Source organism: Enterobacter sp. MGH119 (genome assembly GCF_001037675.1).
In the GTDB taxonomy this organism is placed as follows: Bacteria; Pseudomonadota; Gammaproteobacteria; order Enterobacterales; family Enterobacteriaceae; genus Enterobacter; species Enterobacter hormaechei_C.
Genome location: NZ_KQ089933.1, coordinates 1 through 112,278 on the forward strand (window position 1 = coordinate 1; position 112,278 = coordinate 112,278).

The 112,278-nt window shown below is 55.0% G+C and carries 124 protein-coding genes and 1 rRNA gene (1 of these 125 only partly in view); 36 read left to right on the top strand and 89 right to left on the bottom strand.

Going from position 1 to position 112,278, the window contains the following annotated elements; translation table 11 throughout:
- Positions 1 to 20: 20 nt before the first annotated feature.
- Positions 21 to 1,562: ribosomal RNA gene (locus SK53_RS18575) — 16S ribosomal RNA — on the bottom strand.
- 477 nt (positions 1,563 to 2,039) lie between these two features.
- On the opposite strand from SK53_RS18575, the gene SK53_RS18580 reads away from it, so the two are divergent.
- Complete coding sequence (locus SK53_RS18580; protein ID WP_003863357.1) at positions 2,040 to 2,594, top strand: gamma carbonic anhydrase family protein; 555 nt, start codon at positions 2,040 to 2,042, stop codon at positions 2,592 to 2,594.
- On the opposite strand, the gene SK53_RS18585 is transcribed toward SK53_RS18580, so the two are convergent.
- From SK53_RS18585 to dprA, 6 genes are read right to left on the bottom strand one after another with little or no spacing between them, the layout of a single operon-like run.
- Positions 2,570 to 2,818 (bottom strand): DUF1488 family protein, encoded by a 249-nt coding sequence (locus SK53_RS18585; RefSeq protein WP_003863356.1) that lies wholly within the window; start codon positions 2,816 to 2,818, stop codon positions 2,570 to 2,572. The genes SK53_RS18580 and SK53_RS18585 overlap by 25 nt on opposite strands.
- Positions 2,815 to 3,633 (bottom strand): shikimate dehydrogenase, encoded by an 819-nt coding sequence (aroE, locus tag SK53_RS18590; RefSeq protein ID WP_022651938.1) that lies wholly within the window; start codon positions 3,631 to 3,633, stop codon positions 2,815 to 2,817. The genes SK53_RS18585 and aroE overlap by 4 nt, the downstream gene beginning before the upstream one ends.
- A gap of 4 nt (positions 3,634 to 3,637) precedes the next feature.
- Entirely contained in the window at positions 3,638 to 4,210 is a 573-nt protein-coding gene (gene tsaC / locus SK53_RS18595) for an L-threonylcarbamoyladenylate synthase type 1 TsaC (protein ID WP_003863353.1), read from the bottom strand.
- Positions 4,203 to 4,757: a DNA topoisomerase family protein gene (locus SK53_RS18600; protein ID WP_022651940.1), complete on the bottom strand. Its 555-nt coding sequence runs from the start codon at positions 4,755 to 4,757 to the stop codon at positions 4,203 to 4,205. The genes tsaC and SK53_RS18600 overlap by 8 nt, the downstream gene beginning before the upstream one ends.
- A 26-nt stretch (positions 4,758 to 4,783) precedes the next feature.
- Positions 4,784 to 5,257 (bottom strand): DUF494 family protein Smg, encoded by a 474-nt coding sequence (gene smg, locus SK53_RS18605; protein WP_000460665.1) that lies wholly within the window; start codon positions 5,255 to 5,257, stop codon positions 4,784 to 4,786.
- Positions 5,229 to 6,353, bottom strand: a complete 1,125-nt coding sequence (gene dprA, locus SK53_RS18610; RefSeq protein ID WP_048209877.1) for a DNA-protecting protein DprA — start codon at positions 6,351 to 6,353, stop codon at positions 5,229 to 5,231. Before dprA ends, smg begins: the two co-directional genes overlap by 29 nt.
- Before the next feature lie 127 nt (positions 6,354 to 6,480).
- Here dprA and def point away from each other — a divergent pair, with 127 nt between their 5' ends.
- The 5 genes from def (at position 6,481) to mscL (ending at position 11,259) form a co-directional block, all read left to right on the top strand.
- Positions 6,481 to 6,990, top strand: coding sequence for a peptide deformylase (def, locus tag SK53_RS18615; protein WP_006812188.1), 510 nt, complete (start codon positions 6,481 to 6,483; stop codon positions 6,988 to 6,990).
- Positions 6,991 to 7,014: 24 nt separating this feature from the next.
- Entirely contained in the window at positions 7,015 to 7,962 is a 948-nt protein-coding gene (gene fmt / locus SK53_RS18620) for a methionyl-tRNA formyltransferase (protein WP_047654358.1), read from the top strand.
- 52 nt (positions 7,963 to 8,014) lie between these two features.
- Positions 8,015 to 9,301, top strand: a complete 1,287-nt coding sequence (gene rsmB, locus SK53_RS18625) for a 16S rRNA (cytosine(967)-C(5))-methyltransferase RsmB (RefSeq protein ID WP_045344245.1) — start codon at positions 8,015 to 8,017, stop codon at positions 9,299 to 9,301.
- Positions 9,302 to 9,323: 22 nt separating this feature from the next.
- Entirely contained in the window at positions 9,324 to 10,700 is a 1,377-nt protein-coding gene (trkA, locus tag SK53_RS18630; RefSeq protein ID WP_003863337.1) for a Trk system potassium transporter TrkA, read from the top strand.
- Positions 10,701 to 10,845: 145 nt separating this feature from the next.
- Positions 10,846 to 11,259 (top strand): large-conductance mechanosensitive channel protein MscL, encoded by a 414-nt coding sequence (gene mscL / locus SK53_RS18635; RefSeq protein WP_003863335.1) that lies wholly within the window; start codon positions 10,846 to 10,848, stop codon positions 11,257 to 11,259.
- Here the strand turns inward: mscL and SK53_RS18640 are convergent, their stop codons facing one another.
- From SK53_RS18640 to rpsJ, 31 genes are all read right to left on the bottom strand, one after another.
- Complete coding sequence (locus SK53_RS18640) at positions 11,260 to 11,475, bottom strand: alternative ribosome-rescue factor A (protein ID WP_022651943.1); 216 nt, start codon at positions 11,473 to 11,475, stop codon at positions 11,260 to 11,262. It lies immediately after the preceding gene.
- A 57-nt stretch (positions 11,476 to 11,532) separates the two neighbouring features.
- Positions 11,533 to 11,958 carry a Zn(2+)-responsive transcriptional regulator gene (zntR, locus tag SK53_RS18645; protein WP_003863328.1) on the bottom strand — a complete coding sequence of 142 codons (426 nt, stop codon included), beginning with the start codon at positions 11,956 to 11,958 and terminating at the stop codon, positions 11,533 to 11,535.
- A gap of 2 nt (positions 11,959 to 11,960) precedes the next feature.
- Positions 11,961 to 12,329, bottom strand: coding sequence for a DnaJ family domain-containing protein (locus tag SK53_RS18650; RefSeq protein ID WP_023314932.1), 369 nt, complete (start codon positions 12,327 to 12,329; stop codon positions 11,961 to 11,963).
- A gap of 107 nt (positions 12,330 to 12,436) precedes the next feature.
- On the bottom strand, positions 12,437 to 12,820 hold the full coding sequence (gene rplQ / locus SK53_RS18655; RefSeq protein ID WP_001216368.1) for a 50S ribosomal protein L17: 384 nt from the start codon (positions 12,818 to 12,820) through the stop codon (positions 12,437 to 12,439).
- A 40-nt stretch (positions 12,821 to 12,860) separates the two neighbouring features.
- On the bottom strand, positions 12,861 to 13,850 hold the full coding sequence (gene rpoA / locus SK53_RS18660) for a DNA-directed RNA polymerase subunit alpha (RefSeq protein ID WP_002919219.1): 990 nt from the start codon (positions 13,848 to 13,850) through the stop codon (positions 12,861 to 12,863).
- Positions 13,851 to 13,875: 25 nt separating this feature from the next.
- Positions 13,876 to 14,496, bottom strand: coding sequence for a 30S ribosomal protein S4 (gene rpsD, locus SK53_RS18665; RefSeq protein WP_003863314.1), 621 nt, complete (start codon positions 14,494 to 14,496; stop codon positions 13,876 to 13,878).
- 32 nt (positions 14,497 to 14,528) lie between these two features.
- Positions 14,529 to 14,918, bottom strand: a complete 390-nt coding sequence (gene rpsK, locus SK53_RS18670; RefSeq protein WP_003863312.1) for a 30S ribosomal protein S11 — start codon at positions 14,916 to 14,918, stop codon at positions 14,529 to 14,531.
- A 16-nt stretch (positions 14,919 to 14,934) separates the two neighbouring features.
- Positions 14,935 to 15,291, bottom strand: coding sequence for a 30S ribosomal protein S13 (rpsM, locus tag SK53_RS18675; protein WP_003863308.1), 357 nt, complete (start codon positions 15,289 to 15,291; stop codon positions 14,935 to 14,937).
- Positions 15,292 to 15,437: 146 nt separating this feature from the next.
- On the bottom strand, positions 15,438 to 15,554 hold the full coding sequence (gene rpmJ / locus SK53_RS18680) for a 50S ribosomal protein L36 (RefSeq protein ID WP_000868187.1): 117 nt from the start codon (positions 15,552 to 15,554) through the stop codon (positions 15,438 to 15,440).
- A 31-nt stretch (positions 15,555 to 15,585) separates the two neighbouring features.
- Positions 15,586 to 16,917: a preprotein translocase subunit SecY gene (gene secY / locus SK53_RS18685; RefSeq protein ID WP_003863305.1), complete on the bottom strand. Its 1,332-nt coding sequence runs from the start codon at positions 16,915 to 16,917 to the stop codon at positions 15,586 to 15,588.
- 7 nt (positions 16,918 to 16,924) lie between these two features.
- Entirely contained in the window at positions 16,925 to 17,359 is a 435-nt protein-coding gene (rplO, locus tag SK53_RS18690; protein ID WP_003863304.1) for a 50S ribosomal protein L15, read from the bottom strand.
- 3 nt (positions 17,360 to 17,362) lie between these two features.
- Positions 17,363 to 17,542, bottom strand: coding sequence for a 50S ribosomal protein L30 (gene rpmD, locus SK53_RS18695; RefSeq protein ID WP_003863301.1), 180 nt, complete (start codon positions 17,540 to 17,542; stop codon positions 17,363 to 17,365).
- A gap of 6 nt (positions 17,543 to 17,548) precedes the next feature.
- Positions 17,549 to 18,049 (bottom strand): 30S ribosomal protein S5, encoded by a 501-nt coding sequence (gene rpsE / locus SK53_RS18700; protein WP_003863299.1) that lies wholly within the window; start codon positions 18,047 to 18,049, stop codon positions 17,549 to 17,551.
- A gap of 14 nt (positions 18,050 to 18,063) precedes the next feature.
- Positions 18,064 to 18,417: a 50S ribosomal protein L18 gene (rplR, locus tag SK53_RS18705; protein WP_003863297.1), complete on the bottom strand. Its 354-nt coding sequence runs from the start codon at positions 18,415 to 18,417 to the stop codon at positions 18,064 to 18,066.
- Positions 18,418 to 18,426: 9 nt separating this feature from the next.
- On the bottom strand, positions 18,427 to 18,960 hold the full coding sequence (gene rplF, locus SK53_RS18710) for a 50S ribosomal protein L6 (RefSeq protein WP_003863296.1): 534 nt from the start codon (positions 18,958 to 18,960) through the stop codon (positions 18,427 to 18,429).
- A 12-nt stretch (positions 18,961 to 18,972) separates the two neighbouring features.
- Entirely contained in the window at positions 18,973 to 19,365 is a 393-nt protein-coding gene (gene rpsH, locus SK53_RS18715; protein WP_006178918.1) for a 30S ribosomal protein S8, read from the bottom strand.
- 30 nt (positions 19,366 to 19,395) lie between these two features.
- A complete protein-coding gene (rpsN, locus tag SK53_RS18720; protein WP_003863291.1) occupies positions 19,396 to 19,701 on the bottom strand; it encodes a 30S ribosomal protein S14 in 306 nt (101 codons plus the stop codon).
- 14 nt (positions 19,702 to 19,715) lie between these two features.
- Positions 19,716 to 20,255, bottom strand: a complete 540-nt coding sequence (gene rplE, locus SK53_RS18725; protein ID WP_003863290.1) for a 50S ribosomal protein L5 — start codon at positions 20,253 to 20,255, stop codon at positions 19,716 to 19,718.
- 14 nt (positions 20,256 to 20,269) lie between these two features.
- A complete protein-coding gene (gene rplX / locus SK53_RS18730; RefSeq protein WP_003863287.1) occupies positions 20,270 to 20,584 on the bottom strand; it encodes a 50S ribosomal protein L24 in 315 nt (104 codons plus the stop codon).
- 10 nt (positions 20,585 to 20,594) lie between these two features.
- Positions 20,595 to 20,966, bottom strand: a complete 372-nt coding sequence (rplN, locus tag SK53_RS18735) for a 50S ribosomal protein L14 (RefSeq protein ID WP_002919748.1) — start codon at positions 20,964 to 20,966, stop codon at positions 20,595 to 20,597.
- Positions 20,967 to 21,132: 166 nt separating this feature from the next.
- Positions 21,133 to 21,387 (bottom strand): 30S ribosomal protein S17, encoded by a 255-nt coding sequence (gene rpsQ, locus SK53_RS18740; protein ID WP_002438707.1) that lies wholly within the window; start codon positions 21,385 to 21,387, stop codon positions 21,133 to 21,135.
- A complete protein-coding gene (gene rpmC, locus SK53_RS18745) occupies positions 21,387 to 21,578 on the bottom strand; it encodes a 50S ribosomal protein L29 (protein WP_003863282.1) in 192 nt (63 codons plus the stop codon). Before rpmC ends, rpsQ begins: the two co-directional genes overlap by 1 nt.
- Positions 21,578 to 21,988, bottom strand: a complete 411-nt coding sequence (gene rplP, locus SK53_RS18750; protein WP_002919759.1) for a 50S ribosomal protein L16 — start codon at positions 21,986 to 21,988, stop codon at positions 21,578 to 21,580. Before rplP ends, rpmC begins: the two co-directional genes overlap by 1 nt.
- 12 nt (positions 21,989 to 22,000) lie before the next feature.
- Positions 22,001 to 22,702, bottom strand: coding sequence for a 30S ribosomal protein S3 (gene rpsC / locus SK53_RS18755; RefSeq protein ID WP_000529945.1), 702 nt, complete (start codon positions 22,700 to 22,702; stop codon positions 22,001 to 22,003).
- Positions 22,703 to 22,719: 17 nt separating this feature from the next.
- Positions 22,720 to 23,052 carry a 50S ribosomal protein L22 gene (gene rplV, locus SK53_RS18760; protein ID WP_002919773.1) on the bottom strand — a complete coding sequence of 111 codons (333 nt, stop codon included), beginning with the start codon at positions 23,050 to 23,052 and terminating at the stop codon, positions 22,720 to 22,722.
- A gap of 14 nt (positions 23,053 to 23,066) precedes the next feature.
- Positions 23,067 to 23,345 (bottom strand): 30S ribosomal protein S19, encoded by a 279-nt coding sequence (gene rpsS / locus SK53_RS18765; RefSeq protein ID WP_001138117.1) that lies wholly within the window; start codon positions 23,343 to 23,345, stop codon positions 23,067 to 23,069.
- Positions 23,346 to 23,361: 16 nt separating this feature from the next.
- Positions 23,362 to 24,183 carry a 50S ribosomal protein L2 gene (gene rplB, locus SK53_RS18770; RefSeq protein ID WP_000301859.1) on the bottom strand — a complete coding sequence of 274 codons (822 nt, stop codon included), beginning with the start codon at positions 24,181 to 24,183 and terminating at the stop codon, positions 23,362 to 23,364.
- A 17-nt stretch (positions 24,184 to 24,200) separates the two neighbouring features.
- Entirely contained in the window at positions 24,201 to 24,503 is a 303-nt protein-coding gene (rplW, locus tag SK53_RS18775; protein ID WP_000617546.1) for a 50S ribosomal protein L23, read from the bottom strand.
- Entirely contained in the window at positions 24,500 to 25,105 is a 606-nt protein-coding gene (gene rplD, locus SK53_RS18780; protein WP_000424395.1) for a 50S ribosomal protein L4, read from the bottom strand. Before rplD ends, rplW begins: the two co-directional genes overlap by 4 nt.
- A 10-nt stretch (positions 25,106 to 25,115) precedes the next feature.
- On the bottom strand, positions 25,116 to 25,745 hold the full coding sequence (gene rplC / locus SK53_RS18785) for a 50S ribosomal protein L3 (protein WP_048209878.1): 630 nt from the start codon (positions 25,743 to 25,745) through the stop codon (positions 25,116 to 25,118).
- Between the two features lie 32 nt (positions 25,746 to 25,777).
- Positions 25,778 to 26,089, bottom strand: a complete 312-nt coding sequence (gene rpsJ / locus SK53_RS18790; RefSeq protein WP_001181005.1) for a 30S ribosomal protein S10 — start codon at positions 26,087 to 26,089, stop codon at positions 25,778 to 25,780.
- Between the two features lie 382 nt (positions 26,090 to 26,471).
- On the opposite strand from rpsJ, the gene SK53_RS18795 reads away from it, so the two are divergent.
- Complete coding sequence (locus SK53_RS18795; protein ID WP_048209879.1) at positions 26,472 to 26,945, top strand: prepilin peptidase; 474 nt, start codon at positions 26,472 to 26,474, stop codon at positions 26,943 to 26,945.
- On the opposite strand, the gene bfr is transcribed toward SK53_RS18795, so the two are convergent.
- The 11 genes from bfr to fkpA all read right to left on the bottom strand — a co-directional run bounded on the left by bfr (position 26,929) and on the right by fkpA (position 35,130).
- On the bottom strand, positions 26,929 to 27,405 hold the full coding sequence (bfr, locus tag SK53_RS18800; protein WP_003863270.1) for a bacterioferritin: 477 nt from the start codon (positions 27,403 to 27,405) through the stop codon (positions 26,929 to 26,931). The two genes, SK53_RS18795 and bfr, sit on opposite strands and share 17 nt — an antisense overlap.
- A gap of 72 nt (positions 27,406 to 27,477) precedes the next feature.
- The gene (bfd, locus tag SK53_RS18805; protein ID WP_003863268.1) at positions 27,478 to 27,672 is read right to left on the bottom strand and encodes a bacterioferritin-associated ferredoxin; all 195 of its coding nucleotides are present in this window, start codon (positions 27,670 to 27,672) and stop codon (positions 27,478 to 27,480) included.
- A gap of 178 nt (positions 27,673 to 27,850) precedes the next feature.
- Positions 27,851 to 29,035: an elongation factor Tu gene (tuf, locus tag SK53_RS18810; RefSeq protein WP_022651945.1), complete on the bottom strand. Its 1,185-nt coding sequence runs from the start codon at positions 29,033 to 29,035 to the stop codon at positions 27,851 to 27,853.
- Between the two features lie 69 nt (positions 29,036 to 29,104).
- The gene (fusA, locus tag SK53_RS18815) at positions 29,105 to 31,219 is read right to left on the bottom strand and encodes an elongation factor G (RefSeq protein WP_022651946.1); all 2,115 of its coding nucleotides are present in this window, start codon (positions 31,217 to 31,219) and stop codon (positions 29,105 to 29,107) included.
- Between the two features lie 96 nt (positions 31,220 to 31,315).
- Positions 31,316 to 31,786, bottom strand: a complete 471-nt coding sequence (rpsG, locus tag SK53_RS18820; protein ID WP_003861706.1) for a 30S ribosomal protein S7 — start codon at positions 31,784 to 31,786, stop codon at positions 31,316 to 31,318.
- A gap of 96 nt (positions 31,787 to 31,882) precedes the next feature.
- The gene (rpsL, locus tag SK53_RS18825; protein WP_000246815.1) at positions 31,883 to 32,257 is read right to left on the bottom strand and encodes a 30S ribosomal protein S12; all 375 of its coding nucleotides are present in this window, start codon (positions 32,255 to 32,257) and stop codon (positions 31,883 to 31,885) included.
- Between the two features lie 124 nt (positions 32,258 to 32,381).
- On the bottom strand, positions 32,382 to 32,669 hold the full coding sequence (gene tusB, locus SK53_RS18830; RefSeq protein WP_015571409.1) for a sulfurtransferase complex subunit TusB: 288 nt from the start codon (positions 32,667 to 32,669) through the stop codon (positions 32,382 to 32,384).
- 7 nt (positions 32,670 to 32,676) lie between these two features.
- Positions 32,677 to 33,036, bottom strand: a complete 360-nt coding sequence (tusC, locus tag SK53_RS18835; RefSeq protein ID WP_023323813.1) for a sulfurtransferase complex subunit TusC — start codon at positions 33,034 to 33,036, stop codon at positions 32,677 to 32,679.
- The gene (gene tusD / locus SK53_RS18840) at positions 33,036 to 33,422 is read right to left on the bottom strand and encodes a sulfurtransferase complex subunit TusD (protein WP_003861699.1); all 387 of its coding nucleotides are present in this window, start codon (positions 33,420 to 33,422) and stop codon (positions 33,036 to 33,038) included. Before tusD ends, tusC begins: the two co-directional genes overlap by 1 nt.
- Positions 33,422 to 34,144: a helix-turn-helix transcriptional regulator gene (locus SK53_RS18845; RefSeq protein ID WP_003861697.1), complete on the bottom strand. Its 723-nt coding sequence runs from the start codon at positions 34,142 to 34,144 to the stop codon at positions 33,422 to 33,424. The genes tusD and SK53_RS18845 overlap by 1 nt, the downstream gene beginning before the upstream one ends.
- A gap of 167 nt (positions 34,145 to 34,311) precedes the next feature.
- Complete coding sequence (fkpA, locus tag SK53_RS18850) at positions 34,312 to 35,130, bottom strand: FKBP-type peptidyl-prolyl cis-trans isomerase (protein ID WP_003861695.1); 819 nt, start codon at positions 35,128 to 35,130, stop codon at positions 34,312 to 34,314.
- Between the two features lie 238 nt (positions 35,131 to 35,368).
- Between fkpA and SK53_RS18855 the strand changes: the two genes are divergently transcribed.
- Complete coding sequence (locus SK53_RS18855) at positions 35,369 to 35,587, top strand: protein SlyX (protein ID WP_003861693.1); 219 nt, start codon at positions 35,369 to 35,371, stop codon at positions 35,585 to 35,587.
- A 51-nt stretch (positions 35,588 to 35,638) separates the two neighbouring features.
- Here SK53_RS18855 and slyD read toward each other — a convergent pair whose 3' ends face one another.
- From slyD to kefG, 4 genes are all read right to left on the bottom strand, one after another.
- Positions 35,639 to 36,229, bottom strand: a complete 591-nt coding sequence (gene slyD / locus SK53_RS18860; protein ID WP_003861691.1) for a peptidylprolyl isomerase — start codon at positions 36,227 to 36,229, stop codon at positions 35,639 to 35,641.
- A 94-nt stretch (positions 36,230 to 36,323) separates the two neighbouring features.
- Complete coding sequence (locus SK53_RS18865; protein WP_003861689.1) at positions 36,324 to 36,524, bottom strand: YheV family putative zinc ribbon protein; 201 nt, start codon at positions 36,522 to 36,524, stop codon at positions 36,324 to 36,326.
- A 13-nt stretch (positions 36,525 to 36,537) separates the two neighbouring features.
- Positions 36,538 to 38,343: a glutathione-regulated potassium-efflux system protein KefB gene (gene kefB / locus SK53_RS18870; protein ID WP_048209880.1), complete on the bottom strand. Its 1,806-nt coding sequence runs from the start codon at positions 38,341 to 38,343 to the stop codon at positions 36,538 to 36,540.
- Complete coding sequence (kefG, locus tag SK53_RS18875; protein WP_059288194.1) at positions 38,343 to 38,897, bottom strand: glutathione-regulated potassium-efflux system ancillary protein KefG; 555 nt, start codon at positions 38,895 to 38,897, stop codon at positions 38,343 to 38,345. The genes kefB and kefG overlap by 1 nt, the downstream gene beginning before the upstream one ends.
- A gap of 129 nt (positions 38,898 to 39,026) precedes the next feature.
- On the opposite strand from kefG, the gene SK53_RS18880 reads away from it, so the two are divergent.
- A complete protein-coding gene (locus tag SK53_RS18880; protein ID WP_003861684.1) occupies positions 39,027 to 40,931 on the top strand; it encodes an ABC transporter ATP-binding protein in 1,905 nt (634 codons plus the stop codon).
- A gap of 15 nt (positions 40,932 to 40,946) precedes the next feature.
- The gene (locus tag SK53_RS18885) at positions 40,947 to 41,879 is read left to right on the top strand and encodes a LysR substrate-binding domain-containing protein (RefSeq protein ID WP_023323815.1); all 933 of its coding nucleotides are present in this window, start codon (positions 40,947 to 40,949) and stop codon (positions 41,877 to 41,879) included.
- Positions 41,880 to 41,918: 39 nt separating this feature from the next.
- On the opposite strand, the gene mdcH is transcribed toward SK53_RS18885, so the two are convergent.
- The 8 genes from mdcH to mdcA all read right to left on the bottom strand — a co-directional run bounded on the left by mdcH (position 41,919) and on the right by mdcA (position 48,965).
- Positions 41,919 to 42,815, bottom strand: a complete 897-nt coding sequence (gene mdcH, locus SK53_RS18890; RefSeq protein ID WP_048209881.1) for a malonate decarboxylase subunit epsilon — start codon at positions 42,813 to 42,815, stop codon at positions 41,919 to 41,921.
- Positions 42,815 to 43,432 (bottom strand): malonate decarboxylase holo-ACP synthase, encoded by a 618-nt coding sequence (locus SK53_RS18895; protein WP_003861679.1) that lies wholly within the window; start codon positions 43,430 to 43,432, stop codon positions 42,815 to 42,817. Before SK53_RS18895 ends, mdcH begins: the two co-directional genes overlap by 1 nt.
- A gap of 2 nt (positions 43,433 to 43,434) precedes the next feature.
- On the bottom strand, positions 43,435 to 44,394 hold the full coding sequence (locus SK53_RS18900; RefSeq protein ID WP_045343850.1) for an AEC family transporter: 960 nt from the start codon (positions 44,392 to 44,394) through the stop codon (positions 43,435 to 43,437).
- Between the two features lie 123 nt (positions 44,395 to 44,517).
- Positions 44,518 to 45,318 carry a biotin-independent malonate decarboxylase subunit gamma gene (gene mdcE / locus SK53_RS18905; RefSeq protein ID WP_048209882.1) on the bottom strand — a complete coding sequence of 267 codons (801 nt, stop codon included), beginning with the start codon at positions 45,316 to 45,318 and terminating at the stop codon, positions 44,518 to 44,520.
- Complete coding sequence (locus SK53_RS18910) at positions 45,318 to 46,151, bottom strand: biotin-independent malonate decarboxylase subunit beta (protein ID WP_003861672.1); 834 nt, start codon at positions 46,149 to 46,151, stop codon at positions 45,318 to 45,320. The genes mdcE and SK53_RS18910 overlap by 1 nt, the downstream gene beginning before the upstream one ends.
- The gene (gene mdcC, locus SK53_RS18915; protein ID WP_000411786.1) at positions 46,144 to 46,443 is read right to left on the bottom strand and encodes a malonate decarboxylase acyl carrier protein; all 300 of its coding nucleotides are present in this window, start codon (positions 46,441 to 46,443) and stop codon (positions 46,144 to 46,146) included. Before mdcC ends, SK53_RS18910 begins: the two co-directional genes overlap by 8 nt.
- 9 nt (positions 46,444 to 46,452) lie before the next feature.
- Entirely contained in the window at positions 46,453 to 47,310 is an 858-nt protein-coding gene (locus SK53_RS18920; RefSeq protein WP_048209883.1) for a triphosphoribosyl-dephospho-CoA synthase, read from the bottom strand.
- Positions 47,310 to 48,965, bottom strand: coding sequence for a malonate decarboxylase subunit alpha (gene mdcA, locus SK53_RS18925; RefSeq protein ID WP_023298766.1), 1,656 nt, complete (start codon positions 48,963 to 48,965; stop codon positions 47,310 to 47,312). Before mdcA ends, SK53_RS18920 begins: the two co-directional genes overlap by 1 nt.
- Before the next feature lie 228 nt (positions 48,966 to 49,193).
- On the opposite strand from mdcA, the gene SK53_RS18935 reads away from it, so the two are divergent.
- From SK53_RS18935 to SK53_RS18945, 3 genes are read left to right on the top strand one after another with little or no spacing between them, the layout of a single operon-like run.
- Entirely contained in the window at positions 49,194 to 50,216 is a 1,023-nt protein-coding gene (locus tag SK53_RS18935; RefSeq protein ID WP_048209884.1) for a hydrolase, read from the top strand.
- Positions 50,213 to 50,431, top strand: coding sequence for a YheU family protein (locus SK53_RS18940; RefSeq protein ID WP_014171926.1), 219 nt, complete (start codon positions 50,213 to 50,215; stop codon positions 50,429 to 50,431). The genes SK53_RS18935 and SK53_RS18940 overlap by 4 nt, the downstream gene beginning before the upstream one ends.
- A 30-nt stretch (positions 50,432 to 50,461) precedes the next feature.
- Positions 50,462 to 51,331 (top strand): phosphoribulokinase, encoded by an 870-nt coding sequence (locus SK53_RS18945; protein WP_048209885.1) that lies wholly within the window; start codon positions 50,462 to 50,464, stop codon positions 51,329 to 51,331.
- 66 nt (positions 51,332 to 51,397) lie between these two features.
- Here the strand turns inward: SK53_RS18945 and SK53_RS18950 are convergent, their stop codons facing one another.
- A complete protein-coding gene (locus SK53_RS18950) occupies positions 51,398 to 51,802 on the bottom strand; it encodes an OsmC family protein (protein WP_015571423.1) in 405 nt (134 codons plus the stop codon).
- A gap of 310 nt (positions 51,803 to 52,112) precedes the next feature.
- Between SK53_RS18950 and crp the strand changes: the two genes are divergently transcribed.
- Positions 52,113 to 52,745 carry a cAMP-activated global transcriptional regulator CRP gene (gene crp / locus SK53_RS18955; RefSeq protein WP_000242758.1) on the top strand — a complete coding sequence of 211 codons (633 nt, stop codon included), beginning with the start codon at positions 52,113 to 52,115 and terminating at the stop codon, positions 52,743 to 52,745.
- A 57-nt stretch (positions 52,746 to 52,802) separates the two neighbouring features.
- Entirely contained in the window at positions 52,803 to 54,890 is a 2,088-nt protein-coding gene (locus SK53_RS18960; protein ID WP_045345633.1) for a YccS/YhfK family putative transporter, read from the top strand.
- Here the strand turns inward: SK53_RS18960 and SK53_RS18965 are convergent.
- The 4 genes from SK53_RS18965 to ppiA form a co-directional block, all read right to left on the bottom strand.
- Positions 54,887 to 56,107 (bottom strand): bifunctional acetylornithine/succinyldiaminopimelate transaminase, encoded by a 1,221-nt coding sequence (locus SK53_RS18965; RefSeq protein ID WP_003861656.1) that lies wholly within the window; start codon positions 56,105 to 56,107, stop codon positions 54,887 to 54,889. The genes SK53_RS18960 and SK53_RS18965 overlap by 4 nt on opposite strands.
- A gap of 87 nt (positions 56,108 to 56,194) precedes the next feature.
- Complete coding sequence (pabA, locus tag SK53_RS18970; RefSeq protein ID WP_048209886.1) at positions 56,195 to 56,758, bottom strand: aminodeoxychorismate synthase component 2; 564 nt, start codon at positions 56,756 to 56,758, stop codon at positions 56,195 to 56,197.
- A gap of 30 nt (positions 56,759 to 56,788) precedes the next feature.
- Positions 56,789 to 57,373, bottom strand: a complete 585-nt coding sequence (locus SK53_RS18975) for a putative adenosine monophosphate-protein transferase Fic (RefSeq protein WP_047654371.1) — start codon at positions 57,371 to 57,373, stop codon at positions 56,789 to 56,791.
- A 105-nt stretch (positions 57,374 to 57,478) separates the two neighbouring features.
- On the bottom strand, positions 57,479 to 58,051 hold the full coding sequence (gene ppiA, locus SK53_RS18980) for a peptidylprolyl isomerase A (protein ID WP_048209887.1): 573 nt from the start codon (positions 58,049 to 58,051) through the stop codon (positions 57,479 to 57,481).
- 278 nt (positions 58,052 to 58,329) lie between these two features.
- On the opposite strand from ppiA, the gene tsgA reads away from it, so the two are divergent.
- From tsgA to SK53_RS19005, 5 genes are all read left to right on the top strand, one after another.
- On the top strand, positions 58,330 to 59,514 hold the full coding sequence (tsgA, locus tag SK53_RS18985) for an MFS transporter TsgA (RefSeq protein WP_003861648.1): 1,185 nt from the start codon (positions 58,330 to 58,332) through the stop codon (positions 59,512 to 59,514).
- A 260-nt stretch (positions 59,515 to 59,774) separates the two neighbouring features.
- On the top strand, positions 59,775 to 62,318 hold the full coding sequence (gene nirB / locus SK53_RS18990) for a nitrite reductase large subunit NirB (RefSeq protein ID WP_045349836.1): 2,544 nt from the start codon (positions 59,775 to 59,777) through the stop codon (positions 62,316 to 62,318).
- A complete protein-coding gene (nirD, locus tag SK53_RS18995) occupies positions 62,315 to 62,641 on the top strand; it encodes a nitrite reductase small subunit NirD (protein ID WP_015571429.1) in 327 nt (108 codons plus the stop codon). Before nirB ends, nirD begins: the two co-directional genes overlap by 4 nt.
- A 134-nt stretch (positions 62,642 to 62,775) precedes the next feature.
- Positions 62,776 to 64,149, top strand: coding sequence for a siroheme synthase CysG (gene cysG / locus SK53_RS19000; protein WP_003861641.1), 1,374 nt, complete (start codon positions 62,776 to 62,778; stop codon positions 64,147 to 64,149).
- A gap of 143 nt (positions 64,150 to 64,292) precedes the next feature.
- The gene (locus SK53_RS19005; protein ID WP_003861638.1) at positions 64,293 to 64,463 is read left to right on the top strand and encodes a YhfL family protein; all 171 of its coding nucleotides are present in this window, start codon (positions 64,293 to 64,295) and stop codon (positions 64,461 to 64,463) included.
- 72 nt (positions 64,464 to 64,535) lie between these two features.
- Here SK53_RS19005 and trpS read toward each other — a convergent pair whose 3' ends face one another.
- The 12 genes from trpS to pilM form a co-directional block, all read right to left on the bottom strand.
- The gene (gene trpS / locus SK53_RS19010; protein WP_022651949.1) at positions 64,536 to 65,540 is read right to left on the bottom strand and encodes a tryptophan--tRNA ligase; all 1,005 of its coding nucleotides are present in this window, start codon (positions 65,538 to 65,540) and stop codon (positions 64,536 to 64,538) included.
- Entirely contained in the window at positions 65,533 to 66,294 is a 762-nt protein-coding gene (gene gph, locus SK53_RS19015) for a phosphoglycolate phosphatase (RefSeq protein WP_032608044.1), read from the bottom strand. The genes trpS and gph overlap by 8 nt, the downstream gene beginning before the upstream one ends.
- Positions 66,287 to 66,964, bottom strand: a complete 678-nt coding sequence (gene rpe, locus SK53_RS19020) for a ribulose-phosphate 3-epimerase (RefSeq protein ID WP_003861634.1) — start codon at positions 66,962 to 66,964, stop codon at positions 66,287 to 66,289. The genes gph and rpe overlap by 8 nt, the downstream gene beginning before the upstream one ends.
- Positions 66,965 to 67,003: 39 nt before the next feature.
- Positions 67,004 to 67,816 (bottom strand): adenine-specific DNA-methyltransferase, encoded by an 813-nt coding sequence (gene dam / locus SK53_RS19025; protein ID WP_003861633.1) that lies wholly within the window; start codon positions 67,814 to 67,816, stop codon positions 67,004 to 67,006.
- 67 nt (positions 67,817 to 67,883) lie between these two features.
- Positions 67,884 to 69,188 (bottom strand): cell division protein DamX, encoded by a 1,305-nt coding sequence (damX, locus tag SK53_RS19030; RefSeq protein ID WP_003861632.1) that lies wholly within the window; start codon positions 69,186 to 69,188, stop codon positions 67,884 to 67,886.
- Between the two features lie 92 nt (positions 69,189 to 69,280).
- Positions 69,281 to 70,369, bottom strand: a complete 1,089-nt coding sequence (aroB, locus tag SK53_RS19035) for a 3-dehydroquinate synthase (RefSeq protein ID WP_003861631.1) — start codon at positions 70,367 to 70,369, stop codon at positions 69,281 to 69,283.
- Positions 70,370 to 70,426: 57 nt separating this feature from the next.
- Positions 70,427 to 70,948, bottom strand: a complete 522-nt coding sequence (gene aroK, locus SK53_RS19040; RefSeq protein ID WP_003861630.1) for a shikimate kinase AroK — start codon at positions 70,946 to 70,948, stop codon at positions 70,427 to 70,429.
- A gap of 286 nt (positions 70,949 to 71,234) precedes the next feature.
- Positions 71,235 to 72,473, bottom strand: coding sequence for a DNA uptake porin HofQ (gene hofQ / locus SK53_RS19050; RefSeq protein WP_023314949.1), 1,239 nt, complete (start codon positions 72,471 to 72,473; stop codon positions 71,235 to 71,237).
- Positions 72,385 to 72,789: a HofP DNA utilization family protein gene (locus tag SK53_RS19055; RefSeq protein ID WP_048209888.1), complete on the bottom strand. Its 405-nt coding sequence runs from the start codon at positions 72,787 to 72,789 to the stop codon at positions 72,385 to 72,387. Before SK53_RS19055 ends, hofQ begins: the two co-directional genes overlap by 89 nt.
- Entirely contained in the window at positions 72,779 to 72,958 is a 180-nt protein-coding gene (locus SK53_RS23960; RefSeq protein WP_022651950.1) for a HofO family protein, read from the bottom strand. The genes SK53_RS19055 and SK53_RS23960 overlap by 11 nt, the downstream gene beginning before the upstream one ends.
- A 276-nt stretch (positions 72,959 to 73,234) precedes the next feature.
- Positions 73,235 to 73,726 carry a PilN domain-containing protein gene (locus SK53_RS19065; RefSeq protein WP_023314951.1) on the bottom strand — a complete coding sequence of 164 codons (492 nt, stop codon included), beginning with the start codon at positions 73,724 to 73,726 and terminating at the stop codon, positions 73,235 to 73,237.
- Positions 73,726 to 74,499, bottom strand: coding sequence for a pilus assembly protein PilM (gene pilM, locus SK53_RS19070; RefSeq protein ID WP_045894715.1), 774 nt, complete (start codon positions 74,497 to 74,499; stop codon positions 73,726 to 73,728). Before pilM ends, SK53_RS19065 begins: the two co-directional genes overlap by 1 nt.
- 120 nt (positions 74,500 to 74,619) lie before the next feature.
- Here pilM and mrcA point away from each other — a divergent pair, with 120 nt between their 5' ends.
- Positions 74,620 to 77,172 carry a peptidoglycan glycosyltransferase/peptidoglycan DD-transpeptidase MrcA gene (mrcA, locus tag SK53_RS19075; protein ID WP_003861623.1) on the top strand — a complete coding sequence of 851 codons (2,553 nt, stop codon included), beginning with the start codon at positions 74,620 to 74,622 and terminating at the stop codon, positions 77,170 to 77,172.
- Positions 77,173 to 77,266: 94 nt separating this feature from the next.
- Here mrcA and nudE read toward each other — a convergent pair whose 3' ends face one another.
- Positions 77,267 to 77,827, bottom strand: coding sequence for an ADP compounds hydrolase NudE (gene nudE / locus SK53_RS19080; protein WP_048209889.1), 561 nt, complete (start codon positions 77,825 to 77,827; stop codon positions 77,267 to 77,269).
- Positions 77,828 to 78,154: 327 nt separating this feature from the next.
- Between nudE and SK53_RS19090 the strand changes: the two genes are divergently transcribed.
- From SK53_RS19090 to hslO, 4 genes are all read left to right on the top strand, one after another.
- Positions 78,155 to 80,293 carry an intracellular growth attenuator family protein gene (locus tag SK53_RS19090; protein ID WP_048209890.1) on the top strand — a complete coding sequence of 713 codons (2,139 nt, stop codon included), beginning with the start codon at positions 78,155 to 78,157 and terminating at the stop codon, positions 80,291 to 80,293.
- A 64-nt stretch (positions 80,294 to 80,357) separates the two neighbouring features.
- Positions 80,358 to 81,041: a GMP/IMP nucleotidase gene (gene yrfG / locus SK53_RS19095; protein WP_003861619.1), complete on the top strand. Its 684-nt coding sequence runs from the start codon at positions 80,358 to 80,360 to the stop codon at positions 81,039 to 81,041.
- Positions 81,038 to 81,439 (top strand): ribosome-associated heat shock protein Hsp15, encoded by a 402-nt coding sequence (hslR, locus tag SK53_RS19100; protein ID WP_003861618.1) that lies wholly within the window; start codon positions 81,038 to 81,040, stop codon positions 81,437 to 81,439. The genes yrfG and hslR overlap by 4 nt, the downstream gene beginning before the upstream one ends.
- Before the next feature lie 24 nt (positions 81,440 to 81,463).
- Positions 81,464 to 82,342 carry an Hsp33 family molecular chaperone HslO gene (gene hslO, locus SK53_RS19105; RefSeq protein ID WP_023304550.1) on the top strand — a complete coding sequence of 293 codons (879 nt, stop codon included), beginning with the start codon at positions 81,464 to 81,466 and terminating at the stop codon, positions 82,340 to 82,342.
- 122 nt (positions 82,343 to 82,464) lie between these two features.
- On the opposite strand, the gene SK53_RS19110 is transcribed toward hslO, so the two are convergent.
- Positions 82,465 to 84,222 (bottom strand): DUF4153 domain-containing protein, encoded by a 1,758-nt coding sequence (locus tag SK53_RS19110; RefSeq protein WP_048209891.1) that lies wholly within the window; start codon positions 84,220 to 84,222, stop codon positions 82,465 to 82,467.
- Between the two features lie 375 nt (positions 84,223 to 84,597).
- Between SK53_RS19110 and pckA the strand changes: the two genes are divergently transcribed.
- Complete coding sequence (gene pckA, locus SK53_RS19115) at positions 84,598 to 86,217, top strand: phosphoenolpyruvate carboxykinase (ATP) (RefSeq protein ID WP_003861616.1); 1,620 nt, start codon at positions 84,598 to 84,600, stop codon at positions 86,215 to 86,217.
- Positions 86,218 to 86,314: 97 nt separating this feature from the next.
- Here the strand turns inward: pckA and envZ are convergent, their stop codons facing one another.
- Together envZ and ompR are read right to left on the bottom strand one after the other, a co-directional pair.
- Positions 86,315 to 87,661, bottom strand: a complete 1,347-nt coding sequence (gene envZ / locus SK53_RS19120) for a two-component system sensor histidine kinase EnvZ (RefSeq protein WP_003861615.1) — start codon at positions 87,659 to 87,661, stop codon at positions 86,315 to 86,317.
- Positions 87,658 to 88,377, bottom strand: a complete 720-nt coding sequence (gene ompR, locus SK53_RS19125; RefSeq protein WP_001157751.1) for an osmolarity response regulator transcription factor OmpR — start codon at positions 88,375 to 88,377, stop codon at positions 87,658 to 87,660. The genes envZ and ompR overlap by 4 nt, the downstream gene beginning before the upstream one ends.
- 228 nt (positions 88,378 to 88,605) lie before the next feature.
- Between ompR and greB the strand changes: the two genes are divergently transcribed.
- The 5 genes from greB to feoC all read left to right on the top strand — a co-directional run bounded on the left by greB (position 88,606) and on the right by feoC (position 94,640).
- Positions 88,606 to 89,079, top strand: coding sequence for a transcription elongation factor GreB (greB, locus tag SK53_RS19130; protein WP_003861614.1), 474 nt, complete (start codon positions 88,606 to 88,608; stop codon positions 89,077 to 89,079).
- 87 nt (positions 89,080 to 89,166) lie between these two features.
- The gene (locus tag SK53_RS19135; protein WP_023314958.1) at positions 89,167 to 91,497 is read left to right on the top strand and encodes a Tex family protein; all 2,331 of its coding nucleotides are present in this window, start codon (positions 89,167 to 89,169) and stop codon (positions 91,495 to 91,497) included.
- A 319-nt stretch (positions 91,498 to 91,816) separates the two neighbouring features.
- Positions 91,817 to 92,044 (top strand): ferrous iron transporter A, encoded by a 228-nt coding sequence (gene feoA / locus SK53_RS19140; RefSeq protein WP_003861611.1) that lies wholly within the window; start codon positions 91,817 to 91,819, stop codon positions 92,042 to 92,044.
- A gap of 30 nt (positions 92,045 to 92,074) precedes the next feature.
- Entirely contained in the window at positions 92,075 to 94,393 is a 2,319-nt protein-coding gene (gene feoB / locus SK53_RS19145) for a Fe(2+) transporter permease subunit FeoB (protein WP_048209892.1), read from the top strand.
- A 10-nt stretch (positions 94,394 to 94,403) separates the two neighbouring features.
- Positions 94,404 to 94,640, top strand: coding sequence for a [Fe-S]-dependent transcriptional repressor FeoC (gene feoC / locus SK53_RS19150; protein ID WP_017384148.1), 237 nt, complete (start codon positions 94,404 to 94,406; stop codon positions 94,638 to 94,640).
- Here feoC and bioH read toward each other — a convergent pair.
- Positions 94,615 to 95,397, bottom strand: coding sequence for a pimeloyl-ACP methyl ester esterase BioH (gene bioH, locus SK53_RS19155; RefSeq protein WP_045894719.1), 783 nt, complete (start codon positions 95,395 to 95,397; stop codon positions 94,615 to 94,617). The two genes, feoC and bioH, sit on opposite strands and share 26 nt — an antisense overlap.
- Before the next feature lie 36 nt (positions 95,398 to 95,433).
- Between bioH and gntX the strand changes: the two genes are divergently transcribed.
- From gntX to gntT, 3 genes are all read left to right on the top strand, one after another.
- Positions 95,434 to 96,114, top strand: a complete 681-nt coding sequence (gntX, locus tag SK53_RS19160) for a DNA utilization protein GntX (RefSeq protein WP_032608055.1) — start codon at positions 95,434 to 95,436, stop codon at positions 96,112 to 96,114.
- Positions 96,115 to 96,175: 61 nt separating this feature from the next.
- Entirely contained in the window at positions 96,176 to 96,751 is a 576-nt protein-coding gene (gene nfuA / locus SK53_RS19165; protein ID WP_003861601.1) for a Fe-S biogenesis protein NfuA, read from the top strand.
- Between the two features lie 305 nt (positions 96,752 to 97,056).
- A complete protein-coding gene (gene gntT / locus SK53_RS19170) occupies positions 97,057 to 98,373 on the top strand; it encodes a gluconate transporter (RefSeq protein WP_003861600.1) in 1,317 nt (438 codons plus the stop codon).
- An 85-nt stretch (positions 98,374 to 98,458) separates the two neighbouring features.
- Here gntT and malQ read toward each other — a convergent pair whose 3' ends face one another.
- Complete coding sequence (malQ, locus tag SK53_RS19175) at positions 98,459 to 100,540, bottom strand: 4-alpha-glucanotransferase (protein WP_045343566.1); 2,082 nt, start codon at positions 100,538 to 100,540, stop codon at positions 98,459 to 98,461.
- 9 nt (positions 100,541 to 100,549) lie between these two features.
- Complete coding sequence (malP, locus tag SK53_RS19180; RefSeq protein WP_045330047.1) at positions 100,550 to 102,943, bottom strand: maltodextrin phosphorylase; 2,394 nt, start codon at positions 102,941 to 102,943, stop codon at positions 100,550 to 100,552.
- A gap of 572 nt (positions 102,944 to 103,515) precedes the next feature.
- Between malP and malT the strand changes: the two genes are divergently transcribed.
- Complete coding sequence (malT, locus tag SK53_RS19185) at positions 103,516 to 106,221, top strand: HTH-type transcriptional regulator MalT (protein WP_003861595.1); 2,706 nt, start codon at positions 103,516 to 103,518, stop codon at positions 106,219 to 106,221.
- A 62-nt stretch (positions 106,222 to 106,283) separates the two neighbouring features.
- Here the strand turns inward: malT and SK53_RS19190 are convergent, their stop codons facing one another.
- From SK53_RS19190 to glpE, 3 genes are read right to left on the bottom strand one after another with little or no spacing between them, the layout of a single operon-like run.
- Positions 106,284 to 107,042: a DeoR/GlpR family transcriptional regulator gene (locus tag SK53_RS19190; RefSeq protein ID WP_003861593.1), complete on the bottom strand. Its 759-nt coding sequence runs from the start codon at positions 107,040 to 107,042 to the stop codon at positions 106,284 to 106,286.
- Between the two features lie 16 nt (positions 107,043 to 107,058).
- The gene (gene glpG / locus SK53_RS19195) at positions 107,059 to 107,889 is read right to left on the bottom strand and encodes a rhomboid family intramembrane serine protease GlpG (protein ID WP_045896753.1); all 831 of its coding nucleotides are present in this window, start codon (positions 107,887 to 107,889) and stop codon (positions 107,059 to 107,061) included.
- 47 nt (positions 107,890 to 107,936) lie between these two features.
- Positions 107,937 to 108,269 (bottom strand): thiosulfate sulfurtransferase GlpE, encoded by a 333-nt coding sequence (gene glpE, locus SK53_RS19200; protein WP_003861590.1) that lies wholly within the window; start codon positions 108,267 to 108,269, stop codon positions 107,937 to 107,939.
- Between the two features lie 254 nt (positions 108,270 to 108,523).
- Between glpE and glpD the strand changes: the two genes are divergently transcribed.
- Positions 108,524 to 110,032, top strand: a complete 1,509-nt coding sequence (gene glpD, locus SK53_RS19210; RefSeq protein WP_023314965.1) for a glycerol-3-phosphate dehydrogenase — start codon at positions 108,524 to 108,526, stop codon at positions 110,030 to 110,032.
- Positions 110,033 to 110,119: 87 nt separating this feature from the next.
- Here glpD and glgP read toward each other — a convergent pair whose 3' ends face one another.
- Positions 110,120 to 112,278: the 3' portion of a glycogen phosphorylase gene (gene glgP, locus SK53_RS19215; RefSeq protein WP_023314966.1), read on the bottom strand. Its footprint extends 289 nt past the window's final position; 2,159 of the gene's 2,448 nt are visible here — the last part of the coding sequence; its start codon lies off the right edge, out of view; the stop codon is at positions 110,120 to 110,122.

Here is a 112,278-nt window from a genome sequence, read left to right on the forward strand (position 1 = left end):
CAAAGGCAGGTTCTTTAAGGTAAGGAGGTGATCCAACCGCAGGTTCCCCTACGGTTACCTTGTTACGACTTCACCCCAGTCATGAATCACAAAGTGGTAAGCGCCCTCCCGAAGGTTAAGCTACCTACTTCTTTTGCAACCCACTCCCATGGTGTGACGGGCGGTGTGTACAAGGCCCGGGAACGTATTCACCGTGGCATTCTGATCCACGATTACTAGCGATTCCGACTTCATGGAGTCGAGTTGCAGACTCCAATCCGGACTACGACGCACTTTATGAGGTCCGCTTGCTCTCGCGAGGTCGCTTCTCTTTGTATGCGCCATTGTAGCACGTGTGTAGCCCTACTCGTAAGGGCCATGATGACTTGACGTCATCCCCACCTTCCTCCAGTTTATCACTGGCAGTCTCCTTTGAGTTCCCGGCCTAACCGCTGGCAACAAAGGATAAGGGTTGCGCTCGTTGCGGGACTTAACCCAACATTTCACAACACGAGCTGACGACAGCCATGCAGCACCTGTCTCAGAGTTCCCGAAGGCACCAAAGCATCTCTGCTAAGTTCTCTGGATGTCAAGAGTAGGTAAGGTTCTTCGCGTTGCATCGAATTAAACCACATGCTCCACCGCTTGTGCGGGCCCCCGTCAATTCATTTGAGTTTTAACCTTGCGGCCGTACTCCCCAGGCGGTCGACTTAACGCGTTAGCTCCGGAAGCCACGCCTCAAGGGCACAACCTCCAAGTCGACATCGTTTACGGCGTGGACTACCAGGGTATCTAATCCTGTTTGCTCCCCACGCTTTCGCACCTGAGCGTCAGTCTTTGTCCAGGGGGCCGCCTTCGCCACCGGTATTCCTCCAGATCTCTACGCATTTCACCGCTACACCTGGAATTCTACCCCCCTCTACAAGACTCTAGCCTGCCAGTTTCGAATGCAGTTCCCAGGTTGAGCCCGGGGATTTCACATCCGACTTGACAGACCGCCTGCGTGCGCTTTACGCCCAGTAATTCCGATTAACGCTTGCACCCTCCGTATTACCGCGGCTGCTGGCACGGAGTTAGCCGGTGCTTCTTCTGCGGGTAACGTCAATCGACAAGGTTATTAACCTTATCGCCTTCCTCCCCGCTGAAAGTACTTTACAACCCGAAGGCCTTCTTCATACACGCGGCATGGCTGCATCAGGCTTGCGCCCATTGTGCAATATTCCCCACTGCTGCCTCCCGTAGGAGTCTGGACCGTGTCTCAGTTCCAGTGTGGCTGGTCATCCTCTCAGACCAGCTAGGGATCGTCGCCTAGGTGAGCCGTTACCCCACCTACTAGCTAATCCCATCTGGGCACATCCGATGGCAAGAGGCCTGAAGGTCCCCCTCTTTGGTCTTGCGACGTTATGCGGTATTAGCTACCGTTTCCAGTAGTTATCCCCCTCCATCAGGCAGTTTCCCAGACATTACTCACCCGTCCGCCACTCGTCAGCGAAGCAGCAAGCTGCTTCCTGTTACCGTTCGACTTGCATGTGTTAGGCCTGCCGCCAGCGTTCAATCTGAGCCATGATCAAACTCTTCAATTTAAAAGTTTGATGCTCAATGAATTAAACTTCGTAATGAATTACGTGTTCACTCGTTGAGACTTGGTATTCATTTATCGTCCGAGGACGTTAAGAATCCATGTCACTTTGAGTGCCCACACAGATTGTCTGATAAATTGTTAAAGAGCAGTTGCGACGCGCTTCAGCGCTCTGTCGCGAGGTGGCGTATATTACGCTTTCCTCTTTCAGAGTCAACCCTGATTTTCAGGATTTTTTCTCTTCAACCGACCGGGTTGTTTGTGAAGTGATTCACATCCGCCGTGTCGATGGAGGCGCATTATAGGGATCCCAGTTTTTAGCACAAGTATTTTTTAGATCTTTTTTTCCAACTGATGATTTTCCGTGCTTTTCGCTGAAAACCCACCCGATCCGCTTAAAAATTGACGCATTTTGCCTTGCCTCGATCCAGGAATACGATCAAAGTCTTCTTTAATAGCGCTCATCTGTATCGAGGTAGATATGTTTGCAGTATTACGTCCTTATAAAGATCTGTTCCCCCAAAAAGGCGATCGCGTGATGATCGATGCCAGCAGCGTGGTCATTGGTGATGTTCGCATGGCCGATGATGTCAGCATCTGGCCACTCGTCGCGATCCGGGGCGATGTTAACTATGTTGCAATCGGTGCACGCACCAATATTCAGGACGGCAGCGTGCTGCATGTGACTCATAAGTCATCATATAACCCTGAGGGCAATCCGCTCATCATTGGGGAAGATGTTACCGTCGGTCATAAAGTAATGCTCCACGGCTGCACAATCGGTAACAGGGTTCTCGTTGGGATGGGATCGATTTTGCTGGATGGCGTCATAGTAGAAGATGACGTAATGATTGGCGCAGGAAGCCTAGTTCCGCAAAACAAACGCCTGGAAAGTGGCTATCTCTATTTAGGCAGTCCGGTTAAACAGATCCGCCCCCTAAAGGAGGCGGAGATCGAAGGATTGAAATACTCAGCGAACAATTACGTTAAATGGAAGAATGACTATCTGGATCAGGATAACCAGACCCAGCCCTGATCGTCTTCCTGCTGTACGCGGATCAAATCGCTGGCTTCCTCTTCCAGATCCCAGCGATTTTCACAAAAGACCGCTAACGGATCTGAACCACCAAAGCGCTGAAGCAACGTCTCCCCTTTAATCGCACAGGTGAGCTGCATTCCATGCACCAGCACCGGGAAACACACCGCTTGCTTGTTTTCATCCCAGATTTCTCTGTCGGGAAAATGAATCGCCTGATTCATGCCATCAGTTCCTGTTTCAGCTTTTCGATCACCGGTTCTACAGCAGGTAACACGCCATGCCAGAGTAGCACCGCATGAGCCGCCTGCCCCACCAGCATGCCCAGACCATCAGCCACATGTTTTGCCCCCTGTTGTTCGCACCAGGTCAGAAATGGCGTTTTCCCTTTTTGATAAAACATGTCATAGGCGTAGATGTGGGAATGAACCAGGGATGCAGGAATCGCCGGGATCTCTCCATTAATACCGCTTGAGGTGGCATTAATCACAAGATCAAATTCGTGACCCGCGAGATCCTCAAGTGCTACCGCAGCTACGCTGCCTGTGTGTGCGAACAACGCCGCCAGTTCTTCTGCTCTGGAGAAAGTACGGTTGGTGATTGTCACCGCACAATCCAGCGAAAGAAGAGGAAGCAATACGCCGCGCGACGCGCCACCCGCACCGATCAGCAGGATCCGAAAGCCTGGTTTAATAAACGACAGTCGCTCCAGATCGCTGAGTAAACCTATGCCATCGGTGTTATCGCCCAGAAGGCGACCATCTTCGAGCCGCTTAAGAGTATTGACGGCACCAGCGAGCGACGCACGCTCGGTCAGCTCATCTGCACGCCCGAAAGCCTCTTCTTTAAAAGGCACCGTGACGTTCGCACCTTTACCACCCGCATCAAAAAAGTTATTCAGCGTCGGTATAAATGCATCAACAGGCGCAAGAACCCGACCATACGGGTGATCTATCTGCAATTGCTCTGCAAACAGCTGATGGATCAGAGGCGACTTGCTGTGCGCGATCGGGTTACCAAAAACAGCATAGGTTTCCATCACATTATCCCTGGCGAAAACGTTCGCCGGTCAAGGCATCGCGAATTTCTGACGGGTTAAGACGGCCACCGGTTTCACCGACGGCTACCGGGAAATCACTCCCGAACTGCGCCAGAACTTCTTCGGTTGTCCGACAGGGGGGAAGCCCGGTCAGGTTGGCGCTGGTTGAAACCAGAGGTTTACCAAATGCCTGGCATAACTCCACCACCAGCGGATGGTCGGTAACGCGTACCGCAAGTGAATCGAAACGCCCGGTTAACCAGCGCGGCGTTGTCGGTTGTGCAGGAAAAACAAACGTCACGGGACCAGGCCACGCAGAGAAAATGGTTTCCCGCTGTGCAGGCGTCAGCATGGAATCATCAATATAAGGCTTAAGCTGCGCGTAGTTCGCAGCGATCAAAATCAATCCTTTTTCCACAGGCCGCTGTTTTAGCGCCAGCAGACGGTTAACGGCGACTTCGCTGTCAGGATCGCACCCGACCCCGAAAACGGCTTCTGTTGGATAGGCGATGACTTCTTCTTTTTTCAGGATTTCCACCGCCTGCGCGATGGAGCCTGATGGCAGGTTATTATTCACTGATTTGATCCGCCGAAACCGGCTTTCCACATTGTTTACTGGCGCAAAAGCGTTTCAAGCCTTGCGCGGTTTTCTTTTCTATAAGTAACGGATAATCGCAATGAGGGCAGACGCCCGCTACTGGTTTGAAATTGATAACGAACTGGCATTCGGGATAGCGATCGCACGAATGGAAGGTCTTGCCATAACGAGAGCGGCGCTGCACCAATTGACCACGCTGGCACTGAGGGCAGGCAATTGCCGTTTCATCTGGTTTATCAATTTGTTCCGTATGATCACATTCCGGGTAGCGGCTGCATCCGATAAACATCCCGAACCGCCCCAGCCGCAGCGCCAGTTCGCCGCCGCAGAGCGGACAAAGCTGTCCCTCCAGAATTTTGACGATATGTCCGTCCGCCTGGCTCTTCAGGGGACGGACATAATCACATTCCGGATAGTGTGAACAACCGAGAAACGGACCGTGTTTCCCGGACCGAATAACAAGTTCAGCCCCACACTGTGGGCAGGGCTCGTTTTTATGCACCGTGAAGAGTGCTGATTTGGCCATAACAACTCTTGTTGCTGCACATAGAATTAATGCAGCATACCTTCATTCACTTCAAAGAGTAATTCTTCCATTTGCTGATAGGCATTTTCACAGCCTGGAATGTTGAACAGCACCATCAGGATCACCCATTTCAGATCTTCCAGTTCAAATTCAGCAGTATCCAGCGCCATGACGCGCTCTATCACCATCTCTCTCGTTTCGAGGTTTAGCACCTGAATCTGCTCGAGGAATAAAATGAATCCCCGGCAGCTGGCATCCAGCCTTTCACACTCTTCAGCTGTATAGATGCGCACAGACAATGGGTCAGAAGCAAGCTGCATCGGTTCGGCGAGGCCGTCCTGATAATCAGCCAACTTATCCAGCCACATCAACGCATTATAAATATCTTCCCGCTCAAAACCTGCGTCGGTCAGATCCCGTGTTAATTTGTCCTGATCCACCTGCATTTCTGCTTCGTTGTGGATGTAAGTCTCAAACAAATACATCAGTACGTCGAACATGGCATGCCCTCCTTAATCGGACATAGCCGCCGGGTACAGCTGCGATCCACCCTGCTAACTCCAGTTCGAGTAGCTGTGCTACCGTTACTGGCACAGGTTGGCCGGCACGTTCAGCGACAACGTCAACAGGTGTTACCTCATCTCCTACGTTAGCCAGGAGCTTGGGAAATGGCAATGCTACGGCCTCCTGATCCGATGAAATATGTCGCTTTTGGAGATCATCCTGCAACCAATGCAATCCATACTGCAAATTTTCCAGGATATCCTCTTTACAGGTCACCAGCGTCGCCCCCTGTTTTATCAGCCAGTGAGGGCCTTCGCAGCCAGGGTTCCCCAACGGGCCGGGCAGCGCAAAAACTTCACGCCCCTGCTCCAGTGCGCACCTTGCAGTAACCAGCGATCCACTTCGAATCGCAGCTTCGACCACCAGCACGCCCTGGCTTAACCCGCTGATGATCCGGTTACGCCGTGGAAAGTTACCCGGTCTGGGCGATGTCGAAAGTGAAAACTCAGATACTATCGCCCCCTCAGAAGCGATAAGTTGCTCAGCCAGAATGTGATGACGACGCGGATAGAGACTAAAAAGACCATTGCCAAGCACGGCGACACTTCGCCCTTTTGCTGACAACGCCGCATGATGTGCCACACCGTCGATGCCGCAAGCCAGGCCACTGGTGATCGTAAAGCCACATTGGGACAGCTGTTCACTGAGCATTTTCCCCCAACGCTCGCCGTACCACGAGGGCGCACGGCTGCCCACAACCGCAAGCTGCATGCTATTAAGCACGTCGACGCGGCCTTGCACAAAGAGCGCCCCGGGAAAATCAGGTATAGAACGCAACAATGGCGGAAAACGAGGATCATCCGCCGTGAGAAGGTGGTTGTCGGTGTGTTCCAGCCATTCCAGACTACGTTCAAGCTCACTCTCGCTGAACGAAAAAAACTTTACGGCATGTTTGGGCGAAAGCCCTGCCGCGTTGACAGCTTCAGCATCAACGGTTGCCTGGCGAAGCAGCCTCTGCGCAATCTCCAGCATCGCGTCACCGTATAACGACCCGATGTTTATAAGCCGTAACCATATCTCTGTGGACGTCATCCTTTTCCCTGCCATAAGCAGCCTCAGCAATCTTTGCGATTGGTCACTGATGCTGTCAATCGACCGGGGATTTGTCTAGAATAGAAGTAATATTCTTATCAACTCCTGAACACGACTCTGGAAATTTATGGCAGTTTTGCAAGTGTTACATATTCCTGACGAGCGTCTTCGCATCGTCGCGGAACCGGTTAAAGAAGTGAATGCAGAAATTCAGCGTATCGTCGATGATATGTTCGATACCATGTACGCTGAAGAAGGCATTGGCCTGGCGGCGACCCAGGTAGACATTCACAAGCGTATTATCGTGATCGACGTTTCTGAAAATCGCGATGAGCGTCTGGTGCTGATCAACCCTGAACTGCTTGAAAAAAGCGGCGAAACAGGCATTGAGGAAGGCTGTCTGTCTATCCCTGAACAGCGCGCTTTGGTGCCACGTGCCGAAAAAGTTAAAATTCGCGCACTGGATCGTGACGGCAATCCGTTTGAGCTGGAAGCCGACGATCTGCTGGCGATTTGCATTCAGCATGAGATGGATCACCTGGTCGGTAAACTGTTTATCGATTACCTCTCACCTCTGAAGCAACAGCGTATTCGTCAGAAAGTTGAGAAACTGGATCGTTTGCGTTCTCGCGCTTAACGCCCCCCGGATACAAGGAATAACGTGTCTACATCACTACGTATAATCTTCGCGGGTACCCCTGATTTTGCAGCGCGTCATCTCGACGCGCTGCTATCGTCTGGTCATCAGATTGTTGGCGTATTTACTCAGCCGGATCGTCCGGCTGGCCGCGGTAAAAAACTGATGCCTGGCCCGGTTAAAGTGCTGGCAGAAACGCATGGTTTACCGGTATTCCAGCCAGCGTCATTACGACCTGAGGAAAACCAGCAGTTAGTGGCAGACCTGAACGCTGACGTGATGGTAGTTGTGGCTTACGGCCTCATTCTGCCAAAAGCGGTACTCGATATGCCCCGCCTGGGCTGTGTTAACGTTCATGGTTCTTTGCTCCCACGCTGGCGCGGTGCAGCCCCTATTCAGCGCGCTCTGTGGGCAGGCGATGCTGAAACTGGCGTGACAATCATGAAGATGGACGTAGGTTTAGACACGGGCGACATGCTGTATAAACTGGCGTGTCCCATTACCGCAGAAGATACCAGCGCCACGCTGTATGACAAGCTGGCGGATCTCGGTCCGCAGGGGCTGATTGAGACGTTGCAACAGCTTGCTGACAATACAGCGACACCTGAAGTGCAGGATGAGGCACAGGTGACCTATGCTGAAAAACTGAGTAAAGAAGAAGCCCGGATCGACTGGTCCCTGTCAGCAGCTCAACTCGAACGCTGCATCCGCGCCTTTAATCCGTGGCCGATGAGCTGGATGATGATTGATGAGCAGCCAGTGAAAGTCTGGAAAGCTTCAGTTATTAACGGCAATACATCAGCAGAGCCCGGTACGATTATCGACGCCAGCAAAAACGGTATCCAGGTTGCGACCGGAGAAGGGATCCTGAATCTTGAATCGCTGCAACCGGCCGGTAAAAAGGCAATGAGCGCGCAGGATCTATTAAATTCCCGTCGTGAATGGTTCATCCCTGGCAATCGTCTTGCCTGAACAAATTTATTCTTAAGGCCCGGTGTTTCCGGGCATTTTTATTTTTACGGTTATGAAAAGACAAAATCTACGCACTATGGCGGCTCAGGCCGTTGAGCAGGTTATTGAGCAGGGCCAGTCACTGAGTAATGTCCTGCCTCCACTGCAACAAAAGGTTTCCGATAAAGATAAAGCGCTGCTTCAGGAGCTGTGCTTTGGCGTGCTGCGTACCCTCTCTCAGCTTGAATGGTTAATTAATAAGCTGATGTCACGCCCGATGAGCGGCAAGCAACGTACCGTGCATTATTTGATCATGGTCGGTTTCTACCAGCTTCTTCATACCCGCATTCCACCTCATGCTGCGCTGGCTGAGACAGTGGAAGGTGCCGTTGCGATTAAACGTCCCCAGCTGAAAGGATTGATTAACGGCGTACTGCGTCAGTTCCAGCGTCAGCAGGACGAACTGCTGGCAGAATTTGCGCAAAGCGAAGCGCGCTTCCTGCATCCAGAATGGCTGCTGAATCGCCTTAAAAAAGCCTACCCACAGCAATGGCAAGACATTGTGGATGCCAATAACCAACGTCCGCCGATGTGGTTACGCGTCAATCGTAACCATCATACCCGCGACGCATGGCTGGCCCTGCTGGAAGAGACCGGAATGAGCGGCTTCACACACGCGGCTTATCCTGATGCGGTTCGTTTAGCCTCCCCTGCACCGGTACATGCATTACCCGGTTTTGAAGAGGGCTGGGTAACGGTACAGGACGCATCCGCTCAGGGGTGCATGGCCTGGCTTGAACCGAAAGACGGGGAGCAGATCCTTGATCTCTGTGCAGCGCCAGGGGGAAAAACAACGCACATTCTGGAAGTGGCGCCGCAGGCCAGCGTGATGGCCGTGGATGCTGATGAGCAGCGTCTTTCACGCGTCTATGACAACCTCAAGCGTCTGGGTATGAAAGCACAGGTTAAGCAAGGCGATGGACGTAAACCCGCAGACTGGTGTGGTGCTACCCGGTTCGATCGTATTTTGCTGGACGCCCCCTGCTCTGCAACCGGCGTAATTCGTCGTCATCCCGATATCAAATGGCTGCGTCGCGATCGTGATATCAAGGAGCTTGCCCAGTTGCAATCCGAAATTCTGGATGCCATCTGGCCGCATCTCAAACCCGGCGGAACCTTGGTGTATGCAACCTGCTCTGTTCTTCCGGAAGAAAACAGTCAGCAAATTGCGGCTTTCCTGAAGCGCACCCCGGACGCGACGCTGCATGATACGGGAACACCTGAGCACCCGGGTCTGCAAAACCTGCCGGGCGCAGAAGAGGGTGATGGCTTCTTTTACGCTAAGCTAATCAAAGAGTGATGTTGAGAACAGGTCACGAAAGATGAAAATTATCATTCTGGGCGCAGGGCAAGTTGGCGGAACGCTGGCGGAAAATCTCGTGGGCGAAAACAACGATATCACCATTGTGGATACCAATGGCGATCGCCTGCGCGTTTTGCAGGACAAGTTTGATCTTCGTGTTGTGCAGGGGCACGGCTCTCATCCTCGAGTGCTTCGTGAGGCGGGCGCGGACGATGCCGACATGCTGGTTGCAGTAACCAGTTCTGATGAAACCAACATGGTTGCATGCCAGGTGGCCTACTCGCTGTTCAACACACCGAACCGCATCGCCCGCATTCGCTCCCCGGACTATGTCCGGGATGCGGAAAAGCTGTTTAATTCCGAAGCAGTACCTATCGACCATCTTATTGCCCCTGAGCAGTTGGTTATCGACAGTATTTATCGTCTGATTGAGTACCCGGGCGCGTTGCAGGTTGTGAACTTTGCTGAAGGGAAAGTAAGCCTGGCGGTCGTGAAGGCTTATTACGGCGGCCCGCTGATTGGTAATGCCCTGTCGACAATGCGCGAGCATATGCCACATATCGATACGCGTGTTGCGGCGATTTTCCGTCACGACAGACCTATTCGTCCGCAAGGTTCCACCATTGTCGAAGCCGGGGATGAAGTCTTCTTTATTGCGGCTTCTCAGCATATCCGTGCGGTGATGAGTGAACTTCAGCGTCTCGAAAAACCGTATAAACGTATTATGCTGGTTGGCGGCGGTAATATTGGCGCAGGTCTGGCGAGACGGCTGGAAAAAGACTACAGCGTGAAGCTGATCGAACGAGATCAACAGCGCGCGTCGGAGCTAGCTGAAAAACTTCAGAATACTATCGTGTTTTATGGCGATGCTTCGGATCAGGAATTACTGGCCGAAGAGCATATCGATCAGGTTGATCTTTTTATTGCCGTCACCAACGACGACGAAGCGAATATTATGTCCGCCATGCTCGCTAAACGTATGGGGGCGAAAAAAGTAATGGTGCTTATCCAGCGTAAGGCTTATGTCGACCTGGTACAGGGTAGCGTAATTGATATTGCTATTTCACCCCAGCAAGCCACCATCTCTGCCCTGCTAAGCCATGTGCGTAAAGCGGATATTGTCGGCGTGTCGTCTCTGCGTCGTGGTGTTGCTGAAGCCATTGAAGCCGTCGCTCACGGTGATGAAACGACGTCGCGCGTTGTTGGTCGCGCGATCGACGAAATTAAACTTCCACCAGGCACCATTATCGGCGCCGTAGTGCGAGGTAACGATGTCATGATCGCCAATGATAATTTACGTATCGAGCAGGGTGACCACGTTATTATGTTCCTGACCGATAAAAAATTTATTACCGACGTCGAGCGTTTATTCCAGCCAAGTCCATTCTTCCTGTAATGATTTGGGTGCTCAGACGAGAGCACCCAAATATTAACCTTCTAATTTTCATGCCTTTTATTTTCATAACGATTATTTATCCCCAATGGCAATTAGCTAATCATTTGTTAAACTTATAGGCGTCAGCTGGCACAAGGAGAACATAATGAGTTTTATTAAAGAGTTTCGCGAATTTGCGATGCGCGGGAATGTAGTGGATTTGGCTGTGGGTGTCATTATTGGTGCGGCGTTCGGTAAGATCGTTTCATCATTAGTCGCCGACATTATTATGCCGCCGTTAGGACTGTTGATTGGAGGCATTGATTTCAAACAATTCGCCTTCACCCTTCGGGAAGCTCAGGGCGATATCCCTGCGGTTGTAATGCACTACGGCGTATTCATTCAGAACGTATTTGATTTCGTGATCGTGGCATTTGCCATTTTCATGGCGATCAAACTTATCAACAGACTTAACCGTAAAAAAGAAGAACCGGCTGCTGCCCCGCCAGCACCAACTAAAGAAGAAGTCTTACTGACTGAAATTCGCGATCTGTTAAAAGAGCAGAATAACCGCGTTTAATCAGGAGACAGAAACAGAAAGGCCAGTGGTAAAAAAGCGATTAGCTTGCTTGCCACTGGCCTCCCAGTTACCCCGTTGTGCATGTTTACCTTTACGTAAATAACTCCCTTTTCCTTTCTTGTTCTTCTCAACTCGCTGTCTGAAAAGTGGGTCGTGAAGCAATGCCTCAATGGCGTTATCCTTAATGTGTCCCTTAGTATGCTGATAGCGGCTCATCATCTCTCCTGAGCATAGTTAATGTCGGCGGGAGTCTAGTCCCTGGCTGATAAAAAATCAACAACCCTGAGTTTCACTACTGGCGCCCTGTTCAAGAGCTTCCAGTATTGAGCAATAAACACTGCTATGAGCGGTACCGCAGCACGCGTCATTTAACCTTTGCAGAGATCGCTGCATGGCTTGCAGTTCCTGAATGCGTCCTTCAACTTCATCCAGCCGGGCCTGAACGATGCTTTTAGATTCCTGACACGTATGATGTTCAGGATCGATACGGATCGACAGCAGTTCACGGATCGACTCCAGCGTGAAGCCGAGTTGCCGTGCATAGCGGATAAAACGAAGGCGTTGCAGGTCGTTATCCGTATAAAGGCGAAATCCACCTTCCGTTCTGACCTCATGATCGATCATCTGCTGCTTTTCGTAGTAGCGGATAGTATCCGGCGTTACGTTAGCAAGCTTCGCAAGTTCACCTATGCGGTACATGGCTACTCCTTGTTTATTTTTTGTATTAACCTTTCACTGTACTCACCATGCAAAAAGTCAGTATTCATTCCCGTCTGGCGCAGTTTTAGCTCTATGAGCGCCAACCGACGACTGATTTCAGAGTACCGCGGGTCATTCTTATGAATGCCTTTAAGCAGATCGGCAAGCTCGACGGCTTCATTACGTTGCTGAAGCTCAGGCGGTAAACAACCTGCGTTTTTCAGTAAGCGATAACCGGCCCGTAATTCAGGGGGAATATGTGAATCATCGTCCAGAATCAGCGGCTCACCGCTGCCGGGAAGATTTTCGAACTCGCCTTTGTTTTGGGCATCGCAAATATGGCGTTCAGCCCACTGATCGAGCAACCACATAATGAACTCCAGGGGGTGAGCAGAAAAGATACAGACATTGTAGATAAGTGGAGATTCTGCGGATATAAAAAAACCCGCCGAGGCGGGTTTTTTTACGTTACTACAGATTACTCTGCAGCAGCTTCTGCTTTCTCTGAACGATCAACCAGCTCGATGTAAGCCATCGGCGCGTTGTCGCCTGCACGGAAGCCACACTTCAGAATGCGAGTGTAACCACCGGCACGGCTCGCGAAACGCGGGCCCAGTTCGTTAAACAGTTTTGCCACGATCTCGTTATCACGAGTACGGGCGAATGCCAGACGACGATTAGCAACGCTGTCAGTCTTGGCAAGAGTAATCAGCGGCTCAACTACGCGACGCAGCTCTTTCGCTTTAGGCAGGGTCGTCTTGATGATTTCATGACGAACCAGTGAACCTGCCATGTTGCGGAACATAGCCTGGCGATGGCTGCTGTTGCGGTTCAGTTGACGACCACTCTTACGATGGCGCATGACCTTATCCTTCTCAGTAAAACCTTAACCTGTGATCCGGTTACTCGTCAGCAATGCTTGCCGGTGGCCAGTTTTCCAGGCGCATGCCCAGAGACAGACCACGTGAAGCCAGCACGTCTTTAATCTCGGTAAGAGATTTTTTACCCAGGTTCGGCGTTTTCAGCAACTCAACCTCGGTACGCTGTACCAGATCACCGATATAGTGGATAGCTTCTGCCTTGAGGCAGTTAGCAGAGCGGACAGTCAATTCCAGATCGTCAACAGGGCGCAGCAGGATCGGATCGAATTCTGGTTTCTCTTCTTTCACTTCCGGCTGACGTACATCACGTAAGTCAACGAAAGCTTCCAGTTGTTCTGCCAGGATGGTTGCCGCACGACGAATCGCCTCTTCAGGATCGATTGTGCCATTGGTTTCCATTTCGATGACCAGCTTGTCCAGGTCGGTACGCTGTTCTACACGCGCTGCTTCAACATTGTAGGCAATACGCTCTACAGGGCTGTAGCATGCGTCGACCAGCAGACGGCCGATTGGGCGCTCATCTTCTTCCGAATGAATTCGGGCAGAAGCCGGCACATAACCACGACCGCGCTGAACTTTGATACGCATGCTAATAGCTGCGTTCTCATCGGTCAGGTGGCAGATCACGTGCTGCGGCTTGACGATTTCAACATCACCGTCGTGGGTGATGTCGGCTGCAGTCACAGGGCCAATGCCAGATTTATTCAGAGTAAGAATAACTTCATCTTTACCCTGAACTCTCACCGCCAGCCCTTTCAGGTTGAGCAGGATTTCAAGGATATCTTCCTGAACGCCTTCTTTGGTGCTGTACTCATGAAGTACACCATCAATCTCAACCTCGGTCACCGCGCAACCCGGCATCGATGAGAGCAGAATACGGCGCAGTGCGTTACCCAGAGTATGGCCAAAGCCACGCTCTAAAGGCTCAAGGGTCACCTTGGCGTGCGTCGAACTCACTTGCTCGATATCTACCAGGCGCGGTTTTAGAAACTCTGTCACAGAACCCTGCATTGTGTCCTCTCTTTGGTACTAAGCTTTACTTGGAGTAAAGCTCGACGATCAGGTGTTCGTTAATGTCCGCAGACAGATCAGAACGTTCTGGCTGACGCTTGAACGTACCTTCCATCTTGCCAGCATCAACTTCCAGCCAGGTTGGCTTTTCACGCTGCTCAGCCAGCTCCAGAGCGGCTTTCACGCGAGATTGCTTTTTCGCTTTCTCACGAATGCTAACAACGTCATTCGCTTTAACCTGATAAGAAGCGATGTTAACAACACGACCGTTTACCATGATTGCTTTATGGCTAACCAGCTGGCGTGATTCAGCACGAGTCGCGCCGAAGCCCATACGGTATACAACGTTGTCCAGACGACCTTCCAGCAGAGCCAGCAGGTTTTCACCTGTGTTGCCTTTCAGACGTGCTGCTTCTTTATAGTAGTTACGGAACTGACGCTCCAGCACACCGTAGATACGGCGAACTTTTTGCTTTTCACGCAACTGCACACCATAGTCAGACAGACGCGGTTTACGCGCACCGTGCTGGCCAGGAGCTTGTTCAATTTTACACTTGGTATCGATCGCGCGAACGCCAGACTTAAGGAATAAGTCGGTGCCCTCACGACGGCTCAGCTTGAGCTTAGGACCCAAATATCTTGCCATTTTCTATCTCCAACTAACCTAAAAAACGAGCGTTATACGCGACGTTTTTTCGGCGGACGACAACCGTTATGAGGGATCGGAGTCACATCAGTAATATTCGTGATGCGGAAACCAGCGGCGTTCAGAGCGCGAACAGTAGATTCACGACCCGGACCCGGACCTTTAACCATAACTTCCAGATTCTTGATGCCGTATTCTTTTACGGCTTCAGCGCAACGCTCTGCTGCAACCTGAGCTGCGAACGGAGTGGATTTGCGAGAACCACGGAAACCGGAACCACCGGCTGTTGCCCAACCCAATGCGTTACCCTGACGATCAGTAATAGTAACGATGGTGTTGTTGAAAGAAGCATGGATATGAGCCACGCCGTCAGAGACTTGTTTTCTTACACGTTTACGTGCACGAACTGGTGCCTTTGCCATTATTCAATCACCCCGATTATTTCTTGATCGGTTTGCGCGGACCCTTACGGGTACGTGCGTTGGTCTTAGTACGCTGACCGCGTACTGGCAGACCACGACGATGACGCAAACCGCGATAGCAACCAAGATCCATCAGGCGCTTGATGCTCATGCTGATTTCACGGCGCAGATCACCTTCAACGACAAATTTGGCAACTTCGTCACGCAGCGTGTCGATTTGTTCTTCAGACAGCTCACTGATCTTAACATCTTCAGCGATACCCGCTGCAGCCAGAATGGCTTTAGAACGGGTCTTGCCGACGCCGTAGATCGAAGTTAATGCGATCACAGCATGTTTCTGATCAGGAATGTTAATGCCTGCTATACGGGCCACTATGCACTCCTACTATTTAATATGTACGCACCATGCTGAAAAGCCCGTTTTCAGGATACTCAAATGGAAACGTACAGACATACAAAAGATTGGCTGGCTAATCTAGCCAGCTCAACCCAACTTTGCAAGAAAAATATGCGAAATAATCAGCCTTGGCGCTGTTTATGCTTCGGCTCGGCACTGCAAATCACACGGATGACACCATCACGCTTAACGATTTTGCAGTTACGGCATAATTTCTTGACGGAAGCACGAACTTTCATTTTTACTCTCCGTAACTTCTCAGGCGACCAGTTAGCGGCCGTAGCCTTTCAGGTTCGCCTTCTTCAATGCAGACTCATACTGACTGGACATCATCAGAGTTTGCACTTGAGCCATAAAGTCCATAATCACGACAACAACGATAAGCAGTGAGGTCCCACCGAAGTAGAACGGTACTTTCATTGCATCACGCATGAACTCCGGGATCAGGCAGATAAAAGTAATATAAAGCGCACCAACCAAAGTCAGGCGAGTCATTACTTTATCGATATACTTCGCCGTTTGCTCTCCCGGACGAATTCCTGGTACAAATGCACCGGACTTCTTCAGGTTATCTGCTGTTTCACGCGGGTTGAAGACCAACGCCGTGTAGAAGAAACAGAAGAAGATGATCGCAGACGCATAGAGTAACACATAAAGTGGTTGCCCAGGCTGCAAATACAGCGAAATTGTTGTCAGCCAGTTCCAACCAGTACCGCCCCCGAACCATGACGCGATGGTTGCCGGGAACAGAATAATACTGGAAGCGAAGATAGCCGGGATAACCCCCGCCATATTCACTTTCAGCGGTAAATGTGTGCTCTGTGCAGCATAGACACGACGACCCTGCTGACGTTTAGCGTAGTTCACCACAATGCGGCGTTGACCACGTTCAACGAAGACAACAAAGAACGTCACTGCAAATACTAATACTGCAACCAACAGCAACAGGAGGAAGTGCAGGTCGCCTTGACGCGCTTGCTCGATAGTATGGGCGATGGCCGGCGGGAGACCCGCAACGATACCGGCGAAGATAATGATTGAGATACCGTTACCGATACCTCGTTCAGTAATCTGTTCGCCGAGCCACATCAGGAACATGGTCCCTGTGACCAGACTTACAACAGCGGTGAAATAGAATGCAAAGCCTGGGTTTAATACCAGGCCCTGCATACCAGGCATATTCGGAAGACCGGTAGCAATACCGATCGACTGGAATATTGCCAGCACCAGAGTGCCGTAACGGGTGTACTGGCTAATCTTACGACGTCCAGACTCCCCTTCTTTCTTCAACTCTGCCAGGGCCGGATGAACGACCGTCAGCAGCTGGATAATAATTGATGCCGAAATGTACGGCATAATACCCAGTGCGAAAATAGAAGCACGGCTGAGAGCACCACCAGAGAACATGTTGAACATTTCAATGATGGTGCCTCGCTGTTGCTCAAGCAGTTTGGCAAGTACAGCGGCATCAATACCAGGGATCGGAATAAAAGAGCCAATACGGAACACAATCAGCGCGCCGATTACAAACAGCAGTCTGCGTTTCAGCTCGCCAAATCCACCTTTGGCACTTTGAAAATCTAATCCCGGTTGCTTAGCCATCTGCTACTTATTCCTCAATTTTACCGCCAGCAGCTTCGATAGCAGCACGAGCACCTTTAGTAACACGCAGGCCACGAACAGTTACCGGAGTAGAAACTTCACCAGCCAGGATCACTTTCGCGAACTCGATCTGGATACCGATAATGTTAGCCGCTTTCAGCGTGTTCAGGTCTACAACGCCGCCTTCAACTTTCGCCAGGTCAGACAGACGGATTTCCGCTGTGATCGCTGCTTTGCGAGAGGTGAAGCCGAACTTCGGCAGACGACGGTACAGTGGCATCTGGCCACCCTCGAAACCGCGACGTACGCCACCGCCAGAACGAGAGTTCTGACCTTTGTGACCACGACCACCGGTTTTGCCGAGGCCAGAACCGATACCACGACCCAGGCGTTTACCCGCCTTTTTAGAGCCTTCGGCCGGAGACAGAGTATTTAAACGCATCTCTTACTCCTCAACTTTAACCATGAAGTAAACCGCGTTGACCATACCACGAACAGCAGGAGTATCCTCGCGCTCAACGGTATGACCAATACGACGCAGACCCAGGCCAAGCAGCGTTGCCTTGTGTTTCGGCAGACGACCGATTGCACTGCGGGTTTGAGTGATTTTAATAGTCTTTGCCATGGTCAATTACCCCAGAATTTCTTCAACGGATTTACCACGCTTGGCAGCGACCATTTCTGGAGAATTCATATTTTCCAGGCCATCAATAGTTGCACGAACCACGTTGATCGGGTTGGTGGAACCATATGCTTTAGCCAGAACGTTATGAACTCCAGCAACTTCCAGAACGGCGCGCATTGCACCACCGGCGATGATACCGGTACCTTCGGAAGCTGGCTGCATGAATACACGAGAACCCGTGTGAACACCTTTAACTGGGTGTTGCAGGGTACCGTTGTTCAGCGCGACGTTAATCATATTGCGACGGGCTTTTTCCATCGCTTTCTGGATCGCTGCTGGAACTTCACGCGCTTTACCGTAACCAAAACCAACGCGACCGTTGCCATCACCCACTACAGTCAGAGCTGTGAAGGAGAAAATACGACCACCTTTAACGGTTTTAGATACGCGGTTTACCGCGATCAGCTTTTCCTGCAGTTCGCCAGCCTGTTTTTCGATGTGAGCCATCTTACACCTCTACCTTAGAACTGAAGGCCAGCTTCACGGGCAGCATCTGCCAGTGCCTGGACACGACCATGATATTGGAACCCGGAACGGTCAAAGGAAACATTGCTGATGCCTTTTTCCAGAGCGCGTTCAGCGACAGCTTTACCTACAGCTGCTGCGGCGTCTTTGTTACCGGTATACTTCAATTGTTCTGAGATAGCTTTTTCTACAGTAGAAGCAGCTACCAGAACTTCAGAACCGTTCGGTGCAATTACCTGTGCGTAAATATGACGCGGGGTACGATGTACCACCAGGCGAGTTGCACCCAGCTCTTTGAGCTTGCGGCGTGCGCGGGTCGCACGACGGATACGAGCAGATTTCTTATCCATAGTGTTACCTTACTTCTTCTTAGCCTCTTTGGTACGCACGACTTCGTCGGCGTAACGAACACCCTTGCCTTTATAAGGCTCAGGACGACGGTAGGCGCGCAGATCTGCTGCAACCTGACCGATCAGCTGTTTATCAGCGCCTTTCAGCACGATTTCAGTCTGAGTCGGGCATTCTGCAGTGATACCGGCCGGCAGCGGATGCTCAACAGGGTGTGAGAAGCCCAGAGACAGGCCTACTGCATTCCCTTTGATAGCTGCACGATAACCTACACCAACCAGCTGAAGCTTTTTAGTGAAGCCTTCGGTAACACCAACAACCATTGAGTTCAGCAGGGCACGCGCGGTACCAGCCTGAGCCCATCCATCCACGAAACCATCACGTGGACCGAAGGTCAGAGCGTTATCTGCATGTTTAACTTCAACAGCTTTGTTGAGGGTACGAGTCAGCTCGCCGTTTTTACCTTTGATCGTAATAACCTGACCGTCGATTTTTACATCAACGCCGGCAGGAATAACGACCGGTGCTTTAGCAACACGAGACATTCTTTCCTCCGATTAGGCTACGTAGCAGATAATTTCGCCACCAAGACCAGCCTGGCGCGCTGCACGATCAGTCATAACACCTTTAGAGGTAGAAACAACTGCGATACCAAGACCAGCCATTACTTTTGGCAGCTCATCTTTTTTCTTATAGATGCGCAGGCCTGGGCGGCTGACACGCTGAATGCTTTCTACAACAGCTTTACCCTGGAAATACTTGAGAGTAAGTTCCAGTTCCGGCTTGGTGTCGCCTTCAACTTTAAAATCTTCGATAAAACCTTCTTCCTTCAGCACGTTGGCAATTGCCACTTTCAGCTTGGCGGAAGGCATGGTGACCGCAACTTTGTTCGCGGCCTGACCGTTACGGATACGGGTCAGCATATCCGCGATCGGATCTTGCATGCTCATCTGTCTTTACTCCCGTGATTCAATTGGTAATTACCAGCTAGCCTTTTTCAAGCCTGGTACTTCACCGCGCATGGCGGCTTCACGCAGTTTGATACGGCTCAACCCAAACTTGCCCACATAACCATGTGGACGACCTGTTTGACGACAGCGGTTACGCTGACGAGACGGGCTGGAATCACGCGGCAGAGACTGCAGCTTGAGAACCGCATTCCAACGATCTTCGTCGGAAGCGTTCACATCAGAAATGATCGCTTTCAGTTCAGCGCGTTTAGCGAAGAATTTATCAGCTAAAGCTACGCGCTTTACTTCGCGTGCTTTCATTGATTGCTTAGCCATTCAGTAACCCTACCTTACTTGCGGAACGGGAAGTCAAAGGCAGCCAGCAGAGCACGGCCTTCTTCATCAGATTTCGCAGTAGTGGTAATGGTAATATCCAAACCACGCACGCGGTCGACTTTATCGTAGTCGATTTCTGGGAAGATGATCTGCTCACGGACACCCATGCTGTAGTTACCACGACCGTCGAAAGACTTAGCGGACAAGCCACGGAAGTCACGGATACGTGGAACAGCAATAGTGATCAGGCGCTCAAGGAACTCCCACATGCGTTCGCCACGCAGAGTTACTTTACAGCCGATCGGATAGCCCTGACGGATTTTGAAGCCTGCAACAGATTTGCGTGCTTTGGTGATCAGCGGTTTTTGACCGGAGATTGCTGTCAGGTCAGCTGCTGCGTTATCCAGCAGTTTCTTGTCAGCGATCGCTTCACCAACACCCATGTTCAGGGTGATCTTCTCGACCCGAGGGACTTGCATGACAGAATTGTAGTTAAACTCAGTCATGAGTTTGTTAACTACTTCGTCTTTGTAGTAATCATGCAGTTTCGCCATCGTACTACTCCAAATTACTTGATAGTTTCGCTGTTAGACTTGAAGAAACGGACTTTTTTACCGTCTTCGAATCTAAAGCCTACACGGTCAGCCTTACCGGTAGCCGCATTGAAGATTGCAACGTTAGAAACCTGAATAGCAGCTTCTTTTTCAACGATGCCGCCTGGTTGGTTCAGGGCCGGAACCGGCTTCTGATGTTTCTTAACCAGGTTGATACCTTCAACGACGAGTTTGCCGGAAGACAGAACATTTTTTACTTTACCGCGTTTACCTTTATCTTTACCGGTTAACACGATAACTTCGTCATCACGACGGATTTTCGCTGCCATGATTCGCTCCTTAGAGTACTTCTGGTGCCAGAGAGATAATTTTCATGAACTTCTCAGTACGAAGTTCACGAGTTACCGGCCCAAAGATACGCGTGCCGATAGGCTGCTCGCTGTTATTGTTTAAAATAACGCATGCATTACCATCGAAGCGAATGACAGAACCGTCAGGGCGACGAACACCCTTCTTGGTGCGCACCACTACCGCCTTCAGCACATCACCTTTTTTGACCTTACCACGTGGAATTGCTTCCTTGATGGTGATCTTGATGATGTCGCCTACGCCTGCGTAGCGACGGTGCGAGCCACCCAGAACCTTGATACACATTACGCGACGTGCACCGGAGTTGTCGGCGACGTTCAGCATAGTCTGTTCTTGGATCATTTTAGTGCTCCGCTAATGTCAACTACTACCTGAGACTCTAAAATCAGAGCCGTTAAAAAGCCCCATATCGAGGGCGCGGCATTATAACACCGCTTCTGCAATATGGGTAGAAAAAATAAACGGCTCATCGCTGAGCCGTTTATTCGTATTGAGAATGCGTACTCTATTACAGAACCGCTTTCTCTACAACGCGAACCAGCGTCCAGGACTTAGTCTTGGACAGTGGACGGCATTCACGGATTTCAACCTTGTCGCCGATACCACATTCGTTGTTCTCGTCATGTACGTGCAGTTTGGTCGTACGCTTGATGAATTTACCGTAGATCGGGTGTTTCACAAAACGTTCGATAGCTACAACAATGGATTTCTCCATTTTATCGCTAACAACACGACCTTGCAGAGTACGGATTTTATCGGTCATTACGCACCCGCCTTCTGAGTCAGTAAAGTCTTAACGCGCGCAACATTGCGACGCACTTGCTTCAGCAGGTGAGTCTGTTGCAGCTGGCCACTTGCAGCCTGCATACGCAGGTTGAACTGCTCACGCAGCAGGTTCAGCAGCTCAGCGTTCAGCTCTTCAACGCTTTTTTCACGCAGCTCTTTTGCTTTCATTACATCACCGTCTTAGTTACAAAGGTGGTTTTGATAGGCAGTTTCGCTGCTGCCAGGCCGAAGGCTTCACGGGCCAGCTCTTCCGGAACACCGTCCATTTCATAAAGGACTTTGCCCGGTTGGATCAAGGCAACCCAGTACTCCACGTTACCTTTACCTTTACCCATACGAACTTCCAGTGGCTTCTCGGTGATCGGTTTGTCCGGGAATACACGGATCCAGATCTTACCTTGACGCTTAACTGCACGGGTCATTGCACGACGTGCTGCTTCGATCTGACGTGCAGTCAGACGACCACGGCCAACAGCTTTCAGACCGAAAGTGCCGAAGCTAACATCCGTACCCTGCGCCAGACCACGGTTGCGGCCTTTGTGCACTTTACGGAATTTTGTACGCTTTGGTTGTAACATCAGCGACGCTCCTTATTTACGGCCTTTACGCTGCTGCTTTTTAGGTTGAGCAGCCGGTTTTTCCGGTTGTTCAACAGCAGCCATACCACCCAGGATCTCACCTTTGAAGATCCATACCTTAACGCCGATTACACCGTAAGTGGTGTGCGCTTCAGAGGTGTTGTAGTCGATGTCAGCACGCAGAGTGTGCAGCGGTACGCGACCTTCGCGGTACCATTCGGTACGTGCGATTTCCGCGCCGCCCAGACGGCCGCTAACTTCAACTTTGATACCTTTAGCGCCCAGACGCATTGCGTTCTGTACAGCACGCTTCATAGCACGACGGAACATAACACGACGTTCCAGCTGAGAAGTGATGCTGTCAGCAACCAATTTAGCGTCCAGTTCAGGCTTACGAACTTCAGCGATATTGATCTGTGCAGGAACGCCAGCGATATCCGCTACGACCTTGCGCAGTTTTTCTACGTCTTCGCCTTTCTTACCGATAACGATGCCAGGGCGAGCAGTGTGAATAGTCACACGGATGCTCTTAGCTGGACGCTCGATAACGATACGAGATACAGACGCTTTAGCCAGTTCCTTAGTCAGGTACTGACGTACTTTAAAATCGCTGTCCAGGTTGTCAGCGAATTCTTTGGTGTTCGCAAACCAGGTAGAGTTCCATGGTTTTACAATACCCAGGCGAATACCATTAGGATGTACTTTCTGACCCATTGCTAGTCTCCAGAGTCTCAGCGATCGGACACAACCACAGTAATGTGGCTGGTGCGCTTCAGGATGCGATCTGCACGACCTTTCGCACGCGGCATAATGCGCTTCATGCTTGGGCCTTCATCTACGAAAATTTTCGCGACTTTCAGATCGTCGATGTCAGCGCCATCGTTGTGTTCAGCGTTAGCAATGGCAGATTCCAGTACTTTCTTGACCAATACCGCAGCTTTCTTGTTGGTATAGGTCAGGATGTCCAGGGCCTGCGACACTTTCTTACCGCGAATCAGGTCAGCAACAAGGCGAACCTTCTGTGCAGAAGAACGAGCATGGCGATGTTGAGCTAAAGTTTCCATCTCTTCCTCCTACCTTATTTCTTCTTCGCTTTTTTATCAGCAGCGTGGCCGCGATAAGTACGAGTCGGTGCGAATTCACCCAGTTTGTGACCAACCATTTCGTCGGTAACAAAGACTGGAACGTGCTGACGACCATTATGGACAGCGATGGTCAAACCGATCATGTTAGGAAAGATCGTTGAACGACGGGACCAAGTGCGCAGGGGCTTCTTGTCTCCGCTTTCCACCGCTTTCTCTACCTTCTTCAGCAAGTGCAGGTCAATAAAAGGACCTTTCTTGAGAGAACGTGGCATGGCTTATCCTCTAAAATTATTTGCTACGGCGACGTACGATAAATTTATCAGTACGCTTGTTGCTGCGGGTCTTCTTACCTTTGGTCTGAACGCCCCACGGAGTTACCGGGTGCTTACCAAAGTTACGACCTTCACCACCACCATGTGGGTGGTCGACTGGGTTCATCGCAGTACCGCGAACGGTAGGACGAACACCACGCCAGCGTGCAGCACCAGCTTTACCCAGAACGCGCAGCATATGCTCAGCATTGCCAACTTCGCCCAGAGTAGCGCGGCAGTCTGCTTCGACTTTACGCATTTCACCAGAACGCAGACGCAGGGTGACATAAGCACCGTCACGCGCAACGATCTGAACGTAAGTACCCGCGGAACGCGCCAGCTGACCGCCTTTACCTGGTTTCATTTCTACGTTATGAACGGTAGAACCAACCGGGATATTGCGCATCGGCAGGGTGTTGCCTGCTTTGATTGCAGCATCAACGCCAGACTGAATCTGGTCGCCAGCTTTCAGGCCTTTAGGGGCCAGGATGTAACGGCGTTCGCCATCTTTGTACAGAACCAGCGCGATGTTCGCGGAACGGTTCGGATCGTACTCAAGACGCTCAACAACTGCTGGGATACCGTCTTTGTTGCGTTTGAAGTCAACAATACGATAAGCCTGCTTGTGGCCACCACCGATGTGACGAGTGGTGATACGGCCATTGTTGTTACGACCACCGGATTTGCTGTTTTTTTCCAGCAACGGAGCAAAAGGTTTGCCCTTGTGCAGCTCAGGGTTAACCACTTTAACTACGTGGCGACGACCCGGAGATGTCGGTTTACATTTAACAACTGCCATTGTATTACTCCTCCGACTTACTCAGCGCCGCCAACGAAGTCCAGGTTCTGGCCTTCTTTCAGGGTGACGTAAGCTTTTTTCCAGTCGCTACGACGACCGATACGCTGTCCGTGACGTTTAACTTTCCCTTTAACTACCAGGGTGTTAACGACTTCGACTTCGACTTCAAACAGTTTCTGCACAGCAGCTTTGATCTCTGCTTTGGTCGCGTCTTTAGCAACTTTGAGAACGATGGTGTTTGTTTTTTCCATCGCAGTAGACGCTTTTTCAGAAACGTGCGGTGCGCGCAGCACCTTCAGCAGACGTTCTTCACGAATCATGCCAGCATCTCCTCAACTTGCTTAACAGCATCAGCAGTCATTACGACTTTGTCGAAGGCGATCAGGCTAACCGGGTCGATACCAGTCGCGTCGCGTACGTCAACCTTGTGCAGGTTACGCGCGGCCAGGAACAGGTTCTCGTCCAGCTCACCGGTGATGATCAGCACATCTTCCAGAGCCATGTCTTTCAGTTTCTGTGCCAGCAGCTTAGTTTTAGGCGCTTCAACAGAGAACTTCTCGACAACGATCAGACGATCCTGACGTACCAGTTCGGACAGAATGCTTTTCAGCGCGCCGCGGTACATCTTTTTGTTAACTTTTTGACTGTGGTCCTGTGGACGCGCAGCGAAGGTCACGCCACCTGAACGCCAGATCGGGCTCTTGATAGAACCTGAACGCGCACGGCCGGTACCTTTCTGGCGCCATGGCTTTTTGCCTGAACCAGTTACTTCAGCACGAGTCTTCTGAGCACGAGTACCCTGACGAGCACCAGCTGCATAAGCAACAACAACCTGGTGAACCAGCGCTTCGTTGAAATCACGACCGAAGGTAGTTTCGGAAACAGTCAGCGCGCTCTGCGCGTCTTTCAATACTAATTCCATTGCTATCCCCTTACGCCTTCACAGCTGGTTTAACGATCAGGTCGCTACCGGTTGCACCCGGGACCGCACCTTTAACCAGCAGCAGGTTGCGCTCAGCGTCAACACGTACTACGTCCAGGCTCTGAACGGTTACACGTTCGTTGCCCAGCTGACCTGCCATTTTCTTGCCTTTGAACACTTTGCCCGGAGTCTGGTTCTGACCGATAGAACCCGGAACGCGGTGAGACAAGGAGTTACCGTGAGTAGCGTCCTGGGTACGGAAGTTCCAGCGCTTAACGGTACCAGCAAAACCTTTACCTTTAGAGGTACCGGTTACGTCAACTTTTTTAATGTCAGCAAACAGCTCAACGCTAATGTCCTGACCTACGGTGAACTCTTCGCCTTCAGCAAGACGGAATTCCCACAGACCACGGCCAGCTTCAACGCCAGCTTTAGCGAAGTGACCCGCTTCTGGTTTGGTTACACGGTTAGCTTTTTTAGCACCAGTGGTAACCTGAATAGCGCGGTAGCCATCGTTAGCCAGATCTTTAACCTGAGTAACGCGGTTTGCTTCAACTTCGATTACGGTTACTGGGATAGAAACGCCATCTTCAGTGAAGATGCGGGTCATACCCACTTTTTTACCGACTAAACCAATCATTGTTTCAACCTCTCAATCGCTCGATGACCTGATTAACCCAGGCTGATCTGCACGTCTACACCGGCAGCCAGATCCAGACGCATCAGAGCATCAACGGTTTTCTCAGTTGGCTCAACGATGTCAACCAGACGCTTGTGAGTGCGGATTTCGTACTGATCACGCGCATCTTTGTTAACGTGCGGAGAGATCAGAACGGTAAAGCGCTCTTTGCGGGTCGGCAGCGGGATCGGACCACGGACTTGCGCACCAGTGCGCTTAGCAGTCTCGACGATTTCCGCGGTTGATTGATCGATCAGACGATGATCAAACGCTTTAAGGCGGATACGGATTCTTTGGTTCTGCATGAGACCAGAGCTCCAATTATTTTATAAACGAAAATGATTACTCCTCAAACCCATTACGATTGATGGGAGAGTGTAACCGTTCTTACGTAGCTCCCCAATTGGGAGCATTGTTGAGTAACAAAGTGAGCTACTCTGGTTCAGATTGAACCCGCCGTCAATTACGACAAGCCCGCGCATTATACGTAAATCTGGGGAAGACGCAAGTGCCGTTTAGAAATTAAGCGCTAAAGACGTACTCTGCGTAAGGCCTCGCATTTTTTTATGCAAAGTATCCCCCTTCTCAACTCTTTGTCTGAAGCCGCTACGCAATTGCTGTTTTTGCACATTGCCGGACATGCAGATTATTACGAGTATGCGCTCAAACCGTTTTGAGACTCTCGCCATGCTACTGTCCCTCCCCTTTCTGCTGATCTATTTTGCTTTATCGGCCTTGCTTGTTCGCACCGATATTCGCACGGGGCTTCTTCCCGATAAATTTCTTTGCCCGCTGCTATGGACCGGCCTGCTTTACCAGCTGTGCCTCCATCCTGATTTTTTGCCGAGCGCGGTGGTGGGTGCGCTGGCAGGATACGCCGGATTCGCCGTTATCTATTGGGGATATCGGCTCATCTGCCGACGTGAAGGTATGGGATATGGCGACATAAAATATCTGGCGGCGCTGGGGGCATGGCATGGCTGGTGTGTACTGCCAGTACTGGCACTCGTAGCCGCGTTAATGGCTCTGCTGTATCTGGTTGCTTTCTCGTTGTTTACTCCTGATAAGCAAACATTAAAAAACCCACTGCCTTTTGGGCCATTTCTGGCGGCAGCGGGTTTATGCGTTGGCTGGGAAAGCCTGATTAACTTTCCACTTTGATCTGAGACTGAAGGTAGTTCTGTAGGCCAATTTTGCTAATGAGATCCAGTTCGGTCTCAAGCCAGTCGATGTGCCCTTCTTCATCGGCCAGGATCTGGATCATCATATCGCGGCTGACGTAGTCATGTACGCTGTCCGCATAGGCAATGGCTTCACGCAGGTCTTTTGCACCCTCCAGCTCCAGCCGGAGATCAGAACGCAGCATCTCTTCGACATCTTCTCCGATGCCCAGTTTTCCGAGATCCTGTAGGTTAGGAATGCCTTCGAGGAATAAAATACGCTCAATGTATTTATCGGCGTGTTTCATTTCATCAATGGACTCATGGTATTCAACATCGTTGAGGCGAGTCAGTCCCCAGTTTTTGAACATTCTTGCATGGAGAAAATACTGATTGATTGCGACAAGCTCATTTCCCAATAATTTATTGAGATAACTTATGATTTTAACATCACCTTTCATTATATAGTCCCTCCGCTTCCACTCATTGAAGCGTAGATCGGGCTACGGGGATGTCAAAAAAAAGATAGAGGCTTACGCGATCTCTTTGAATTCCGGGATCTGCATCAGTTCGTCCTGCATGATCTCACGCGCTGCGCGAACGCATTTACCGCATTGATTTCCCACCGGAACAAACTTGCGAAGCTGCTGGAAAGATTGTGGTTGAAACTGGCGAACGGCCTGACGAATTTTTTTGTCGCTTACACCATTACATAAACAAACGTACATAAAGACTCCCGTTCAAAATATGCGCAAAGTGTAAGTGAGAATGGTTATGATTACAATAGCACAGGCGCCGGAATACGTGGCGGGAGAAGACAAAAAATGCGAATTTTTATGACAGCGACTTTACGGTAGAAAACAAAAAAGGACGCCGAAGCGTCCTTTTTATTTCAGGGATAATTAATTAGCCCAGAACTTTAGCAACAACGCCCGCGCCAACGGTACGGCCGCCTTCACGGATTGCGAAACGCAGACCGTCGTCCATCGCGATTGGGTGGATCAGAGTCACAACCATCTTGATGTTGTCGCCTGGCATTACCATCTCTACGCCTTCTGGCAGTTCGATGGTACCGGTCACGTCAGTTGTACGGAAGTAGAACTGTGGACGGTAGCCTTTGAAGAACGGAGTATGACGGCCGCCTTCGTCTTTGGACAGAATGTACACTTCAGATTCGAACTTGGTGTGTGGCTTGATTGAGCCTGGCTTCGCCAGAACCTGACCACGTTCGATTTCTTCACGTTTGATACCACGCAGCAGAACACCAACGTTCTCACCAGCACGGCCTTCGTCCAGCAGTTTGCGGAACATTTCAACGCCAGTACAGGTAGACTTCGCAGTCTCTTTGATACCAACGATTTCAACTTCTTCACCAACTTTGATGATACCGCGCTCTACACGACCGGTAACAACGGTACCACGACCGGAGATGGAGAATACGTCTTCGATTGGCAGCAGGAATGGCTTGTCAATCGCACGCTCTGGTTCTGGGATGTAAGAATCCAGGTAGCCAGCCAGTTCGATGATTTTCTCTTCCCACTCTGCTTCGCCTTCCAGCGCTTTCAGCGCGGAACCACGAACGATTGGAGTGTCGTCGCCTGGGAAATCGTACTGAGACAGCAGTTCACGAACTTCCATCTCTACCAGTTCCAGCAGCTCTTCGTCATCAACCATGTCGCACTTGTTCAGGAACACGATGATGTAAGGAACGCCTACCTGACGACCCAGCAGGATGTGTTCACGAGTCTGAGGCATAGGGCCGTCAGTCGCAGCAACAACCAGGATCGCGCCGTCCATCTGCGCAGCACCGGTGATCATGTTTTTAACATAGTCGGCGTGGCCTGGGCAGTCTACGTGTGCGTAGTGGCGAGTCGGGGTGTCATACTCAACGTGAGAGGTGTTGATGGTGATACCACGAGCTTTTTCTTCTGGTGCGTTATCGATCTGATCGAAAGCACGAGCAGCACCGCCGTAGGTTTTAGCCAGTACGGTAGTGATTGCAGCAGTCAGGGTAGTTTTACCATGGTCAACGTGGCCGATAGTACCAACGTTGACGTGCGGTTTTGTACGTTCAAATTTTTCTTTAGACACGGCTATATTCCTTACTATAGTGCTCTCCCCTTCGGAGAGAGCACGGGACTTAGGTTTTAATCCTGTGGATTACTTACCACGGGCTTCGATAACGGCCTGAGCAACGTTGTTCGGCGCATCATCATACTTCAGGAATTCCATAGTGTATGATGCACGACCTTTGGTCAGAGAACGCAGCTGAGTTGCATATCCGAACATTTCAGACAGCGGAACTTCAGCGTGGATCTTAACGCCAGTTACTTCGGATTCCTGACCACGCAGCATACCGCGACGACGGCTCAAGTCACCGATAACGTCACCGGTGTTCTCTTCAGGAGTTTCTACTTCAACCTTCATGATCGGCTCAAGCAGAACTGGTTTTGCTTTCTTAAAGCCTTCTTTAAAGGCAATAGACGCAGCCAGTTTAAACGCCAGTTCAGAGGAGTCAACGTCGTGGTAAGAACCGAAGTGCAGACGAACACCCATGTCTACAACCGGGTAACCAGCCAGAGGACCAGCTTTCAGCTGCTCCTGGATGCCTTTATCAACGGCAGGGATGTATTCGCCAGGAATTACACCACCTTTGATGTCGTTGATGAACTCGTAACCTTTCGGGTTAGAGCCCGGCTCCAGTGGGTACATGTCGATCACAACGTGACCGTACTGACCGCGACCACCAGACTGCTTAGCGTGTTTACCTTCAACGTCGGTAACTTTCGCGCGAATCGCTTCGCGGTAAGCAACCTGAGGTTTACCCACGTTCGCTTCAACGTTGAATTCACGCTTCATACGGTCAACGATGATGTCCAGGTGCAGTTCACCCATACCAGCGATGATGGTCTGGTTAGATTCTTCATCAGTCCATACACGGAATGATGGGTCTTCTTTCGCCAGACGGCCCAGAGCCAGACCCATTTTTTCCTGGTCAGCTTTGGTTTTTGGTTCAACTGCGATGGAGATTACCGGCTCAGGGAATTCCATACGCTCCAGAATGATCGGGTGATCCGGGTCACACAGAGTGTCACCAGTGGTCACGTCTTTCAGACCGATAGCAGCAGCGATGTCGCCCGCACGAACTTCTTTGATCTCTTCACGTTTGTTAGCGTGCATCTGTACGATACGGCCAAAACGTTCACGCGCCGCTTTCACGGAGTTCAGGATGGTGTCACCGGAGTTAACCACACCAGAGTAAACGCGGAAGAAGGTCAGGTTACCCACGAATGGGTCGGTAGCAATTTTGAACGCCAGTGCAGAGAATGGCTCTTCATCACTTGCGTGACGCTCAGCCGGAGTATCTTTACCGTCGTCCAGGATGCCGTTGATCGCAGGAACGTCAATCGGGGATGGCAGGTAGTCAACTACCGCATCCAGCATCGCCTGAACACCTTTGTTCTTGAACGCAGAACCACAGGTTACCAGGATGATTTCGTTGTTCAGAACGCGCTGACGCAGAGCAGATTTGATCTCTTGCTCAGACAGTTCTTCACCACCCAGGTATTTTTCCATCAGCTCTTCAGAAGCTTCTGCTGCGGATTCGATCAGGTTCTGGTGCCATTCGTCAGCCAGGTCCTGCATCTCTGCCGGGATATCTTCGTATTCGAAGGTAACGCCCGCATCTGCTTCGTTCCAGTTGATGGCTTTCATTTTCACCAGGTCGATAACGCCGGTGAAACCTTCTTCAGCACCAATTGCCAGCTGAAGCGGAACAGGGTTCGCGCCCAGACGGGTTTTGATCTGGCCAACAACTTTCAGGAAGTTAGCACCCATACGGTCCATTTTGTTAACGAACGCGATGCGTGGAACTTTATATTTGTTTGCCTGACGCCATACGGTTTCAGACTGTGGCTGAACACCACCAACTGCGCAATAAACCATTACCGCGCCGTCAAGAACACGCATGGAACGTTCTACTTCGATGGTGAAGTCAACGTGCCCTGGGGTGTCGATGATGTTTACGCGATGCGGTTCGTACTGCTTAGCCATACCTGACCAGAATGCAGTAGTCGCTGCGGAGGTGATAGTAATACCACGCTCCTGCTCCTGTTCCATCCAGTCCATGGTGGCTGCGCCGTCATGAACTTCACCGATTTTATGGTTTACACCGGTGTAGAACAGAATACGTTCGGTAGTAGTGGTTTTACCGGCGTCGATGTGCGCACTGATACCGATGTTACGGTAGCGTGCGATGGGTGTTGTACGAGCCATTTGATTCCTCGTTTATATCTTTAGGCGTTCAGTTAAGTTACCCAGAGCGGGCGGCTTCTCTGAAGCGCCCGCCTGGTGACTACGACTCCGAAGGGATTACCAACGGTAGTGTGCGAACGCCTTGTTGGCTTCTGCCATACGGTGAACGTCTTCACGTTTCTTAACTGCGGTACCTTTGTTTTCCGCAGCATCAGAAAGTTCGTTCGCCAGACGCAGAGCCATGGATTTATCACCGCGTTTACGAGCAGCTTCAACGATCCAACGCATTGCCAGAGCATTACGACGAACCGGACGAACTTCAACTGGAACCTGATAAGTAGAACCACCAACGCGGCGAGACTTAACTTCTACAGTCGGGCGCACGTTGTCGAGAGCGACTTCGAAGGCTTCCAGTTCATTTTTACCAGAACGCTGAGCCAGGGTCTCCAGCGCGCTGTATACGATTGCTTCTGCGGTAGATTTTTTACCATCTACCATCAGGATATTTACAAATTTTGCCAGCAGTTCTGATCCGAATTTCGGATCTGGAAGAATTTTACGCTGACCAATGACGCGACGACGTGGCATGGGATTACTCCGTTGTTAATTCAGGATTGTCCAAAACTCTACGAGTTTAGTTTGACATTAAGATAAATCAGTTTGGCCTTACTTAACGGAGAACCATTAAGCCTTAGGACGCTTCACGCCGTACTTGGAGCGAGCCTGCTTACGGTCTTTAACACCTGAGCAGTCCAGCGCACCACGAACGGTGTGGTAACGAACACCCGGAAGGTCTTTAACACGACCGCCACGGATCAGGATCACGGAGTGCTCCTGAAGGTTGTGACCTTCACCACCGATGTAGGAAGTCACTTCAAAACCGTTAGTCAAACGCACACGGCATACTTTACGCAGTGCGGAGTTTGGTTTTTTAGGAGTGGTGGTATATACACGAGTACATACGCCACGTTTCTGCGGGCAGGCTTCCAGCGCAGGCACGTTGCTTTTTGCAACTTTGCGTGCACGTGGTTTGCGTACCAGCTGGTTAACTGTTGCCATTAAATAGCTCCTGGTTTTAGCTTTTGCTTCGTAAACACGTAATAAAACGACCTCATACAATATGAGGACGCGAAATTTTAGGGCTACGTCGAAAAGGTGTCAAGAAATATACAGCGATCTCAAATCACCAGTTCATTTGACTGGCGTGCGTCACAGTAAGATTGACGAAATCAGTATAGCCAACCACGTCAATTTTGGCTGAAATTTGACCAGAAAGACCCCGCGCATCCAGATCCTCTTTCAGCGCAGAGACTGTAATGGGGGCATTCGCGAGGATTTCAACAAAACGGCTGCCTTCAAGCGCCGCGAGCACGCCATCCTGAATCAGCAGCAGATCATCACCTTCGCGCAGCATGCTCAGTAACGTGTCGATATCACATTGCCACGGTGAACGGCTCAGGGTATGGAGCATGACAGCCTCAGAAAGTCAGAACGGTATCGTAGTGAGAGAGTTGTTCGCGCAGCGCAGCAGATGTCAGGATCGTCACGTCCAGCACGAACGGTGTTATCTCGTTTAACCCACGCGCGGCCAGCGAGTCGGCGCACACATAGAAGGTTTCAATGTCATAGAGCGGCAGAACTTTAAAGGTCGCAATGTAGTCGCGCGCAAGAATGGCCTGCGGTTGTTGGCCTGCAAGAAGCTGGAATACGCCATCGCCTAAAAAGAAGACGCCGATATCTTCGGTTAATGCCGATGTCGCGAGCAATGCATCCAGCCCTTCCCGGCCTGAAGCGCTGCCATGCGGCGCAGAAGTAAAAACAAACGCTACGCGCTTCATCAAAATTGCACCACTCTGTCGCAGGTCAACGCCGCCTGTGCCAGGGCACCTAGACCACTGAGGGAAAAGCCCGGTTGCAGGTTAGCCCCCGCCAGACCAAGGCGTTCGGCTTCGGTCGCATCCGTCACGCCGCGACGCAGTGCCGCCGCGACGCAGATATGCAGGTCAACGCCCTGCGTTTCGTTTAATTTTTGCCAGGCGCGCACAAGGTCAAACTCATCGCTCGCCGGGGACGTAAACTGGTTCGCGTTATAGACCCCTTCACGATAGAAGAAGACGCTTGCCAGTTCATGACCGGCATCAAGCAGCGCATGGGCAAACTGTAGCGCGCTGCTGGCCTGCTGGGTACCGTACGCCGGGCCCGTCACCATTAACGCAAAACGCATTACTTGTCTTGTCCCAGAAAGTCGCCGCTTTTGAACTGGCGAATATAGAGGTAAACCGTGTGTTTGGAGATATTCAGGCGATCGGCCACCTGGTTGATGGCATCTTTGATATCAAAAATCCCTTTCTCATAGAGGTTCAGGACGATCTGACGATTCTTGGCGTTGTTGGATACGTTGCGATCGGCATTCACCTCTTCAATGGTGAACTCCAGCGTCTGGGTCACGAGATCCTCAACCGAAGAAGCAAAGTTCACCGATGAGCCCACGTCCGGCGTTTCTGGCGGGATGAAGGTGCTCATGATTTGCGAGAATGGCACATCAAGGTTCATGTTGATGCACAGCAAACCGATTACCCGGTGTTCGCGGTTTCTAATCGCGATCGTTTCTGATTTCATCAGCACGCCGCTTTTGGCGCGGGTGAAATAGCATTTTGAGACGCTGCTGTCCGCGCCGGTCATGTCATGCAACATACGCAATGCAAGGTCGGTGATTGGCGAACCAATTTTACGGCCAGTGTGCTCACCATTCGCAATGCGGATAGCGGAACACTTAAGATCTTGCAGGGAATGCAATACGATTTCGCAGTGGGAACCAATGAGCATCGCTAACCCGTCCACTACCGCTTCGTAGGATTTCAGAATATCGAAGTCGGTCTGATCAAATGGACGTTGATCCAGCAAATCAAGTTCACTGGTTTCGTTGGTTAAAAGCGACCTGGACATGAAAAAAACACTCCTTTTCAGGAGCCTGTCGTTAGGTTTTCAGGGCAGGCTCATTATCTACACGGACAACTAAATTAATACAGCGTGTATAACGCTTTCCAGTGTTAATTATATCTGCCCCACAATAAAAAAACCGCCGCCTGTAAAGGCGGCGGTTTTTTTCAGCATTACTTCTTAGCTGCTGCGGCTTTGTCGTCAGCCGGTGCGTCTGTTTTCGCATCCGCTTTCGGCGCCGGTTTGATGTCCAACAGTTCTACATCAAATACCAGCGTGGAGTTAGCCGGGATACCCGGAACGCCGGTTTTGCCGTAAGCCAGATCCGGTGGGATGACCAGCTTGATTTTACCGCCTTTCTTGATGTTCTTCAGGCCTTCGGTCCAGCCCGGGATCACACCATCCAGACGGAAGGAGAGAGGCTCACCACGGGTATAAGAGTTATCGAACTCTTTACCGTCGATCAGCGTACCTTTGTAGTTCACCACAACGGTGTCGCTGTCTTTAGGCGCGTCGCCAGTACCTTCTTTCTCAACCTTATAGATCAGGCCAGTAGAAGACGTTTTAACGCCTTTCTCTTTAGCGAACTTGTCGCGGTAGGCTTTGCCTTTCGCTTCGTTATCTTTTGCATCTGCTTCCATCTTGGTCTGAGCGGCGCCTTTCACGCGCGCTTCAAACGCTTGCAGAGTCTGCTCGATTTCCTGGTCAGACAGTTTGCTCTTGTCTGCGAACGCATCCTGGACCCCTGCGATCAGCTGGTTTTTGTCCAGTTTGATGCCCAGTTTCTCTTGTTCTTTCAGAGAGTTTTCCATGTAACGACCCAGAGACGCGCCAAGTGCGTAGGCGGATTTCTGGTCGTCATTTTTGAATGCCGCTTTGCTGTCTGTAGTCGCAGCAGGCTTCGCAGCAGTATCAGCAGCGAAAGACAGCGGCGCATTGAGCGCTACAGCCATAGTGGTCGCCAGCAGCGTAACTTTAAACAGTGATTTCATCCATATCTCCAGGACCTGAGGTCTCTCACCCCAGTGTTAAACGTAAATGAGTGACGTACTATAAAACGTTGTGGAAGAAATCTACAGACAGACTCCCCCGAATGTCGCTTCTTTTCAGACTATTTTTGTTTAAATAAGTTTCTTGTCAGGGAGATGGATACTGTACTTAAGGAAAAAGTCAGCTAAACTTCGCCGCCGCTGGTCCATTATGGCGAACGACAGATAAACGAGGTGAATGATGAAGGATACAACGATCGAAGCGAGACTGGCTGAGCTGGAAAGCCGCCTGGCTTTTCAGGACATCACCATCGAAGAACTGAACCAGACCGTGACGGCCCATGAGCTTGAAATGGCAAAACTGCGCGATCACATGCGCCTGCTGACGGAAAAGCTGAAGGCCACGCAGCCGTCAAACATTGCCTCTCAGTCAGAAGAGACGCCACCACCTCATTATTGAGGCGTAAAAAAAGCGGGATTATCCCGCTTTTTTATTTTCCGGAGTACGGAATCAGTGGCAACCGCAGCCGCCGTTACCGCAACCACCTTTACCGTGGCCGTGGTCATGACCATGGTCGTGGCCGTGACCACCGCAGCAGCCGTCATGGCCGTGATCGTGGTCATGGTCGTGACCGTGCGCACCGTGAACGTGGCCATGAGCCAGCTCTTCTTCAGTCGCTTCACGGATCGCAACAACTTCTACGTTGAACTTCAGGTTCTGACCCGCCAGCATGTGGTTGCCGTCAACTACAACGTGGTCGTCTTCAACTTCAGTGATTTCAACCGGAACCGGACCCTGGTCAGTTTCCGCCAGGAAGCGCATGCCAACCTGCAACTCGTCAACGCCCATGAATACGTCTTTAGGAACGCGCTGAACCAGGTTGTCGTCATACTGACCGTAAGCGTCGTTCGCGCCTACAGCAACGTCGAATTTGTCGCCAACTTCATGGCCTTCCAGCGCCGTTTCCAGGCCGGAAATCAGGGAACCGTGACCATGCAGGTAGTCCAGCGGCGCACTCACCGGAGACTCATCAACCAACACACCGTCTTCTGTACGTACCTGATAGGCCAGGCTGACCACCAGGTCTTTTGCTACTTTCATGATATCTCCTGAGCGTGGGAAAATTGCTGGCGCAGATTGTAGCGGAAATCTGCACCCGTGTACCCTTAAGCTTAAAAAAACTCAGAGCATATCGCTAGTCTGGATGAAAAATGCCGATCACTTGCTCTTCTTTGCGAACATGATCGCGGGCTTCTTTGTCGGCCTCACGCATCTGGTGACCGCACTTAACACATTCAACGATATCGATATTATTTTCACGCCACATGGCCAGCGTATCTTGCGCCTGGCAGGATGGGCATTTTGCGCCCGCGATAAAGCGTTTACGTACAGCCATCTTTCGTTACCCTTTATTCAAATTCATCCCAGCCGTCGAGCTGGCGTCGTTCCTGTTGCATCTCACGCTGGAAGATCTCCTCCAGTTCGCGACGCGCTTCCCGCACGCGGGAGATCTGCGCCGTGTCGCTGTGCACGGGCATCAGTTCACGCAGCATTCGCATATCCAGCCTGCGGAAATGCATCTGGGCGCGTTGCGCCTGATGAGGATGCATACCCAGCGAAACCAGCGCCTTGCGTCCCAGCTCCAGCGCGCTGGAGAAGGTTTCGCGGGAGAAGTGTTTCACACCCGCCTGCAAAAGTTCGTGAGCCTCCACACGTCCACGCGCACGCGCCAGAATATGCAGATGCGGGAAATGCTGCTGGCACAGCTCCACCAGCTTCATCGTGTCTTCCGGATCGTTACAGGTGATGACGATGGACTCCGCAGCCTCTGCGCCCGCCGAGCGCAACAGCTCAAGCTGCGTCGCATCGCCGTAGTACACCTTATAACCATATTTGCGCATCAGGTTGACGGCGCTGATATCGCGCTCCAGCACCGTAATGCGCATTTTATTTGCCATCAACAGGCGACCAATCACCTGCCCGAAGCGGCCAAAGCCCACGACGATCACCTGCGGCTTATCGTCCTCCACCCACGGCGTTTCATCTTCATCGTCTGCGGGATTCAGGCGGCGCGACAGCAGTTTGTCCACCAGCTTCATCAGCAGCGGGGTGGTCATCATCGACAGCGTGACCGTCACCAGCAGCAGCGCCATCTGGTCATCTTTGAACAGCTTCTGAGACGACGCCGTGGAAAACAGCACAAACGCAAATTCTCCCCCCTGGCTTAACACGCTGGAAAACTGCATTCTTTCCGAGCTGCGCAGCCCGTAAATCCTCGCGAGGAGATACAGCACCAGCGTTTTGACCGCCACCAGCACGGCGACACTCGCAATAACCCACAGCAGATGGGTATAGAGCACGCCAAGATTAAGCGCCATACCCACCGAGATAAAGAACAGCCCTAGCAGCAGCCCCTTAAACGGATCGATGGCGGTCTCCAGCTCGTGGCGGTACTCGCTTTCCGCAAGCAGCACCCCGGCGATAAACGTCCCAAGCGCCATCGACAGCCCCAGCGCATCCATAAACAGCGCTGAGCCAAGCACCAGCAGCAGCGTTGCGGCGGTGAATACCTCGCGCACGCCGGATGCTGCAATAAACCGGAATACCGGACGCAGTAAAAACCGTCCGCCGATCAGCATCCCCGCGAAGGCCAGCACCTTAATGGAAATCTTCATCCAGTCGAAATGATCGTCTCCGGATCCCGCCAGCAGCGGCACCAGCGCCAGCGCCGGGATCACCGCTAAATCCTGGAACAGCAGCACCGAAAAGCCCAGTTGCCCCGCCTCGTTGCGGTTCATCCCTTTGTCGCGCATCAGCTGAAGCGCCATCGCCGTCGACGACATCGCAAGACCGATCCCGCCAATCACCGCGGCCTGCCAGGAAAACTGCGTCAACATCAGCAGTCCCGCGAGAATGGCCGCGCTGAGTAACACCTGCGCCGCCCCGACGCCAAAAATAGATTGCCGCAGCTGCCACAGCTTGGAGGGGTTCAGCTCAAGGCCAATGATGAACATCAGGAAGACCACGCCCAGTTCAGAGAAGTGAAGAATTTCATCCACATCGCTGATAAACCCAAGCCCCCAGGGGCCAATGGCTATCCCCGCCAGCAAATAACCCAGCACCGCGCCAATGCCGAGACGCGCGGCAAGCGGGACCGCGACGACGGCGGCGAACAAAAACAGCACCCCGGCAAGGAGTAAATTCGAACCGTCCATTAGCGTCCTCCCGCCGGAATCGGTGACGCCAGCCATTCGCCATAGGCCCTGGCATGGCTCGCCAGCGCTTTCGGATCCTGCCGCCGTGCCCAGTAGATAATAATCGGGCTCATCCAGTGCATACGGCACATCGCCGCCGTCAGCTCAAACGGCCGCAGAATGTCGCTCATGGGGTAACGGTTCAGCCCGTCGTGACGGTAAGCGCTTTCCGGCTCACCGGTGGTAATGACACTCCGCCAGTACTTTCCCGCCAGCTGGTTGCCCCCCACCCCGCTGGAGAAGCCCCGGCTCAGCACGCGGTCCAGCCACTCTTTCAGCAGTGCCGGACAGCTGTAGGTATAAAGCGGATGCTGGAACACAATCACGTCGTGCTGACGCAGCAGTTCCTGCTCGTAAGGAATATCGATAAAAAAATCGGGATAGTGCGCGTAGAGATCGTGCACCGTTACGTTACTGAGCTGTGTGGCCGGCTTAAGCAGCACCCGGTTCGCCACCGAGTCCTGTGATTCCGGATGGGCATACAGCAGCAGCACTTTCGCTGTCTGAGACATCATTCCCCTCCCGGTTCTGTTTTTGTGTATTGTTGTCGTTTTGGGCTACCATGGCGGCCCGGTGGGGAAAATGGCCCACACCTTACATTATCATAATGACAAATTAACATAGTCGGAACATACGGCGCTTCTATGATTGTTTTCTCCTCGTTACAAATTCGTCGCGGCGTGCGCGTCCTGCTGGATAACGCGACTGCTACCATCAACCCGGGCCAGAAAGTGGGGCTGGTCGGCAAAAACGGCTGCGGTAAATCCACCCTGCTGGCACTGCTGAAAAACGAGATAAGCGCGGATGGCGGTAACTTTACATTCCCGGGCAACTGGCAGCTCGCCTGGGTGAACCAGGAGACGCCCGCGCTGAGCGAACCCGCGCTCGACTATGTTATCGACGGCGACCGTGAATACCGCAAGCTCGAAGCAGAGCTCAACGCCGCCAACGAACGCAACGACGGCCACGCCATCGCCACCGTCCACGGCAAGCTGGACGCCATCGATGCCTGGACCATTCGCTCCCGCGCCTCCAGCCTGCTGCACGGCCTGGGTTTCAGCAACGAACAGCTTGAACGCCCGGTGAGCGATTTCTCCGGCGGCTGGCGTATGCGCCTCAACCTGGCGCAGGCGCTGATCTGCCGCTCCGACCTCCTGCTGCTCGATGAACCCACCAACCACCTCGATCTTGATGCGGTTATTTGGCTGGAGAAGTGGCTCAAGAGCTATCAGGGCACTCTGATTCTGATCTCCCACGACCGCGACTTCCTCGATCCGGTGGTGGATAAAATCATTCATATCGAACAGCAAAGCATGTTCGAGTACACCGGCAACTACAGCTCTTTCGAGCGCCAGCGCGCGACGCGCCTTGCCCAGCAACAGGCGATGTATGAAAGCCAGCAGCAGCGCGTGGCGCACCTGCAAAGCTTTGTGGATCGTTTCAAGGCCAAGGCGTCAAAAGCCAAGCAGGCGCAGAGCCGCATCAAGATGCTGGAACGCATGGAGATGATCGCCCCCGCGCACGTGGATAACCCGTTCCACTTCAGTTTCCGCGAGCCGGAGAGCCTGCCGAACCCGCTGCTGAAAATGGAAAAAGTGAGCGCAGGCTATGGCGATCGCATTATTCTCGACTCTATTAAGCTTAACCTGGTGCCGGGTTCACGCATTGGCCTGCTGGGGCGTAACGGCGCCGGTAAATCCACGCTGATCAAGCTGCTGGCGGGCGAGCTTAACCCGGTCAGCGGCGAAATCGGCCTGGCGAAGGGCATTAAGCTTGGCTACTTCGCCCAGCATCAGCTGGAATTTTTACGCGCGGATGAATCGCCAATTCAGCACCTGGCTCGCCTGGCGCCGCAGGAGATGGAGCAAAAGCTGCGCGACTACCTCGGCGGCTTTGGCTTCCAGGGCGATAAGGTGACTGAAAATACAGCGCGTTTCTCCGGCGGTGAAAAAGCCCGTCTGGTGCTGGCGCTGATCGTCTGGCAGCGTCCAAACCTGCTGCTGCTTGATGAACCAACCAACCACCTCGATCTCGACATGCGTCAGGCGCTGACCGAAGCGCTGATTGAGTTCGAAGGGGCGCTGGTTGTCGTGTCGCACGATCGCCACCTGATCCGCTCCACCACCGACGATCTCTATCTGGTACACGGCGGCAAAGTTGAACCGTTTGACGGCGACCTGGAAGACTACCAGCAGTGGCTGACGGACGTGCAGAAGCAGGAAAACCAGCCGGAAGAGTCAGCGAAAGACAACGCCAACAGCGCCCAGGCGCGTAAAGACCAGAAGCGCCGTGAAGCGGAGCTGCGCACCCAGACGCAACCGCTGCGTAAAGAGATTGCCCGCCTCGAAAAAGAGATGGAAAAGCTCAACGCCACGCTTGCTGCCGTCGAAGAGAAGCTGGGCGACAGCGAACTGTACGATCAGAGCCGCAAAGCGGAGCTGACGGACTGTCTGCAAACTCAGGCGAAAACCAAATCCAGCCTCGAAGAGTGCGAAATGGCATGGCTGGACGCGCAGGAACAGCTGGAAGCGATGCTGCAAGCCGACTAACACGCCGGGAGGGTTATGAGCTTCGATACCACGAGCGAGATTACATTCCGTAAGCTCAGCATCTTCATGACGTTCATGGAGAAGGGCAATATCGCACGTACCGCCGAAACGCTCGGCCTGAGCGGTGTCAGCGTGCACCGCGCGCTGCATACCCTCGAAGAGAACGTCCGCTGCCCGCTCTTTGCTCACAAAGGGCGTAACCTGATTGCCCTCCCCTCCGCATGGACGCTGCTGGAGTATTGTCAGGAGGTGATGCAGGTGATGGAGCGCGGGCTGGAAGAGTCGCGCAAGATCGCCGGTATCGGCCAGGGACGGTTGCGCGTCGGCACGCTCTACTCGCTGACTCTGGAAACCGTGCCGCGTCTGATAATGGGCATGAAGCTGCGCCGTCCGGATCTGGAGATGGATCTGACGATGGGCTCGAACGAAACCCTGCTCCATATGCTGGATGAGGGATCGCTGGATGCGATTTTAATCTCTATCTCCGAGAGCGATATCGACCGTAACAGCCTCGAAGTGCTTCCTCTGTTCCATGACGATATTTTCCTTGCCGCACCGGCTTCTGCCACGCTGAATACCAGCGGCCCCGCCGATCTGCGTGATTATAAAGATCAGAAATTTGTCGCCCTCGCGGAAGGGTTCGCCACTTACGCCGGGTTTCAGGAAGCGTTTCATATCGCCGGTTTTGAGCCGGAGATTGTGACGCGCGTGAACGATATCTTTTCGATGCTGAGCCTGGTGCAGGCGGGGGTCGGGTTTACACTGATGCCGGGCAGGATGAAGAAAGTGTACGAAAATTCGGTGCAGCTACTGAAGCTGGCGCAGCCGTACCAGATGCAGCAGCTGATTGCGATCGTCTTTGCCCGCAACCGCGAGCAGGATCCGAGCCTGCGGGCGCTGGCCGCGGAAGGGCGGATGTATGCCAGAAGTTTGCAGGATAGTGCCTGATGTTATTGCCCGGTGGCGCTACGCTTACCGGGCAAAAAGTCACCGCTGAAGCCGACCCGCCAGATGCACCGCCACGTCCACTCCGCTGCGCTCCAGCGAAATGGATTCGCCTTCCCACGCCGCCTGCCGCGTCAGACAGGTCAGAATACCCCCTGGCGGCATCTCAATCGCCAGACGCGCTTCGCGCTCGTTAGCGGAAATCACCGCCTCCTGCCAGCGCACGGTTCGCGCCATATTCATCGCCAGGTCGTCGGCAATTTTCTCCGGCTGCCAAAGCACGCGCCCGGTACTGCCGCTCAGGTACGCGCAGCGGGGGCGTGAAAGCGTGACTGATTCAAACGCCGCGGCCAGCTTCTGCGCCGGTTCCGCCAGCAGTTCACAGTGCGACGGTACGCTTACCGCCAGCCGTTTGGCCTTGTTCGCGCCCTTCGCCAGCGCGCGTTCGGCTACCTGCGCCATGCCGTCATCGGCTCCGGCAATCACGATCTGCGTTTCGGCGTTCAGGTTAGCGATATAGGTTCCTGTCCCCTGAATCAGGTTTTCCACCTGGGGCAGGGTCAACCCCATTATCGCCGTCAGGCCGTAGCCGTGGGGATACGCCTGCTCCATCAGATCGCCGCGCAGCGCCACCAGCTTCAGCGCGTCCGTAAAGTCCAGCACACCGGCGATAACCGCCGCAGGATAAGCGCCAATGGACAGACCGCTGACAATATCCGGCGACACGCCGCGACGTTCCAGCTCGCGCGCCCAGGTCACGCCTGCAATCAACAGCGAAAGCTGAACCGCGCGGGTGTGGGTTAACGAGGATGCGCTGTCCACGGTATCGACTTCCGCCCCCAGCACAGCACGGGCCTGCTCCAGCTCCGTTCCCGGCAGGTTTTGCAGCATACCTTCGTGCTGTGTGCCCTGCCCCGGAAAGGTAAACAATATTTTCATTACTCCTCCCTGTGCCATGGATCCGCTACCAGGCGCGGCCCATATTGTGTTTTTAGCAGCGTTTTGCCGTCGCGTAACCATTCCGCCAGCGCGAATCCGCCCTCGGGCGTATCCACCTGTGTATCCGCCCGGCACAACGCACGACTGAGCTGAGCCTGCCAGTCAGTAAACGCCTCAGGGGAAACGGTACACGGGGCGCGGATCAGCAGATCGAGATCGCTGTCGGCGTGGATCACCGGAATGCCGGTCGCCAGCGCGTAACCCGTACTGCCGGTTATCCCCCACGTCCACGGCCATGACTGCTGCGCAAGCTGAAGCGCCACCTGAACCGGCGGCTGGGTGATAAACGGCGAACGCAGCAGGTCGGCGGCAACGCTCAAATCTTCGGGCGACACCACGCGCAACACGTTCTCAGGCTTCACCCATCCGGCCGCCCGCTGGTCGCGGCGCAATCCGCGCACGCCAACGGGAATACGGCCTTCATTATCAACATCACGCCGTACCACTACCGGTAGCCCGGTATGCCAGGCCGCGTCCACCCAGGATTCAGTAATCCCTTCCAGGGCGTCGCGCGCGGTAAGCCAGATGAGGTCGTGTGGGCGTAATGTTGTGGTCATGATTACATTCCTGAAGTCAGCGAGATAAACAGCGGCAGCGACAGGATACACAGTATGGAGCTCAACAGCAGCACGGCTTCAGCATCCGGCGACTGCACGCCAAAGCGGTTACCGAACACCACGCCAAAGAAGCCCGCGGACAGCGCAATCATCAGGATGGCGGTGATCGCCACGGAGCCGTGCAGACCGAAGATTAAAACGATACCCCAGGCAATCGCTGGCTGGATCAGCAGCTTGGCGATAGTAGAAGTGATCACCATGGTGTTGATCTGGAGCTTACGGGCAGAGAGGATCACGCCGGTCAGGAACAGCGCCGCAGCGGTCGCGGACAGTCCCAGCGGTTTAATCGCCGCCAGCACCAGCTCCGGCATTTTGATGCCGATAGCGGACAGGATCACACCCAGCAGCGGGCCCATCACGATCGGTTTTTTAATGGAACGCCACATCAGCACCGGCAGCATGGAAAGCGTTGAACCGGAGTTATTGCCTTCGGCGCGGGCTTTCTCACGCTCCAGAATCAGCAGGCAGAACGGGGTCATCAGCACTGAACCACAGGCGATGGAGACCGCCACGGACAGCGACGTTGAAGAGCCTTCGCCCAGCACGCTGCCCAGAATCGGCAGGCCAAGCGCCGCGTAGTTTGGCAGGGCGACGGTAAGCGTCAGCACGGCCGCATCTTGCGGGGATTTTTTAAATACGTTTGTCGCGAGGAAGTAGATGACCGCATAGGTGATCCACATCGCCAGGGTGAGCACCAGGATCAGCGGCGACTGCGCCACGATGCCGGTCCACGAGGTTTGCACGGTGGCGCTGAATAGCGCGGCCGGGAGTGCAAAATCCATCACGAAGATATTCAGCAGGGAAACATTTTTGTTATCGACCATCTTTGCCTTACCGGCCCAGAATCCCAGCAGCATGATGACGAAAATCGGTGCAAGAGCATGAACAATTACGTAAGTCATAAATCACCTGTAGTAAAAAAGTTTAAGCACTGGCGCGATGTTTATTATTTTCAGGATGCAGGTTCCCGCGTGGACGCAACGGGCGCGCCCACGGGGTGATGCATCTGGCAGGTCTCTTTTTACTTACCAGCTGGCTCGCATACGTTCACGTACGAGCGCTGAGCTGCGGCGGTTGTCAGCACCCAGACGGTTTTTCAACGTGGTGTCCTGACGAGCGTCACTGATGGCCTGTTGCAGGGTGGTTTTCACCCGCGTCAGATCGCTTTCGGAAGGGGCATCCGGATTGCTGATATCCAGCAGGTCGGAAAGCAGCCCCAGCGTGGCGTAGTTGCTGATGTCGTACGCCATTGGCGGAATGGTTGCCGCCAGTTTTTCCAGCGCCTCAACGGTACGCAGCGTAATGCGCGCCGCAGACTCTTTGCCCATGGCGTGGATCAGCACGCCTTTATCGTTGAAGGCAATCAGACGGTTAGCCTGGTAGCCGTGCGCCAGAAACGCGCCGGACATGGCCTTACCGACGATAAGACCAATCACCTGATGACCTGCCAGCCGCGCATTAGCGTAGGCGGCAGCGGCGCCGGCCAGCGCCTGGTGGATGCCAAACGCCTCTTCGCGACGGCCATAGGCCTGGCTTGGGACGTCGATTACCGCCACAATCGGGCGCTTCACGGCTTTATCTGCATCAGCGGCAACGGTTTCGCTGACCACTTTTGCCAGCGTCCAGCCTTCCAGCAGGCCGACTTCCCCTTGCGCCGCGCGCGGGAAGTGGTTGTTGGCGTCCGGCACCACGGCGACAAAACGCACCGTTTCACCGTTCAGCTCGCCGTCTGCGGCCTGCACGGACGGGCATAACCCCTCCAGACGTTTCGCGTTCGGGGCCAGAGTTTCCAGCCAGAGTTCGCCACGGCTAATTGAGTTAGTCATCATTTCACCTCCCGGGCAAAAAGCGCTTTAATCTGTTCGGCATCGGCCTGTTTGCGGGTGTCGAAATTCGTCAGACGGTTCAGATAATCGTCGTAGTTATCGGTGCGATGTTTCGCCGGTACGCCTTTGGCGATGGCCTCGTTCATCGCGGCTTTCACCGCGTTCACGCCGTCGCCGACGAGCGCGTCCACCAGCCCGCTTTCATAGCGCACTTCGCCGCCGGTCATGCTCCAGATAAACGGACGGTCGCGGGAGTCGTACTCTTCAATGCCCGCTTCCTGCTCAATAACCTGCGGGCCGTTGAGGCCAAGACGCGCTTCGCGGGTCACAATCAGATAGCTGCACAGCGCCGCGGCGATGGACATCCCGCCGAAGCAGCCTACGGTCCCGGCGACAATCCCGACGACCGGGGTATAGCGACGCAGGTCAACGATCGCGGCGTGGATATCGGCAATCGCCGCCAGGCCAAGGTTGGCTTCCTGCAAACGTACGCCACCGGTTTCGAGGCACAGTACCGCCTGAGTCGGAATGCCGTTGCGGTTATCTTCCGCCGCCAGCTCCAGCGCCGCCGCCATTTTGGCGCCGGACACTTCGCCCATGCTGCCGCCCTGGAAGGTGCCTTCAATCGCCACCACCACCGCAGGCTGGCCGTTGATGGTCCCTTTCGCGACCACCATGCCGTCATCAGCCTGAGGAACAATCCCCTGTGGCCCAAGCCATGGAGAAATAATGCCTTCGAACGGATCCAGCAGTTCGCGGTAGCTGCCGTCGTCGAGCAGCGCCTGTGCACGCTGGCGCGCTTTTAGTTCGATAAAGCTGCTGTCATCACGCATGATTCACCCCTTCAAAGACCTGTTCGATACGAATGCGTGCCACACCCGGCGTCGCGCCGAAGTCGTGGATGGTCAGCTTACCTGCGGGCAGGCTGCTGACGGTTTGCAGGCGGTTGAACAACGCCTCCCAGCGCCCGCGGCTGTTGTCGACGGAGGTGGTGATATCAATGGTTAAGGTCTGGCCCGGTTCGGCGGTGAAAAGCACCTCCATATCCCCGGAACCGACTACCCCTGCCAGCGCCCTGCCGCTTACTTCGCGGCTGGCGGGCACGGTCAATGTGATTTTTTCCATAACATCCTCTTAATGCTTTGAATAGGGCGTTTCGACGCGGTCAAGAAACAGCGTGGCGGCAAGCAGGTCTGCGGCTCCGCCCGGCGAGGCGTTAAGCGCCAGCATCTGACGGTCTAACCGCGCCAGCGCCTGCTGCCCGGCGAGCGTTGCGCATCCTCCGGCGTTCAGCACCGCACGGGCGCCGTTCTGCATGGCGTCCAGCCCCTCCATGCCGGCGCGCGACAGCACGCAGGTGTCGGTGAGCGAGGTCATGATCGCCATCAGCGCGTCGAGTCTGGCCTGCGTTTCGCTGCTGCCGTTGAGACGGCTGAGGCGAAGCTGAGGCAGCGCGCGCTGCATGATGTGCGGAAACGCCTGCTGAGCCTCTTCACGCGCGCCCGGCACGCGGTAGCGGTGCGTGACGCGTAACCCCTTGCTAAACACTTTCGGCGCCGCGTCATCCGGCAGCTTCGCCAGCTGAGCGGCGGTGTTCGCGACGGTTTGCGCCCGGGCATCGCCGCCCAGCATCGCCACCGCGCTCACCAGCAATCCCAGCGCCCAGATCGCGCCACGGTGCGTGTTCACGCCGTCGGTAGCGGCCATCATCTGCCGTTCACCTTCGCGACCCAGGCGGCCAACGGTTTGCCGGAGGGCAATATCCGCCGGACGCTGCCAGCTCTGCTGTGCCAGCGCCTGAAACGTGGGGGTCAGGCTGCGAGCGGAGCGCTCCATCAGCGCAAGCGATAAATCGTGGTGCGCGCCGTTCCCCCGGCTGTCCACCAGACCGGGTTTCGGGCTTAAACGTGCTTCGTCAATCAGACACTGCGTGGCGGTTCGCGCCAGCCATTCGGCACCGCCTTCAACCTGGATCTGGGGCAGAAGTTTCATTACCAGCTCCGGAATTTCGCAGGTGGGTTATACAGACCACCGGACCACTCAACGAGGTCAGCCACGCTGCCCGCAGCCAGCAGAGAGCGAGTGGCATCGGTACGACGAATGCCCATATCTTCCGGATACACAACCTTGCCGCTCTGACGTAGTTCCGCCACGCGTTTGGCGTCAACGCCCAGACCGATATCGGTGATACCCGCCACGGCGGCGACCATGGCGCGACGCTCTTCCAGATCTTTCGCCCGGTAGAGGTAAGCAATCCCCTCTTCCGTCAGCACGTGGGTGACGTCATCGCCGTAAATCATGACCGGCGCCAGCGGCATACCGGAGGCTTTCGCGACGTCAACAGCGTCGAGTTTTTCCACGAAGGTTGGCTTCACGCCCGCCTGGAAGGTTTCCACCATCTGCACAACCAGCTTTTTACCGCGCTGCATCGGGTCAGGCTCGGTGATCATGTTCAGCCAGGCCGGTGTGGCGTGGCGACGACCGTGCGGATCGTGGCCCATGTTTGGCGCGCCGCCGAAGCCGGAAAGACGGCCGCGGGTCACGGTTGAGGAGTTAGCGTAACCGTCGACCTGTAGCGTGGAACCGATAAACATATCGACCGCGTACTGACCAGCCAGCTGACAGAAGGCGCGGTTAGAGCGCATGGAGCCGTCAGCACCGGTAAAGAACACGTCCGGACGAGCGCGGATGTACTCTTCCATCCCCAGCTCACCGCCGAAGCAGTGGACGCTCTCCACCCAGCCGCTTTCGATGGCCGGGATCAGCGTTGGATGCGGGTTCAAAGTCCAGTGTTTACAGATTTTGCCTTTGAGTCCGAGCTGTTCGCCGTAGGTTGGCAGCAGCAGTTCGATCGCTGCGGTATTAAAGCCAATCCCGTGGTTCAGGGACTGCACCTGGTGTTCAGCGTAGATGCCTTTAATCGCCATCATCGCCATCAGGATGTGTTCCTGTTTAATCAGGCGCGGGTCGCGGGTGAAGAGCGGCTCAATAAAGAACGGCTTGTCCGCCACCACCACGTAATCGATCCAGGAGCCCGGAATATCGACGCGCGGCAGGTCGCACTCGTCGTCCACCAGCTCGTTCACCTGCGCGATGACGATGCCGTCGTGGAACGCGGCGGCTTCCACCAGCGCCGGGGTATCTTCGGTACTCGCCCCGGTATAGAGGTTGCCTTTGCGGTCCGCTTTAAAACCGGCAATCAGCGCCACGTTTGGCGAAAGGTCGACGTATAAACGTGAGTAGAGTTCGATGTAGGTGTGAATCGCCCCGATTTCGAGCTGACCATCCTCCAGCAGCTGCGAAATGCGCAGGCTTTGCGTACCGGAGAAGGAGAAGTCCAGCTTGCGGGCGATGCCTTTCTCAAAGATGTCCAGATGTTCGCTGCGGCCCACGCTCGGCATGATCATATGCAGATCGTGCACGATTTGCGGGTTCACTTCCGCCAGTGAACGGGAAAGGAAATCCGCCTGCTTCTGGTTGTTGCCTTCCAGAACGACTTTGTCGCCTGGTGCGATCAGTTTTTCCAGCATGGCGACAAGATCGCCGGTTGGCAGTACCTTGCCCTGCACCGGTACGGACGCCAGACGACGCGCTTTCTCACTGCGTCGGGTGTTCCATTGCCGGGTGGGTGTTTGCCCAGATAACATTATTAACCTCCTGATTCAGCACATCATTCTGATTTGCTTAACGTTGAGTAAAGTGTGCGCTCTGGTGAGAAAGGCATCAATTAAGCGTAGAGGCAAATCATTAGCCTGAGAGTAATAATCAAGGTAAATATTTGTGATCGGGATCAGTTCATGTTTCGGAAAAACGGGCTAAACGGGGTACAATTCGGAAGGTATAGTTAATTTCTGACAAGAATCAGCATCGCCCTTATGACCCAAATCATTCCCTCAGACTTCGACATTGCAGCCGAAGAGAGCGCAGAGTTCGTGCCCATGCGCGGTGTGGCTAACCCTCACCTGCAAACCATGCTGCCGCGCCTGATCCGCCGCAAGGTACAGTTCACCCCGCACTGGCAACGCCTGGATTTGCCGGATGGCGACTTTTTGGATCTCGCCTGGAGCGAAGATCCGGATCGGGCCAGACATAAACCCCGTCTGGTGGTGTTTCACGGTCTGGAAGGCAGCCTGCACAGCCCTTACGCACACGGACTCATTGAGGCGGCGAAAGCCCGCGGCTGGCTTGGGGTGGTGATGCATTTTCGCGGATGCAGCGGCGAGCCTAATCGTCAGAAACGCATTTATCACTCGGGTGAAACCGAGGACGGCACCTGGTTCCTGCGCTGGCTAAGAGACAATTTCGGCGAGGCGCCAACGGCAGCGGTGGGGTATTCGCTGGGCGGCAATATGCTGGCCTGTCTGCTGGCGAAGGAGAGCGACGCCGTACCGCTGGATGCGGCGGTGATTGTCTCTGCGCCGTTTATGCTGGAGCAGTGCAGCTATCATATGGAAAAGGGCTTTTCGCGAGTGTACCAGCGCTACCTGCTCAACCTGCTGAAAGCCAACGCCGCGCGCAAGCTGAAGGCCTATCCGGATACGCTGCCTGTGACGCTGCAACAGCTCAAACGCGTGAAGCGCCTGCGCGAGTTTGATGATTTGATCACCTCGAAAATTCACGGTTTTGCCGATGCGATTGACTATTACCGTCAGTGCAGCGCCATGCCTTTACTGAATCAAATCACGAAACCCACGCTGATTATCCACGCCAAAGACGATCCGTTTATGGATCATCACTCGATCCCCGCCCCTGACTATCTGCCGGATAACGTGGAGTATCAGCTCACCCAATTCGGGGGACACGTCGGTTTTGTCGGCGGCACGCTGCGTCGGCCAAAAATGTGGCTTGAGACGCGTATTCCCGACTGGTTAACGGCCTATCTGGACGGTAAAAAATGATTATTCCCTGGCAGGATCTCTCTCCCGACACGCTCGATAATCTGATTGAAAGCTTTGTCTTGCGCGAAGGCACCGATTATGGTGAACATGAACGTTCGCTTGAACAAAAGGTCAACGATGTTAAGCGCCAGCTTAAAAGCGGCGACGTGGTGCTGGTATGGTCCGAACTGCATGAGACGGTCAATATCATGCCCCGCAACGCGTTTCATGGCTGATCTTTACACTTTTCCAGTCAGGGAGTTGCTATGTCTGCCAGACATCCGGTTATTGCCGTTACGGGTTCGAGTGGGGCGGGAACCACTACCACCAGCCTCGCCTTCCGCAAGATCTTCGCCCAGCTTAACTTACGGGCGGCCGAGGTAGAAGGCGACAGCTTTCACCGCTACACGCGCCCGGAGATGGATATGGCCATCCGCAAGGCGCGCGATCTGGGTAAACACATCAGCTACTTCGGCCCGGAGGCCAATGACTTCGGCCTGCTGGAGCAAACCTTCCGTGAATACGGGCAAAGCGGTACCGGGCAGTCCCGCAAGTATCTCCACACCTACGATGAAGCCGTGCCCTGGAACCAGGTCCCCGGCACGTTCACGCCCTGGCAGCCGCTGCCGGAACCGACTGACGTGCTGTTTTACGAAGGATTGCACGGCGGCGTGGTGACGCCTCAGCACGACGTGGCGCGCCACGTGGATTTGCTGGTGGGGGTGGTGCCGATTGTTAACCTTGAGTGGATCCAGAAGCTGACGCGTGACATGAGCGAGCGCGGCCATTCGCGAGAGGCGGTCATGGACTCGGTGGTGCGCTCCATGGAAGATTACATCAACTTCCTGACGCCGCAGTTCTCCCGAACCCACATTAACTTCCAGCGCGTCCCCACCGTGGACACCTCTAACCCGTTCGCTGCAAAAAGCATCCCGTCGCTGGACGAGAGCTTTGTGGTGATCCACTTCCGCAACCTGGAAGGCATTGATTACCCCTGGCTGCTGGCGATGCTACAGGGTTCGTTTATTTCGCACATGAATACGTTAGTGGTGCCCGGGGGAAAAATGGGGCTGGCAATGGAACTTATCATGACACCGCTGGTGCAGCGGCTGATAGAAGGAAAGCAGATCGCGTGAACATGTTCCCTCTCCCCGTGGGAGAGGGTTAGGGTGAGGGCATCAACACGCACGATGCCCCAATAATTAAGCCGCGATCACTTCATACGAATGGGTGATTTTTACCGCTTTCTCCAGCATTAACGCCACAGAGCAGTATTTCTCCGCAGACAGGTCAACCGCACGCGAGACCGCCGCATCCTTCAGTTCTTTGCCAGTGACGATAAAGTGCAGATTAATATGCGTGAACAGGCGTGGCGCCTCTTCGCGACGTTCTGACGTCAGCTTCACTTCACAATCGGTCACGTCATGACGGCCTTTTTGCAGGATCGACACCACGTCGATCGCGCTGCATCCGCCCGCCGCCATCAGCACCATCTCCATCGGGCTTGGCGCTTTATCGCCGGAGTTGCCATCCATCAAAACCTGATGCCCGGAAGCAGACTCGCCCAGGAACGTTAACCCTTCAACCCATTTCACACGCGCTTGCATATTCACTCACTCCAACGTTGCATTTTTTATGACAGATTACGTGTACGTTACATTTCTCGCAACGGAAGGCGACCTGCGTCATGCTGAAGCGAGACACCAGGAGACACGCGGCGAAAGCTATGCTAAAACACTCTGGATGCTACAGTAATACATTGACGTTACACATGTATGCAGAGGACATCAAACTTTACTGGCTGCGAAACGTTACGACAGCCGACTTCCCAGGTATGGGTAAGAATTCGATTGCAACCCCAGAGTCCGGATGCATCTTATGACTCTGGTGACAGCTTATAACAGAGGATAACAGCGCATGGTGCTTGGCAAACCGCAAACAGACCCGACTCTCGAATGGTTCTTGTCTCATTGCCACATTCATAAGTACCCATCAAAGAGCACGCTGATTCACCAGGGTGAAAAAGCGGAAACGTTGTATTACATCGTTAAAGGCTCGGTGGCCGTGCTGATCAAAGATGAAGAAGGGAAAGAGATGATCCTTTCTTATCTGAACCAGGGCGATTTTATCGGTGAACTGGGCCTGTTTGAAGAAGGCCAGGAACGTAGCGCCTGGGTTCGTGCAAAAACAGCATGTGAAGTGGCTGAAATTTCTTATAAGAAATTCCGTCAGCTGATTCAGGTCAACCCTGACATCCTGATGCGTCTCTCTTCCCAGATGGCACGCCGTCTGCAAGTGACCTCTGAGAAGGTAGGTAACCTCGCCTTCCTGGACGTAACCGGTCGTATCGCGCAGACGCTGCTGAACCTGGCGAAACAACCAGACGCCATGACTCACCCTGACGGTATGCAAATTAAAATTACCCGCCAGGAAATCGGTCAGATCGTCGGCTGCTCCCGTGAAACAGTGGGCCGTATCCTGAAGATGCTGGAAGATCAGAACCTGATCTCCGCCCACGGTAAAACCATCGTGGTTTACGGGACCCGTTAATTCCGGTCAAACGGCGTGCCGCCGCAGGGTGGCACGCCGTTTTTGTCTCTACTCCTCATGTGGCGCAGGCTGATCTATCACCCGGAAGTTAACTACGCACTGCGACAAACGCTGGTGTTGTGTCTTCCCGTGGCCGTGGGCCTGATCCTCGGACATCTTCAGCAAGGCCTGCTGTTTTCCCTCGTGCCCGCCTGCTGCAACATTGCCGGTCTGGATACGCCCCATAAACGCTTTTTTAAACGTCTGATTATTGGCGGCTGCCTGTTTGCCGGCTGTAGCCTTGCCGTACAGCTCTTACTGGCCCGCGACATTCCTCTGCCTCTGATCCTGACCGTGCTGGCGATGACGCTCGGCGTCACCGCCGAAATCAGCTCGCTACACGCCCGCCTGCTTCCCGCGTCGCTGATTGCCGCCATCTTCACCTTAAGCCTTGCAGGCAACATGCCGGTGTGGGAGCCATTGCTGATCTACGCCCTCGGCACGCTGTGGTACGGGCTGTTTAACTGGTTCTGGTTCTGGCTGTGGCGGGAACAGCCGCTGCGCGAATCCCTGAGCCTGCTCTACGTGCAGCTTGCTGAATACTGCGAAGCAAAATACACCCTGCTCACTCAACATACCGACCCGGAAAAATCCCTGCCGCCGCTACTGGCGCGCCAGCAAAAAGTGGTGGATCTGATCAGCCAGTGCTATCAGCAGCTGCACATGCTTGCCGCCAACAAAAATCATGAATACAAGCGGCTGCTGCGAATCTTCCAGGTCGGGCTGGATTTGCAGGAGCATATCTCCGTCAGCCTTCATAATCCGGAAGAGGTGCAAAAGCTGGTGGAGCGCAGCCATGCAGAAGCGGTGATCCGCTGGAACGCGCAGACCGTCGCGGCCCGCCTGCGGGTGCTGGCTGACGATATCCTCTATCACCGCTACCCGACGCGCTTTAACATGGACAAACAGCTCGGCGCGCTGGAAAAGATTGCGCGTCAGCACGCGGATAACCCGGTCGGGCAATTTGCTGCCTGGCATTTCAGCCGCATCGCCCGGGTGTTACGCACCCAGCGCCCGCTTTATGCCCGCGACCTGATGGCCGATAAGCAAAAACGGCTGCCGCTGCTGCCCGCGCTCAAAAGCTATCTTTCACTAAAATCTTCTGCCCTGCGCAATGCCGCACGGATCAGTGTGATGCTGAGCATCGCCAGCCTGATGGGAATGGCCCTGCACCTGCCGAAACCCTACTGGATCTTAATGACCGTACTGTTTGTTACCCAGAACGGCTATGGCGCCACGCGGGTCCGTATTCTGCATCGGGCGGGCGGCACGATGGCGGGGCTGATTATCGCGGGCGTGACGCTGCACTTCCACGTGCCGGAGGGCTATACCCTGGCCGGTATGCTGGCAATCACGCTGGTGAGCTATCTGATTATCCGCAAAAACTACGGCTGGGCGATGGTGGGCTTTACGGTGACGGCGGTGTATACCCTTCAACTGCTCACGCTTAACGGGGAACAGTTTATTATTGCCCGTCTGGTCGATACGCTGATTGGCTGCCTGATCGCCTTTGGCGGCATGGTCTGGCTGTGGCCGCAGTGGCAGAGCGGGCTGTTGAGGCAGAACGCCCACGACGCGCTGGAAGCTGACCAGCAGGCCATTCGTCTGATCCTGAGCGATGACCCACAGCCCTCTCCGCTGGCCTACGAGCGAATGAAGGTCAACCAGGCGCATAACGCCCTGTTCAACTCCCTTAACCAGGCCATGCAGGAGCCGGGCTTTAACGCGCACTATCTGGCTGACATGAAGCTGTGGGTCACGCACAGCCAGTTTATCGTCGAGCACATCAATGCCATGACGACGCTGGCGCGGGAGCACACGATGCTGACGCCGGATCTGGCGCAGCGCTATTTGCAGTCGTGTGAAATTGCGTTGCAGCGCTGTCAGCAGCGCCTGGAGTATGATGCACCGGGCGAGTCAGGGGATTCGAACATTCTGGAAGCGCCGGAGACGCTGACCCACGGGCCGATGAGCACCCTTGAGCAGCATTTACAGCGCGTTCTCGGCCACCTGAACACCATGCACACCATTTCGTCGGTGGCATGGCGTCAGCGCCCGCATCACGGGATTTGGTTAACGCGCCGGTTAAAACGAACCGCGTATTAGCCGCTGACGATCTTCGCGACCGCCGCGGCAAAACGGGTTAATCCGTCTTCGATGTCTTTGTCTTCCACCACAAGCGATGGCGCAAAGCGCATCACGTCCGGCCCGGCATTGAGCACCATGACGCCTTCATGCGCGGCGGCGTGCAGGAAATCGCGCGCGCGGCCTTTATACTGAGGCTTCAACTCGGCGCCAATCAGCAGCCCCATTCCGCGGATTTCGCTGAAGACATCAAACTGTTCGTCAATCTGCTGAAGATGTTTCACAAACAGATCGCGTTTCGCATTCACGCCATTCAGGACGTCCGGCGTATTAATGATATCGAACGCCGCACCCGCCACGGCACACGCCAGCGGATTACCGCCGTAGGTGGAGCCGTGTGAGCCCACATGAAATGCGGAAGCGATATCCTGGGTAGTGAGTACCGCACTGACCGGGAAACCGCCGCCGAGCGCTTTCGCGCTGGTCAGAATATCCGGCGTTACGCCGTAGTGCATATAAGCGAACAGATCCCCGGTACGCCCCATCCCACACTGCACTTCATCAAACACCAGCAACGCCTGGTGCTCGTCGCACAGTTCGCGCAGCCCTTGCAGAAATTCCGGGGTGGCCGCCGTGACGCCGCCTTCCCCCTGAATGGGCTCGACCACCACGGCACAGGTGTGATCGTCCATCACCGCTTTAACGGCGTGCAGATCGTTAAACGGCACGTGGATGATATCCGCAGGTTTCGGACCAAAGCCGTCGGAATACTTCGGCTGGCCGCCCACGGAAACGGTAAAGAACGAGCGACCGTGGAAGGCGTTATGGAAGGCGATGATTTTGGTTTTGTACGGACTATGACGCGTGGTTGCGTAGTAGCGCGCCAGCTTAAAGGCGGTTTCGTTGGCTTCGGTGCCGGAGTTCATAAACAGCACGCGTTCTGCGAAGGTGGCATCGATGATCTTACGCCCCAGACGCAGCGCCGGTTCGTTGGTGAACACGTTGCTGGTGTGCCACAGCGTTTCGCCCTGCGTTTTCAGCGCGTCCACCAGCGCAGGATGGCAATGGCCCAGTGCCGTCACCGCAATACCGCCTGCGAAATCAACATACTCGTTGCCCTGCTGATCCCAGACGCGGCTACCTCTCCCTTTCACCGGGATAAACTCAGCCGGTGCATAAATCGGCAGGATCACTTCATCGAATGTCGCGCGGGTAATTGCTGGTTGTTCAGTTGCCATGTCATGACCATCCATTTTTATGTCACAGTTATTGTGAAAATATAATCACAAAATATGCATAAAAAATCACAGCAAGGCAACCGATATTCAGCGATTAAGGAAATTAGCCAGCAGCGCGTGCCCCTGTTCGCTGAGAATGCTTTCCGGGTGGAACTGCACACCTTCCAGATCGTACTCGCGGTGGCGAATGCCCATGATCTCCTGCGTCTCGCTCCAGGCGGTAACCTCAAAGCAGGCCGGCAGGGTCGGCGGATCAATAATCAGAGAATGGTAGCGCGTCACGGTTAACGGATTGTTTAGCCCCAGGAATGCGCCGGTACCGGTGTGTGTGATCGGTGAGGTTTTGCCATGCATGACTTTCGCGGCACGGACAATGGTGCCGCCAAAGACCTGCGCAATGGCCTGGTGACCCAGGCAGACGCCCAGAATCGGCAGTTTGCCCGCATAGTGTTGGATTACCGCCAGCGAGATGCCGGACTCCGACGGGGTACACGGCCCGGGCGAAATCACGATTTTCTGAGGTGCCAGCGCGTCAATGTCATCCAGCGCGATCTCATCGTTACGGCGGACAACCACCTCTGCCCCCAGCTCGCAAAAATACTGGTAGAGGTTCCAGGTAAAGGAATCATAGTTATCAATCAGCAGAATCATGGCGGCTCCTGAAAAAATGGCCGCCCTATTTTACGCAGATTCCCGCGCTTCGCTCACAACTTTGGCGAAGATGACGTTCAGGGCGGTCAAATCCCCCATCGCCCCGCTCTGGTTGGCGGCAGCCCAGTCGTCCGGGTCGATCCCCTGCCAGTTCAGCACGTAGCCCGCATGAATAGCCAGTTGTTCAAAGAAGATCCGCTGGGCCACGCCATTACCGCTCATAAACGGATGTAGCATGTTGATTTCACAGTAGTAATGACTGATTCTGTCTGTAAACTCTTCTTTCTGAAGGCCTACCAGATATTTATCACTTTCCAGCGAAGCCATCAGCTCATTACCCACTTTCTCGATGTACTCGAAATGGCAAAAAGGAATGTCGCCCTTGGAAATATCGGCGGTGCGCAGCTCGCCCGCGCTTTTCATTTCGTTGCGGAATAAATGGCGGTGAATAAGACACAGATGGGGTAAACCCGGTGCGGAAGGCCCCAGTTCCAGCGTCTCGATATCGGGTTCAGCGGGCCCCTTACCTTTTTCAAGGAGGCAGCTGGCCTGAAAATTGACACTACGTTGTTGCTCCCAGAGACGGGATTTTTGCTTGTCGGTGAGTTTTTTCACTACGCCTCCCTGAATAGTCCGTTTGCCACAAGTATAAGCAGCAAAACGCGCTTTCGCAGGGAGGGCGGAAAGACACGGGCAGGATATGCCCGTGTGGACGAACGATTACGGCAGCACTTTCGCGGAGAGAATGACGACAGGCTTAGTCGGCACATTCTGGTATGGACCGACATCGTGAGTCTGAACCTGAGAGATCTTATCCGCCACGTCCATGCCTTTCACCACTTTGCCAAACACCGCGTAGCCAAAGTCGCGCTGACCGTGGTCCAGGAAGGCGTTATCAGCCACGTTGAGGAAGAACTGGCTGGTGGCGCTGTCTTTGTCCGCCGTACGCGCCATGGAGATGGTGCCGCGCTTGTTCAACAGGCCGTTGTCAGCTTCATTTTTGATGGGCGGGTTGGGCTGTTTCTGCTGCATCTGCTCGTTAAAACCGCCACCCTGAATCATAAAGCCCGGGATCACGCGGTGGAACGTGGTGTTGTTATAAAAACCACTGTTCACGTAGTCGAGGAAGTTTTTCACCGAAACAGGGGCTTTCTGGCTATTCAGCTCCAGCTCAATATTCCCCGCAGAGGTAGTCAGCAGGACGTGAGGGTCTCCTTTGGCTGCCAGCGCAGCAGGGGAAACGGCAGAAAGAGCAAACACAGCTGCAACAGCCGCCAGTGTTGATTTGAGCATGAGAATTCCTTAACAAAGCGCAGTATAAAAAGCGAATGGCTTGATTCTAAAGAGCAGTATGAACCCAGACCAGTCTTTTACCTAATTTTACCAAATTGAAACAATTATTACCGCGCAAACGATTGTTCACCCTGCAACGTAATGTGATCTGCATCACGTTAAAACCTGCAATTGTGCTCAAAATTTTCTGAAAAGATTTAATTAGATCACTTTCGCGACTAAAATCTGCCCGCTCAAACGCAGTCATTGCGTTTTTCTTTACTTTTAACAGGCCAGACATGACTAACAGCAATCGCATCAAGCTCACATGGATCAGCTTCTTCTCTTACGCCCTGACCGGCGCGTTGGTGATCGTCACCGGGATGGTGATGGGAAATATCGCAGACTACTTCCAGCTGCCCGTTTCCAGCATGAGTAACACCTTCACCTTCCTGAACGCGGGGATCCTGATCTCTATTTTCCTTAATGCATGGCTGATGGAAATCGTGCCGCTGAAAACGCAGCTGCGTTTTGGCTTCGTGCTGATGGTTGCCGCCGTGGCGGGCCTGATGTTGAGCCACAGCATCGCCCTCTTCTCTGCCGCCATGTTCGTACTGGGCCTGGTGAGCGGGATCACCATGTCGATCGGTACGTTTCTGATTACGCACATGTATGAAGGCCGCCAGCGCGGCGCGCGTCTGCTGTTCACCGACTCCTTCTTCAGCATGGCCGGGATGATTTTCCCGATGGTCGCCGCGTATCTTCTGGCGCGCAGCATTGAGTGGTACTGGGTATATGCCTGCATTGGTCTGGTCTATGTCGCGATCTTCATTCTCACCTTCGGCTGCGAGTTCCCGGTGCTGGGCAAAAAAGCGCAGACTACATCCGAGCCGGTTGCGAAAGAAAAATGGGGTATCGGCGTACTGTTCCTCTCCATCGCCGCGCTGTGTTACATCCTCGGCCAGCTGGGCTTTATCTCCTGGGTTCCTGAGTATGCGAAAGGTCTGGGCATGAGCCTGAACGACGCGGGTAAACTGGTGAGCGATTTCTGGATGTCTTACATGTTCGGCATGTGGGCGTTTAGCTTTATCCTGCGCTTCTTCGACCTGCAACGGATCCTGACCGTTCTGGCGGGTCTGGCGACCGTGCTGATGTATCTGTTCATCAACGGTTCCCCGGAGCATATGCCGTGGTTCATCCTGACCCTGGGCTTCTTCTCCAGCGCGATTTATACCTCGATCATCACCCTTGGCTCTCTTCAGACCAAAGTGGCCTCGCCAAAGCTGGTGAACTTCGTGCTGACCTGCGGCACCATCGGCACCATGCTGACCTTCGTGGTCACGGGCCCGATTGTTGCGCACAGCGGCCCGCTGGCGGCGCTGCATACCGCTAACGGTCTGTACGCCGTAGTGTTTATCATGTGCTTCGTGCTGGGCTTTGTGACCCGTCACCGTCAACACAACCCGGCAACAGCTACCCACTAATCGCCGTAACCCCTTTGCGTACTGCAAAGGGGTTTCCCCTGTGCTCACCCGCCCTGCCCGCCGATGGGTAAAAACCCCATTAATTTTGTGCGAAAAACGAACAAGCACAAAAATCAAACAATATCCGTCACTTATAAAAATCCTGACAAATCATAGATATAACCCCTAAGGGGTAGGTGAAGGCGTATTTGATTTGCATCAATAAGTGCCCCTGCTGAATCGTTAAGGTAGGCAGTAATAGAAAAGAAATCGAGGCAAAAATGAGCAAAGTCAGACTCGCTATCATCGGTAACGGCATGGTCGGCCACCGCTTTATTGAGGATCTTCTCGATAAAGCCGATGCTGAGCAGTTCGATATTACCGTGTTCTGTGAAGAACCCCGCAAGGCGTACGACCGTGTGCACTTGTCTTCTTACTTCTCTCACCATACCGCCGAAGAGCTCTCTCTGGTGCGTGAAGGGTTCTACGAGAAGCATGGCGTAAAAGTGCTGGTGGGCGAACGCGCTATCACCATCAACCGTCAGGAGAAAGTAATCCACTCCAGCGCCGGACGTACGGTTTTTTACGATAAGCTGATCATGGCGACGGGCTCGTATCCGTGGATCCCGCCTATTAAAGGGTCGGAAACCCAGGATTGTTTCGTTTACCGTACCATTGAAGACCTCAACGCCATCGAATCCTGCGCACGTCGAAGCAAACGCGGCGCGGTTGTCGGCGGTGGTCTGCTGGGTCTGGAAGCGGCAGGCGCGCTGAAAAACCTCGGCGTTGAAACCCACGTTATCGAATTTGCCCCGATGCTGATGGCCGAACAGCTCGACCACATGGGTGGCGATCAGCTGCGCCGTAAGATCGAAAGCATGGGCGTGAAAGTTCACACCAGCAAAAACACCAAAGAGATCGTTCAGGAAGGGACTGAAGCACGCAAAACCATGCGCTTTGCCGACGGCAGCGAGCTGGAAGTGGACTTCATCGTCTTCTCCACCGGTATCCGCCCGCGCGACAAGCTGGCAACGCAATGCGGTCTGGCCGTCGCGCAGCGCGGTGGGATCATGATTAACGACACCTGCCAGACCTCCGACCCGGATATTTACGCCATCGGCGAATGCGCCAGCTGGAACAACCGCGTATTCGGCCTGGTCGCGCCTGGGTACAAAATGGCGCAGGTCGCCGTGGATCATATCCTGGGCAGCGAAAACGCCTTCACCGGCGCAGACATGAGCGCCAAGCTGAAGCTGCTGGGCGTGGACGTGGGCGGTATTGGCGATGCGCATGGTCGCACCCCGAACTCCCGCAGCTATGTTTATCTGGACGAAAGCAAAGAAGTCTACAAACGTCTTATCGTCAGCCAGGACAACAAAACCCTGCTCGGGGCGGTGCTGGTGGGCGACACCAGCGACTTCGGCAACCTGCTCCAGCTGGTATTGAACGCCATTGAGCTGCCGGAAAACCCGGACGCGCTGATCCTCCCGGCGCACGCCTCCAGCGGTAAGCCGTCCATCGGTGTGGATAAACTGCCGGACAGCGCGCAAATCTGTTCCTGCTTCGACGTCACCAAAGGCATGCTGATCTCCGCCATTAACAAAGGCTGCCACACCGTTGCGGCGCTGAAGGCGGAAACCAAAGCCGGGACCGGCTGCGGCGGCTGTATCCCGCTGGTCACCCAGGTGCTGAACGCCGAGCTGGCAAAACAGGGCATTGAAGTGAACAACAACCTGTGCGAGCACTTCGCTTACTCTCGCCAGGAGCTGTACCACCTGATCCGCGTGGAAGGCATTAAGTCCTTTGACGAACTGCTGGAGAAACACGGCCAGGGCTATGGCTGTGAAGTATGTAAGCCTACTGTTGGTTCGCTACTTGCGTCCTGCTGGAACGAATATGTGCTCAAACCAGAACACACTCCGCTTCAGGACACCAACGATAACTTCCTGGCCAATATTCAGAAAGACGGGACTTACTCGGTGATCCCGCGTTCTGCCGGGGGGGAAATCACCCCTGAAGGGCTGGTCGCCGTGGGCCGTATCGCCCGTGAGTTTAACCTGTACACCAAAATCACCGGTTCCCAGCGTATCGGCCTGTTCGGCGCGCAGAAAGATGACCTGCCGGAAATCTGGCGTCAGCTGATTGAAGCGGGCTTTGAAACCGGTCACGCGTACGCCAAGGCGCTGCGCATGGCGAAAACCTGCGTGGGCAGCACCTGGTGCCGCTACGGCGTGGGCGACAGCGTGGGCTTCGGCGTAGAGCTGGAAAACCGCTACAAAGGCATCCGTACGCCGCACAAAATGAAGTTCGGCGTCTCAGGGTGTACCCGCGAATGTGCGGAAGCGCAGGGTAAAGACGTGGGTATTATTGCCACCGAGAAAGGCTGGAACCTGTACGTGTGCGGCAACGGCGGGATGAAACCGCGCCACGCGGACCTGCTGGCGGCGGATCTCGATCGCGACACGCTGATTCAGTATCTCGACCGCTTCATGATGTTCTACATCCGTACCGCCGATAAGCTGACCCGTACCGCCTCCTGGCTCGATAACCTCGAAGGCGGCATCGACTACCTGAAGTCGGTCATTATCGACGACAAGCTGGGCCTGAATGAACAGCTGGAATCCGAGATGACTCGACTGCGCGAGGCGGTGATCTGCGAGTGGACCGAAACCGTGAACACGCCAGCGGCGCAGACGCGCTTCAAACACTTTATCAACAGCACCCAGCGCGACCCGAACGTGCAGGTGGTGCCGGAGCGTGAACAGCATCGTCCAGCGACCCCGTATGAACGTATTCCGGTGATGCTGGTGGAGGAAAACGCATGAGCCAGTGGGTAAACATCTGCAATATTAACGACATTCTGCCAGCAACCGGCGTCTGTGCCCTGCTGGGCAACGAGCAGGTGGCGATTTTCCGTCCTCGCCACGATGAACAGGTCTATGCCATCAGCAATATCGACCCGTTCTTCGAGGCCAGCGTGCTCTCCCGCGGTCTGATTGCGGAGCACCAGGGCGAGCTGTGGGTTGCCAGCCCGCTGAAAAAGCAGCGCTTCCGCTTAACCGACGGACTCTGCATGGAAGATGAAAGCTTCTCGGTCAAACACTACGACGTCCGCGTGAAGGACGGCGAGGTGCAGCTGAAAGCGTAACCTCTCGCCTTTTCAATAGGAAAGGCTTATGACCCCTTATGGGTAACGGCAGGAAAAACCGTATGTTCTGTACGATTCCTGCTGTTATCCTGACGTCAATTCTTCCCCCGCCATGAATGCTGTGAGGTAACGTCGTGGATCACCTGCCGATTTTTTGTCAATTACGCAACCGCGACTGCCTGCTCGTGGGCGGCGGCGATGTGGCTGAACGTAAGGCGCGCCTGCTGTTAGAGGCGGGCGCCCGACTGACCGTTAACGCCCTCACCTTCGCCCCACAGTTTGACGTCTGGGCGCAGGAAGGGATGCTCACGCAGGTGCAGGGCGAATTTGATGAATCCCTGCTGGATACCTGCTGGCTGACCATCGCCGCAACGGATAACGATGACGTTAACCAGCGCGTCAGCGACGCCTGCGAAGCGCGCCGCATCTTCTGTAACGTGGTGGATGCGCCGAAAGAGGCGAGCTTTATCATGCCATCCATTATCGACCGCTCGCCGCTGATGATTGCGGTATCGTCCGGTGGCCGCTCGCCCGTTCTTGCCCGTCTGCTGCGGGAAAAACTGGAAGCCGTGCTGCCGCAGCATCTTGGCCAGATTGCCCAATACGCCGGGCAGCTGCGTTCCCGCGTGAAGCAAACCTTCGCAACCGTGGGCGAACGCCGTCGCTTCTGGGAGAAGTTCTTTGTCAACGACAGGCTGGCGCAGTCGCTGGCCAATCAGGACGCCAAAGCCGTTGAAGAGACGACCGAACAGCTCCTGAGCGAGCCGCTGGACCATCGCGGTGAAGTGGTACTGGTGGGCGCAGGTCCCGGCGATGCGGGCTTGCTGACGCTGAAGGGTCTCCAGCAGATCCAGCAGGCGGACATCGTGGTGTATGACCGTCTGGTCTCTGATGACATCATGAATCTGGTGCGCCGCGATGCTGACCGCGTGTTCGTCGGCAAACGGGCAGGTTATCACTGCGTACCGCAGGAGGAGATCAACCAGATCCTGCTGCGGGAAGCGCAGAAAGGTAAGCGTGTGGTGCGTCTGAAAGGGGGCGATCCCTTTATCTTTGGTCGCGGCGGCGAGGAGCTGGAAACTCTCTGCAACGCGGGCATTCCATTCTCCGTGGTGCCGGGTATTACGGCGGCATCCGGCTGTTCTGCCTATTCCGGCATTCCGTTAACCCATCGCGACTATGCCCAGAGCGTGCGCCTGGTGACGGGCCACCTGAAAACCGGCAGCGAGCTGGACTGGCATAATCTGGCCGCTGAAAAGCAGACGCTGGTCTTCTACATGGGGCTAAATCAGGCAGCCACGATTCAGGCGAAACTGCTGGAGCACGGCATGGAAGCAGATATGCCGGTCGCACTGGTGGAAAACGGCACCGCCATTACGCAGCACGTGGTCGATGGCGTGCTGACGCAGCTGGGTGAGCTGGCGCAGCAGGTTCAAAGCCCGGCGCTGATCGTTGTTGGACGCGTGGTTGAGCTGCGCGAAAAGCTGAACTGGTTCTCAAACCACTAACCATAGTCTCTCTTCCTGGAGTAGTCCTTATGCGGACTACTCCCTTCATACCTCAGTCGATAACATACCGCCCGCATAATGGAACTTTTCCATTTATTCCCTCGTGTTACATCCAATTTTAGATTTTTAGACAAGGAATGCGTATGTTCAAACTGGCAAAAGCTGCCGTACTGGTCGGCCTGTTAACAACTCTGACGGCCTGCACCGGTCACGTTCAAAATACTAAAAATAATTGCAGCTACGATTACCTGCTGCATCCGGCGATCTCCATTTCGAAGATCATCGGCGGTTGCGGCCCGGCGGCACAGCAGTAAGCGTTTTTCAGGCGTAAAAAAACCGGGAATTTCCCGGTTTTTTTATTGAGTCCGTATTTGTCGGGTGGCGGCTTAAGGTTTCGCCACAAACCCAATCGCCTCGTACACCGCTGTCAGGGTTTCCGACGCGCGCGCGCTGGCTTTTTCTGCGCCCTCTTTCATCACTTTTTGCAGGAAAGCTTCGTCGTTACGGTAACGGTGATAGCGCTCCTGCAACTCGGTCAGCATGCCGGAAACGGCGTCTGCCACTTCGCCTTTCAGGTGGCCGTACATCTTGCCTTCAAAGTGTTTTTCCAGCTCAGGGATGCTCTGTCCGGTCACACCGGAGAGAATGTCCAGCAGGTTGGATACGCCCGCTTTGTTCTGCACGTCGTAGCGCACCACTGGCGGCTCATCGGAGTCGGTCACCGCACGCTTGAGCTTTTTCACCACCGATTTCGGATCTTCCAGCAGGCCGATAACGTTGTTGCGGTTATCGTCAGACTTGGACATCTTTTTGGTCGGCTCCAGCAGGGACATCACGCGCGCGCCGGATTTCGGAATAAACGGCTCAGGCACTTTGAACACGTCGCCGTAAAGCGCATTGAAGCGCTGGGCAATATCGCGGCTCAGCTCCAGGTGCTGCTTCTGGTCTTCACCCACCGGCACCTGGTTGGTCTGGTACAGCAGAATGTCGGCCGCCATCAGCACCGGATAGTCAAACAGACCGGCGTTGATGTTCTCAGAGTAGCGCGCAGACTTATCCTTGAACTGGGTCATGCGGCTCAGCTCGCCGAAATAGGTGTAGCAGTTCAGCGCCCAGCCCAGCTGCGCGTGCTCTGGTACGTGAGACTGAACGAAAATGGTGCTCTTCTCGGGATCGATACCGCACGCCAGGTACAGCGCCAGCGTATCGAGCGTTGCTTTGCGAAGCTTCTCTGGATCCTGACGCGCGGTGATAGCATGCAAATCCACGATGCAGTAAATGCAGTGGTAGTCATCCTGCATGCTCACCCACTGACGTAACGCACCCATGTAGTTACCAATGGTCAGTTCACCTGAAGGCTGTGCGCCACTAAAAACGATGGGCTTAGTCATTATTCAATTCCTGATGTTCACTGTGCGAGAGCCCGAGTGCGGGCAACAAATCTTTGAAGTGGTCGAACACAACGTCCGGCTCACTCAGCGTAATGGCTTCACCGTAGTTGTAGCCGTAGGTCAACCCAACCGACGGGCAACCTGCCGCTCTGGCAGCCAGAATATCATTGCGGGAATCCCCGACAAAGAGCAGCTCCGCAGGTGCTAAGGATAATTTTCCTGCCACCAGCAATAGCGGTTCCGGATGCGGCTTTTTATTCTGTACGTCATCGCCGCCCACAATCACGGAGAAGTATTTCGCGATATCCAGCGCTTCCAGCAGAGGCGCAACGAACGGTGTCGGCTTGTTAGTTACCAGCCCCAGCGGGATGCCTTTAGCATATAGCGCGCTCAGCGTTTCAGCGACATCCGGGAACAGGAAGCTGCCCTCTTCGACGGTCTCTTCGTAGAAACGGTCGAACAGTTTGCGCAGAATACGCTGCTGCTCATCCTGGGGAATATCCGCGTGGTCAACACTCGGTTTACCTTGCGCGGAACGCTGAGAGGCACGCTCCTGACGAGCCCAGGTCAGCGCGCGCTCCATCAGCACGTCTGCACCGTTACCAATCCACGTCACGACGCGCTCTTCGCCTGCAACGGGGAGTTCAAGGGCATACAGCGCCTGATCGACGGCGCTGGTTAATCCTGGCGCGCTGTCGACCAGCGTGCCGTCGAGGTCAAATGCTACACCCCGAATAGCCTGCAATTTATCCATGACTTACCTTCGCCAGTTCACGGCGCATTTCATCAATGACTTTTTTGTAATCCGGTTGATCGAAGATGGCGGAGCCTGCGACGAACATATCCGCCCCTGCCGCCGCAATCTCACCGATGTTATTGACCTTCACGCCGCCGTCCACTTCCAGACGAATATCATAGCCAGACTCATCGATACGGCGGCGCACTTCACGCAGTTTGTCGAGGGTCTGAGGGATAAATGACTGACCACCAAAGCCCGGGTTGACGGACATCAGCAGGATCACGTCCAGCTTGTCCATCACGTAGTCGAGATAGCTCAGCGGGGTCGCCGGGTTAAAGACCAGCCCCGCCTTACAGCCGTTCTCTTTGATCAGCTGTAGCGTGCGGTCAACGTGTTCGGAGGCTTCCGGGTGGAAAGTGATGATGCTGGCACCCGCCGCGGCGAAATCGGGTACGATGCGGTCAACCGGTTTCACCATCAGATGCACGTCAATGGGCGCGGTGATCCCGTAGTTACGCAGTGCTTTAAGCACCATCGGACCGATGGTCAGGTTGGGAACGTAGTGGTTATCCATAACGTCGAAATGGACGACATCCGCGCCAGCCGCGAGAGCTTTGGCAGTGTCTTCACCCAGGCGGGCAAAATCGGCCGACAGAATTGAGGGGGCAATCAAAAACTGTTTCATCCGCATCTCCTTGAAATGTGTTTACCGGCGGGCAAAGGCTCAGGGTCGATAAAGCGCCAGAAGTTCGTCCACCTTTTTACGTGTGCCGCCGTTGCTGCTAATGCTACGCCGCACTTTTACCTGAAAATGCTTCGCGGCTTTGTACCATTCGCGCGTATCAGGCGTGTCGTGATTCGAAATTAACACCGGAATTCTTTTGCTGACCAGCTTTTCCGCCATCTCAGCCAGACGAGCCTGCTCGGCCGGGCTGAAGCTATTGGTGTGGTAGGCGGTGAAATTTGCCGTGGCAGACAGCGGCGCGTAAGGCGGGTCGCAGTAGACCACCGAGTTTACGCCCGCCAGCTCCATGCACTCTTCATATGAGAGACAGTAGAACTCGGCATTCTGTGCTTTTTCAGCAAAGTGATACAGCTCGTCCTGCGGGAAATAGGGACGCTTATAGCGGCCAAACGGCACGTTAAACTCGCCACGCAGATTATACCGGCACAGACCGTTGTAGCCATGGCGGTTGAGATAAAGAAACAACAGCGCGCGACGGAACGGATCCTGGCTTTGATTAAACTCAGCGCGGAACTGATAGTAGACGTCCGGGTTGTTGTTCTCTGGCGTAAACAGCTTCCGTGCCTCTTCCACATACTCATCGGTACGCAGTTTGACGATGTTATAGAGGCTAATAAGGTCGCTGTTGATATCCGCCAGGATATAACGAGAAAAATCGGTATTCAGGAACACCGATCCAGCACCCACGAAGGGCTCGATAAGACACTCGCCTTTCGGCAGGTGCTTTTTAATATCGTCGAGCAGGGGGTATTTCCCCCCTGCCCATTTCAGAAAAGCGCGATTTTTTTTCATGCTGACTAACTGATTACACCTTCTCCGGCTGTGGAGAAAGCTCCGACAGCATCCTGCGCTTTAAACATTACTTCAGATCGGCCTGCACCTGATGAATCGGCTTCGCCCACGGGTTTTTCGCCTGCACGTCGGCTGGCAGCGTGGAAACGGCACGTTTTGCTTCATCTTTGGAAGCATAAATACCACTCACCAGCACATACCACGGTTGACCGTTACGGGTCGTCTGATAAACCACGTAGTTTTTCAGATTCGATTTCTTCGCCCAGGCGTTGAGGTTGTCATAGTTAGACGAACTGCTCAGCTGAAGGGTGTAGTTGCTGGAAGAGGCCGACTGCAAAGAACCCACGTTGCCCGTCGTTTTACCTGGCGAAGCGCCCGTTTTGGCTGCGGGAGCCGCAGGTGTTGTTGCAGCAGGTGTTGTTGCAGCAGGCGCCGCTGTGGTCGCCGTCGCTTTCGGAGCAGCGGTTGCCGCAGGCGTTGGCGCTTTAACCGGCTGGCTCACCGCAGGTTTTGTCTGCGCTGGCGCTTTCGTTTCTGGCGCTTTTGCCACGGCCTGTGGTTTCGTCTCACGCTTCGGCTCAATCACAGCCTGCTTACGCTCCTGGCGTGGTGCAGTCTGCGTCTGGCGCGGTTTGGTTTCCGTTGCCGCCGTCTGCTGCTGGGCATTGCTGCCATGAACTGGCGCAACGGTGGCTGGTTCAGTTGGCAGCGTGGAGTTCACCACGGCAGCGTTAACCTGTTCCTGATTCTGCGGCTGCATCAGCGCGTTGTTCAGATCGCCCTGAACCTCAACACGCTGCTGGCCTTCAGGCGTAGCTGGCGCCTGGCCCTGAGTCGGGGTAGAAGAGACAGGCGGCAGAGAGATATCCTGACCGGCGCTGGTGTTGCCTGCGGTCTGCTCTGCGGAAGTGGTGCCCGGCGCAGGCTGAGCGCCATTCGCCTGGTTGCTCGCATCGTTACCAGACAGGTCGATGCTCTTCTCGGCAGACGCGGTCTGCTCGGTAGAATGGGTAGAAGGGGCTTTTAGCGCGGAACCAATGCCGACAATCAGCAATACCAGCACCAGAACGCCAAGGCCCATCATGATGTACTGACGGGAGGCCGGTTTTGCCGCTACCGCTTTTTTACGCTTGCGCGGTCGACGTTCAACAGGCTGTTCATCCATTAACTCTTCTTCGGATTCAAACTCCTCGTCTTCACGCTCATTGCGCGCGTTGCGGCTACGCGAAGGGCGACGATCGTCTGCATCCAGATCGACATCGTCAAAGTTGATCTGCGGCTCGTTATCACGTTCTGAAGATTGACGAGAACGACCAGTACGACGATCGCTGGGATCGGGTTTCAGCTCGTCTTCTGGTTTGAATTCATCCATTTAACACCCCACTCAAAGGCTTCTGCCAACGACTCTGCATTAACCTGAAGCTAAAACGACCACCTGTTACAGCGGTCTGACCTTTCTAGTTGTTACGCTTGCTGACAATCAGCAATAGCGCCAAGTACGACTTCGTGCGGCACTCCGCCGCGCACTTCACTTTTCCCTATTGCAAGCGGGAGTACCAGACGCATCTCACCTGCTAATACTTTTTTATCGCGCATCATGTGGGGAAGGTACGCCTGCGCAGACATTTCCTGCGGACCACTTACCGGCAAGCCAGCACGTTTAAGCAACGCGATGATACGTGCTGTCTCTTCCGGCCTGAACTGCCCCAAACGTTCAGAGGCACGCGCCGCCATAACCATTCCGGCAGCGACAGCTTCACCGTGAAGCCAGTTACCGTAGCCCATTTCGGCTTCGATCGCATGACCAAACGTATGCCCCAGATTCAGTAAAGCACGTAAGCCGGTTTCACGCTCATCTGCGGCAACGACTTCTGCTTTCAGCTCACAACAACGGCGAATACAGTAGGCCATTGCCTGCCCGTCGAGGCGCAGCAGCGCATCCATATTCTCTTCCAGCCAGGTGAAGAACTCCCCGTCAAGAATAATGCCGTATTTGATCACTTCTGCAAGGCCGGACGCCAGTTCGCGCGCTGGCAAGGTTTTCAGACAGTCGAGATCCACCACCACCGAGGCGGGCTGGTAGAACGCGCCAATCATGTTTTTGCCGAGCGGATGGTTAACCGCCGTTTTACCGCCCACAGAAGAATCGACCTGTGAGAGCAACGTGGTTGGAATTTGAATAAAGCGCACGCCGCGCTGGTAGCTGGCGGCTGCAAAACCGGTCAGATCGCCCACAACGCCGCCGCCCAGGGCAAGCAGTGTTGTATCACGACCGTGCGGTTTTTGCAGAAGTGCGGTAAAGACGGTATCCAGTACCGTCAGGCTTTTGTACTGCTCGCCATCGGGCAGAATCACACTGTCGACCTTCACGCCCGCCTGCTCAAGCAGGTGACGTACACGGTCGAGATAAAGCGGAGCCAGCGTCTCGTTGGTGACCAGCATCGCCTGATCACCCGCTTTCAGTGGTAAGAAGGAAGCTGGGTCGTTAAACAAACCAGCCGCGATGGTGATAGGGTAACTACGTTCCCCGAGAGTAACTGTAATCCTCTCCATGACGCGACATCCACCTTAAATGCTTTTACCCGCAGGCGAGTGTATATATAGCCAGAATCAGTTGCTTTCCAGCATATGAATAATCTGGTTTGCAACCACTTTAGCGCTTTGATCGTCAGTACGAATGGTCACATCAGCAATCTCTTCGTACAGAGGATTGCGTTCATCGGCCAAAGCTTCCAGAACTTCACGTGGCGGTGTTTCAACCTGCAACAACGGGCGCTTTTTATCACGCTGCGTGCGTGCCAGCTGTTTTTCGATGGTCGTCTCAAGATAGACCACTACGCCACGGGCGGAGAGACGGTTGCGGGTTTCGCGAGATTTTACAGAGCCGCCGCCAGTTGCCAGCACAATGCCCTGTTTTTCCGTGAGTTCGTTGATCACTTTTTCTTCTCGGTCACGGAAACCTTCTTCGCCTTCTACGTCGAAGACCCAGCCCACATCCGCTCCGGTTCGTTTCTCAATCTCTTGATCAGAATCGTAAAATTCCATATTGAGTTGTTGAGCTAACTGACGCCCAATAGTGCTTTTGCCGGCACCCATAGGCCCAACCAGAAAGATATTGCGTTTCTCTGCCATTTTTTCGGTACTACTAAGACTATTCGTTAATGGTAATCCCCGCTGCGCAGACACCCGGCGTAGCAGGACATGAACTGAAACCTCATTTGCAATAGAGCGAGAGTCAGACGAAAAATTATCTCAATACTCCGGCTTGTTTGGCAACTGATTAAATCACCGTTCCCGGCGCATAAGGAAATAAGACGTAAGTCCAACTCAAATCGGTACTCCTTGTATGCTAATTCATGCCCCACGTCAAACATCTGCAACAAACTGAATGCAAAATCATTGCGGGGATCGTTACCCATTACTGAATACTGACCAGACGTGGCGTGATAAACACCACTAACTCGCGCCGTTCGTTATCTTTTCCGTCATGGCGGAACAGCTGACCCAGCCACGGAATGTTGCCCAGCACGGGCACGCTGTCGCGTCCGGTTTTATTCTTTTGCGAAAAGATCCCGCCCAGCGCGAGCGTTTCCCCACTTTTTACCTCAACCTGCGTTTCGATCTCCTGCTTATCGATCGCCAGCGTTTCGCCGTCTGCCTGTTGCAGCACCTGGCCGGGCATATTTTCACTGATATGCAATTTCAGGCGCACACGACCACCCGGCAGAACCACCGGCGTGACCTCCATGCCTAATACCGCTTCTTTAAATTCAACGGATGTCGCCCCGCTCTCGCCGCTGGAAACCTGATACGGAATTTCGCTGCCCTGCTTGATGCTGGCCGGCTGCATGTGCGATGCCAGCAGCCGCGGGCTGGCGATGATATCCACCTGCTGCTTTTGCTCAAGCGCCGACAACTCAAGATCCAGCATCCTGCCGTTGATGCGCCCGATGTTAAACCCTGCGTGGGTGGTCGCACTGGCCACCGACAGGTCCGCACCCAGCGTCGTGACCTGACCCACTTTACTGGCCTCCGTTGCGTCAGCGAGGTTCCATTTCACCCCCAGTTCACGCAGGCTTTTTTCACTGATGGTCACAATCTGCGCCGCCAGTTCCACCTGCTCGACGGGCAGATCCATCTGCACAGCCCAGCGCTGGAGCATATCCACCACCGTCTGGTTATCCCTGACCAGGAAACGGTTGGTGCGCTTGTCGACGGAGAGACTGCCTTTCGGGCTTAAGAGCTTTTCCGCCGCTTTTTGCAATTCGGCCGCATCCGCATAAGCAAACGGAATGCTGTGAGAGTGCAGCGGGGCGTCGAGCAGACGCTGGGCCCGCTCCTGCTCTTTACGCGTCTGTTGCTCCCGTTGCCAGGCCGCCGTATGCACATAAAAAATGCCGCCCTCTTCCCGCAATACCAGCCCGGCGCTGTTCACTACCGTCTGAAGCGCCTGCCTCCAGGGCACCCGCGTTAAATTCAGCGAAAGCGAACCGCTGACATCCGGCGACACCACCAGATTGCGATCCTCCTGCGCTACCAGCGCCTGTAATATTTGCACCACCGGGACATCATCCACCAGCAGGGTGACCGGTTTTGGCGTCGCGGCCCACAGGGGCTGGCTGAGTACCGCCAGTAACAGCCCTATCCTTATCTTCACTTTTTTTCGTTCCTTCTCGTTGCCATGTCCATCGCTTCGGCTCGCACATATCGCCGACATCAACGGTCAGTTGTTGTCTATCTATCGCGCACACCCGCCAGCCTGTCGGTAACCGCATCTGCGTTTTTACCCGGTGCCAGCGTTTCTGCCCGTCCTGCATAAGGCCGATATCCCTGCTGCCGCTGACTATCCCCTGATACCGCCACTGGCTGAGCTGCCCGGCTGCGCAACGCTCTTCCGGCACAGAGAAGGGATCCCGCATCCCGGTCAGGAAAAGCGGAGAAAGCAGGATGACTAAACGGGCTTTACTGCGCATGACCGATCTCCAGTTGCAGGCTGAGGCGTAACTGTTTGCCCTGTGGGATGATGGAAAACGCACTCACCCGCACGTTCTCAAGCGCCAGCCGGGAAAAGAGCGCCGGAACCGCGCCCCATGAGGCATCCAGCGCCAGCTCTCCCCCACTCTGCTGCGGCTTCCAGTACACCAGCCTTGCGTCCTCACGCTGAAATGCCAGGGGAGAAAAGGGCCGCGAGGGCGTCACTTGCGTAAACACTGCTTGCCGTCCGGCCTCTGGCCACAGCGAGGCGTTGATTCGCTTCGCACTGATGGCCTGCGCCTGAACATCGGCGTAACGCAGAGCAGCGGGCCTGAGCAGCAGTCCCCAAATTGCCCACGCAACAAGCCCCGACGCGATCAACCAGCAAAGGACGCGCCGGGAAGGACGTGCATCAGCCCAGCGTTGATACCAGATACCCACCGGCTACCTCCGGCTATGCAGTTTAAAAGAGAACATCCATCGCCCCAGGCTATCCTGTTGCAGTTCGCCTGCCGGTCCGGGGTTAAATCCCGTCACCCTTTTCAGCGCATCGGTCATGGCTGCGAGCGCTGGCAGTGAAGTGGTATAGCCGGTCAGGGTCAGCGAGGGTGGCTGATAACGCAGCGCCGTCAGCCACGCCTGCCGGGGCATTGCGCTGGCAAGCGATTCCAGCGCGGGTTGCCAGGCCGGATCAGACGGCGGCGAAGGGGTTTTCAGCCCCGCTGACTGCGGCTGACGGGCTCTCAATACTTTCTGCACCGCCCGAGTCCCCGCCAGTTCGCTCTGCAACGCCTGTAACGCGAGAGACTGCGTCGCCCGCAGACTGAAACCACCCGCCAGCATCACCAGCAATGAGGCGGCAAACAGCAGCCCCCAGAAACGCAGGCGCTGATTACGTTGCTGCCGACGCCAGGGTAAAAGATTGGGCATGCTCATTACGGCGCCTCGCTCATGGCCAGCGCCAGGGCGACGGTGTAATCAGCACCGCATTCCGGCAGCGGCGGCTGGCACAGCGTCACCGCTTCCCAGGGATCGCGGGCAGCATCAAACACGGCGATATCAGAAGAAGAAAGCGCAAGCAGCGCCGCCAGTTCATTCACCGTCGCCGCTTCTGTGGTGTAACGCCGCCCCCACTGGTGACGCATCGCCCATAGCCACTGGTGTTGATCTCTCCAGGCGACGCACCGGGCGGGGGCAACAGCAGAGAGAAGATTAGCCAGCGCGCCGGCATCCGGGGCGATTGCTGCCAGACGCAAACGCAGCGCGTTCGCCAGCGTCAACAGGGTATCGACTTCTCTGTTTTGCGCTGCGGTAACCTGAAAAGTGTTGCTGAACGTATCCTGCGCGTAGTCAAAGCAGAGCGTATCGGCGGGCATCTCCAGCTCACGCGCTAATGCGGCGCCTACCCAGGTGAGCTGTTCGCTGTCACGCAAGGTAACGGATGGACGGGGCAACGCGCGTTGCAGAACGCGCGTTGCCGGAAATGAGAGGAATACCCGATGCGAGTGCGGCAATGTTTTCCGCCAGCCACGTAATGCGTTAACCAGCTCTTCTGGCTTAAGTATTTTGCCTTCCCCGATAACGCCGTCCGACAGCGGCACCGCCCACCAGCGCCGTAAACGCCATCCGGCCCGCTCTCTGGTCAGCGCTACCGCAACCACCTTATCCTGTTGAATATGAACACCTGCTTGCCACGTTTTAAAAGCCATGCTTCACGATCTCCTTATCGCCCGTCGGAGTGACGGCTATATCAATGAATCAGGCTTGCCTTTATACTACCGCGCGATTGTTTAGAAACTGCCCAGGCTAAACCAAATGGGAAATCTCCGGTGAAGTTCGTAAAGTATTTATTGATCCTTGCAGTCTGTTGCATTCTGCTGGGAGCAGGCTCGATTATTGGTTTGTACAAATATGTCGAGCCGCAACTCCCTGATGTCGCCACGCTTCGTGATGTGCGGCTTCAGATCCCTATGCAGGTCTATAGCGCCGATGGTGAACTGATGGCGCAATACGGCGAGAAACGTCGTATCCCACTGACCTTAAATCAAATTCCACCCGTGATGGTGAAGGCTTTTATCGCCACCGAGGACAGCCGTTTTTACGAGCACCACGGTGTCGATCCGGTCGGTATTTTCCGTGCGGCAAGCGTGGCGCTGTTCTCCGGTCATGCCTCTCAGGGGGCAAGTACCATTACCCAGCAGCTGGCGCGTAACTTCTTCCTCAGCCCGGAAAAGACGCTGATGCGTAAGATCAAAGAGGTGTTCCTCGCGATCCGCATTGAGCAACTGCTGAGCAAAGACGAGATCCTTGAGCTTTACCTCAACAAGATCTATCTGGGCTACCGCGCCTATGGCGTAGGGGCTGCGGCTCAGGTCTATTTTGGTAAGCCGATCGATCAGCTCACGCTGAGCGAAATGGCGACCATTGCCGGCCTGCCAAAAGCGCCATCCACCTTTAACCCGCTCTACTCGCTGGACCGCGCCACCGCGCGCCGTAACGTGGTGCTGTCGCGTATGTTGAGCGAAGGCTATATCAGCCAGTCTGAGTACGATAAGGCGCGCAGCGACGTTATTGACGCCAATTACCATGCGCCGGAAATCGCTTTCTCTGCCCCGTATCTCACTGAAATGGTTCGCCAGGAGATGGTGAGTCGCTACGGTGATAAAGCGTATGAAGATGGTTATCGCGTCTATACCACCGTGACCCGCAAGGTGCAGCAGGCTGCCCAGCAGGCGGTGCGTAATAACGTGATGGATTACGATATGCGTCACGGCTACCGCGGCCCGTCCAACGTGCTGTGGAAAGTGGGTGAAGGCGCATGGGACAGTAAAAAAATCACGGATTCCCTGAAAGCGCTGCCGACCTATGGCCCGCTGCGTCCGGCGGTCGTCACCCAGGCCGATCCACAGGAAGCGGTGGCGATGATGGCCGATGGCACATCCGTTTCGCTGCGCATGGAGGGTGTCCGCTGGGCGCGTCCATACCGTTCTGACACCCTTCAGGGGCCAACGCCACGTAAAGTGACCGATGTCGTACAAACCGGACAACAAATCTGGGTGCGTCAGGTCGGTGATGCCTGGTGGCTGGCGCAGGTGCCGGACGTAAACTCTGCGCTGGTCTCCATCAATCCGCAGAACGGCGCCGTGATGGCGCTGGTTGGCGGGTTCGATTTCAACCAGAGCAAATTTAACCGCGCGACCCAGGCGCTGCGTCAGGTTGGTTCTAACATCAAACCATTCCTGTATACCGCGGCGATGGATAAGGGGCTGACTCTCGCCAGCATTCTCAACGACGTGCCAATTTCCCGCTGGGATGCCGGTGCGGGCTCTGACTGGCAGCCGAAGAACTCTCCGGCGCAATACGCTGGCCCTATCCGTCTGCGTCAGGGCCTTGGCCAGTCGAAGAACGTGGTCATGGTTCGCGCGATGCGTGCGATGGGCGTGGATTATGCGGCAGAGTATCTGCAACGCTTCGGCTTCCCGGCGCAAAACATCGTTCATACTGAATCTCTGGCGCTCGGCTCCGCGTCCTTTACGCCGCTCCAGGTTGCGCGTGGCTATTCGGTGATGGCGAACGGCGGCTTCCTGGTCGATCCGTATTTCATCAGCAAAATCGAGAACGATCAGGGCGGCGTACTGTTTGAAGCGAAACCGAAAATTGCCTGCCCTGAATGCGATATTCCGGTGATTTACGGCGACACGCCAAAATCCAATGTCCTGGAAAACAAGGATATGGAAGATGTGGCGATCTCTCAGGAACGTCAGAATCTGGCGGTGCCGCAGCCTCAGCTGGAACAGGCCAATCAGGCGCTGGTCGCCCAGAGTGGCGCGCAGGAGTACGCCCCGCACGTGATCAGCACGCCGCTGTCGTTCCTGATTAAGAGCGCACTGAACACCAACATCTTTGGCGAACCGGGCTGGCAAGGCACCGGCTGGCGAGCGGGCCGCGATTTGCAGCGCCACGACATCGGCGGCAAAACCGGGACAACCAACAGTTCAAAAGATGCCTGGTTCTCAGGTTATGGCCCGGGCGTTGTCACCTCGGTCTGGATTGGTTTTGACGATCACCGCCGCACTCTGGGGCGCACAACCGCTTCTGGCGCGATTAAAGATCAGATTTCCGGTTACGAGGGTGGGGCTAAGAGTGCGCAACCGGCCTGGGATGCTTACATGAAGGCCGCTCTCGAGGGCGTGCCGGAGCAGCCGCTAACGCCTCCGCCGGGCATTGTCACGATCAATATTGACCGCAGCACTGGACAGCTCGCGAATGGCGGTAATAGCCGTGCCGAGTATTTCATCGAGGGTACGCAGCCAACCACGCAGGCGGTGCATGAGGTGGGTACAGAGATCATTGATAACGGCGAGACGCACGAACTGTTCTGACGCCAACTAAAAAGCCGGGTGGCGACTACGCCTGACCCGGCCTACAACATCAATGCAAAACGGCAACCTTCGGTTGCCGTTTTTAATGGTGGCGCTACAAACGACCCTGCCCCTTCAGCCACTCTCGTACCAGGAACAGTGCGCTCACGTTGCGTGCCTCGTTAAAGTCAGGATCTTCCAGCAAATCCATCAGATGAGCCAGCGGCCAGCGAACCTGCGGCAGCGGTTCCGGCTCGTCTCCTTCCAGCGATTCAGGATAGAGACCTTCCGCGACAACGATGTTCATTTTGCTGGAGAAATAGGACGGCGCCATGCTCAGCTTTTTCAGGAACGTCAGCTCTTTCGCGCCAAAACCGACCTCTTCTTTCAGCTCCCGGTTTGCCGCTTCAAACACCGTTTCGCCCGGATCGATCAGTCCTTTGGAGAAGCCCAGCTCGTAGGATTCAGTGCCCACGGCGTATTCACGAATGAGGATCAGGTGCTCGTCGACGATAGGCACTATCATCACCGCTTCACGCGAGGAGGGGCGCATACGCTCATAAACACGACGCACACCGTTGCTGAACTCCAGATCCACGCTTTCGACATTAAACAGACGCGATTTCGCGACGGTTTCAACATTCAGAATGGTGGGCTTTTGTAAGGGTTTGGTCATCTTGACGGGTCTTTGCTGGGTGAACTGGCTTTATTGTGCGATACGCCGCACGGTTTCGGCAATGTCAATTGCTCTTTATTTACATTTATGCAACGTAATTGAATGCGATTCTCATTTCAAAACAAATGTCAAGAGGTTGAAATGTTTCCAGGAATTTGCTGATATCGCGCCGGAACAGGCTTTGTTATCATTACCGGTCACTGGGATGCGCGTCAACATGCTCAAGTTAGACTCCATACTTGCCGATAGCCGACCACAGAATCTCATTCATTGTACAAAAGGTGCGACTGACAACACCTGTAAGAAGATAAGTAAGATGGGGAAAGCATGAGCACCATTTTGATTTTTCTCGCTGCTGTGCTGGCCTGCGCGTCGATTGCGGTGTGGGTATTCAGGCGCCGCGTACATCGCCGTTATCGGCTGCCCTTTTTAAACGCGTTCGCCGGGGCAAACACGCGCAAGCTTTCGCCAGAGGAACGCAGCACCGTTGAGCAGTATCTCGACACGCTGAACCGATCCCGGCTTTCGCCTGGCCCTACCGGCGCCAGCACCGCCCCCGTATCGCTCAACCTTAACGCCCAAAGCGACACCGTTCTGTGCGTGACGCGCTCCATTACCCGCTACGGCATCACAACCGACGATCCCAATAAATGGCGTTACTATCTCGACTCTGTTGAAGTGCACCTGCCTCCCTTCTGGGAACAGTATATCAACGACGAAAACAGCGTCGAGCTCATCCATACCGATACGCTGCCGCTGGTTATCTCCCTTAATGGTCATACTCTGAGCGAATATGTTCAAGAAGCGCCACGCTTTGCGCTGGAACGCGCGAGCGGAACGCAGGCCTCTATTCGTGGTGAAGAGACAGAGCAGATTGAACTGCTCAACATCCGCCAGGAAACGCATGAAGAGTACGTCCTGAGCCGCCCGGATGGCATTCGCGAAGCGGTGTTGATTGTCGCCTCGTTCCTGCTCTTTTTCATCTGCCTGCTGACGCCGGACGTGTTTGTTCCGTGGCTCGCGGGTGGCGCAGTACTGCTTCTGGCCGCCGGGCTGTGGGGCATATTTGCCCCGCCGGCAAAAACGTCATTACGCGAAATTCACTGCCTGCGCGGAACCCCAAAACGCTGGGGACTGTTCGGTGAGAACGATCAGGAACATATCAACAATATCTCGCTCGGGATCATCGATCTTATCTATCCACGCCACTGGCAGCCGTGGATTGCGCAGGACCTGGGCCACAAAACGGATATTGATATCTATCTCGACCGCCACGTTGTACGCCAGGGGCGCTACTTATCCCTGCACGACGAAGTGAAAAACTTCCCGCTTCAGCACTGGCTTCGCAGCGCGGTGATTGCCGGTGGCGCCGCGTTAATCTTCCTCATGCTGCTGCTTTTCGTGCCGCTGGATATGCCAATTAAATTTACCCTGTCATGGATCAAAGGGGCGCAAACCGTGGAAGCCACCAGCGTACAGCAGCTCGAAGAAGCGGGTGTACGCGTGGGAGATACGTTGCGCCTCAAAGGCACCGGGATGTGTAATATCCACTCACCGGGTGCCTGGAACACGCGCCAGAACTCGCCGTTCGCGCCGTTCGACTGCTCTCAGATCATCTGGAATGACGCCTCTCCGCTGCCGCTGCCGGAATCGGATGTGGTCAATAAGGCCACTGCGCTCACCCAGACGATTAATCGCCAGCTCCATCCAAAACCGGATGATGATTCTCGCGTCAGCCCTGCCCTGCGTTCGGCTATTCAGAAGTCGGGCATGGTGCTGCTGGATGACTTTGGCGAAATCGTCCTGAAAACCGAGGATCTCTGTTCCGCCCAGGATGACTGTATCCGGCTGAAGAACGCGCTCGTCAACCTCGGCAACAGCAAAGACTGGGACGCGCTGGTGAAACGCGCCGAAGCGGGACGCCTGGACGGTGTGAACGTGCTTCTGCGTCCGGTCAGCGCCGAGTCGCTGGATAATCTGGTGGCGACCTCTACCGCCCCCTTCGTGATGCGTGAAACCACCCGTGCCGCCCAGGCGCTTAACAGCCCGGCGCCGGGCGGTTTTGTGATTGCCAGCGATGAAGGCAGCGACCTGGTGGATCAACCTTATCCGCAGGTTTCGCTGTATGACTATCCTGCCCAGGAGCAGTGGAGCGAATTCCAGCGTCTGGCGCAGATGCTGATGCAGACGCCATTCAGCGCGGAAGGGATCGTCACCACCCTCTTCACCGACGCCAACGGCACGCGTCATATTGGCCTGCACCGTATGCCGGATAGCGCTGGCCTGTGGCGCTATATAGGGACATCCCTGCTGCTGATTGCGATGCTGGCGTGCATCGTCTGGAACGGTTATCAGGCCGTACGCCGCTATCAGCGTTCCCGCACGCGGCTGGCAGAAATCCAGGCCTACTACGAAAATTGCCTTAACCCGAAACTGATCTCCTCTTCTGAGAGCCTGATCGGATAACGTCCCTGCGCGACAAGTTGTGCTACCCTGTCGCGCACGTTTCTTCTGGCTGGAGTTCCCCCTTATGCATCTTAATATCGACTGGCAGGCGGTCGATACCGTCCTGCTTGATATGGACGGCACGCTGCTTGATCTCGCCTTTGATAACTATTTCTGGCAAAAGCTGGTCCCGGAAACTTACGGTGAACAGCAGGGGATCTCCCCGGCAGAAGCGCAGGAATTCATTCGTTCGCAATATAGCGCGGTGCAGCATACGCTAAACTGGTACTGTCTTGACTACTGGAGCGAGCGACTCGGTTTGGATATTTGTGCCATGACCACCGCCCAGGGCGCACGCGCCGTACTGCGCGAAGATACGGTCCCGTTCCTGGACGCGCTGAAAGCCTGCGGTAAGCGCCGTATTTTGCTGACAAATGCGCATCCCCATAACCTGGCCGTGAAGCTGGAACATACCGGGCTTGCTTCACACCTTGATTTATTGCTTTCCACCCACACATTTGGTTATCCGAAAGAGGATCAGCGGTTGTGGCATGCCGTGGTGGAAGAGACCGGTTTACAGCCGGAACGCACGCTGTTCATTGACGACAGCGAGCCGATTCTGGATTCTGCGGCCGCTTTTGGCATTCGCTATTGTCTGGGCGTGACCAATCCGGATTCCGGCCTGGCTGAAAAAAGCTATCTACGACATCCGGGGCTGAACGACTATCGCCGGATGATCCCCTCACTCACCGTGAAGGAGACGCCATGAAAGAAAAACCCTCTGATGGGGTAAGACTGGATAAATGGCTGTGGGCCGCCCGTTTTTACAAAACGCGCGCCCTTGCCCGTGAAATGGTTGACGGCGGAAAGGTGCATTACAACGGTCAGCGCAGCAAACCGAGCAAGCTGGTTGAACTGAATGCCACGTTAACGCTTCGCCAGGGCAACGATGAGAAAACGGTGGTGGTGAAAGCCATTACCGAGCAGCGGCGGCCCGCAACCGAAGCCGTTTTGCTGTATGAAGAGACGGCCGAAAGCATAGAGAAGCGCGAGAAAACCGCGCTGGCGCGCAAAATGAACGCGCTAACTATGCCTCACCCGGACCGGCGACCGGATAAAAAAGAGCGCCGCGATCTGATGAAATTTAAACACGGTGAGAGCGAGTAACCCTCACCTGCACGAGAGATGAAAATGGCCCAACACGACCAATTACACCGCTATCTGTTTGAACAATTCGCCGTGCGCGGCGAGCTGGTCACCGTATCCGAAACCTGGAAACAGATTCTGGAAAACCACAACTACCCGCTGCCGGTGAAAACCCTGTTGGGCGAACTGCTGGTTGCCACCAGCCTGCTGACCGCCACGCTGAAGTTCGCTGGCGATATTACCGTTCAGTTGCAGGGTGATGGCCCGATGTCGCTGGCGGTGATCAACGGTAATAACCAGCAGCAAATGCGCGGCGTGGCGCGCGTTCAGGGCGATATCCCTGAAAATGCGGATCTGAAAACGCTGGTCGGAAATGGCTACCTGGTTATCACGATTTCGCCTGAAGAGGGTGAGCGCTATCAGGGCGTTGTCGGTCTGGAAGGCGATACGCTTGCCGCCTGCCTGGAAGATTACTTCATGCGTTCCGAACAGCTGCCAACCCGTCTGTTCATCCGCACCGGTGAAGTGGATGGTCAGCCTGCTGCCGGTGGTATGCTGCTTCAGGTTCTGCCTGCGCAGGATGCGCAGACCAATGATTTCGAGCATCTGGCAACGCTGACGGAAACCATCAAAGCGGAAGAGCTGTTCACCCTGTCGGCGACCGACGTGCTGTGGCGTCTGTACCACGAAGAAGAAGTGACGGTTTACGATCCGCAGGATGTGGAATTTAAGTGCACCTGCTCTCGCGAGCGTTGTGCCGGCGCCCTGAAAACGCTGCCGGATGAAGAGATCGACAGCATCATGGCGGAAGACGGTGAGATCGATATGCACTGTGATTACTGCGGTACGCACTACGTGTTTAATTCGATGGATATCGCGGAGATCCGCAATAACGCCTCTCCGGCGGATCCGCAGGTTCACTAAGCTCTGAGCCTGATGCCCGGCGGCGCTATGCTCGCACGGGCCTACAATGAATTGTGCAATTTTTTGATATGATTGCTAATTGTAGGCCGGGTAAGCGTAGCGCCACCCGGCAAGAAAAAGCACTAACGCCACTGCGCATTATTGTAACTGTCGTAGCTCATATCGACACGCTCCCCAAAAATCTCAATATCCGCCCAGGGCTTCACGACAGATTTCACTTTCCTCTGCCTTAATGCGCGGTCAAGTTCTCCTCTGGTCAATGCCTCCGGCATTTTCCACGCGTCCCCGGCGATCCTCCAGCCCGTGTTAGTTTGTGTGTAAGCCACGATCGTGCGATCGGTAAATTGAAATAGCACGGCTTCCGGCTTGCCGTCGCTGTTAAGATCCAGCGGCATAAGTAAACAGTTACTCTGGGCGCTATCGCAGCTCTCGAAGCGATACTGATTGCTGAGCATGGCTTGCCACAATGTCTTATCAGGATGAGCCATTCCCGGTGCGAGCTGGACCTGTTTTTCCAGCATCGCGGCGGTCATCTTACCTGCTCCGCCAGCATTCCTGGAGAGAAGACCATTTATTTCACGCTGGCGTTTTGGGTTAGAGATAAACTGCGGATCGTTTTGCAGCGTGAGCATCGCCTCCCGCCCCTTTCGTCCAGCGTTACTGAGCATATACAGGCTGACTTGATCCGCAGTTATTCTGCCGTCCTGATAGCGGGCCATATGGCTTGCAACACTTATTCGCCACGGATCCAGCACGGGGGTATGGACCAACGCCAGGAAAATGAGGGAAAGCAGCCCGGTCGCCGGGATGACGTACGCATGGATCTTCTGCGGTTCACGGCGCTGAATCAGAGCGCTGGCGCAAAAACCGATCGCCCAGACCAGCGCCACGATGGTTATCAATACCCCGTACAGACGCTCGGGTGACCAGCCGTATTGCGAAATGCGTAGCCACAGCGCCCACCCCGCCAGAACCGGATACGCGGGTACGATAGCCACAGCGAGGCGAATCATCCCTCGCAGCGGGGCATAGTAAGGCAGTGTTTGACGCTGTGGATGCCACACTATCGTCACCAGGAATAACAGCAGCAGCGCTAAGGTGGTCAGCAAGCCCGCGGCGGATATTCTGGCTGAAATGGATTCAAAGCCGACAAAAGGCAACGCGCCAATAAAGAGCAGCGCCAGCGCCGCCATCAGGGGAAGCAGACCGGTGGCGATGAGGGTCAGCAGATTTTGCAGGGCAAAGATTAACCTTACCTGCATGCGCGTGAGCACGGCCGCACTGGCTGAAACCACGCCAATCGCCACTGAAATAAATCCGTCAGAATGAAAGAAAAGCCGATCAAAAAAGCCGATGCCGATAAGTTCGAAAAGCTCGGCCCAGAGGAAAAGCACCAGCCAGAAGAGACCATTCGAAACAAAAATAATGAGCAGTGTCAGCGCGTTATGCCAGTTTCGTTGATAAAAGTCGCTGTAGAACGAGGTAGTCGGGACGGGATCCAGACGCCGCTGAAGCCATGGCAACACGAACAGCGTCATCAGCAGCAGATGAAAGCCGAAAACGAGCATCTCATCTCTGAGATTCCAGCTTTCGAGTCCTGCAACGCTCCACTTAAGCCAGCCGCCCATACCCGCGACTGCCGCGCCGATCATCCCGAGTGACAGCCACAAAAATGGCTTTCTGAATGACGTCATGGCAAGAGACAACGTGGTTGTCATTACCACGGTGGCAGGTACTACACACATCAGCCACAGCGTATCCGATGGCAATTTTGCGTACTCGATATACCACGTGATTACATAGCAAATTACGCCCTGTAGAGCCCCCGCCAGCACGACGGCTACGCGCGTTAAAGCGGATAACGTCTCACGGTTTTCCATTTCTCATCCCTTGTTCATGAAAATCTATTGTCTCATCAAAGCAAAACTCTGGCCCCCACCTCAAACTCTGAAAATAGCTGACCCAAGAGACCTGAATCGTTTTCCCAGTGTAACCCTTACGTAATTTTCTTACATGTATGCGATTACATTCACATTCTTCTGGATAAATTCACCAGAGATTAACCTTTTAAGAACATTTTCCCCATCCAAAAAGCGATTCCTGCGATAATCTGCCCGCCCTGTGACTGGAGTCGCAGCGTTTTCCGTTAGTAAGGGTTTTGACCAGATACGTAAATCTATGAGCCCCGTCGCGGTTAACATCCTCAGAAAAACCCTACAATTTCAGGCAGTACATATTGGCTAAGGAGCAGTGATATGCGTGTTAATGGTTTAACCCCGCAAGATCTCAAGGCTTATGGTATTCACGACGTCCAGGAAGTGGTCTACAACCCCGATTACGATACGCTGTATCAGGAAGAGCTCAATCCGGCACTGGAAGGATACGAGCGTGGTGTGTTGACGAACCTGGGTGCTATCGCCGTCGATACGGGTATTTTTACCGGTCGTTCGCCGAAAGATAAGTATATCGTCCGAGATGACACCACCCGCGATACGCTGTGGTGGGCTGATAAGGGCAAAGGTAAGAACGATAACAAACCGCTCTCCCCGGAAACCTGGCAGCATCTGAAAGGACTTGTCACCCATCAGCTTTCCGGCAAGCGTCTGTTTATTATTGATGCGTTCTGCGGCGCTAACGCCGACACCCGTCTCTCCGTACGATTTATCACCGAAGTGGCCTGGCAGGCGCATTTTGTGAAGAACATGTTCATTCGTCCAACCGATGAAGAACTGCAAGACTTCACCCCTGACTTTATCGTGATGAACGGCGCGAAATGCACCAACCCGCAGTGGAAAGAGCAGGGTCTGAACTCCGAAAACTTTATCGCCTTCAACCTGACCGAGCGTATCCAGCTGATCGGCGGTACCTGGTACGGCGGCGAAATGAAGAAAGGGATGTTCTCGGTCATGAACTACCTGCTGCCGTTGCGCGGTATCGCCTCCATGCACTGCTCGGCGAACGTCGGGGAAAAAGGCGATGTAGCAGTGTTCTTCGGCCTTTCCGGCACCGGTAAAACAACGCTGTCCACCGATCCAAAACGTCGTCTGATTGGCGACGATGAACATGGCTGGGATGATGACGGCGTGTTTAACTTTGAAGGCGGCTGCTACGCGAAGACCATTCGCCTGTCGGAAGAGGCAGAGCCGGATATCTACCACGCGATTCGCCGCGATGCGCTGCTGGAAAACGTCACCGTGCGTGCCGATGGCTCTATCGACTTCGACGATGCCTCGAAAACGGAAAACACCCGCGTCTCTTACCCGATCTACCACATCGAGAACATCGTCAAGCCGGTATCGAAGGCGGGTCACGCCACGAAGGTGATTTTCCTGACCGCGGATGCATTCGGCGTGCTGCCACCGGTTTCCCGCCTGACCGCCAGCCAGACGCAGTACCATTTCCTCTCCGGCTTTACCGCTAAACTGGCGGGTACCGAGCGCGGTGTGACCGAGCCAACCCCAACCTTCTCCGCCTGCTTCGGCGCGGCGTTCCTGTCGCTGCACCCAACGCAGTACGCGGAAGTGCTGGTGAAACGCATGCAGGCATCCGGCGCCCAGGCATACCTGGTAAACACCGGCTGGAACGGTACGGGCAAACGTATCTCCATCAAAGATACACGCGCCATCATCGACGCGATTCTGGATGGTTCGCTGGATAACGCCGAGACCTTTACGCTGCCGATGTTCGATCTGGCGATCCCAACAGCGCTGCCGGGCGTGGATACGCGTATCCTGGATCCGCGTAACACCTACGGTTCACCGGAACAGTGGCGTGAGAAGGCTGAATCGCTGGCGAAACTGTTTATCGAAAACTTCGAGAAGTATACCGACACCCCGGCGGGTGCTGCGCTGGTGAGTGCGGGACCGAAGCTGTAGGTAAAAGCAAAAAGGCAACGAAAGTTGCCTTTTTTAATGTTTTTTCCCTCTCCCCGTGGGAGAGGGCCGGGGTGAGGGCATCAGGCCCCACCCTTTTTTAACTCTCTTTCACCTGACCCCGTAAAACCGGCACCGGTAACCACGCACGAATGCTCAAACCACCCCGCTCGCTGGTGCCAATTTCCAGCAGTCCGTTATGGTTATCAACAATACGCTGCACAATCGCCAGGCCTAAGCCGGTTCCGCTGGTGCTGCGCGCGCTGTCGCCGCGCACAAATGGCTGGAACAGGTGCTTACGCTGCTCAGGCTTGATGCCCGGGCCATCGTCTTCCACCTGGAACCAGGCGCGGTTGAGTTCCGTACCGCTGCTGACTTTGATCCAGCCGTTGCCGTAGCGCGCCGCGTTGACCACCATATTCGCCACCGCGCGTTTAATGGAGAGCGGGTGCATACGTACCTGAATCTCACCTGCCTGAAGGTCGGTCGCAATTTCACGTTCGTAGCCGCTTTCGGCAGCAACCACTTCGCCCAGAACCGCATTCAGATCCGCCATCTCCATCGGCATCTCCTGCCCGGTGCGCAGGTAGTCGATAAACTGCTCGATGATGGCGTTACACTCTTCGATATCCTTGTTGATGGACTCTGCAAGATAACCATCCTGCTCGCCCATCATCTCCGTCGCCAGCCGGATACGCGTCAGGGGCGTGCGAAGGTCATGGCTGACCCCGGCCATCAGCAGCGTACGGTCGTCCGCCAGCTGTTTAACGCCTGCCGCCATGTGGTTAAACGCACGCGTTACCGAGCGCACTTCCGATGCGCCATACTCGCGCAGCGGCGGTGGGATAATACCTTTACCGACCTGTAATGCCGCATGCTCCAGGTCGACCAGCGGTCGGTTCTGGATGCGAATAAACAGCCATGCGCCGCCGATGGCCAGCAGCATGATCGCCAGGGTGTATCGGAACAGCGGTGAGAAGTCGCCCTGATGAATCTCGGTGAGCGGAACACGCACCCAGATGTTGGGTGACAGCCAGGTTTTCAGCCAGACAACCGGCGAGCTTTTATTGACCTCAACGCGCACTTCCGTCGGGCCGCCAAGCTGCTGCGCCATCTGCTGGCTGAGGAATTCATAGTGCTGCGCCCAGCGCAGGCCAGCATCTTCCGCCGCTTCGTTCGAGTAGAGAGAAATGCCCAGCTCACGGTAGATTTCCCGACGGAACGCCGGGGGAACAACCAACTGCGTGCCGTCCTCCAGTTGCAGTTTGTCGGTCATCAGCATACGCACTTCGTATGCCAGCACCTTATTAAACTGCTGAAGGCTCGGCAGGATTGCAAAGTTCAGCACCACCAGGTAGGTCGTCACCAGACTGACAAACAGCAGGGTGACGATCAATAACAGCGTGCGGGCAAACGAACTTCGCGGCGAGAAGCGCATTCGCCTCATGCTTTAGAGCCGTCCGGGACAAACACGTAGCCCAGACCCCAAACGGTCTGAATATAACGAGGATGCGCCGGATCTTCTTCCACCATGCGACGCAGACGAGAGATCTGCACGTCGATAGAACGCTCCATCGCGGAGTATTCACGACCACGCGCCAGGTTCATCAGCTTGTCACGGGAGAGCGGCTCACGCGGGTGGCTGACCAGCGCTTTCAGCACCGCGAACTCACCGCTGGTGAGCGGCATTGGCTCATCTTCACGGAACATCTCACGGGTGCCGAGGTTCAGCTTGAACTTACCGAATGCAATGACGGCCTCTTCCTGAGATGGCGCGCCCGGCAGTTCGTTCGCCTGACGACGCAGCACGGCGCGAATACGCGCCAGCAGTTCACGCGGGTTAAACGGCTTTGGAATGTAGTCATCAGCGCCAATCTCAAGGCCGACAATACGGTCGACTTCTTCACCCTTCGCCGTCACCATGATGATCGGCATCGGGTTGCTCTGGCTGCGCAGACGGCGGCAAATAGAGAGCCCGTCTTCGCCAGGCAGCATCAGGTCCAACACCATCAGGTGGAAAGATTCACGCGTCAGCAGACGATCCATCTGTTCCGCGTTCGCGACGCTACGAACCTGGAAGCCCTGCTCGGTCAGATAACGTTCCAGCAGCGCACGCAGGCGCATGTCGTCATCTACGACCAGAATTTTGTAGTTCTCTTGCATTGTGTGTACTCCCAAAGGTTCGGATAAGCCTGGAACAGCGTATTCTAAAAAAGTGCACGGGTTCGACCAGCAAATTCTGGTATAAATTCTAGACGAAATTGTTACAAAGCATATTTAACAGCAGCTTATCTGTTCATTTCATCACATAAATCATTATTAATCTTGTCTGTTACACTGTGCGCTACGTATTGTGCGCAAAGACAGTTAACCGGCATTAAAGGCTGCACCATGAAAACGCCTCTGATCACCCGCGAAGGGTACGAGAAACTCAAAAAAGAGATGGATTACCTGTGGCGCGAAGAGCGTCCGGAAGTGACCAAAAAAGTCACCTGGGCCGCAAGCCTGGGCGACCGCAGCGAGAATGCGGACTATCAGTACAATAAAAAGCGACTGCGCGAAATCGATCGCCGGGTACGCTACCTGACGAAGTGTCTCGAGAATCTCAAAATTGTCGATTACTCCCCGCAGCAGGAAGGTAAAGTGTTCTTCGGCGCGTGGGTCGAAATTGAAAACGACAACGGCGATACCCTGCGTTTTCGTATCGTCGGCTATGATGAAATTTTCGGTCGTAAGGATTACATTTCTATCGATTCACCCATGGCCCGCGCCCTGCTGAAAAAAGAGGTGGGCGATTTAGCCGTTGTCCAGACGCCCGCAGGTGAAGCAAGCTGGTACGTCAACGAAATCGTGTATGTTAAATAGTCCGAGAGCGCCCTCCCCGGCTGGCATTTTTTGGTGTCAGCCCGTATAACTATCCCCCTGATTTTCGATCCACAAGATGAACTGACCATGATGAAAGAGTCGCTCTGCCGCATTATTGCGGGTGAACTTCAGGCCAGAGCCGAACAGGTAGAAGCTGCCGTTCGCCTGCTTGATGAAGGGAACACCGTGCCGTTTATTGCACGTTATCGTAAGGAAGTCACCGGCGGTCTGGATGACACGCAGCTGCGAAACCTGGAGACCCGTCTGGGCTATCTGCGCGAGCTGGAAGACCGACGTCAGGCGATCCTCAAATCTATCGGCGAGCAGGGCAAGCTGACCAGTGACCTGGAAAAAGCCATTAACGGTACCCTGAGTAAAACCGAACTCGAAGACCTCTATCTGCCGTACAAACCGAAGCGCCGCACGCGCGGGCAGATTGCGATCGAAGCCGGCCTTGAGCCACTGGCCGATCTTCTGTGGAACGAGCCGTCTCACGATCCGGAAACCGAAGCCGCCAAGTTTATCGACGCCGATAAAGGCGTAGCAGACACCAAAGCCGCGCTGGACGGTGCTCGCTATATTCTGATGGAGCGCTTCGCCGAAGACGCGGCGCTGCTGGCCAAAGTGCGTGATTACCTGTGGAAGAACGCGCATATCGTCTCCACCGTGGTGTCCGGCAAAGAGGAAGAAGGCGCGAAATTCCGCGACTATTTCGATCACCACGAACCCATTTCTACCGCGCCGTCTCACCGCGCGCTGGCGATGTTCCGCGGCCGTAACGAAGGCGTGCTGCAACTCTCCCTGAATGCCGATCCGCAGTTTGACGAGCCGCCAAAAGAGAGCCACTGCGAGCAGATCATTATGGATCACCTCGGTCTGCGCCTGAACAACGCCCCGGCGGACAGCTGGCGCAAAGGCGTGGTGAGCTGGACCTGGCGCATCAAGGTGCTGATGCACCTCGAAACCGAGCTGATGGGCACCGTGCGCGAGCGCGCCGAAGACGAAGCGATCAACGTCTTCGCCCGTAACCTGCACGACCTGCTGATGGCTGCGCCAGCTGGCCTGCGCGCCACCATGGGTCTCGATCCGGGTCTGCGTACCGGCGTGAAGGTGGCCGTGGTTGACGGCACCGGCAAGCTCGTTGCCACCGACACCATTTACCCGCACACCGGTCAGGCAGCGAAAGCGGCTGTCGTCGTCGCCGCGCTGTGCGAGAAGTACAACGTTGAGCTGGTTGCCATCGGTAACGGTACGGCGTCCCGCGAAACCGAACGTTTCTATCTCGACGTGCAGAAGCAGTTCCCGAAAGTGACGGCGCAGAAAGTGATCGTCAGCGAAGCGGGGGCATCAGTCTACTCCGCCTCTGAACTGGCAGCGCAGGAGTTCCCGGATCTGGACGTTTCCCTGCGCGGCGCGGTCTCTATCGCCCGTCGTTTGCAGGATCCGCTGGCGGAGCTGGTGAAGATCGACCCGAAATCCATCGGTGTGGGCCAGTATCAGCACGACGTGAGCCAGACGCAGCTGGCGCGCAAGCTGGATGCGGTAGTGGAAGACTGTGTTAACGCCGTCGGCGTGGACCTGAACACCGCTTCCGTTCCCCTGCTGACCCGCGTGGCGGGCCTGACCCGTATGATGGCACAGAATATCGTCGCCTGGCGTGATGAGAACGGTCAGTTCCAGAACCGCCAGCAGCTGCTGAAGGTGAGCCGTCTGGGGCCGAAAGCATTTGAGCAGTGCGCGGGCTTCCTGCGCATCAACCACGGCGATAACCCGCTGGATGCCTCTACCGTTCACCCGGAAGCGTACCCTGTTGTTGAGCGCATCCTGGCCGCGACTCAGCAGGCGCTTAAAGACCTGATGGGCGACAGCAGCGCGCTGCGTAACCTGAAAGCGGTGGATTTCACCGACGAACAGTTCGGTGTGCCGACGGTCACTGACATCATCAAAGAGCTGGAAAAACCGGGCCGCGATCCGCGTCCTGAGTTTAAAACCGCGACCTTTGCTGACGGCGTGGAAACCATGAACGACCTGCTGCCGGGCATGGTGCTGGAGGGGGCGGTAACCAACGTCACCAACTTTGGCGCGTTTGTGGATATCGGCGTGCATCAGGACGGTCTGGTGCATATCTCTTCCCTCGCAGACAAGTTCGTTGAAGATCCGCACACCGTGGTCAAAGCGGGCGACATCGTGAAGGTGAAAGTGCTGGAAGTGGATCTCCAGCGCAAGCGTATTGCCCTGACCATGCGTCTGGACGAGCAGCCGGGCGACACTAACGCGCGCCGTGGCGGTAATGGCGGTGGCCGTGAACAGCAGCGTCCGGCAGCGAAAGCCGCGAAGCCACGCGGACGTGACGCACAGCCAGCAGGCAACAGCGCGATGATGGATGCGCTGGCAGCGGCGATGGGTAAGAAACGCTAATACTGTAAATGCCCGGTGGCGCGACGCTTACCGGGCCTACGGTTTTGTAGGCCGGGCAAACGCAGTGCCGCCCGCCAAGCAGGCCGCAGGGAATTAAAATAAATAAGTTGTATCCATATTTAAACCACGAATTATCACCTCATTAACAAATAGCCTTCTTTTTATTTTCACCTCAATTTCGCAAATATTGAGCAAGGTCAAGCAGACCGCAAATTAATACGATTAACAACATCCCGTCACATTTTTATTATTGCTGATAAAAACTATTCTCATTATCATCGCAGTGTAGATTATTTAACCTCTCGTGGAATCAGGCGCTATGCAATTCACTCCAGACAGTGCGTGGAAAATTATCGGTTTTACCCGTGAGATAAGCCCGGCCTATCGGCAGAAGCTGCTGTCCCTGGGCATGCTACCCGGCTCATCGTTCCAGGTGGTGCGCGTTGCGCCGTTGGGCGATCCTGTTCATATCGAAACCCGACGCGTTAATCTGGTTCTGCGTAAAAAAGACCTCGCATTAATTGAAGTTGAATCTTTATCCCGTTAACAAGCCAGCGGTTTCAGTGAGTCTATTACAATGAAAAAATTAACTATTGGCTTAATTGGCAATCCTAATTCCGGCAAGACAACCTTATTTAATCAGTTAACCGGCGCACGCCAGCGTGTGGGAAATTGGGCAGGCGTAACGGTTGAACGCAAAGAGGGCCAGTTCACCACGACAGATAATCAGGTCACGCTGGTTGATTTACCCGGGACCTATTCACTCACCACGATTTCATCCCAGACCTCACTCGATGAGCAAATTGCCTGCCACTATATTCTGAGCGGCGACGCGGATCTGCTCATCAATGTGGTGGATGCCTCCAATCTCGAACGAAATCTGTATCTCACGTTACAGCTGCTGGAGCTGGGTATTCCCTGCATCGTGGCGCTTAACATGCTCGACATCGCCGAGAAGCAAAAGCTGCGCATCGACGTCGATGCCCTCTCCGCACGCCTGGGCTGCCCGGTGGTTCCGCTGGTTTCTACCCGCGCACGCGGCATTGACGCCCTGAAGCTGGCGATTGACCGCCACACGGGCAATGCCGACGTCGAACTGGTGCACTACGCCCAACCCCTGCTGCGCGAAGCCGGGCAACTGGCGCAGGAGATGGACAACAGCATGCCCGCCAGACAACGTCTGTGGCTTGGCCTGCAAATGCTGGAAGGCGATATCTACAGCTGCGCCTACGCAGGCGATGCGGCGGATAAGCTGGGCGTCGCGCAGGCTCGCCTGAGCGACGAGCTGGACGATCCCGCTCTGCATATTGCGGATGCGCGCTATCAGGCCATCGCCGCTATCTGTGACGTGGTCAGCAATGCATTAACCGCTGAACCCAGCCGCTTCACCGCCGCCGTGGATAAGATTGTGCTCAACCGCTTCCTTGGTTTGCCGATCTTTTTACTGGTGATGTACGTGATGTTCCTGCTCGCCATTAACATCGGCGGTGCATTACAACCTATCTTTGATGGCGGCTCTGTCGCTATCTTCGTACACGGTATTCAGTGGCTGGGCTACACCCTCCACTTCCCGGAATGGTTGACCATCTTCCTTGCGCAGGGGATCGGCGGCGGGATTAATACCGTCCTGCCACTAGTACCGCAGATCGGCATGATGTACCTGTTCCTCTCCTTCCTTGAGGATTCCGGCTACATGGCGCGCGCGGCCTTCGTAATGGACCGCCTGATGCAGGCGCTGGGGCTGCCGGGCAAATCGTTCGTGCCGCTGATTGTCGGCTTCGGCTGTAACGTGCCGTCCGTGATGGGCGCGCGTACGCTGGATGCCCCGCGCGAACGCCTGATGACCATCATGATGGCGCCGTTCATGTCCTGCGGCGCGCGTCTGGCGATCTTCGCGGTCTTTGCCGCGGCGTTCTTTGGTCAGGAAGGGGCGCTGGCCGTCTTCTCCCTGTATGTGCTGGGTATCGTGATGGCTATTCTCACCGGCCTGATGCTGAAGCACACCATCATGCGTGGCGAAGCGTCGCCGTTCGTGATGGAACTGCCGGTTTATCACGTTCCGCATCTGAAAAGCCTGATTATTCAGACATGGCAGCGCCTGAAGGGCTTCGTTCTGCGCGCCGGTAAGGTGATTGTGGTGGTCAGCATTTTCCTGAGCGCCCTGAACAGCTTCACCCTGAGCGGCCAGGCCGCGGACAACATTAATGACTCTGCCCTGGCCTCCGTCAGCCGGATCATTACGCCGGTCTTCAAACCGATTGGCGTTCAGGAAGACAACTGGCAGGCAACCGTGGGCCTGTTCACCGGCGCGATGGCAAAAGAGGTAGTTGTCGGCACCCTGAACACGCTTTACACCGCGGAAAACATCCAGGAAGAGGAGTTTAATCCGGCAGCGTTCAACCTCGGCGATGAACTGCTTGGCGCGGTGGAAGAGACCTGGCAGAGCCTCAAAGACACCTTCAGCCTGAGCGTACTGGCGAACCCGATTGAAGCCAGCAAAGGCGACGGCGAAATGGCGACCGGAGCAATGGGCGTGATGGGCCAGAAATTTGGCAGCGCGTCGGCGGCCTACAGCTACCTGATCTTCGTCCTGCTCTATATTCCATGCATCTCGGTCATGGGCGCCATTGCCCGTGAGTCCAGCCGCGGCTGGATGGGCTTCTCCATTCTGTGGGGGCTGAACATTGCCTACTCGCTGGCGACCGTGTTTTATCAGGCCGTCAATTACAGCCAGCATCCGCGCTACAGCCTGGTCTGTATCCTCGCGGTGATCCTGTTTAACGTAATGGTGATTGGCCTGCTGCGCCGGGCGCGTAGCCGCGTTGACGTTAACCTGCTGGCAACGCGCAAAACCCCAACGACCTGCTGTAACAGCCCAGCAGGCGACTGTCACTGAGGGGAAAAAGATGGCATCGTTGATTCAGGTTCGTGACTTACTGGCGTTACAGGGACGAATGGAGGCGAAGCAGCTCAGCCTCAGCCTGCATACGCCGCAGCCGATGATCGATGCCATGCTGGAAAGGCTGGAGGCGATGGGGAAAGCCGTGCGCATTCAGGAAGAGCCGGACGGTTGTCTGTCCGGCAGTTGTAAGAGTTGTCCTGAAGGCAAAGCCTGTCTCAGGGAGTGGTGGACGCTTCGCTGATAAAACCGGACAGCGCCGAACAAAACTCAGCAGGATGAGAGATGAACGGCGCATGTGCCGCTTTGGCAACCACCATTGATTTACTCTCCGGCCACAGCGCATCCAGCAGCGGAACCACCTTGCGCGGAACCAGTCCATCCAGATAGCCATAAATACGCAGATGCGGCACCGTTAACGACGCCAGCGGCTCGCGCAGATCGGCCGTTTTCAGGATCTCCAGTCCACCGTTCAGCACCTCAACCTCCGGCATCGGCAGAGAAAGCACCGTCTGCTTCAACGTCCGTGCGTCCTGACGGGCGGTTTCTGTTCCCATGGTTTGTAGCGCCAGAAAACGCTCCACCGTCCGCTGGAAGTCTTCGCTCAGCTGATGCTGGAACCCGGCCAGCACCTCGGGTTTAATGCCCGGCCACGCCTCGCGGGCGCTGAAACAGGGTGATGAGGCAACGGTGATCAGCGCCTGGACCCGCTCAGGATGGCGCAGCGCAATCTGGCTTACCACCAGCCCGCCCAGGCTCCAGCCGAGCCAGACGGCTTTTTGCGGCGCCGCTTCCAGAACCTGCTCCGCCATGTCGTCGAGCGTCATCGCGCCGTAGCCGCGGCTGCGGCCATAGCCCGGTAGATCTACCAGGTGTACCGTGAATTGCGAGGCCAGTTCCTCACTTATGCAACGCCACACTTCGGCGTTCAGTCCCCATCCGTGCAGCAGCACAAGATGACAATTTCCCGTCCCAACGGTCTGCCACCACAGCGTCTTCATCAGTTAACGTTCTCTTTTTTCACATGGAGGTTGCGTATGCTAACAGTGCCCGGCTTGTGCTGGCTATGCCGAATGCCACTTGCCTTGAGCGCGTGGGGCGTCTGTTCCGTTTGCACGCGAGCGCTGGGTTACCTGAAGGGCTGTCCGCAATGCGGCTTGCCTGCCGTCAGCCAGACGCTTCCCTGCGGCCGATGCCTGAAAAAAGCGCCGCCGTGGAGCGCGCTGGTGGCGGTGGATGATTATGTATTGCCGCTGAGTCGTCTGGTTCATCAGTTCAAATTTTCCAGCCAGATCGCGCTGGCGCAGCCGCTGGCACGCCTGTTATTACTGGCGGTATTGCAGGCGCGAAGAACGCGAGGACTGCCGCCGGTCGACACGCTTGTGAACGTGCCACTGTTTCAGCGCCGCCACTGGCGGCGGGGATACAATCAAAGCGACCTGCTGTGTCGTCCGCTCGCCCACTGGCTGGGTTGCCGGTACCCAGCCTCTGCGCTGAAACGTACTCATGCCACTGCCGTTCAGCACCGGCTCAACGCCCGGTCGCGCAAAAGGAACCTGAAAAACGCCTTTCGCCTTGAATTGCCGGTCAACGGCCTCCATATCGCGATTGTGGATGATGTCGTCACCACGGGCAGTACCGTGGCTGAACTTTCCCGACTGCTTTTGCAAAGCGGCGCCGCGTCAGTTCAGGTATGGTGTCTGTGCCGTACCTTGTAGCCCTTCTTCAATGGGCGTATGATTATACCCAGGTAATTTAGTCAACTATTAGGCCAAAGCTATGATCCGTATTTCCGATTCTGCACAAGCGCACTTTGCCAAACTGCTGGCAAATCAGGAAGAAGGGACGCAGATCCGCGTGTTTGTGATCAATCCAGGCACTCCGAATGCAGAATGTGGTGTCTCTTATTGTCCTCCGGATGCCGTGGAAGCAACTGACACTGCCCTTAAATTTGAACAGCTCACCGCGTACGTTGATGAGCTGAGCGCGCCGTATCTTGAAGATGCGGAGATTGATTTCGTCACCGACCAGCTGGGTTCTCAGCTGACGCTGAAGGCGCCGAACGCGAAAATGCGTAAAGTCTCTGACGATGCCCCGCTGATGGAGCGTGTGGAATATCTGCTGCAATCGCAGATCAACCCGCAGCTGGCCGGCCACGGGGGACGTGTTTCCCTGATGGAAATCACCGAAGATGGTCTGGCGATCCTGCAATTCGGCGGCGGCTGTAACGGCTGCTCCATGGTCGATGTCACCCTGAAAGAAGGGATCGAGAAGCAGCTGTTGAACGAATTCCCGGAACTGAAAGGCGTGCGCGATCTGACTGAGCACCAGCGCGGCGAGCACTCCTACTACTGATTCAGTGCCCGTCTGTATTGCCCGGTGGCGCTGCGCTTACCGGGCCTATATTTTCTTGCCTCCCCCTCTATATGTTGACCTGCGTCTCATAATTCAAATTTTGCCTCCCTGGGTGATTCTCAATCACGTCATGTTACCCGTATCATTCTCGTGGGCACTCAACACCCTTATAACAGCCGACTAAACTTAACGTTTTCGCAGGCATCAGTATGAGTGCCGTTAACACTCTGTTCCCAGTTGGGACAACCGGAATTTGTCGTTGAAACAATGACGTTACCCATAACAATTCAAAGGCCAGGTCAATCATGCCATTAGTCATCGTCGCTATCGGTGTTGTGTTATTACTGCTCTTGATGATCCGCTTCAAAATGAACGGATTTATCGCTCTGGTTCTGGTGGCACTTGCAGTCGGTCTGATGCAGGGAATGCCGCTGGTTAAAGTTATCAGCTCCATTAAAGCCGGTGTCGGCGGTACGCTCGGCAGCCTGGCGCTAATCATGGGCTTCGGCGCCATGCTCGGTAAAATGCTCGCGGACTGCGGTGGCGCGCAGCGTATTGCCACTACCCTTATCGATAAATTTGGCAAGCAGCACATCCAGTGGGCGGTGGTGTTAACCGGTTTTACCGTCGGTTTCGCACTGTTCTATGAAGTGGGCTTCGTCCTGATGCTGCCGCTGGTGTTCACCATCGCCGCTGCCGCCAACATCCCGCTGCTGTTCGTGGGCGTGCCGATGGCTGCGGCGCTGTCCGTCACCCACGGTTTCCTGCCGCCGCACCCGGGTCCAACGGCTATCGCCACCATCTTCCACGCCGATATGGGTAAAACCCTGCTGTTCGGTACGATTCTGGCGATCCCGACGGTGATTCTGGCAGGCCCGGTGTATGCGCGCTTCCTGAAAGGCATCGATAAGCCTATCCCGGAAGGGCTGTACAGCGCCAAAACCTTTACTGAAGAAGAGATGCCAGGCTTTGGCGTCAGCGTCTGGACCTCACTGGTACCGGTGATCCTGATGGCGATGCGTGCCATAGCAGAGATGGTTCTGCCAAAAGGTCACGCGTTCCTGTCCGTTGCGGAGTTCCTGGGCGACCCGGTAATGGCAACGCTGATTGCGGTATTGATTGCGATGTTTACCTTCGGTCTTAACCGCGGTCGCTCCATGGATCAGATCAACGATACGCTGACCTCTTCCATCAAAATCATCGCCATGATGCTGCTGATCATCGGCGGCGGCGGCGCGTTCAAGCAGGTGCTGGTCGACAGCGGCGTGGATAAATACATCGCTGCCATGATGCACGAAACCAACGTCTCTCCGCTGCTGATGGCGTGGTCTATCGCCGCCGTTCTGCGTATTGCGCTGGGCTCTGCGACCGTTGCGGCGATTACCGCAGGCGGCATCGTGGCACCGCTGATTGCCACGACGGGCGTCAGCCCTGAACTGATGGTTATCGCGGTCGGTTCGGGCAGCGTGATTTTCTCCCACGTGAACGATCCGGGCTTCTGGCTGTTCAAGGAGTACTTCAACCTGACCATCGGTGAAACCATCAAGTCCTGGTCCGCGCTGGAAACCATTATTTCGGTGTGCGGTCTGGTCGGGGTGCTGCTGTTGAATATGGTGGTTTGATGTAAAAAGCCGGGTAGCGCTGACGCTTACCCGGCCTACATTCTATTCCCTCTCCCTCTGGGAGAGGGTTAGGGTGAGGGTGAAACTACCGCTTATTACCCACCGCTCTTCTGCGCTTGTCCAAATCCTTAATCAACCTGTTCACCCCGTCATCGGCGAACATCGCTTCAAGCGTTGTGGACAGTTTGCGTCGCCAGTTTTTGTATTGATAGCTGGTGCCGGGGATGTTTACCGGCTCCGCCATATCAATCCAGTCTTCCGGTTGCAGACCGAGCAATGCGCTGTTGCTGTCGGCAATATAGCGCTGTAAGCCACGATTAAGCGTTGGCGTCATCGACATCAGCGACGCCTTATGCCCGGCGCGCTTCGGCAGACAACCATGTTTATGCAGCGCGTCCAGCAGCCCCTGCTTCGCCAGCTCGCGATCCTGATATAGCCCGCGCAGAACCTCTTCATTCGGGTAGAGACCTAACGTTTTGCCGAGCGTCAGGTCGCCGCTTTCCCAGTAGCCTCTGAGCGTAGGAAGATCATGCGTCGTCGCGACTGCCATTGACTGTTCAGGGTACGCTTTCGGCGCGCGGAAGGTTTTCTCATGGTCGTTTTCAAAATACAGCACTTTGTAGGAGTAGACGCCGCTGTCGCGGAGCTTACTGACAATTTCCACCGGCACGGTTCCGAGATCTTCGCCAATCACCATGCACTGATGACGTTTACTCTCCAGCGCGAGGATTGAGAGCAAATCGTCCACCGGATATTGCACGTACGCCCCGTGGTCAGCCGTTTCACCGTACGGGATCCACCACAGGCGCAGCACGGACATCACGTGGTCGATACGCAACGCGCCGCAGTTCTGCATGTTAGCGCGCAGCAGGTCGATAAACGGCTCGTAGGCACGCGCCGCCATCACGTGCGGATCCATTGGCGGTAAGCCCCAGTTCTGACCAAGCGGGCCCAGAATATCCGGCGGCGCACCGACGGAGGCTTTCAGACAGTAAAGTTCACGGTCACACCAGGTCTCCGCCCCACCTTCCGCCACGCCGACGGCCAGATCGCGATACAGACCGATCGGCATGTTATAGCCCTGGCTCACCTGCCAGCAGGCGGCAAACTGGCTGTACGCCAGCCACTGCAACCAGAGATAGAAATCCACCTCGTCGGCATGCGTCTCACAGAACGCCTTCACTTCCGGGGTATCTACGGACTGATAGGCTTCCGGCCACACCGGCCAGCCCCAGCGCATCTCATCCTCCTGGACCTGATACGCATGCAACGCATCAAACGCCGCCTGCCAGTAAAGGCTCTCGCCTTCCTGCATCACAAACTGGCGGAAGGCTGCCATCTGCTCGTCGTCACGCTTCGCAAAGCCCTTCCATGCCAGACGCAGAGCCGCCATTTTCAGCGCGGTCACGGAGGCATAATCGACCCAGTCCGCATCGCGGGCCTGTTTCAGCATCTGTTGGGTGGTCTCAAGCTTCCACCACGCCTGCGCCTCTTTGCTGTTTTTGAAATCGTCTAACGCGTTAACGTCGATATAAATCACGTTCAGCCAGCGGCGGGACGACGGGCTGTACGGGCTGGCGCTTTCCGGGTTGGCCGGATAGAGGGCGTGGATCGGGTTGAGGCCGATGAACGCGCCGCCGCGCTCGCCCACGGATGCCAGCATCTTTTTCAGGTCGCCAAAATCGCCAATGCCCCAGTTACTGTCCGAACGCAGGGTATAGAGCTGCACGCAGGCGCCCCACAGCTTTTTGCCTTCAAGCAGCGCCTGCGGCTCATAGCAACGCTTTGGCGCCACGATCACCCGACAGTGAAAACGCTGGTCGTCCCGGGTAAGCGTAAGCGTGTGGTAGCCCTCCGGCAGCTTCGCCGGAAGGTTAAGGGTTTTGCCGCCGGTGGCATGGCCTTTGTGCTGATGCCCCTCTTCGGTGGTGAGCAGCCAGCTGAACTCGCCACGCCCTTCCACCGCCAGCGGCATCTTTTTGCCCGCGGTAAAGACCTTCACGTTCGGCACCGGCGCACCCGACGCTTTCGCGTCGGTTTTGTGCATGGCATCCAGCAAACGTCTTTTGGTGTCCGCACCAATAGACTGCGGTTTGCCGTGCGCATTGATGTAACTGAGGCTAATTCCCGCCGCCTGCGCGGCACTGTCCAGACGTTTACTCTCCATCGCGCTTCCTTAGCGTTTTGCCTGCCAGATACGAGCCTGATAATCACGGATTGAGCGGTCAGAGCTGAACATACCGCAGCGCGCGGTGTTCAGGATACACGCGCGGGTCCAGGCATCCTGGTCGCGATACAGCACGTCGACCTGCTTCTGCGCTTCAACATAAGCCGAGAAGTCAGCCATCACCAGGTACGGGTCGCCGCCCTGTTTGTCCATGCTGTGCAGCATCTGGTCAAACGCGTGCTTGTCGCCGTCGCTGTACTTCCCGCTTTCCAGCTCTTTGAGCACCGCATCCAGCACTTTGTCTTTTTTACGCCATTTCACCGGGTCGTACCCTTTGGCTTTGATGGCTTTCACTTCTTCAACAGTATGGCCGAAGATAAAGATGTTCTCTTCGCCGACCTTCTCGGCAATTTCGACGTTCGCACCGTCCAGCGTGCCGACGGTCAGCGCACCGTTCAGGGCCAGCTTCATGTTGCCGGTACCGGACGCTTCTTTACCGGCGGTAGAGATCTGCTCGGAAATATCCGCCGCCGGGATCAGCATTTCAGCCGCAGAAACGCAGTAGTCCGGCAGGAAAACCACCTTCAGCTTATCGCCCACTTTCGGATCGTTGTTGATCGCCGCCGCCACTTTATTAATGGCGAGGATAATGTTTTTCGCCAGGTAGTAGCCCGGCGCCGCTTTCGCACCGAACAGGAACACGCGCGGAACGCGGTCGGCCTGTGGATTCTCGCGGATCTCTTTATACAGCGCCAGAATGTGCAGCAGGTTCAGGTGCTGACGTTTGTACTCGTGCAGACGTTTGATCTGGATATCGAAAATCGCATTTGGGTTGATCTCAATCCCGGTGCGCGCTTTCACGAACGCCGCCAGGCGAACTTTGTTCTCCAGCTTAATCGCGCGGTACTGTTCGCGGAATTTCGCGTCGTCAGCGTATTTTTCCAGGTTGATGAGCTGGTCCAGATCGTTGGCCCACTCTTTCTTCAGGGTCTTGTCCAGCAGGCCAGCCAGCAGCGGGTTGCACTGCTTGATCCAGCGACGCGGCGTAATGCCGTTGGTCACGTTGTGGAATTTGGTCGGCCACAGCTGGTGGTATTCCGGGAACAGATCTTTGACCACCAGATCCGAGTGCAGCGCCGCCACGCCGTTCACCGCAAAGCCGCTTACTACGCACATGTTCGCCATGCGTACCTGCTTATCGTGAACCACCGCCAGCTTCGCCCAGACGGCTTTGTCACCCGGCCAGGTTTTCTCCACCAGCGTTTTGAACTGGTCGTTAATCTTATTGATGATCTGCATATGGCGCGGCAGCAGCGTTTTCACCAGCTTCTCATCCCAGCACTCCAGCGCTTCCGGCATCAGGGTGTGGTTGGTGTAGGCGAAGGTGCGGCTGGTGATGGCCCAGGCGTCGTCCCAGCTCAGCTGATGCTCGTCGATCAGCACGCGCAGCAGTTCCGGGATGGCAATGGTCGGATGCGTGTCGTTAAGCTGAATAACTTCGAAGTCCGGCAGTTGAGCCAGCTTGCGGCCCGCCAGGTGGTGTCGACGCAGAATGTCCGCCACGGAGCAGGCGCACTGGAAGTACTGCTGCATCAGACGCAGCTTTTTACCCGCCAGATGATTATCGTTTGGATAGAGGACTTTGGTCAGCTTCTCGGCGTCGATCCCCTGCTGCTCGGCGCGCAGGAAGTCACCGTCGTTGAATTTGGTCAGGTTAAACGGATGCGCGTGCTTCGCCTGCCACAGACGCAGCGGCTGCGCCACGCCGTTACGGTAGCCGAGTACCGGCAGGTCCCAGGCTTCACCGGTAATGGTGAACGCCGGTTCCCAGAGTCCCTGCTTCGTGACTTTCCCGCCAATCCCGACCTGCACATCCAGCTGCGCGTTGTGGCGGAACCACGGATAGGTATTGCGGTGCCAGTCGTCCGGCGCTTCCATCTGATGGCCGTCGGCAAATGACTGACGGAACAGGCCGTACTGATAGTTCAGGCCATAGCCAATCGCCGACTGGCCCACCGTAGCCATGGAATCCAGGAAGCAGGCTGCCAGACGTCCCAGACCGCCGTTACCCAGCGCCGGGTCAACCTCTTCTTCCAGCAGATCGGTCAGGTTGATGTCGTGTTCTTTCAGCACGTCACCGACCTCCTGATACCAGCCAAGGTTCAGCAGATTGTTACCCGTCAGACGGCCAATCAGGAACTCCATCGAAATGTAGTTGACGTGACGCTGGCCTTTCACAGGCTTCGCCACAGGCTGAGCGTCCAGCTGTTCTGCGAGCGCCCCGCTCACCGCCTGCCACCACTGGTGAGGCGTCATCTCGTTTGCAGCATGAAGGCCAAAACGCTGCCACTGACGCGTCAGGGCAGCCTGAAATTGAGCTTTGTTGAAAGTAGGCTGTGACATAGGGAATCGGCATCCTGTAGAGAGAAAACACATTTGGCGCTAGTGTGCCTGGCTCATTGCGCCTCTTCCTCCTCCTGTCGGGGATTAGGCAGGGAGGAGTAGCGGGGATGAGCATAAAAGTGTGATCGAGGCCACTGTGTAAGTGTGCGCTTCGCGGAAAAAGCGATCCCGGAAGAACGTCAAAGAAATGAAATGCAGTTTCGGAAGAAATTAATCATCGCTGAAATGATTACTTACGTAGAATAATATTTCCGCGCGTCGGGATTATTCAGCACCACTATTAAGCCCATGCAACTTTCCCCAAAGTTAATTAACTTCACCGCCATTATCTCTTTCTGAAACCAGTTTCAGCGCAACCGAGCGTCATGCAGACAAGCCAGAAGCAGCGCGGCATCCAGCCATTTACGGAAAGTTCCATCAGTGATGAGAATGTTTTGTGACAGAGTGCAAATTCAGAGCCTCCAAACCCAGACATAACTTGCAATAGTTCCTCTATTGGCCGAACTTATAGATATTAATTACGAAGCGCAAAAAAAATAAATTCTCTCGTTCCCCACAGTGAAGTGAAAACTATGTTGATTCCGTCCAAATTAAGTCGCCCGGTTCGTCTTGACCATACTGTGGTCCGCGAGCGCCTGCTGGCTAAACTTTCCGGTGCGCATAATTTCCGACTGGCGCTGGTTACGAGTCCTGCGGGTTATGGAAAAACAACGCTCATTTCGCAATGGGCGGCAGGTAAAAGCGATCTTGGCTGGTACTCCCTGGATGAGGGTGATAACCAGCAGGAGCGTTTTGCCAGCTATTTAATTGCCGCGATTCAGCAGGCGACCAACGGACACTGCGTCACCAGCGAGGTGATGGTGCAAAAGCGCCAGTACGCCAGCCTGTCCTCTCTTTTCTCCCAGCTGTTTATCGAGCTGGCCGAATGGCATCGCCCGCTGTATGTGGTGATTGATGATTATCATCTGATCACCAACCCGGTTATTCACGAGTCCATGCGTTTCTTCCTGCGCCATCAGCCGGAAAACCTGACGCTGGTTGTCCTGTCGCGTAACCTTCCGCAGTTGGGCATTGCCAACCTGCGGGTGCGCGATCAGCTTCTGGAAATCGGCAGTCAGCAGCTGGCCTTTACCCATCAGGAAGCGAAGCAGTTCTTTGACTGCCGTCTGACGTCTCCGATTGAGGCGTCTGAAAGCAGCCGCCTGTGCGATGACGTTGCCGGCTGGGCCACGGCGCTGCAGCTGATTGCCCTCTCCGCGCGGCAAAACAACAGCCCGACGCATCAGTCCGCACGCCGCCTGGCGGGCATCAACGCCAGCCACCTGTCGGATTATCTGGTGGATGAGGTACTCGACAGCGTTGACCTCTCCACCCGCCATTTCCTGCTGAAAAGCTCCCTGCTGCGCTCCATGAACGACGCGCTGATTGTGCGCGTCACCGGTATTGAAAACGGGCAGCTCCAGCTCGAAGAGATTGAACGTCAGGGTCTGTTCCTGACGCGCATGGACGATCACGGCGAATGGTTTAGCTACCATCCGCTGTTTGGCAGCTTCCTGCGCCAGCGTTGCCAGTGGGAGCTGGCCGCAGAGCTGCCTGACATTCACCGCGCCGCCGCCGAAAGCTGGATGGCGCAAGGTTTCCCGAGCGAGGCTATCCACCATGCGCTGGCCGCCGGGGATGCCGGTATGCTGCGCGATATTCTGCTCAACCACGCGTGGGGACTGTTCAACCACAGCGAACTGACGCTGCTGGAAGAGTCGTTAAAAGCGCTGCCGTGGGAAAGCCTGCTGGAGAATCCGCGTCTGGTGCTGCTCCAGGCCTGGCTGATGCAGAGCCAGCATCGCTACAGCGAAGTGAACACCCTGCTGGCGCGCGCCGAGCAGGAGATGGAAAGCGAGATGGATACCACCCTGCACGGCGAATTTAACGCCCTGCGCGCACAGGTGGCGATTAACGACGGGGACCCGGATGAAGCTGAACGGCTGGCGATGGTCGCGCTGGATGAGCTGCCGCTGGCGAATTTTTACAGCCGTATTGTGGCCACCTCGGTACACGGCGAAGTGCTGCACTGTAAGGGCGATCTCACGCGTTCGCTTTCACTCATGCAGCAAACCGAACAGATGGCGCGCCGCCACGATGTCTGGCATTACGCCCTGTGGAGCCTGATCCAGCAAAGCGAGATTTTATTTGCTCAGGGGTTTCTGCAAGCAGCCTGGGAAAACCAGGAGAAAGCGTTCCAGCTGATCCGTGAACAACATCTGGAACAGCTGCCGATGCACGAGTTCCTGTTGCGTATTCGCGCTCAGCTGCTGTGGGCATGGTCGCGTCTGGATGAAGCAGAAAGCTGCGCCCGCCAGGGTCTGAATGTCCTTTCGAGCTTCCAGCCGCAGCAGCAGCTCCAGTGTCTGGCTCTGCTGGTGCAGTGCTCGCTGGCACGCGGCGACCTGGATAATGCCCGTAACCACCTTAACCGCCTGGAAAATCTGCTCGGCAACGGACAGTACCATAGCGACTGGGTCTCCAACGCCGATAAGGTCAGGGTGATTTACTGGCAGATGACCGGCGATAAAAAGTCCGCCGCCAACTGGCTGCGTCACACGCCTAAACCGGAATTTGCCAATAACCACTTCCTGCAAAGCCAGTGGCGCAATATTGCCCGCGTGCAGATCCTGCTGGGTGACTTTGAGCCTGCCGAGATCGTGCTGGAAGAGTTAAACGAAAACGCCCGCAGCCTGCGCCTGATGAGCGATTTAAACCGCAACCTGCTGCTGTTAAACCAGCTTTACTGGCAGGCAGGACGTAAAAACGATGCCCAGCGCGTACTGCTGGAAGCGTTGCAGCTGGCGAACCGCACCGGGTTTATCAGCCACTTTGTAATTGAGGGTGAAGTGATGGCCCAGCAGCTGCGCCAGCTGATTCAACTCAACACGCTGCCGGAACTCGATCAGCATCGCGCCCAGCGCATTCTGCGCGAGATTAACCAGCATCATCGCCACAAGTTTGCGCACTTCGATGAGAACTTTGTTGAACGTCTGCTGAACCATCCGGAAGTGCCGGAGCTTATCCGTACCAGCCCGCTCACCCAGCGTGAATGGCAGGTGCTGGGGCTGATCTATTCCGGCTACAGCAACGAGCAGATTGCCGGTGAGCTGGCGGTGGCGGCGACCACCATCAAAACGCACATTCGCAATCTGTATCAGAAGCTGGGCGTGGCGCACCGTCAGGATGCGGTGCAGCATGCGCAGCAGCTGTTGAAGATGATGGGGTACGGAGTGTAAATCCTTTGCGGTCTGATGCCCTCACCCCGGCCCTCTCCCACAGGGAGAGGGAGAATGGCTTCTCAACATAACTCTAACTGCAAATTATTATCTTTAATCACCTGCATCACGCCCGCCGGTGGCATCACATCAGTATAAACCGCATCCACCATGCTGATGCTGCCCATGTTCACCATCGCGTTACGACCAAACTTGGAGTGATCCACCACCAGCATCACGTGACGTGAGTTTTCAATGATCGCGCGCTTGGTGCGCACCTCGTGGTAATCAAACTCCAGCAGCGAGCCGTCGGTGTCGATGCCGCTGATCCCCAGAATGCCGAAATCGAGGCGAAACTGAGAGATAAAATCGAGCGTCGCTTCGCCGATAATGCCCCCGTCGCGGCTGCGCAGTTCGCCGCCCGCGAGGATGATGCGGAAATCGTCTTTCTGCATCAACGTGTTGGCCACGTTCAGGTTGTTGGTCACCACGCGGAGGTTCTCGTGGTTCAGCAGCGCATGGGCGACCGCTTCCGGCGTGGTGCCGATATCAATAAACAGCGTCGCGCCGTTCGGGATCTGGCTCGCCACTTTACGGGCGATACGCTCTTTCTCTGCCGTTTGCGTCGCCTTACGGTCATGCCATGAGGTGTTCACCGAGCTGGACGGCAGCGCGGCACCGCCGTGGTGACGCAGAATACGGTTCTGATCGGCCAGGTCGTTGAGGTCACGACGGATGGTTTGCGGGCTAACGGCAAACTGCTCCACCAGCTCTTCAGTACTGACGTATCCCTGTTTTTTTACCAGTTCGATAATGGCGTCATGACGTTGTGTTTGTTTCATGAAATATCCCTGGGAATTATGTTCGCTTTCGCGCATGGAGCGTATCGGCCAACGCCATCGCCAGCCCGACCGCCAGGCCGGTAACGTGCGCACCATTGGCGATAGACATACCAAACAGATCAAACCATCCGGCAATAAGCCATATTAACGCAAAGGTTATTAATCCACGTTGTAAATAGATGCCGCTTTCCGGGTCGCGCTCGCCTCTGAGCCAGGCGTAACCCATCAGGGCGTACACCACGCCGGATAACCCGCCAAACCATGGACCGCTGAATTTATGCTGCACGTAGCCGCTTAACAGGGCGCTGATAAGGGTGATCACAATCAGCTTGCCGCTGCCGAGCCGCTTCTCCACCGCCCCGCCGAGATACCACCACCACAGCAGGTTAAAAAGGATATGCATCACCGAGAAGTGCATCAGCGCATGCGTGAAGTAGCGCCAGACGTCAAATTGCAGGGAGGGATCGTACGGCCATGCGAGGGCAATCATCACGCTCTGGTCACCCACCACGCTCATAATAATGAAGACGATGATGCAGGCTACCATTAAAAGCAGCGTAAACGGTCCTGCGCGCTCGCGGAGGGTGGCGAGAAACGGAAAACGTTGATAGTGCAGGCCACTGCCGGTCTGGCCGGATTGCCAGCTTGCCGCCAGATAACGCGGGTCGCCCGGGTTTTCCAGGAAACGCGCCAGCTCGGCGTTCACGCGCCCAGCCTGGCTTTCGTCTGCCAGCCAGACATCCGTCTGTGTATGCTGCTGAATAGTCAGGATAATGCCCTGCGTCGCCATATAGTCGACAAACGCCTGGGCGACGCGCGGGTTGCTAAAAGAGGTGATCATCAACATGGGCAGCGGTCGCTTATTTCCACACAAAAGGGGACAGTATAGCGGGATCAGCGCTCAAACGCGTATTCAACTTCTGCCGGGAAATGACGATGCCAGGCATCGAAGCCGCCATCGACGCTGTATACCGCCTCGTAACCCTGCTGGAGCAGATACTGCGCCGCGCCTTTACTGCTGTTGCCGTGATAGCACATCACCATCACCGGGGTATCGAAGTCGTTATCGCGCATAAACGCGCCCAGCGTGTCGTTGGTGAGATGGAACGCGCCCGGCGTGTGGCCCATCGCAAAGCTCTGCGGATCGCGGATATCCACCAGCACCGCTTTTCCCTGGTGCATCTTCTGGTGGGCTTCTTCTACGTTAATACATTCAAACTGATCCATGGTGTTCTCATCTTATATTCAGGTGTGGTGCGGTTTTCCCCTCACCCTACCCTCTCCCGGAGGGAGAGGGCTGGGGTGAGGGCATCAGACCGCACGATTTTACCCCGTAGTGTACGTCCTGGCGGCGGGTAAACGCCATTATGTTATCCATATCACTCTAAATTGTTTTTTTGATGTTACCAAAAGCGCGTTCCTTTGCTATTATGAGCGATATCGAACATTTTTGAGCTTTAACGAAAGTGCATGAGGGTGTTATGGAAACCAAAGATCTGATTGTGATAGGCGGTGGCATCAACGGTGCCGGTATTGCGGTTGATGCCGCAGGACGCGGTTTATCCGTGCTGATGCTGGAAGCTAACGATCTCGCCTGCGCGACGTCGTCCGCCAGCTCCAAGCTGATCCACGGTGGCCTGCGCTACCTGGAACACTACGAATTCCGCCTGGTCAGCGAAGCGCTGGCCGAACGCGAAGTGCTGCTGAAAATGGCCCCGCATCTGGCGATCCCGATGCGCTTCCGCCTGCCCCATCGCCCGCATCTGCGTCCGGCGTGGATGATCCGCATCGGTCTGTTTATGTACGATCATCTGGGTAAACGCACCAGCCTGCCGGGTTCAACCGGTTTGCGTTTTGGCTCAGAATCGGTCCTTAAGCCTGAAATCGTGCGCGGTTTCGAATATTCCGACTGCTGGGTGGACGATGCGCGTCTGGTACTGGCTAACGCGCAGATGGTCGAGAAGAAAGGCGGCGAGGTGAAAACCCGCACCCGCGCCACCGCCGCACGCCGCGAAAACGGCCTGTGGATTGTGGAAGCGGAAGACGTGGATACCGGCGAGAAGTTTAGCTGGAAAGCGCGCGGCCTGGTGAATGCCACCGGCCCGTGGGTGAAACAGTTCTTCGACGACGGCATGCACCTGCCTTCACCGTACGGCATCCGCCTGATTAAGGGCAGCCACATCGTGGTGCCGCGCGTGCATACCCAGAAACAGGCTTATATCCTGCAAAATGAAGACAAGCGCATTGTGTTTGTGATCCCGTGGATGGACGAGTTCTCCATCATCGGCACCACCGACGTGGAGTACAAAGGCGATCCGAAAAACGTTGAGATCGACGAGAGTGAAGTCAGCTACCTGTTGAAAGTGTACAACGCGCACTTTAAGAAACAGCTGGCGCGCGATGACGTGGTCTGGACCTACTCCGGCGTGCGTCCGCTGTGTGATGACGAGTCTGACTCACCGCAGGCCATCACCCGTGACTATACGCTTGATATTCACGACGTTGACGGTCAGGCGCCTCTGCTCTCCGTGTTTGGCGGTAAGCTCACCACCTACCGTAAACTGGCGGAGCACGCGCTGGAGAAACTGGCGCCGTATTACAAAGGCATCGGCCCGGCGTGGACGAAAGGCGCCGTGCTGCCTGGCGGCGATATCGGCGATAACCGCGACGATTACGCCGCGAAGCTGCGTCGCCGCTTCCCGTTCATTACCGAAGGCATGGCGCGCCACTACGCCCGCACCTACGGCAGCAACACCGAACTGTTCCTCGGCGACGCGAAAGAGATTGCCGATCTGGGCGAGCATTTTGGCCATGAGCTATACGAAGCCGAGCTGCGCTACCTGGTGGAACACGAGTGGGTGCGCCGTCTGGACGATGCCATCTGGCGTCGTACTAAAGAAGGGATGTGGCTGAATGCCGAGCAGCAGTCTCGCGTGGCGCAGTGGCTGGCGCAACATGCGGGAAAGCGTGAATTGTCGCTGGCGTCGTAATTGAAAAAAAGCCGGGTGTCGGCTCCGCCTTACCCGGCCTACTCGATCCCGTAGGCCCGGTAAGCGCAGCGCCACCGGGCTTTGTTTTTACAACCGCACCGGATCAATATGCCAGATATTCTCGGCATACTCTTTGATGGTCCTGTCTGACGAGAAGTAGCCCATGTTGGCGATGTTATGCATCGCGGTGCTGGTCCACTTCTCCTGCTGACGGTACAGTTCGTCCACCTTATCCTGACAATCCACGTAGCTGCGGTAATCCGCCAGCACCTGATAGTGATCGCCAAAGTTAATCAGCGAGTCCACCAGGTCACGATAGCGCCCAGGCTCCTCAGGGTTAAACACTCCGGTTGCGATTTGCGTCAGCACCTGGCGTAACTCTTCATCCTCTTCATAATACTCACGCGGCGAGTAGCCCTGCTTGCGCAGCGCCTCCACCTCTTCCGCCGTATTCCCGAAGATAAAGATATTCTCCGCGCCCACATGCTCCAGCATTTCGACATTTGCGCCGTCCAGCGTGCCGATAGTCAGCGCGCCGTTCAGGGCAAACTTCATGTTGCTGGTGCCGGATGCTTCCGTCCCCGCCGTGGAAATCTGCTCAGAGAGATCCGCCGCCGGAATAATCAGCTGCGCCAGGCTTACGCTGTAGTTCGGGATAAACACTACCTTCAGCTTATCGCCAATGTCCGGATCGTGGTTCACCACCTTCGCCACATCGTTGATGAGATGAATGATGTGCTTCGCCATGTAATACGCGGAGGCCGCCTTACCGGCAAAGATTTTCACACGCGGCACCCACTCCGCCGTCGGGTCAGCCTTAATGCGGTTGTAGTGGGTAATGACGTGCAGGACATTCATCAGCTGACGCTTGTACTCGTGGATACGTTTGATCTGCACGTCGAACAGCGCTTTCGGGTTCGCCACCACGTTCAGATGCATCGCCAGCCAGACCGCCAGACGCTTCTTGTTCAGCAGCTTGGCTTCCCGTACCGCTTTGTTCACCGTCGGGAAATCGATGTGCTGCTCAAGCTCGCTCAGCTGGCTCAAATCGGTGCGCCAGGTGCGGCCAATGTTCTCATCCAGAACGTCGGAGAGCGGCTGGTTCGCCAGCGCCAGCCAGCGGCGCGGGGTGACGCCGTTGGTCACGTTGCAGAAACGCGTCGGGAAGATCTTCGCGAAGTCCGCAAACAGCGACTGCACCATCAGGTTCGAATGCAGCTCTGATACGCCGTTGACCTTGTGGCTGATCACCACCGCCAGCCAGGCCATGCGTACGCGACGCCCGTTGGATTCATCAATGATCGAGGCGCGGCTCAGCAGACCGGTATCGTTCGGGTACTGCTCCTGCAAGGTCTTGAGGAAGTAGTCGTTGATCTCGAAGATGATTTGCAGATGGCGCGGCAGAATTTTGCCGAGCATATCCACCGGCCACGTCTCCAGCGCTTCACTCATCAGCGTATGGTTGGTGTACGAGAACACCTGGCAGGTTACTTCAAACGCGTCATCCCAGCTGAACTTATGCTCGTCAATCAGCAGGCGCATCAGCTCAGGGATCGACAGCACCGGATGGGTATCGTTGAGGTGAATAGCGGTTTTTTCCGCCAGATTCGCATAGGTTTTGTGCAGCTGATAGTGACGGCTAAGGATATCCTGAATCGTTGCCGAGACGAGGAAATACTCCTGACGCAGGCGCAGCTCGCGGCCTGAGTAGGTCGAGTCATCCGGATACAGGACGCGGGACACGTTCTCAGAGTGGTTTTTATCTTCCACCGCCGCGAAGTAGTCGCCCTGGTTGAATTTACCCAGGTTGATCTCGCTACTGGCCTGCGCGTTCCACAGGCGCAGCGTATTGGTCGCATCGGTGTCGTAGCCGGGGATGATCTGGTCGTAGGCCACGGCCAGGATCTCCTCGGTTTCCACCCAGCGGGATTTTTTACCTTCCTGCTGAATACGCCCGCCAAAACGCACCTTGTAGCGCGTGTTGTGGCGCTTGAACTCCCACGGGTTACCGTACTCCAGCCAGTAGTCCGGGGACTCTTTCTGACGGCCATCCACGATGTTCTGCTTGAACATGCCATAGTCGTAGCGAATACCGTAGCCGCGCCCGGGCAGCGCCAGCGTCGCCAGTGAATCGAGGAAGCAGGCGGCAAGACGCCCGAGACCACCGTTACCCAGCCCCGGGTCGTTCTCTTCGTCAATCAGCTCTTCTAAATCCAGCCCCATCTCTTCCAGTGCGTTTTTGACGT

Coding starts and splice junctions, on each gene's coding strand:
- feoA (WP_003861611.1), top strand. CDS start 91,817: ATGCAATTCACTCCAGACAGTGCGTGGAAAATTATCGGTTTTACCCGT.
- SK53_RS18935 (WP_048209884.1), top strand. CDS start 49,194: ATGACCCAAATCATTCCCTCAGACTTCGACATTGCAGCCGAAGAGAGC.
- nudE (WP_048209889.1), bottom strand. CDS start 77,827: ATGACCAAACCCTTACAAAAGCCCACCATTCTGAATGTTGAAACCGTC.
- rpsJ (WP_001181005.1), bottom strand. CDS start 26,089: ATGCAGAACCAAAGAATCCGTATCCGCCTTAAAGCGTTTGATCATCGT.
- pckA (WP_003861616.1), top strand. CDS start 84,598: ATGCGTGTTAATGGTTTAACCCCGCAAGATCTCAAGGCTTATGGTATT.
- SK53_RS18600 (WP_022651940.1), bottom strand. CDS start 4,757: ATGGCCAAATCAGCACTCTTCACGGTGCATAAAAACGAGCCCTGCCCA.
- SK53_RS18855 (WP_003861693.1), top strand. CDS start 35,369: ATGAAGGATACAACGATCGAAGCGAGACTGGCTGAGCTGGAAAGCCGC.
- SK53_RS18965 (WP_003861656.1), bottom strand. CDS start 56,107: ATGGCAACTGAACAACCAGCAATTACCCGCGCGACATTCGATGAAGTG.
- bfd (WP_003863268.1), bottom strand. CDS start 27,672: ATGTACGTTTGTTTATGTAATGGTGTAAGCGACAAAAAAATTCGTCAG.
- SK53_RS19190 (WP_003861593.1), bottom strand. CDS start 107,042: ATGAAACAAACACAACGTCATGACGCCATTATCGAACTGGTAAAAAAA.
- SK53_RS18580 (WP_003863357.1), top strand. CDS start 2,040: ATGTTTGCAGTATTACGTCCTTATAAAGATCTGTTCCCCCAAAAAGGC.
- nirD (WP_015571429.1), top strand. CDS start 62,315: ATGAGCCAGTGGGTAAACATCTGCAATATTAACGACATTCTGCCAGCA.
- rplV (WP_002919773.1), bottom strand. CDS start 23,052: ATGGAAACTTTAGCTCAACATCGCCATGCTCGTTCTTCTGCACAGAAG.
- rpe (WP_003861634.1), bottom strand. CDS start 66,964: ATGAAACAGTTTTTGATTGCCCCCTCAATTCTGTCGGCCGATTTTGCC.
- glpE (WP_003861590.1), bottom strand. CDS start 108,269: ATGGATCAGTTTGAATGTATTAACGTAGAAGAAGCCCACCAGAAGATG.
- rplN (WP_002919748.1), bottom strand. CDS start 20,966: ATGATCCAAGAACAGACTATGCTGAACGTCGCCGACAACTCCGGTGCA.
- SK53_RS18960 (WP_045345633.1), top strand. CDS start 52,803: ATGTGGCGCAGGCTGATCTATCACCCGGAAGTTAACTACGCACTGCGA.
- rpsC (WP_000529945.1), bottom strand. CDS start 22,702: ATGGGTCAGAAAGTACATCCTAATGGTATTCGCCTGGGTATTGTAAAA.
- SK53_RS19135 (WP_023314958.1), top strand. CDS start 89,167: ATGATGAAAGAGTCGCTCTGCCGCATTATTGCGGGTGAACTTCAGGCC.
- mdcA (WP_023298766.1), bottom strand. CDS start 48,965: ATGTTATCTGGGCAAACACCCACCCGGCAATGGAACACCCGACGCAGT.
- rplP (WP_002919759.1), bottom strand. CDS start 21,988: ATGTTACAACCAAAGCGTACAAAATTCCGTAAAGTGCACAAAGGCCGC.
- rsmB (WP_045344245.1), top strand. CDS start 8,015: ATGAAAAGACAAAATCTACGCACTATGGCGGCTCAGGCCGTTGAGCAG.
- rpsS (WP_001138117.1), bottom strand. CDS start 23,345: ATGCCACGTTCTCTCAAGAAAGGTCCTTTTATTGACCTGCACTTGCTG.
- tsgA (WP_003861648.1), top strand. CDS start 58,330: ATGACTAACAGCAATCGCATCAAGCTCACATGGATCAGCTTCTTCTCT.
- rpsL (WP_000246815.1), bottom strand. CDS start 32,257: ATGGCAACAGTTAACCAGCTGGTACGCAAACCACGTGCACGCAAAGTT.
- bfr (WP_003863270.1), bottom strand. CDS start 27,405: ATGAAAGGTGATGTTAAAATCATAAGTTATCTCAATAAATTATTGGGA.
- SK53_RS18940 (WP_014171926.1), top strand. CDS start 50,213: ATGATTATTCCCTGGCAGGATCTCTCTCCCGACACGCTCGATAATCTG.
- mdcC (WP_000411786.1), bottom strand. CDS start 46,443: ATGGAAAAAATCACATTGACCGTGCCCGCCAGCCGCGAAGTAAGCGGC.
- damX (WP_003861632.1), bottom strand. CDS start 69,188: ATGGATGAATTCAAACCAGAAGACGAGCTGAAACCCGATCCCAGCGAT.
- rplX (WP_003863287.1), bottom strand. CDS start 20,584: ATGGCAGCGAAAATCCGTCGTGATGACGAAGTTATCGTGTTAACCGGT.
- rplC (WP_048209878.1), bottom strand. CDS start 25,745: ATGATTGGTTTAGTCGGTAAAAAAGTGGGTATGACCCGCATCTTCACT.
- aroE (WP_022651938.1), bottom strand. CDS start 3,633: ATGGAAACCTATGCTGTTTTTGGTAACCCGATCGCGCACAGCAAGTCG.
- rpsE (WP_003863299.1), bottom strand. CDS start 18,049: ATGGCTCACATCGAAAAACAGGCTGGCGAACTGCAGGAAAAGCTGATC.
- zntR (WP_003863328.1), bottom strand. CDS start 11,958: ATGTACCGCATAGGTGAACTTGCGAAGCTTGCTAACGTAACGCCGGAT.
- pilM (WP_045894715.1), bottom strand. CDS start 74,499: ATGGCTTTTAAAACGTGGCAAGCAGGTGTTCATATTCAACAGGATAAG.
- SK53_RS19005 (WP_003861638.1), top strand. CDS start 64,293: ATGTTCAAACTGGCAAAAGCTGCCGTACTGGTCGGCCTGTTAACAACT.
- mdcE (WP_048209882.1), bottom strand. CDS start 45,318: ATGACTAACTCAATTAGCCGTGGCGAACTCTGGCTGGAAACTCTGGCC.
- fkpA (WP_003861695.1), bottom strand. CDS start 35,130: ATGAAATCACTGTTTAAAGTTACGCTGCTGGCGACCACTATGGCTGTA.
- SK53_RS18885 (WP_023323815.1), top strand. CDS start 40,947: ATGAGCTTCGATACCACGAGCGAGATTACATTCCGTAAGCTCAGCATC.
- ompR (WP_001157751.1), bottom strand. CDS start 88,377: ATGCAAGAGAACTACAAAATTCTGGTCGTAGATGACGACATGCGCCTG.
- rplQ (WP_001216368.1), bottom strand. CDS start 12,820: ATGCGCCATCGTAAGAGTGGTCGTCAACTGAACCGCAACAGCAGCCAT.
- malP (WP_045330047.1), bottom strand. CDS start 102,943: ATGTCACAGCCTACTTTCAACAAAGCTCAATTTCAGGCTGCCCTGACG.
- rplB (WP_000301859.1), bottom strand. CDS start 24,183: ATGGCAGTTGTTAAATGTAAACCGACATCTCCGGGTCGTCGCCACGTA.
- SK53_RS18950 (WP_015571423.1), bottom strand. CDS start 51,802: ATGCAAGCGCGTGTGAAATGGGTTGAAGGGTTAACGTTCCTGGGCGAG.
- feoB (WP_048209892.1), top strand. CDS start 92,075: ATGAAAAAATTAACTATTGGCTTAATTGGCAATCCTAATTCCGGCAAG.
- SK53_RS18945 (WP_048209885.1), top strand. CDS start 50,462: ATGTCTGCCAGACATCCGGTTATTGCCGTTACGGGTTCGAGTGGGGCG.
- gntX (WP_032608055.1), top strand. CDS start 95,434: ATGCTAACAGTGCCCGGCTTGTGCTGGCTATGCCGAATGCCACTTGCC.
- glpG (WP_045896753.1), bottom strand. CDS start 107,889: ATGTTGATGATCACCTCTTTTAGCAACCCGCGCGTCGCCCAGGCGTTT.
- ppiA (WP_048209887.1), bottom strand. CDS start 58,051: ATGCTCAAATCAACACTGGCGGCTGTTGCAGCTGTGTTTGCTCTTTCT.
- tusD (WP_003861699.1), bottom strand. CDS start 33,422: ATGCGTTTTGCGTTAATGGTGACGGGCCCGGCGTACGGTACCCAGCAG.
- rplD (WP_000424395.1), bottom strand. CDS start 25,105: ATGGAATTAGTATTGAAAGACGCGCAGAGCGCGCTGACTGTTTCCGAA.
- SK53_RS18795 (WP_048209879.1), top strand. CDS start 26,472: ATGCTACTGTCCCTCCCCTTTCTGCTGATCTATTTTGCTTTATCGGCC.
- mscL (WP_003863335.1), top strand. CDS start 10,846: ATGAGTTTTATTAAAGAGTTTCGCGAATTTGCGATGCGCGGGAATGTA.
- SK53_RS19065 (WP_023314951.1), bottom strand. CDS start 73,726: ATGAGCATGCCCAATCTTTTACCCTGGCGTCGGCAGCAACGTAATCAG.
- dam (WP_003861633.1), bottom strand. CDS start 67,816: ATGAAAAAAAATCGCGCTTTTCTGAAATGGGCAGGGGGGAAATACCCC.
- aroK (WP_003861630.1), bottom strand. CDS start 70,948: ATGGCAGAGAAACGCAATATCTTTCTGGTTGGGCCTATGGGTGCCGGC.
- hslR (WP_003861618.1), top strand. CDS start 81,038: ATGAAAGAAAAACCCTCTGATGGGGTAAGACTGGATAAATGGCTGTGG.
- SK53_RS18585 (WP_003863356.1), bottom strand. CDS start 2,818: ATGAATCAGGCGATTCATTTTCCCGACAGAGAAATCTGGGATGAAAAC.
- rpmC (WP_003863282.1), bottom strand. CDS start 21,578: ATGAAAGCAAAAGAGCTGCGTGAAAAAAGCGTTGAAGAGCTGAACGCT.
- yrfG (WP_003861619.1), top strand. CDS start 80,358: ATGCATCTTAATATCGACTGGCAGGCGGTCGATACCGTCCTGCTTGAT.
- smg (WP_000460665.1), bottom strand. CDS start 5,257: ATGTTCGACGTACTGATGTATTTGTTTGAGACTTACATCCACAACGAA.
- SK53_RS18920 (WP_048209883.1), bottom strand. CDS start 47,310: ATGAAACTTCTGCCCCAGATCCAGGTTGAAGGCGGTGCCGAATGGCTG.
- slyD (WP_003861691.1), bottom strand. CDS start 36,229: ATGAAAGTAGCAAAAGACCTGGTGGTCAGCCTGGCCTATCAGGTACGT.
- mdcH (WP_048209881.1), bottom strand. CDS start 42,815: ATGAAAATATTGTTTACCTTTCCGGGGCAGGGCACACAGCACGAAGGT.
- aroB (WP_003861631.1), bottom strand. CDS start 70,369: ATGGAGAGGATTACAGTTACTCTCGGGGAACGTAGTTACCCTATCACC.
- rpsK (WP_003863312.1), bottom strand. CDS start 14,918: ATGGCAAAGGCACCAGTTCGTGCACGTAAACGTGTAAGAAAACAAGTC.
- SK53_RS18650 (WP_023314932.1), bottom strand. CDS start 12,329: ATGTGGTTGCTCGATCAGTGGGCTGAACGCCATATTTGCGATGCCCAA.
- rpsN (WP_003863291.1), bottom strand. CDS start 19,701: ATGGCTAAGCAATCAATGAAAGCACGCGAAGTAAAGCGCGTAGCTTTA.
- rplO (WP_003863304.1), bottom strand. CDS start 17,359: ATGCGTTTAAATACTCTGTCTCCGGCCGAAGGCTCTAAAAAGGCGGGT.
- rpmJ (WP_000868187.1), bottom strand. CDS start 15,554: ATGAAAGTTCGTGCTTCCGTCAAGAAATTATGCCGTAACTGCAAAATC.
- crp (WP_000242758.1), top strand. CDS start 52,113: ATGGTGCTTGGCAAACCGCAAACAGACCCGACTCTCGAATGGTTCTTG.
- rplW (WP_000617546.1), bottom strand. CDS start 24,503: ATGATTCGTGAAGAACGTCTGCTGAAGGTGCTGCGCGCACCGCACGTT.
- nfuA (WP_003861601.1), top strand. CDS start 96,176: ATGATCCGTATTTCCGATTCTGCACAAGCGCACTTTGCCAAACTGCTG.
- SK53_RS18900 (WP_045343850.1), bottom strand. CDS start 44,394: ATGACTTACGTAATTGTTCATGCTCTTGCACCGATTTTCGTCATCATG.
- rpsH (WP_006178918.1), bottom strand. CDS start 19,365: ATGAGCATGCAAGATCCGATCGCGGATATGCTGACCCGTATCCGTAAC.
- trkA (WP_003863337.1), top strand. CDS start 9,324: ATGAAAATTATCATTCTGGGCGCAGGGCAAGTTGGCGGAACGCTGGCG.
- SK53_RS19055 (WP_048209888.1), bottom strand. CDS start 72,789: ATGCGCAGTAAAGCCCGTTTAGTCATCCTGCTTTCTCCGCTTTTCCTG.
- feoC (WP_017384148.1), top strand. CDS start 94,404: ATGGCATCGTTGATTCAGGTTCGTGACTTACTGGCGTTACAGGGACGA.
- SK53_RS18895 (WP_003861679.1), bottom strand. CDS start 43,432: ATGACCACAACATTACGCCCACACGACCTCATCTGGCTTACCGCGCGC.
- SK53_RS18845 (WP_003861697.1), bottom strand. CDS start 34,144: ATGTCCAGGTCGCTTTTAACCAACGAAACCAGTGAACTTGATTTGCTG.
- kefG (WP_059288194.1), bottom strand. CDS start 38,897: ATGATGTCTCAGACAGCGAAAGTGCTGCTGCTGTATGCCCATCCGGAA.
- gph (WP_032608044.1), bottom strand. CDS start 66,294: ATGGATAAATTGCAGGCTATTCGGGGTGTAGCATTTGACCTCGACGGC.
- greB (WP_003861614.1), top strand. CDS start 88,606: ATGAAAACGCCTCTGATCACCCGCGAAGGGTACGAGAAACTCAAAAAA.
- rpoA (WP_002919219.1), bottom strand. CDS start 13,850: ATGCAGGGTTCTGTGACAGAGTTTCTAAAACCGCGCCTGGTAGATATC.
- SK53_RS18865 (WP_003861689.1), bottom strand. CDS start 36,524: ATGGCTGTACGTAAACGCTTTATCGCGGGCGCAAAATGCCCATCCTGC.
- gntT (WP_003861600.1), top strand. CDS start 97,057: ATGCCATTAGTCATCGTCGCTATCGGTGTTGTGTTATTACTGCTCTTG.
- SK53_RS18880 (WP_003861684.1), top strand. CDS start 39,027: ATGATTGTTTTCTCCTCGTTACAAATTCGTCGCGGCGTGCGCGTCCTG.
- envZ (WP_003861615.1), bottom strand. CDS start 87,661: ATGAGGCGAATGCGCTTCTCGCCGCGAAGTTCGTTTGCCCGCACGCTG.
- trpS (WP_022651949.1), bottom strand. CDS start 65,540: ATGACTAAGCCCATCGTTTTTAGTGGCGCACAGCCTTCAGGTGAACTG.
- SK53_RS19110 (WP_048209891.1), bottom strand. CDS start 84,222: ATGGAAAACCGTGAGACGTTATCCGCTTTAACGCGCGTAGCCGTCGTG.
- rpsG (WP_003861706.1), bottom strand. CDS start 31,786: ATGCCACGTCGTCGCGTCATTGGTCAGCGTAAAATTCTTCCAGATCCG.
- rpsD (WP_003863314.1), bottom strand. CDS start 14,496: ATGGCAAGATATTTGGGTCCTAAGCTCAAGCTGAGCCGTCGTGAGGGC.
- SK53_RS18910 (WP_003861672.1), bottom strand. CDS start 46,151: ATGCGTGATGACAGCAGCTTTATCGAACTAAAAGCGCGCCAGCGTGCA.
- rpsQ (WP_002438707.1), bottom strand. CDS start 21,387: ATGACCGATAAAATCCGTACTCTGCAAGGTCGTGTTGTTAGCGATAAA.
- glpD (WP_023314965.1), top strand. CDS start 108,524: ATGGAAACCAAAGATCTGATTGTGATAGGCGGTGGCATCAACGGTGCC.
- nirB (WP_045349836.1), top strand. CDS start 59,775: ATGAGCAAAGTCAGACTCGCTATCATCGGTAACGGCATGGTCGGCCAC.
- kefB (WP_048209880.1), bottom strand. CDS start 38,343: ATGGACGGTTCGAATTTACTCCTTGCCGGGGTGCTGTTTTTGTTCGCC.
- tusB (WP_015571409.1), bottom strand. CDS start 32,669: ATGCTCCATACCCTGAGCCGTTCACCGTGGCAATGTGATATCGACACG.
- rplE (WP_003863290.1), bottom strand. CDS start 20,255: ATGGCGAAACTGCATGATTACTACAAAGACGAAGTAGTTAACAAACTC.
- def (WP_006812188.1), top strand. CDS start 6,481: ATGGCAGTTTTGCAAGTGTTACATATTCCTGACGAGCGTCTTCGCATC.
- secY (WP_003863305.1), bottom strand. CDS start 16,917: ATGGCTAAGCAACCGGGATTAGATTTTCAAAGTGCCAAAGGTGGATTT.
- tusC (WP_023323813.1), bottom strand. CDS start 33,036: ATGAAGCGCGTAGCGTTTGTTTTTACTTCTGCGCCGCATGGCAGCGCT.
- bioH (WP_045894719.1), bottom strand. CDS start 95,397: ATGAAGACGCTGTGGTGGCAGACCGTTGGGACGGGAAATTGTCATCTT.
- dprA (WP_048209877.1), bottom strand. CDS start 6,353: ATGACGTCCACAGAGATATGGTTACGGCTTATAAACATCGGGTCGTTA.
- malQ (WP_045343566.1), bottom strand. CDS start 100,540: ATGGAGAGTAAACGTCTGGACAGTGCCGCGCAGGCGGCGGGAATTAGC.
- rpmD (WP_003863301.1), bottom strand. CDS start 17,542: ATGGCAAAGACTATTAAAATCACTCAAACCCGCAGTGCAATCGGTCGT.
- pabA (WP_048209886.1), bottom strand. CDS start 56,758: ATGATTCTGCTGATTGATAACTATGATTCCTTTACCTGGAACCTCTAC.
- rplF (WP_003863296.1), bottom strand. CDS start 18,960: ATGTCTCGTGTTGCTAAAGCACCGGTCGTTATTCCTGCCGGCGTTGAT.
- hslO (WP_023304550.1), top strand. CDS start 81,464: ATGGCCCAACACGACCAATTACACCGCTATCTGTTTGAACAATTCGCC.
- malT (WP_003861595.1), top strand. CDS start 103,516: ATGTTGATTCCGTCCAAATTAAGTCGCCCGGTTCGTCTTGACCATACT.
- SK53_RS18640 (WP_022651943.1), bottom strand. CDS start 11,475: ATGAGCCGCTATCAGCATACTAAGGGACACATTAAGGATAACGCCATT.
- fusA (WP_022651946.1), bottom strand. CDS start 31,219: ATGGCTCGTACAACACCCATCGCACGCTACCGTAACATCGGTATCAGT.
- rplR (WP_003863297.1), bottom strand. CDS start 18,417: ATGGATAAGAAATCTGCTCGTATCCGTCGTGCGACCCGCGCACGCCGC.
- SK53_RS19090 (WP_048209890.1), top strand. CDS start 78,155: ATGAGCACCATTTTGATTTTTCTCGCTGCTGTGCTGGCCTGCGCGTCG.